Genomic DNA, 114,780 nt, shown 5'->3' on the forward strand with positions numbered 1-114,780 from the left:
TCGGGGGAGAGGCTCGCAGCTAGACTACTGCGTTGATAGGCCGGATGTGGAAGTGGGGACTAAAGACCCATGGAGCTGACCGGTACTAATAAGCCGATAATTTGATAACACTCAGTTTGAAGAAGCTTCTTTAGCGTCCACTATGTGGTTCTCGATGTACGGTCGAGAACAACGCCCTCATCACGAGGGCTCTATATAACTAAATAATATAGAATCGATTCATCGAAAGATGTTTCGGCGGCTATAGCGAGAGGGAAACGCCCGGTCACATTCCGAACCCGGAAGCTAAGACTCTCAGCGCCGATGGTACTGCAGGGGGGACCCTGTGGGAGAGTAGGACACCGCCGGACTTAACTTAGCAACACCAGAAAAGCCATCCCTACGGGATGGCTTTTCTGCGTTAACAACCCAGACAGAGCGGCCCCTTTGCGATCCATCGACGTTTGGTCACCCCGCGAATATACCGACGGCCTGCCCACAACCTGAACACCTGGGGACGGCCCAGCTACGTGCAACAGCGGTAGGAGCAGCCACTTGCACCAGGCGTCTGTGCGCCTACGGGGTCGGCACAGCCCGCCATGTGCATGACCTTGCGAACGCCCTGGCTTGTGGTCTGGGGTTACGGGCGCGATGAACGCTTCCGTACACAGGGCCGTGGCTAGCGGTTCGGAAAACCGTGGGGGAGGCCGTTCAGCACCGGGGCGAGGCGGGACAGACGCTCGCGTTCAAGCAGCAGCGCGGTGTACTCGCGCTCGCGGCGCACGGCGGCGACTCCGACCAGAAAATACTCGGCCGGCGCATCGGGCAGGGGGAAGACGAACGGCGTGACCTCGGCGACCAGGGACTGCGCCAGCCGCTCGCGGGTGAGCGGCGTCAGATGCGAGGACTGGCGCAGATACTGGGCAACGCGACGGGCCAGCCGGTCGGGCAGTCGAGCGATATCGACGGTCTGCGACCACGGCAGGAGCGCTTCGGGCAGGGGACGCGGGATCTCTCTATTGCGCTGCACCCGCTCGTGCTGGCTGTAGGTGCCGGCGAGCAGATCTCCGAGCCGCTTGGAGCGGCCGTTGAGCAGGGCGGTGGTGGCGGCGAGACCGCCGAGGGTCATGATGGTCTCGAGCACGCCGGTGAGGGCCCGAATGAACGCGTGGCGCAGCGAGATGGCTCCACCGTCGTCGCGCACGATACGAGCGCCGATGGCGAGCTTGCCGAGCGACCGGCCGTGGGTGAGCGTCTCGACCAGCACGGGTACGACCAGCAGTGAAAAGACCAGGGCGGCAACCGAGACAGCCTGAGTGAGCGCGGTATCGGTGAATTGCGCGAGGCTCAGAAAGAAGGCCAGCAGAATGAGCAGGTACAGACCCACGTACGCGACTGTGTCGATGATTGCGCCGGCCGCGCGCAGAATAACGCTCGCCGGCCGCACGTCGAGCGCGACGGCTTCCCCGGTTACGAGCTCGTCACCCGGGCTCAGGTCGAAAGCTGCAGTAGGACGCGCGGTCTCCTTCATGTCTACTATTGAACCAGATGGATCTAGACGCATACACGGCAGCGCATCGCGCCGACTGGGACCGCCTGACCGAGCTCGGTGCCCGGCGGCGTCTCAGTGGTACCCAGTCCGACGAACTTATCGAGCGGTATCAGGCCGGCGCTACCCAGCTATCCGCCATTAAGTCCACTGCCGGCTCGACGCTGGAGGGCGACCGGCTGTCGGTCGGCTTGTCCCGGGCACGGCTGCGTTTCACCGGCGTGAGTGCCAATGTGCTCGCCCAGATTCCGCGCTTCTTCGTCGCCCAGCTGCCGGCAGCCCTGTACCGGCTGCGCTGGCTTACGCTCGCCGTGGCCGTCGTCACCTTCGTCGTGGCCGGGCTGTACGCCGTCTGGGCGTTCAACGACCCGGCGGTGCTGGCCAATCTCGGAACGGATGCCCAACTCGCCCAGCTGGCCAACGAAGACTTCGTCGGCTACTACTCCGAGAACCCCGCAGCCTCGTTCACCGGATTAGTCTGGACCAACAACGCTTGGATCGCGGCGCAGTGCATCGCCTTCGGCATCGTCGGCGTGTATGTGCCGTTCATCATTCTGCAGAACGCCATGAGCCTCGGCACCACCGCCGCGATCATGTTCGCCTACGACAAGGGCGACGTGTTCTTTCTCTATATTGCACCGCACGGGCTGCTCGAACTGACCGCCATCTTCGTCGCAGCGGCCGGTGGGCTGCTCATTTTCTGGGCCTGGATTGCCCCAGGGGCCCGCACGCGAGGCCAGGCACTTGCCGAAGACGGCCGCGCGCTGTTCACCGTGGCCATCGGCCTCGTCTTCGTGCTGCTGGTCTCTGGCATCATCGAGGGCTTCGTTACGCCTGCGCCCTGGCCATGGCCGATCAAGATCGGTGTCGGCGCCGTGGCTCTGGGCGCGTTCCTGACCTACATGATCGTTCTTGGCGGCCGTGCGACCCGCGCCGGTGAGACCGGCGACCTGGGTGAGTTCGAGGCTGGGAGCAGGCGGATCTACGCGGCGTGACCGGCATCGGAGCCCGGCTATGATCGTGCCCCTGGCAGTCTCGGCCAACCCGACAAACGGATGTGAGATGGGCGTCACGGGGAGACCCAGTGGCTGTCAGGTCTCCGCTGGAGCGGCGAGAGCACCGGGCTCCAGCGCAGGGTTTCAGAGCCTTCCAGCAGCCTTCAGCGCAATATACCGGTCCGCCAGGGCCGGCGGAAGCTGCGCGGGGGAGGCGGTGACGACATCCGCTCCCAGCTGGCGGATGGCGGCCGATACCCGTGCCACGTCGAGCAAGGCCCGCTCGGCAGCTGCGGCCCGATAGATTTCGTCACGACCGCCCCGGGTCGCCGCAGCGAGCACGGTGGCCGGGTCGAGCACGGAGGCCACGACCACCGTGTGGCGTTTGGTGAGCTGCGGCAGCACCGCGAGCAGCCCGGTCGACGCGCCCGCTGCGTCTATCGAGGTGAGCACTACGACCAGGGCGTGCTGGCTTGTGATCGAACGCACCTGGCCGGGAACAGCCGCCCAGTCCATCTCGATCAGTTCCGGGTCGATCATGGCCATGGAATCGACCATCTGCGCGAGCAGGGCTGCGCCGCTCGCGCCCTGCACCCGGCCCCGTACCCGACGGTCAAAAGCGAGAAAGTCGACGCGGTCGCCGGCGACCGAGGTGAGCGCCGCGAGCAGCAGGGCAGCCTCGAAGGCGGTGTCCAGCCGCGGCTCGTTGTCGACACGGGCGGCCGACGTGCGCCCGGTGTCGAGCAGAATGACCACGCGGCGATCCCGTTCCGGCCGCCAGGTGCGCACCATCACATCGTTGCGTCTGGCTGTTGCCCGCCAATCGATCGAGCGTACGTCGTCACCGCGCACGTATTCGCGCAGGGAGTCGAACTCGGTGCCCTGCCCGCGAACCATCACGCTGGTGCGCCCGTCGAGTTCCTTGAGCCTGGCAATGCGAGAGGGCAGGTGTTTGCGGGCGTGAAAGGGCGGCAAAACCCGGATGCGCCCGGGGGCGTTAAGCGTCGCCTGGCGGTTCCAGAGGCCCAGCGGTCCGCGCGTGCGCACCGTCACCTGTTCCACCCGCCGTTCCCCGCGACGAAAGGGCGTGAGCGTGAGCGAGACGAGCCGTCGTTCGCCGCGCGGAATAGCGACCCGGCTGCGATTTCGGCCGGCGCCGGCCGACGGCTGCCAGGCATCCCGCACCACAGCGACCAGGCGGCGGCGCCCGGTGTTGGTCAGATACAACTCGCTCGTGACGGATTCGCCGAGTCGAACGCGGGCGGGCAGCATCCGTTCAACCGTTACCGCGCGGGGCGACGCCGCTAACGCGAGGTCGACGCCGCCGAGCGTGAGCACGACACCGAGCCAGATGAAGAGCACGCCGGTCGCCGCCACCGTGTCAGGCCCGAACCACACGATGGGCACCACGCCGAGGGCGACGAGAAGAACGAACCGTCCGCTGAGCGTCATCGTTAGATCGGAACCTGAACCTGCTGCAACACGCCGCGCAGAATGGCATCGACCGAGACACCTTCAAGTTCGGCTTCCGGACGCAGCTGCACGCGGTGCCGCCAGACCGGCAGCGCCATCGCCTGCACGTGGTCTGGAGTGATCGAGTCGTAGCCACTCAGCCAGGCCCAGGCCTTGGTGGCGGCGAGCAGCGCGGTCGTTCCGCGGGGGCTGACTCCGAGTTTGACCGAGGGGCTCGTGCGGGTAGCCCTGGCCAGGTCGACGATGTAGGCGAGCACATCGGCGCTCGACCCGACGCGGGCGACGGCCGCCTGGGCTGCGGCGAGTTCGGCCGCGCCGAGCACCGCGCTGACACCGGCTCCGGCCAGGTCACGCGGGTTGAAACCGGCCGCATGGCGACGCAGCACCTCGATCTCATCGACCCGCTGCGGCACCTCGAGCACGAGCTTGAGCAGAAACCGGTCAAGTTGCGCCTCGGGCAGCGTGTAGGTGCCCTCGTATTCGATCGGGTTCATGGTCGCGGCCACGATGAACGGCTCGGGCAACTTCATCGACTCGCCGTCGACGCTGACCTGCCGCTCTTCCATCGCCTCGAGCAGCGCGGACTGCGTCTTCGGCGGTGTGCGGTTGATCTCGTCGGCGAGCATAATATTCGTGAACACCGGGCCCTGCCGAAACTCGAACTCGCCGGCGCGGGCGTCGTAGATGAGTGATCCGGTCACGTCGCCCGGCATCAGGTCGGGCGTGAACTGGATGCGTTTGGTATCGAGGCTCAGCGCGTGGCTGAGCGTGCGCACCAGCAGCGTCTTCGCGACGCCGGGCACGCCCTCGAGCAGCACGTGGCCGCGCGCGAGCAGAGCGATGATCAGCCCGGTCACCGCGCCGTCCTGCCCGACGACGGCCTTGCCGACCTCGGTGCGCACCCGGTTGAGCGCGGCGCGCAGCGTGGCGGCATCCGCTGCATCGGCGGGAACCGGGTTGATCAGATCGGTGGGGGTGGCGGGAATCGTCATGGGTCCATTCTCTCGGCTGGAGGGGGTGAAGAATCACGAGAAGCGGATGCTGCCGCCTCGGCAGCAGGCACCACCGAGGCCATTACGGCCCGGCCGGTAGCCTGTTCGAGGGCCTGCAGTGCGTCGGACAGGGCCATCAGCTGCGCGTCGGAAGACGGAATAGCGTCGACCAGCACCCGCCGCACCTGGTTTGGCTCGCCACCGGTAATCTGGGCGACCGCGCCGACGACCTCCTCCAGATGGGCGAGGCGGCCGAGGCCGACAGCACGGGCGAGGCGTTGCACGGTGCCGACGCGCAGGGCGTCGAGCGCGCGCAGTCGGGCGTTGCTGCGCGCGTACAGCCGGGCCCGACCCTCCATGGTTTCGCTCGCCTTCACCGTGACCGGCAGGTTCTCAGCCACGAGCGGCCCGAACCGCCGGCCACGCCAGAACGCGGCGGCGACAGCGGCGAGCACGAGCAGCACAGCTACGGGGCTGACCCAGCCGGGCGTGAGGGCGGCAAGCGACGGCGGCCCGGTACGGGGCAGGTCGGCCAGCGTCGGCAGGTACCAGACCAGCGAGTCGCTCTCCCCGAGCAGTCCGAGGGCGAGCGCCGCGTTGCCGTAGCCGGTTACGTTCTCATTGTTGAAGACCCGGGCATCGGGCACGAGCGAGACGATGCCGCCGGTCGCTTCGTTCTCCACTTGAATCAGGGAGAAGGTGTCGGTGCTGCTGGCGAAACAGCCGGTGACGAGCGGATGCTCGCCAGCCGGTATCGAGAGGGTATCCCCGCCCGGGAGTAGTTCCCCAGCCCGGTTCGCGGCCGGCAGGACGCAGTCGGCCTGCAGCGATGAGGCGTCTGACACACCGCCGAAACCCACGGTCGCCGCCAGCGCCTGAAGGGTCAGAAAATCGGGTGCGACGACGACGGTGCGCGCCGCCAGCTCGGCCAGCTCGGCCAGCTGGTCGCCGTCGAGGTAACCGTTCTCGTCGAACAGCAGCACGGTCGAATCAGCGCCGACAGCGTCGCGCACCTCGACCAACGAGTCCGCCAGCGTCACGGTGACCCCCTGCTGACGCAGCACCTCCACGAGCGCCATCGACCCGGCCGGCGCCGCGTTGTCGCCGGCCAGGGCGCGGCCGGCAGCGTTGCTGCCGCCGGACAGGAACACCCCGACGATCGCAACGATCACGATGCCTGCAAAGGCGAAGATCCAGAACGAGGAGCGGCGCAGCAACGCGCGCAGGGTCGGTGTCGCCACGGTCGTAGGAACACCACCGGCAGAATGGCCGTGGTTGGCGGCGACATCCGTTGCTGAATCGAGTGTCACGCTCATGATCGGCCTGCCTCAGCCAGCGCGGTCGGCGGCGTGCCAAGCACGGGCGACGCGGCCCGCAGCTCGGCCTCGAGTGCAGCGAGGGCGCGATAGTCGGGCTCGGTTCCGGCCTGCTCAAGGTAGCGCACCCGGTCGAAGGTATCCGCAGCCAGGGCCAGGGCAAGACCGCTCGGCGGGAATGCCAGCCGCGCCCGCGCGGCGAAGTCGTGCGCGGTCGTGCCCGGGGTGACCGAGAGCACCGTTCGTTCGGCGAGGCCCCTGGCCAGGGCGCGAAAGATCTCCTCGCAGGCCAAGCTCCAGTCGCCGCGACCGGCCGCAGCGGCGGCCGCCGTGCGCATCTCGGCGCTGCTGCGCTGGTCGATCGTGCCGAACAGGTCGCTGCCGGCCCGGCGTCGCCTCGCCAGCCGGGGAGCTCCAAACAGCAGCCAGCCGGCCACGAGCGCCGCGAGGATGAGAACGACCGCGACGACCGGCAACCAGTCCGCCAGGCTGCCGTCGCCGCTGACGGCAAGCGAGTTGATCCAGTCCAGAAAACCCTGCGATGCCCGGTCGAACCAGGTCGGCCTGGCCGATTCGTAGGGAGCCTTGGCGAGTTCCTCCCGCAACCACTGGCGGGCTTTTGGCGCGTCGGGGGTCACCGGCACGTCACCCGCCAGGCCGACAACGCGGCGCCCGGCCACCGCTCCGAGCTGTGCCAGGCCGAACGCGATCATGCCGCCGGGTATCCGCCGGAACCGGCCGGTGCCAGATAGGGGTCTGGCACGTCGTCGCCTTGCGCTGCCGACTCGACATAGCGGGCCAGTTCCAGATCGAGGCCCTCCTTGCGCATGCGAAGGTCAAGGTAGATCAACGCGACCGCCGCCGACTGCACGACGGCCGCGACGGCCGCCACCGGAATGGCGATGATGAGGCTGACGACCACGCTGAGAATCGAGGACTGCTCGGCGAACGCACCGGTCGGGTCCACCAGCACGGTGCCCACACCGAACAATAACGAGACCGGGGTGGTGACGATCTGGCTGATCACCTGCACGATCAGGCCGACCAGCAGCAGCACGCCAAGGGTGCGCCAGAAGTAGCCGCGGGTCAGCGACCATGATCGAACAACGGATGCCCGCACGCCCAACTTCTCCAGCACGATCAAGCTCGGAACGGCACTGGTCTTGGTGTACATGAAAGCGCTCGCCGCAGCGAGGAGCAGGCCTCCGAAGACGCCGACGAGCACACCGGCGACGATGCCGGCGACATCGCCCACGCTGACCAACAGCACGACAATGCCGGCGATCACGGCCACGCCGATGAGTAGCGCGAGGGTGAGCAGCAAAGTCCACAGGGTCAGCGGCCAGAGGCGAGTTGCCGCCCGACGCCACAGGGCGCCAAGCCGAAGCTTCTCGCCGAGGGTCGCGCGGGCCACTTCGACCACGATGACGGCCTGCAACAGCGCTGAACCGATGAGCGACAGTGCCACGGGAACGATCAGGGACAGCGCACCGATCAGCACCGAACCGGCCGTGACGGCATCCTTCTGACCGAGCGGAGCGCTGTCGATGCGATCGAGCGCCCAGAAGGTCACGAGCCCGACGATGACGACGGTGACGAGCATGATCGCCGCCTGCACGATGAGGCCGCTGCCGAAAGTGGCCTTCGGATTGCGCCGCAAGACCTGGAACGACGCGCCCAACAGCGTGCCGAACCCGATCGGCCGCAACGGAATCAATCCCGGCTTGGGCGGAGGAGCCCAGCCCCGGCCCGGGTCGCTGCTTTGGTACGGGCTGCCCTGGTACGGTGCGACCGGAACGGGCGCGGCGGGCACCGCGAACTCCCCGTAGCGCGGGGGAACGGGGGCGTCGGGAGCTTGCCAAGAGTTTGTCACCATTCAATGCTGGCACAGGTCGATCAAGAAATGCGCTCGGAGGGGCTCTGTCAGCGCGCTCGGCTACTCTTATGCCAGACTTTGCCCTACTCATCGGGCAATCTGCTGAGCGCACAATCAGAACACACCACGAAATTGTTCTGGGAAGAGACCCATGACCGCACGCATTTTGGTGATCGATGACGACACCGCCCTGTCCGAAATGATCGGCATCGTTTTGCAAGGCGAGGGCTTCAGCCCAGGCTTCTGTGCCGATGGATCGCTCGCTCTGGAAACGTTTCGCACCGAGAAGCCCGCTTTGGTTCTGCTCGACCTCATGCTGCCCGGCCTCGACGGCATCGAAGTGTGCCGGCTGATCCGCGCCGAATCGGGGGTGCCGATCATCATGCTGACCGCCCGGTCCGACACCACCGATGTGGTGAAGGGGCTCGAGTCGGGGGCTGACGATTACATGGTCAAGCCATTCAATCCCAAAGAACTCGTCGCCCGCATTCGCACCCGCCTGCGCCCGCCAGCGGCCGACGGTGCTCTCGCCCTTCACATCGGCGACCTCGTCGTCAACGCGGTCGGCCACGAAGTCACCCGCGGAACGGCCGCGATCAACCTCACCCCGCTCGAATTCGATCTGCTGCTGGCCCTCGCTTCCAAACCCCAGCAGGTATTCACCCGCGAAATGCTGCTGGAACAGGTGTGGGGTTACCACTACAAGGCCGACACCCGGCTGGTGAACGTACACGTGCAGCGGCTGCGAGCCAAGGTTGAGCACGACCCTGACAACCCCAAGATCGTCATGACGGTGCGCGGAGTCGGCTACCGTGCCGGTACGGCCAGCTAACGGGCCGGAACCGCAGATGACCTCCCGGCGAGCCCCACAGAAACGGTTGGCCGCACCGTGCCCCAGCTGACCTATTGGAGCAGGCCGCGCAACTGGCCCCGGCTGGTGCGCGCATCGTGGCGTTCTTCCCTGCAATTTCGCACGGTGACTATCTCCGTAGCGCTCTCCGGCGTAGCGATTTTGGTGGTGGGCGTGTACATGTCAGTCAGTATCGGCAACGACCTGTTCCAATCCCGGCTCAGCCAGGTGCTGCTCGAATCCGACCGCGCGACCAGTGCCGCGCAAAGCCTGTTCGATTCCTCCGATGCCACCGACCGGGTACAGGTGCAAAACCTGCTCAGCGCGGCACGCACCTCGATCTCTGCCGCCTCGTCGAGCCGACTAGTCGCCGTGCTGCGGGTGCCCGGCCAGGACTCGTCGACCGTTGCACCGCTCGACTCGTCGACCTTCGGACAGTCCACTGGCGTGATCGGGGCCGAGCTGCGCACCGAGGTGCAGGCCAACATCGGAGACCAGTTCTGGCAATCGGTCACACTGACCGGCGATGACGCCGCGACCGTCCCCGGCATTGTTGTGGGGTCGCAGATCACGGTTCCGGTGGCTGGCCGCTATGAGCTGTACATCGCGTATAGTCTGCAAGACGCGGAAGAGACGCTGCTCTTCGTGCAGCAGACCCTCGGGGTGGCCGGCGTCGCCCTCGTACTTCTGATCGGCGCCGTTACCTGGATCGTCGTTCGCTTTGTCGTCACGCCGCTGCGGGTAGCCGCAGAGACAAGCCAGAAACTCGCCTCCGGTGACCTCGAGGTGCGTCTGCCAGAGAAGGGCGAAGACGTCATCGCGACGCTCGCCCGATCCTTCAACGGCATGGCAGACAGCCTGCAAAGCCAGATTCGTGCACTAGCCGACCTGTCTGAGGTGCAACAACGGTTCGTGTCGGATGTCTCGCACGAACTGCGCACGCCGCTGACGACCATCCGCTTGGCAGGCGATGTGCTGTACGACCAGCGGGCGAGCTTTCCACCGGCCACCGGCCGTACCGCTGAGCTGCTGCACACCCAGGTCGAGCGCTTCGAGCTGCTGCTGAGCGACCTGCTCGAAATTAGCCGCTACGACGCCGGATCGGTCGAGCTTGAGAGTGAACCGACCAACCTGGTCTACCTCGCCGTAGACGCCATCGACAGCCTCCGATCCCTCGCCGACTCCAAGGGCAGCGACCTACGGCTGCTGGCTCCGGGCGGGTATGTCAACGCCGACGTCGATCCGCGGCGCATCCGCCGGGTGCTGCACAACCTTATCGGCAACGCCATCGAGCACGGTGAGGGCAAACCCGTTGTGGTGTCGGTCGACAGCGATGCGAACGCGGTCGCGCTCGCCGTGCGCGACTATGGCCTCGGAATGAGCCAGGCCGAGGTCGCACACGTCTTCGACCGGTTCTGGCGGGCCGATCCGTCCCGCCAACGCACGATCGGCGGAACCGGCCTCGGGCTGGCCATCGCCCGCGAAGACGCGAGCGTGCACAACGGCTGGCTGCAGGTCTGGTCGAGTCCGGGAGAGGGGTCGTGTTTTCGGCTGACCCTACCCCGACTGGCCGGCGCCGTGCTGGAACGGTCCCCGATTCCATTGCCGCCCGACGACGCGACCGCCTCACTGGGCGAGACCGGGTATCTGCCTGGGCAGGGCGGAGGCCGAAATGATTGATCGCACAGCTCGCCGCCGCATTTTCCCGGCGCTGCTCGTGGCCATAGCACTCACCATCGGCTTGGGCGGCTGCACCGGCATTCCGCGAGATGGCGTGGTGCACGCCGGCAATGATATCGCGCCAGACGACAATCCGGCCCCGGTTTTTCTGCCGGCACTGCCGCAACAGGATGCCTCGACGGAATCCATTCTGCGCGGCTTCATGGATGCCTCCTCGAGTCCCGAGAACAACTACGATATCGCCCGCCAGTTCCTGGCCCCGGCCTTCCAACCCAGCTGGGATGCCACGGCGGGCGTCACCGTCGACAACGGCTCCGGGCGTACCCTGACCGTCATCGACGACGGCACCACCCTGGTGGCCGTAACGCCGGTGGCCGAGGTAGACCAGGCCGGGGAATACCGTGAGGTCGATGCCAGTCCGGTACCGTTGCGCTACGAATTTCAGCAGATCGGCGGCCAGTGGCGCATCAGCTCCGCTCCGAACGGCACTGTCATCGACGAAAACACGTTCAATGACGTGTTCAGCGCCCAACCCGTTTACTTCTACGACCCCGGCTTTCGATTCTTGGTTCCTGACCTGCGCTGGTTTCCGCGCGGCGCATCCGCTCCTACCAAGCTCGTCAATGCCGTCCTGAACGGACCGAGCGCCTGGTTGACCGGAGCGGTCGCCACGGCGTTCCCGGAAGGCTCCAAGCTCACCGCCGACGCCGTGCAGGTCGTCGGGCGCCAGGCCATGGTCGATCTGAACAGCGAAGCACTCAACGCCGACCGGCAGACGCTCCAGCGCATGAAAGCGCAGCTGGCGGCGAGCCTGCCGTCCGGACTGACGGTCGATATCACCATCGACCAGAATTCCCAGGCCATCGATGACGTCCAGACCGGGGCTCCCCTCGTCGATCCGCGCGTCGACGCCCGAGCCCTCGTGCTGCGTGGTGACGACTTTGGTTTTCTCGCCGCAACCGGGCAGAGCCTTACCCCGCTCGACGGGTTGTCTGCCACCATCGCCCAGCTGAAACCCACAGCGGTGACGCTGGCCTCGGGCCAGAGATCAGCCGCCGTGCTCACCAGCGAGGGCGTCTACGTCGTGCGTAACAGCGACGAGCCCGAGTTGCTCGACTCGCGCGCTGGGTTGCTCGCGCCGTCGATGGACAACGACCGCTTCGTCTGGTCGGTGCCGTCGAACGATCCGACCGCCCTGGTCGTCTACAGCCCAACGGGCGACGCGACCGTGCTGCCGACGCCGTGGCCGGAAGCCACCTCGATCACGGCCCTAAAAATTTCGCGGGACGGTGCCCGGCTGATCGCCCTGCTCGGCACGGGCTCGGAGACCCGTTTTGTCGTCGCATCCATCACCCGCACGGAGCAGGCCCCGACCGGCCTCGGCCCGCCCGTGCTGTTGGCATCGGACGGCGGGGTCGGCCTCGACGCGACCTGGATCGACGAGTTGACCGTGGCGTCGCTTAGCACCCTGCCGAGCGGCGAGGCACGCATCGTGGCGCAGCAGATTGGCGGCGCCAGCTCCGTTCTGGAATCCCCAGCGAGCAGCCGGTTCATCGTCGGCAGTAACTCCGTGCGGGACCTGCGCGTGCTCACCGACACCGGCAGCCTGGAGGTGCAGCGCGGAGCGGGCTGGCAAGCCCGCATCGACGACGTGATCCTGCTTGCCACCCAGCAGGGCCTCGGCAGCTAGCCGGCCGTCTCCTCCCCAGACGGTGCCAGCTCCGCTCCTGCACCGTTGGCGACTTGGCGCCCCGCGCACCGGCTGCACGCGGCACACTGGCCTGATGACGCGAGGGCTGCGTAAACAACTGACCATCGCGGGTCTGGATGCCTGGGCCACCCTGCTGCCGACCGAGTGCAGCGGCTGCGGTGCCCTCGACCGTGCGCTGTGTGCGAGCTGCCGGTTGGCCCTGCTCCCCGCAGTGCATCCGGTCACCCGCGACGATGCCCTCGTCTGGGCTGCCCTGACCTATGAGGGGGTGGCCCGGCACGTGATCGCCGCCTACAAAGACGGTGGTCGAACGGATGCCGCCGCCGCGCTCGCCGCGCCGCTGCGAGCGGCCATCGTGGCCGCGCTCGCCGCCGTCCCGAGTGGGAACGGCGGCGGCATCCAGCTCGTGACAATCCCCTCGTCCCGCCTGGCCTGGCGCTTGCGCGGCTATCACCCGGTCGATGCCCTACTGCATCGGGCCGGGCTGCACCCGTTCCCAGCGCTGGCGCAGCGCGGGGAATCCGTCGATCAGGTCGGCCTCGGTCGCGAAGCGCGCGCCGCGAATAAGAGCAATAGCCTCGTCGCGCGGCGACCGCTTGACGGGGCGCGGATGATTCTCGTCGATGACATCGTGACCACCGGAGCGACCCTGCTCGAGGCGCGGCGCGCCGTGTTCGCTGCAGGCGGTACCGTCGTCGGCCTAGCTGCACTGGCGGAAACACGGCGTCTGCTGCCCCAGTATTCGCGCTCGGCGCAAATCGATCAACAAATACTGTGACTTATTTCACCGCCACGGCTACGGTGGAGACAAAGGCGCGCAATGATCGCCCGGTTTTGGGGCGGTCCGCCAAACTGGAGGTCGTCATGGAAACTAACATCGTCGGACGCAACCTTGGGATCACGGATCGCTTCCGAGATTACGCGACGGAGAAGGCTGAGAAAATCGCCCTCCTCGCCGAGAAGGCCCTCGCGCTCGAGATCAAGGTCAGTCGCCACCATGAGAAGAACGGCGCTGCCGCCGGCAACGATCGTGTCGAACTCACCCTGATCGGCAAGGGTCCGCTGGTGCGGGCTGAAGCTGACGGATCCGACAAGTACGCCGCTTTTGATGTGGCTCTTGGCCGTCTGCTCGAACGGGTTCGCCGTGCCAAGGACCGCAAGAAGGTGCACCGCGGTGGAGCCCACCGTCCCACCTCGCTGCACGAGGCGTCCTCGGTCGGTTTCAGCGTCATCGATATCACACCGGCCAATCCTGAAACGCTCGAACGGGTACGCACTGGAGCGATTCCCATCGTGCAAGCGGATGCTCCCGCTGTCGCCGAAGAAGACGAGTACTGCCCCGTCGTCATCCGTCGCAAGGTCTTCGCGGCGGCCCCGATGTCCGTCGACGATGCCCTCTACTTCATGGAGCTCGTCGGCCACGATTTCTACCTGTTCCAAGACTTGGAGACCAAGCGTCCAAGTGTGGTCTACCGTCGCAAGGGCTGGGACTACGGGGTCATCGAACTCGACGGTTCGGGCGAGGAGCTGCAGGAGGCTGTGCCCGTTGCCAGCGGGCGTGCCAACTGACCAACTAGCATTACCTTAGCCGCCGACCAGGTCGGTGCTCTGGCATCTGCCAGACGAGAGGCGCAGGCGTGTGCTGCGGCAGTTGCGATTGGACTGCCGCAGCTCCTGCCTGCACCGTTTGACTAGTGGAGTACATTCGTGGCGTCAATTCTTGAAAAGGTTCTTCGTGTTGGTGAAGGCCGCGTTCTGCGCCGCCTGGAAAACTATGCGAAAGCCATCAATGCGCTGGAAGAAGACTTCCATGAGCTCACCGACGACGAGCTGAAGAACGAGACCGTCACCCTGCGGGAACGGTACTCCAACGGCGAATCACTCGATGATCTACTGCCGGAAGCCTTCGCAGCCGTGCGAGAGGCCAGCGTTCGTACCCTGGGGTTGCGTCACTTCGACGTTCAGCTCATGGGTGGGGCCGCCCTGCACCTGGGCAATATTGCCGAAATGAAGACGGGTGAGGGCAAGACCCTCGTGGCCACCACCGCCGCCTACCTCAACGCGATCAGCAGCCGCGGTGTGCACGTCATTACGGTCAACGACTACCTGGCGAGCTACCAGAGCGAACTGATGGGTCGCGTCTTCCGCGCCCTCGGCATGACGACCGGATGCATCCTCTCCGGTCAGACCCCCGCGCAGCGTCGCGAGATGTACGCGGCCGACATCACCTACGGCACCAACAACGAGTTCGGTTTCGACTACCTGCGCGACAACATGGCGTGGCAGGCCAGCGACATGGTGCAGCGCGGACACTACTTCGCCATCGTCGATGAGGTCGACTCGATCCTCATCGACGAGGCACGCACCCCGCTGATCATCTCCGGGCCGGCATCGGGTGAAGCGAACCGCTGGTTCAACGAATTCGCCAGCCTGGCCAAGCGCCTCGTCACCGACGAAGACTTCGAGGTTGACGAGAAGAAGCGCACCATCGGTGTACTCGAACCCGGCATCGAAAAAGTCGAGGACTACCTCGGTATCGACAACCTCTACGAGTCAGCCAATACACCGCTGATCTCTTTTCTGAACAACGCCATCAAGGCCAACGCCCTGTTCAAGAAAGACAAAGACTATGTCGTCATGAACGGCGAGGTGCTCATCGTCGACGAGCACACCGGCCGTATCCTCATGGGACGTCGGTACAACGAGGGCATCCACCAGGCGATCGAGGCCAAGGAGGGGGTCGCCGTCAAGGCCGAGAACCAGACCCTGGCCACGGTCACCCTGCAGAACTACTTCCGCCTGTACTCGAAGATCTCGGGCATGACCGGAACAGCCGAGACTGAAGCCGCCGAGTTCATGAGCACCTACAAGCTCGGTGTCGTGGCCATTCCCACCAACAAGCCGATGCAGCGTATCGACCAATCCGACCTGATCTACAAGAACGAAGAGTCCAAGTTTCGTCAGGTCGTCGAAGACATCGTCGTGCGCCACGAAGCCGGCCAGCCGGTTCTGGTCGGAACGACGAGCGTCGAGAAAAGCGAATACCTCTCGCGGCTTCTCGCCAAGAAGGGCGTGCGCCACGAGGTGCTCAACGCCAAGAACCACGCCCGTGAGGCGGCGATCGTCGCGCAGGCTGGCCGGCTTGGTTCGGTCACCGTCGCCACCAATATGGCCGGTCGTGGTACCGACGTGATGCTCGGCGGTAACGCCGAATTCCTCGCCGTGGCCGAGATGAACGCCAAGGGCCTCAGCCCGGTCGAAACTCCCGACGAGTACGAGCTGGCCTGGGACGACGTTTTCACCGCGGTCAAGAGCGACGTCACCGAGGAAGCCGATAAGGTCATCGCCGCCGGCGGACTCTACGTGCTCGGCACCGAACGGCACGAGTCCCGCCGCATCGACAACCAGCTGCGCGGACGCAGTGGACGTCAGGGCGACCCGGGCGAGAGCCGGTTCTACCTGTCGCTCACCGACGACCTCATGCGCCTGTTCAACGCCGGCGCAGCCGAGGCCCTGATGGGCCGCCAGGGCGTGCCAGACGACATGGCGATCGAATCGAAGGTGGTCAGTCGCGCCATTCGCAGTGCCCAGTCCCAGGTCGAGGGTCGCAACGCTGAGATTCGCAAGAACGTGCTCAAATATGACGACGTGCTCAACCGTCAGCGCGAGGCCATTTACGGTGACCGTCGCCACATTCTCGAGGGTGACGACCTGCACGAGCGCACCCAGACCTTTCTCACCAATGTCATCGACGAGGTGCTCGACGTGCATGCCGGCGACGGCAACGGAGACGACTGGGACTTCGACGCGATGTGGACCGAACTCAAGACCCTCTACCCGGTGGGATTGACCATCGACGAGGTCGTCTCCGAGGCCGGCGACAAGGGCCGCATTAACCGCGACTTTATGCGCCGGGAGATTCTCTCCGACGCCAAGCTTGCCTACTTACGCCGCGAAGAGTCGCTCGGGGCGCCCGCCATGCGCGAACTGGAACGCCGCGTTGTGCTCTCGGTGATCGACCGTCGCTGGCGCGACCACCTCTACGAGATGGACTACCTGAAAGACGGAATCGGGCTGCGCGCCATGGCCCAGCGTGACCCGTTGGTGGAGTACCAGCGCGAGGGTTTCGCCATGTTCCAACAGATGATGGGCCAGATTCGTGAGGAGACCGTCGGGTTCCTGTTCAACCTCGACGTCGAGGTGACCGCCGGCGCCGGTGCCGTAGCCGGACCGGTCGTCGTAGCCAAGGGACTGGCGCCGGCCGATTCCCCCGAGGAGAAGCTCAGCTACACCGCCCCGAGCGATTCCGGCGGAGTCGAGGTGCGCAACCAGCGCGGCCAGATCCAGCAGGCCGCCACTGACCGGGCCAGACGCACCTCCACTGTCGCGGCGAGCGAGGACGGGTCGGCCGAAGTCGCCAGCCCGCCCCAGCGCGGAGCATTCGGACAGAAGGCTGAGGACACCGCTCCGGTTAACCGGGCTGAGCGCCGTGCCCAGGGCAAGAAAACGACCTAGAACGCACCGGTGATGCGCGCCCAACCGCGGGCGCGTGTCACCGCGCCGGCCATGCGGGTGCTGGCCCTGCTGCCAGCGCTTCACATGACGACGAGTACCGTGGCGCGCCAGTGCTGGGGCAGGCCTTCCACCTGCAACGCGACGACGTGCGGCCGGCGTTTGTCGTGCACCAGAATGACGGCGTCGAAGCCGCCGGTGGCGGTCGGCGACATTGTGACGTGATCGATCCACAGTATCGGGCGTTGAGCGACGATCCCCGTGATGGATCTGGCCCGCGCCGCGATGGAGACGCGAACGCCAAGGTGGGCGTAGACGTCGTCGGTGACCCAGCGAGCAAGCTGCTCGAGGTCCCGGGCCCCGGCGATGATCTCGACAGCACTCAGGGCGAGGGCGCGCAAGACCCGCTCCGCCTCAAGCGGGTGCGCGGCAGCATCCGGTTGCGAGCCAGTGCCGTGCCCGTCGATGCGGTGCTCTCCTGGGTCATCCTGCGAACGCTCATCCTGCGAACGCTGGGCGCCGGAACCGGGTGATGTCATCGTTCCTCCTGCCGTCGAACCTGCAACTTGTCTGGCGCAAAACCTAAGCAGCCCGGTCGAGGCCCTGTCGAGTGCTTAAAGAGCCTGTGCATAAGGTCAGCGAGAATGCTCGAGGTCGGCTATTTTCTACGTGTGCGCTGGGATGATCTGTTTGACGACCTCGAAGGGCAGCTCGAACACGAGCTGGGCTCGGAGGCTGCCGACCTGCGCCGCCATGAGGAACGCCAGCGCCTGGAAACGCTCTCCCTGCGCACACGGCTGAGCAACGTTCTGCGGTCCGCCGGCCTCGGCGGTACGCTTCAGATCCGCGTGGTGCTGGTAACCGGTGAGATCCTCGCGCTGTGCCCGACGACGCTCGGACAGGACTGGCTCGCGGCCAATCTGCTGGGCGCTGCCAACAATCCGGTGGAGTGTGTGATCCCGCTGTCGGCCCTTGCCGGTGTGTTGCTGACCGAACAGCAGAGTCTGGCATCGCTCGCCATCGAGTCAGAGTCCACCGGCAGGCAGACCGAACGCGTCGGATTCCCTTTCGTGCTGCGCAGCCTGTGCCGCAGACGGCGCACCGTGGAGCTCGATACCAAGGGGGGTGTCTTAGGCGGCACCATCGACCGGGTGGCGCGTGACCATCTCGATCTGGCGGTGCATCCGCTCGGAACGTTGCGCCGCACACCCGACGTTTTGCAGTACCGCCTCGTGCCGTTCTGGCAAATTCATGTCGTTCGACTGCGTTAGTGCCCGCTCGTTCCGCCCACCCATTCAGCTCACCGATACCCACAAGCGAGGCAACGGATGAAAACACCCCGTCCCACCCGCACGCGCCGCCGATTCTGGGTCGATCCCCGATTCGTCATCGGTCTGGTTCTCGTCGTCGCCTCGATCGCGGGAGTCGGAATGATCGTCGCCGGCAGTGATCGCACCACGGCGGTCTACACCGCGCGGCACACGCTGACCGTCGGTGACCAGCTGAAGTCAGCCGACGTCGCCCTGACCCGGGTGCAGCTCGGCGGCGCGGTCGACCTGTATCTCGTGCCGGCAGCCGACCTTAAGGGTGGACTGTTGGTCACCCAGACGATCCTGGCCGGCGAGCTTGTGGCCCGGTCGGCGGTGGGGGACTCGTCAGGGAGTGACGTGACCAGCGTCGTCGTCGACATTCCTGGTGGACTGGCCGGGTCCATCTCTGCTGGCTCCGTCGTCGATATCTGGTCGGCGCGGGCGATCGGACCGAGCGAATACGCGCCGCCTACCATCCTCGTGGGGCAGGCCGTCGTAGTGCGCATCGTCGAACCGACCGGCATCATCGCCGCCGACAACGGCCAGTCGGTTGAGATGCTCGTGCCGAAGCCCACCGTGGGCGCGGTGCTCGAAGCCATCATGAACGGCGACGCCCTCGCAATCGTGCCCGTGAACACCCCGGCAGGTCCGTGATGGCCCGGCTCGCGCTCGTGCTGGACCGGTCCACCGAACAACGCATGCTGGCCCACATCATCGACTGTGGTCACAGTGTGGTCACCCGCGTCGACACCGCCCGGGAATTCCTGGACACCCTCTCCCACGGTCAGCCGCACGTCGTCGTGGTCAGCGGCCGACGGGAATCCCTGACCGGTCAGCTGATCGCCGCGTGCGATGAACGCGGAATCCGGGTGGTGGCCCTCACCGCGACGGAACAGGAACGGCGTCACGCCGGCACCCTCGGCCTTTACGAAACGGTAGCGATCCCCTGCGACTGGTCAGAAATCGAAGACCTGCTCGTGTCGGGTGTCGTCGTTCCGTTGCGCGTGGGGGAGCGGCATTTCACCGGCGGCGCGCTCAACACCGGTTCGGTGATCGCGGTCTGGGGGCCGTCCGGCGCTCCCGGACGCACCACCCTCGCCATCAACATCGCCGCGGAAATCGCCGCGGCCGGCCACACGGTGGTGTTGGCAGACCTCGACACCTACAGCGCCTCGATCGCCCCGAGCCTCGGCATGCTCGATGAGGCGCCGGGCTTCGCGGCCGCGTGCCGGCTGGCAGGCAGCGACAGCCTGAACCAGTCGGAACTGGAACGCATCGCGCAACGCTACAACTCGCCCAAGGGCGCTTTCTGGGTACTGACCGGCCTCGGCCTGCCGTCGCGCTGGCCTGAACTATCTACGGAGCGCGTCACCCGCACCATCGACGCGTTGCGCCACTGGGCGGATTACGTGGTGCTCGACACCGGGTTCAACCTCGAGAGCGACGAAGAGCTATCCAGCGATGTTCGGGCGCCCCGCCGGAACGCGGCCACGATCACGGCGCTGCGGGTGGCCGACCATGTCGTCGCCTGCGGGCTCGCCGACCCGGTGGGCATGGCCCGGTTTCTGCGCACCTGGAGCGACCTCGCCGAGGTGATCGGGAGCAGCACCGTCAGCGTTGTGATGAACCAGGTGCGGTCGAGCGCTGTCGGGCTGAATCCACGCGGTCAGGTGGCCGCCATGCTGCTGCGCTACGGCAGTATTGAGGATCCCATCCTGGTACCGCACGACCAGGGCGCCCTCGACGCGGCGGTACTGACCGGCCGCACCCTGCGGGACGCGAGCCCGAAGTCGCCGGTGCGCCTGGGCATCCGTCGTTTCGTACTGGAAGAACTCATCATCGCCCCGACCCCAGCATCCGAGCGGATGCCGCGGCGCGCGTGGTGGCGCGGCCGAAAGACGGCCCCGGCACAATGATCGGGTCAATTTTGTAGTGGGATCACATCGATGTTGCCGCCGATACCCACGACGACGAGCACGCGCGTTGCGGTCACTCCCACGAGGGCCAGGCTGAGGCGCTCGGCCGACGGCGGGACTTCAGCGGGCGAGCCAGCGCGCTGCCAGACGGTTACGGCGGCTCCGGTCAGACCGGCGATGAGGTCGCGCAGCACGGTCGGGTCTCCGGCCGTGACCAGAATCACGCGGTGGATCGCGCGGCCGGGCAGGCCGGCTGCGGCCAGGGCTGACCGGTCGCGTCGCCAGACGGAGAAGTGGTACCCGGCGGCGAGGCCGGTGGCGACGAGCAGCCCGAGCGGCGCTCGCACCCGGTCGAGGAGGCTCTGCCCACTCAGGTCGTCGAGAACGAACTCGAAAACTCGGTAGCCGATCACGAGCAGGGTGACGATCGCCACGATCGCGCTGATCCCGAAGATCACAATGAGGTACACCCGGCGGCCCATCACCTGGGCGGACACCGGATCGACCGAGCGCAGCGGCTTCCAGGCTGCCCACCACACCGGGCCGCCGACAATTGCGGCGCTGAGGCCGCCGAGCAGCAGTGAGCGCGTGTCAGACCCGACCACGACCGGTGCCAGTCCAGCCAACAGGGCGTTGACCACGATGCCCAGCCCGGAAGCCGCCGCCGCCAGACCGAAACCGGAAACGACCAGCGTTGCGGCCAGCCGAGGAGACACCGTGCGCTGCCGCAACAGGCCGTGGTGGTAGGCCCAGATCAGGGCGCCGACGAGAGCCGCCGCGATGGCGGTACCAAGCGGATCGAGAACATCGTCGAGGGCCGTCTCGCGGGCGAAAGCCAGCCGGAGCAGCACGAACAGCAGCGTTCCTGTTCCGACCAACGTCGTGGCGGCTGCGGCGGCGATACCCGCGACGACGAGTACGAGATCGGCCAGCACACCGCGTACCAGCTCTGCGTGCTCTCGCATCCACTGCCACCACCAGATCAGGGCGCCGCCGAGCAACCAGACACCCGCTTGAAGCGTCAGCCGCCACCACTGGTCGCCGAAGGCGATCGAGGAGAGCAGGGCGTCGACGGCAGCGTTCACCACGGACGCCAAGACTGTCACGGCCCCGACTGCCCCGATCAGCAGGCCGAAAATCGAGCCGAGGATCGGCGCGACGCTGGTCAGCTGGGTGGGGCTCCTGGACGGATGCCGGGACATCCACCGGTGCCAGGCCCAGACCAGGGTCCAGACCAGCGCGATCGCGAGGGTGCGCGGCTGCCAGTCGCTGCGGACGAGCGCGGCGAGGGTCGACAGCAGGGCTGAGGTCGCCGTCACGAGCGAGACGGTCTGCATGCCGGCGAGGTACAACCCCCAGGCAATCGAGTCACGCTCCGCGCTGGCCAACCGTCGCCAAAGCACCCACCAGAGCAGCGCAGCAAACGGGCCGGCGATCAGGGTGAAGGCGAGAGAGCGCGCGAGCGCTGACACATCGCTTCCCGCCAGGTTTGTGCCCGTGGGGAGGCTGCTGGTGTCGAGAAGGCGTCCCACAAGTCCGCTGAGGCCGATCGCGGCGATGACCACCAGCGCGAAGAGCAGAACGTACACCACCACTCGGCGCGCCGTCGGGGCCGAGGTGCTGCCGGGTTGGCCGGCGGATCGGCGCACGATCACAATGATGGCCGTGATGCCGGCGCCCAACACGACGACGAGAGCGAGGAGAACGAGAATGGACACTATTTGGTCACCTTCATTTGGTCACCGTCGGGTTCGGGCAGATCGAGAGTTCCCATGGGGCCTGGCCGATCAGCCAGTCACCGTCAACTTTGACCAGATCGAAGTTGCTCTCGAATTCATACTCGGAGGCACCGAACGGACCGTCGTCGTACGAAGTAACCAGGGACACAACGACATCGGCTGAATTGGGGCGAGTTGTCGTGGATACCAGGACGACCCGGAGACTGTCGGTCGGGCCGTGCTCACCCTGGCTGCAGCCCACCGAGGCGCCCGCGGTGAGGAAGGCGGCAGCGGCCGTCTCATCACCGTCGATCACGGCCGCGGAATAGGCCTGCACCACGCCTTCGGGAGTGCCCGGATCGAGCGTTTCCGGTGCCCCCCGCGTGAAGACCACAACGAGGGAGACAAGCACGAGGGCGGCGATGATGCTGAGGATCACGATCAAGGTGCGATCCTTCGTTGTAGTCCTAGTGTGCATGATCACATCATGGACCCAATTTTGTGGCATCACCACAGCGGGCGCTGTGGGAGCGCGCGGGGATCTAGGCTAGTGAGGGTGTCGACTCTCAGTGATCTCGTACTTGCCCAGGGCCGCAGCAGCGCGGAAGATGTGGACTGGCTGCACATGCTCGTCGCGGACGGCCAGTTGCTGGCCGACCTCGCCTTCGCGGACATCGTCGTGTGGGTTCCGACGACGTCCGGCAGCTTCGTAGCGGTCGCGCACGCGCGCCCGTCGAGTGCCGCCACCCTGTTCTATCGGGACTTCGTCGGCCAGCATGTCAAGGCCGAATGGCGCAATCAGGTCACCGAAGCTTTCGAGACCGCCAAGATCGTCGATACCACGGCCCCCGACTGGTACGAGGAAACTCCCACCCGGGTGCGCGCCATTCCGGTGCTGCGTCGGCTGAGCACGACCGGTTCCGAGTTGGCGCCAGCCCCGGTGGCGGTGCTCACCCGCCACACCAACCTGAGTGAGGCACGCACGCCGAGCCGCCAGGAGCTCACCTTCAACGATTGCGCGAACGACCTGTTCGCCATGATCGCCTCCGGCGACTTTCCCGACCTCGGTGCCCCGACCGGGCCGCGCCGCGGCGCCCCGCGCGCATCGGACGGACTGCTGCGGCTCGATGTCGACGGCCTGACCACCTTTGCCAGCCCGAACGCGCTCTCCGCATTCAACCGCATGGGCTTCGCCGACGAGCTCGAGGGCGAGTCGCTCGCCGAAGTCACCACCGGCCTGCTTACCGGCACCGCCGTCGTCGACGAGTCCCTTCCCCTCGTGGTCACCGGGCGCGCGCCGTGGCGCACCGACATCGAAGCGCGCGGGGTGACGGTGTCGCTGCGCGCGATTCCCATTCGCAATCGCGGCGAACGGGTCGGCGCGATCATTCTCTCGCGTGACGTCACCGAGCTGCGGCATCAGGAACGTGAGCTGATCACCAAGGATGCCACGATCCGGGAGATCCACCACCGGGTCAAGAACAACCTGCAGACGGTGGCGTCGCTGCTGCGCATCCAGGCACGGCGCACCCAGTCCGACCGCGCACGCGAGGCGCTGACCCAGGCGATGCGGCGGGTCGCGGCCATCGCCGTCGTGCACGACACCCTCTCGGAGGGGCTCAGCCAGATCGTCGACTTCGACGCTGTCTTTGAACGGGTGCTGCTTTTGACGGTGGAGGTCGCATCCGCTCACAACACGACCGTGCACCCGAAGTCCTTCGGCAGCTTTGGAACGTTGCCGAGCGCGTATGCGACGCCGCTTGCGCTCGTGCTGACCGAACTCGTCACCAACGCGGTCGAACACGGCCTCGCCGGTCGTGAGGGCGAGGTGTCGATCGAGGCGCAGCGCAGCGACGAGACCCTCACAGTGATGGTGCGCGACACCGGCGCCGGTTTGCCAGAGGGCAAGGTGGGCTCCGGGCTCGGCACGCAGATCGTGCGCACGCTCATTCAGGGTGAGCTCGGCGGCACCATCGACTGGCACACCATGATGGGCAGCGGCACCGAGGTCACCATCGAGATTCCGCTGCGCTTCATGCAAGAAGGCTAGTCCGCACGGGGCCCGGGCCCCGTCCGCGGGCCCAGTTTATAGACTGGGCCCGCGTTCACAAGGTGGGCCCGCGAGGGGATGCGCGCGACCACACGGGCTGACACAGACTGCGAGTGGATGCGCGTCACCGCCCGTTTGTGCGCGCACCAGGCACAAAAAAGCGAGCCCGCGGCCTCCGGGAGTACCGGACGGCCGTAGGCTCGCGTTCTGTCTTTGTGCAGGCTTGCTAGGAGGCGCGGCGGGCGCGTGCGGCGCGGCGCTTGAGCGCGCGGCGCTCGTCTTCGCTCAGGCCGCCCCAGACTCCGGAGTCCTGTCCGGTTTCGAGTGCGTACTGGAGGCACACCTCGGTGACGTTGCATCGCGCACACACCGACTTGGCCTTCTCGATCTGGTCCACAGCGGGTCCAGTGTTGCCGACCGGAAAGAAAAGTTCCGGGTCAGCGGTGAGGCAGGCAGCTTTATCGCGCCAGTCCATAGGGATGCTCCTTTTATTACATGGGTGCACGGCCGATTGGCCAGAGTTGCAGGGTGATGACCGGTTGCAGGAAAGTGGGATCTGCGCGATAACCGCGTTGAAACAGCTCACGTCCCTGTGAGCGTCAACCGGGCCTCAAATATCGTCCCATAATAGAGGTATCAAATCAATAGTTTTCTATGGCTTTTCGCTGTGAACAGCGGCTCTGGTGCAGGGCGCCCCGCCTGGATCGACCTCCGGGCGCTTCGTCGCGCCCCCCTCTTGGGGGTCTTTATTGCGCTGCTCGCGCTGGAGGCTCTCGCTCTCTGGGTTTTCAGCGCCTGGTGGGTGCTCGAATTGCTGATCGACACCCCGAACTCGGTGGGAGCTTCGCTCGCCCTGCTGGCCATCACCGTGGTCGCTGCCGTGTGGGTCAGCGCGATCACCGTTGGGTCCCTGCGTCGTCGTCCGTGGATTCGCGGTGCCGCCGTCACCTGGCAGCTCGTGCAGGTGATGATAGCCATTGGCTGTTTTCAGGGGATCTACGCCCGGCCCGACGTCGGTTGGGCGCTGCTGCTGCCCTCGATCATCGTGCTGGTGCTGGTTTTCAACCCCAGGGTCGTCGCCGCGACCAGCCACGAGCCCGAGCCCGAAGCCGACTGACCGGCGTCACGACCGGCGCCGAGCGGCCCTGCGCGGGCCATGACAGCCCGGTCGCTCAACCTCAGGCGTCGATGCCCAGCTTCTTACGCAGACTCGCGACGTGCCCGGTGGCCTTCACGTTGTAGAGCGCGTGCGTGATGATGCCCGCCTCATCGAGCACGAACGTCGACCGCAGCACGCCGGTGACGATCTTTCCGTAGAGGTTCTTCTCGCCCCAGGCGCCATACGCGCGGTGCACGTCGAGGTCGGTGTCGCTCAACAGCGGAAAGTTGACCGCATCGTGCTCCTGAAACTTCTTGAGCTTTGCGGGGGCGTCTTTTGAGATGCCCAACACTTGGTAGCCCGCTGACGTGAGTGATCCGAGGTTGTCGCGAAAGTCGCACGCCTGGGTCGTACAGCCGGGCGTCATCGCAGCGGGATAGAAATATATTACGACCTTGGATCCGGCGACGTTCGCAAGCGAAACGGATGCCCCGTCCTGATCGGTCAGGGTGAACTGGGGGGCTGAATCCCCGACTGCGAGGCGCACTGAATCGGTCATGATTCCATCGTATCGGGGGGTGCACCCAGTCAAAACTGGGATTACCGGAGGAAGGATGCTGCCACCCTCGGTACCGGGACCGCCTCAGCGGGCGGGCGCGAACGTCGCGAGCAGGCGCTGCAGCGAGTCGAGACGCACCCGGCCGGTTTCGCCGAGTTCATCCGCCTCGACCGCCTCCGAGATCGCACAGTCCGGTGAGCCGGGCAGGTGGGTGCAGCCGCGCGGGCAGCGCTCGGCGATGGTGGCAAGGTCGGTGAATGCCTTGAGAATGTTGTCGGTGTTGATATGGCCCAGGCCGAAGGACCGCACGCCGGGGGTGTCGATGACCCAGCCGCGGCCGGCATCCGTTTGCAGGCGCAGCGACACGGTCGACGAGGAGGTGTGGCGTCCGCGACCGGTGACGGTGTTCACAACTCCGATGGCCCGGTTGGTGCCGGGCACGAGCGCGTTCACGAGGGTGGACTTGCCGACGCCGGAATGCCCGACGAAGACCGTGTCGTGGCCGATCAGCGCCGCCGAGATCGCCTCGATCGGCATGCCGCCCTCGCCGCTCTGGAACACGGGCAGGTCGAGGCCGGCGAAATTGGCCAGGAACGAGGCCGGGTCGGCGAGGTCGGTCTTGGTGATGCACAGGATGGGCTTGACGCCGGCGTCGTAGGCCGCGACCAGGTAGCGATCTACCAAGCGGATGCGCGGCTCCGGGTTGGCCGCCGCGACCACGATCAGCATCTGGTCGGCATTGGCCACGATTACGCGCTCGACGGCGTCGGTGTCGTCGGCGCTGCGTCGCAGCAGGGTGTCGCGCGGCACGATCCGCACGATCCGGGCCAGACTGCCCTCAGCGCCGGTGGTGTCGCCGACGATGTCGACCCGGTCGCCGTTGACGACGGCCTTCTTGCGCAGCTCGCTGGCCCTGGCGGTCGTGATGCGCCGCTCGGTTGGCAGGTTCTCGTCGAGCATGACCGTGTAGCGTCCGCGGTCCACGGAGAGGATGCGCCCGGTCAGGGCGTCCTGGTGGCTCGGCCTGGTCTTGGAGCGTGGTTTAGAGCCCTTGCGGCCGGGACGCACGCGCACGCTGGACTCGTCGAACTCGGGTTCGTCGTCGTCGGCGGAGGCCCACCAGGTGTCACCGGGATCGCCGGACAGGTCGCCGGTCTCGGCGTCGCTCTGCCGGCTGGAGACTGGTCCGAGGTCACTGTCGTCCCGGTCTGAGGCGGGCGGCAGCACGGGCATCTACAGCGCCGCTTCGGTGAGCATCGCGTGCCACAACTCGGGAAATTGGGGCAGGGTCTTGGCCGTCGTGCCGATGTTCTCGACGTCGACGCCGGCCACCCGCAGCCCGATCAGCGCGCCGGCCGTGGCCATGCGGTGGTCTTCATAGCTCTGCCACTGGCCGCCGTGCAGCGGGGCCGGCTCGATGTGCAGGCCGTCGGGCAATTCGGTGACGTTGCCGCCGAGCCGGTTGATCTCGGTCGCGAGGGCAGCGAGACGGTCGGTCTCGTGGTTGCGAATGTGCCCGATGCCGATGATCGTGCTGGGAGTCTCGGCCAGGGCGGCCAGGGCCACGAGGGTGCAGGCGAGCTCGCCGCCGGTCGAGAGATCGAGGTCGACACCGAGAATGCGTTCGCCACCGGTGACGGTGAGGCGGTCGCGCACCCGGGTGACGGTAGCACCGAACAGCGGCAGCAGCTGCTCGAGGTCGGCGCCGACCTGCGTGGTGTCAGAAGGCCAGCCGGTGATCGTAACGCTGCCGCCGGCCACGAGCGCGGCGCACAGAAACGGCGCGGCGTTCGAGAGGTCGGGTTCGATGTCGACGGTGCGGCCGGCGAGCTCACCGGGTTTGACTATCCATTCACCGATGGTCGGCGTGGCCACATCGACTCCGCGGGCGCGCAGCACCTCGATGGTCATCTCGATGTGCGGCAGACTCGGCAGCCGTTCGCCCGAGTGGGTCAGGTGCAGGCCCTGCTCGAAGCGTGCGCCGGCCAGCAGCAGCCCGGAGACAAACTGGCTCGACGTGCCGGCGTCGATGGTCACGGCGCCGCCGGCGACCGCTCCGCGGCCGTGCACGGTGAAGGGCAGGGCACGCAAGCCGCCGTCGTTGATGTCACCGCCGAGGTCGCGCAGCGCCCCGATGATGGGCCCCATCGGGCGGCGGCGCGCACCGGCATCGCCGTCGAAGGTCGTCGGGCCGAGGGCGAGGGCAGCCAGCGGCGGCAAAAACCGCATGACGGTGCCGGCCAGGCCGCAGTCAATGGTGGTGGACCCGAGCAGCTCAACCGGCGGGGTCACGCGCAGGTCGGCGCCGAACGCGCCGGCGCCGGGGACGGCCTCAATCGTGGCGCCGAGCTGCCGCAGCGCCTCGACCATGAGGTCGCTGTCGCGGGAGTGCAGCGGCGACCGCAGCAGGGACGATTCACTCGCGAGAGCGGATGCCACGAGCTCCCGGTTGGTCAGCGATTTCGAGCCCGGCAGGGCAAGGACCGCCTGCACGGGCGCGTCCGTGGTGGGCGCAGGCCACCAGACATCCGCTTCGGTCGGTGAATTGTCGCCGTACGGATCGAACTCCGGCTTGGAATATCTCGAGATCAACATCGGTTATCAGAATAGTCGGTGATAACAATCTGAGGGAGATCCGTAACGGTGTCAATGCTGTTGGAACGACCCCTGGCTGTGGGTAACAGCCTAGAATTGCCCGTGATGACTTCAGACACGCCCGTTTCCGCGGAAGACCTTTCGAGCAGCGACCCCGAGCTCACGCCTCGTACTCCGAGCAAGGCTGAACTGCGCGAGCAGTCCCGCGGATTGTTCGAGGAACAGGCGCTGCCTTTTCTCGACCAGCTCTACGCAGCGGCCATGCGCATGACGCGCAATCCCTCCGACGCGCAGGACCTCGTGCAGGAGACCTTTGTGAAGGCCTTCGCCGCGTTCGCACAGTACGAGCAGGGCACCAACCTCAAGGCGTGGCTGTACCGAATCCTCACCAACACGTTCATCAATCAGTATCGCAAGAAGCAGCGTGAGCCCTACCAGGGCACCATTGACGACCTCGAAGACTGGCAGCTCGGCGGCGCCGAATCTACCACGGCCATGTCGGGGCGCTCGGCCGAGGCCGAGGCCATCGATCACCTGCCGGACAGTGCCGTCAAGGACGCCCTGCAGTCCATTCCCGAAGACTTCCGACTCGCCGTGTACTTCGCCGACGTCGAAGGGTTCTCCTATCAGGAGATCGCCGAAATCATGAAAACCCCCATTGGCACCGTCATGAGCCGCCTGCACCGTGGCCGGCGACTCCTGCGCGAGCTCCTCGCCGGCTACGCGGCCGAGCGCGGGCTTGGCACGGGCCAGGGCCAGAAAACATCCAGGAGCGCAGACAAATGACCGATTGTGGTTGCGAGAAGGCCAAGGCCGAACTCGAGGAATACCTGCACAACGAACTTCGCAAAGATGATGCTGCCGACATTCAGGAGCACCTCGCGAGTTGCTCCGACTGCAGCAGCGAGCATCTCGTCGGGCGCACCCTCACCGAAGTGATGCAGCGTGCCTGCAAGGAGACCGCGCCGGAAGACCTGCGCGACCAGGTTCTGCTCACACTGCGCGCCCTGCAGGCATCGCACTAGTCACCTCGGCGACGGTTCGACCTGGCGAAGCAGCAAAGCAACGCAGCTGAGTTTCGTTTCAGGTTGCACCGCGGCGAGCGGATGCACGCTCCACCGGCCGGCAGATACAGCTGTGGGGGCGACCTCGGTCACCCCCACAGCTGCGCCGTCAGCGTTAGAGCGTCAAAGCGTCACGCTGCAGCTTGGCCTGCTCGATCGCGTGGCGCTTGGCTGAACCCGCGGCCGGCGAGGCCGACGCCGGACGGGAGAACAACCGCACCGCGCGTGGGCCGAGCTTGCTGGTCTCCAGGTAGAAGAACGGCCAGGCTCCCTGGTTCTCGGGTTCGTCCTGCACCCAGGCCAGTTCGGCGTTCGGGTATTGGGCTGCCACATTCTTCAGTTCCACGGCGGGCAGCGGATAGTACTGTTCAACGCGCACGAGGGCGATCTCGGGGTTCGGGTTCTTCTCGAGTTCGTTCAGCAGGTCGTAGTAGATCTTGCCGGCCATGAACAGAACACGCTTGACCGCGTTTTTGTCGCTCACGCGGGCATCGTCGATGACCGTCTCGAATTTGCCGGTCGTGAGCTCCGCCACGGCGCTCGTCGCGCCGCGCAGACGCAACATCGACTTGGGCGTGAACACGATCAGCGGACGGCGCGGGCGCATGTACGCCTGGCGGCGCAGCAGGTGGAAGTACGACGCGGGCGTCGACGGGCGTGCCACGGTCATGTTCTCTTCGGCACACAGCTGCAGGAACCGTTCGATGCGGGCCGACGAGTGGTCGGGGCCCTGGCCCTCATAGCCGTGCGGCAGCAGCAGCACAACGGATGACCGCTGCCCCCACTTCTGCTCGGCGGAGGACACGAACTGGTCGATGATGGTCTGCGCGCCGTTGGCGAAGTCACCGAACTGAGCTTCCCAGAGCACGAGGGCGTCGGCGCGTTCCACCGAGTAGCCGTACTCGAAGCCCATGGCGGCGTATTCGCTCAGCAGCGAGTCGTAAATCCAGAACCGTGCCTGGTTGTCTTTCAGGTTGGCCAGCGGCAGCCATTCCTGGCCGTTCACCCGGTCGTGCAGCACCGCGTGACGCTGCACGAACGTGCCGCGGCGGGCATCCTGGCCGGCGAAACGCACCGGGGTGCCCTCGACCAGCAGCGAGCCGAGTGCGAGCAGTTCGCCGAAGCTCCAGTCGATGTTGCCGTTGCGGCTCATGTCGAGACGTTTCTGCAACAGCTGCTGCAGCTTATTGTGCACGGTGAACCCGGCCGGCTTGTTGTTGAACGCGTCTCCGATGAGCTGGATGACACTCTCGGGAACGCCGGTCGTCTCTGGCTCGCCGGCGGCGTCTTCCCTGGCCTGCGCTTCAGACTCAGCCTTGGCGGCAGCGGCCATCTCGGGAGTGATGATCGGAATCGACGAGGTCTGCGCGGCGTGCGTTTCCATGAAGGCGCGCTCGAGGCGGTCCTGGAAGTCGCGGTGCGCGGCTTCGTATTCCTGTTCGGTGATGTCGCCACGGCCGACGAGCGCCTCGGTGTAGAGCTTGCGTACGCTGCGCTTGGCCTCGACCAGGTTGTACATCAGCGGCTGCGTCATCGAGGGGTCGTCGCCCTCGTTGTGGCCACGACGGCGGTAGCAGATGAGGTCGACGACGACATCCTTTTTGAATTCCTGGCGGTAGGCGAACGCGAGTTCACCGGCACGCACGACGGCTTCGGGATCATCCCCGTTGACGTGGAAGATGGGTGCCTGGATGGTCTTGGCGACATCGGTCGCGTAGACGCTGGTGCGGGCGTCCTGCGGAAGGGTCGTGAAACCGAGCTGGTTGTTGACGACGATGTGTACGGTTCCGCCGGTGCGGTAACCCCGCAGCTGAGACATCTGCAGCGTTTCGAGTACGACTCCCTGGCCGGCCATCGCGGCATCGCCGTGGATGAGGATGGGAAGGGTGGAGAAGGTGCCGATCGGCTTGCGGTCCTGCTTGGCTCGCACAATGCCCTCGAGTACGCCGTCGCCGGCCTCGAGGTGGGACGGGTTCGCGGCCAGGGACACCGGAATCTCGGCACCGTCTTCACCGCGGAACATGCCCGTGGTGCCGAGGTGATACTTCACGTCACCGGAACCGTGCACGGTGCGCGGGTCCTGGGTGCCCTCGAATTCGCGAAAGATTTCGCCGTAGGTCTTGCCGGCAATGTTGGTGAGCACGTTCAGGCGGCCGCGGTGGGCCATGCCGATCGCGACCTCGTCGAGGCCCTGCTCGGCAGCGCCCTGCAGAATGGTATCGAGCAGCGGAATGGTGCACTCGCCGCCCTCGAGGCTGAAGCGCTTCTGCCCGACGTACTTGGTCTGCAGGAACGTCTCGAAGGCTTCGGCCTCGTTGAGCTTGGCGAGAATGCGCATCTGCTCGTGGTGCGTGGGCTTGACGTAGGACTTCTCGATCTTCTCCTGCACCCACTTGCGCTGGGCGGGGTCCTGGATGTGCATGTACTCGATACCCGTGGTGCGGCAGTAGGAGTCGCGCAGGACACCGAGGATGTCGCGCAACAACATCTGGCGCTGGGAACCGAATCCGCCGGTCACGAAGGAGCGGTCGAGGTCCCAGAAGGTGAGTCCGTGAGTGGCGATGTCGAGGTCGGGGTGACTGCGCTGCGAGTACTCGAGCGGGTCGATGTCGGCCATCAGGTGGCCGCGCACGCGGAACGAGTTGATCAGTTCCTGCACGCGAGCGGTCTTGTCGACTGCGCTGGCGAGGTCGACGCTGATGTCCGGTGCCCAGTGAATCGGGTCGTAGGGAATGCGCAACGCCGAGAAGATCTCTTCGTAGAAGTTGTGCTGGCCGATCAGCAGTTCGTGCACGATCTTGAGGAACTCGCCCGAACCGGCGCCCTGGATGACGCGGTGGTCATAGGTGCTCGTGAGGGTGATGGTCTTGGAGATGGCCAGGCCGGTGAGGGTCTTGACGCTCGAACCCTGGAACTCGGCCGGGTAGTCGAGAGCGCCGGCGCCGACGATGCAGCCCTGGCCCTTCATCAGGCGGGGCACCGAGTGCACGGTGCCGATGCCGCCCGGGTTGGTCAGTGACAGGGTCGCACCGGCGAAGTCGTCGGCGGTGAGCTTGTTCTGGCGTGCCCGGGTAACGAGGTCTTCGTAGGCGGCGAGGTATTCGCCGAAGGTCATCGTGTCGGCGCGCTTGATCGTCGGTACGAGCAGTGCGCGGGTTCCGTCTGGCTTGGGCATGTCAATGGCCAAGCCCATGCCGACGTGGGCGGGGGCCACGACGGAGGGCTTGCCGTCTACTTCGTCGTAGAACACGTTCTGGCTGGGGAACATCTTGAGTGCGCGAATCAGCGCCCACCCGATCAGGTGGGTGAAGGAGACCTTGCCGCCGCGAGCCCGCTTCATGTGGTTGTTCATGACGATGCGGTTGTCGATGAGCAGCTTGGCCGGAATGGTACGCACACTCGTGGCGGTCGGCACTGTCAGGCTCGTGACCATGTTGGTCGCGAGCGACTTGGCCATACCGCGCAGCGGAGAGACCTTGTCTTGTTTGACTGGCTCGGATGCATCGACAACGACGGCCTGCGGGCTCGTGACGGGAGCGTCGGCGGGAACCGGGGCGGGCTTGGGCGCACTCGAGGTTGTACGGGCTGTTGGCTGATTCTCGGTGACCGTGACCGATGCTGCGGGTGCAGCCGGGGCCGGTACTGCGGGGGTGGGCGCTGCAGCCGCGGGCGCTGCAGCCGCGGGCGCTGCCGCTGCCGGCGCTGCAGCCTGCGGTGCCGTCACGGCAGCCGCCGGGGTGTTCGCGGTCTGGTGGTAGCTCTCGAGTACGGGCCACCACGATTCATCCACCGACTGCTTGTCGATGAGAAATCGTTCATACAATTCGTCAACGAGCCACTCGTTTGCTCCGAATTCGCCTGACGTTGTCTCGTCAGAAGCTCCACCGGTTACCTGGCTTGACACCGTGGGATCGCCCACTCTCTGCTTTGAATTTGGATGCCCTCGGCGCGGTCAGTCGCCGGGCAATCTGCGTTTTCAGTGAGGCTGTCACTGACGATATTGGCCGCCAGGTCAGTCTGCCCATCTAGCCTAATCCCATCCCGCGCGACCATGAACCCTCCCTGAACGGCTAGCGTTCTTGGTATGCAGTTCTATGGAACGACGCCCAGCCATGATTTGACCTATTCCGACGTGTTCTTGGTGCCAGGTCAATCGGCCGTCACCAGCCGGTTGGACGTCTCTTTGGCACCGAATGACGGCACCGGCGCCACGATTCCTATCGTGTCGGCGAACATGAACTCGGTCACCGGCCCGCGCCTGGCAGCCTCACTCGCCCGGCGTGGCGGGCTCGGTGTGCTGCCGCAGGACATGCACCTGCAGGATCTGGATGCGGCGATCCGCTGGGTAAAAGACCAGTCGGTTCGTTTCGACACGCCGTTCGTGTTCGCCCCGGACGACACCGTCGAACGCGCATTGCGGCAGGTTCCGGCTGTTCCCGGGCAGGGACTCGTGATCCATTCCGACGGCGGTGACTACCTCGGCTGCATCGTCGCGAGCCGCCTGGCGACCGCTCTGCCCGACGCTCGCCTCGGCGATCTGCTGCACGGCGAGCTGACCGCGCTCGACGCCGACGACGTCGACGGGCCGCGCCGCGCCTTCGACCTGATGACCGAGGCCGACATCGACTTCGCCCCGGTGCTGCACCACGGCGTCGTCGTCGGCACGCTCAGCCGTAAGAGCGCCCTGCGGTCCACCCTCTATCAGCCCACCCTCGACGCGCACGGCCGGCTGAAGGTCGCCGCGGCGATCGGCATCAATGGCGACGTCGCCGCGAAAGCCCGCGCGCTCGCCGCGGCCGGCGTGGACATTCTCGTGATCGACACCGCGCACGGCCACCAGGACGGCATGTTACGCGCGCTGGGTATCGTCGCCGACCTGAACCTCGGGCTGCCGATCGTGGCCGGCAATGTCGTGACGAAGGATGCCGTGCGCGACCTGGTCGGCGCCGGCGCCACTATCGTCAAGGTCGGAGTCGGTCCTGGCGCCATGTGCACCACCCGCATGATGACCGCCGTCGGTCGGCCCCAGTTCTCGGCGGTGCTTGAAACGGCCACCGCGGCCCGCGAACTCGGCGCCCACGTCTGGGCTGACGGTGGGGTGCGCTACCCGCGAGACGTGGCGCTGGCACTCGCCGCCGGCGCGGCATCCGTCATGATCGGTTCCTGGTTCGCCGGAACGGCCGAAGCGCCAGGCACCCTCAATACGGATGCCAGCGGCTTGCTCTACAAGGAAAGCTGGGGAATGGCCTCGACCAAGGCCGTGCAGGCACGGTTCGAACGCCTCGACGCCTACGACCTCGCCCGTAAGACCCTGTTCGCGGAGGGGATCTCGAGCTCGAAGATCTACCTTGATCCGCTGCGGCCGTCGATCGAGGACCTGCTCGACATGATCACCTCTGGGGTGCGTTCCTCGTTCACCTACGCCGGTGCCACGACCGTCGCCGATTTTCACGAGAAGGCGCTCGTGGGTATTCAGTCGGCCGCCGGCTATGAAGAGGGCAAGGCGCTGCCGGTTTCCTGGTAGGCGTGCAGTGGGTGCTGGCTTTCTCCGGGTGATCGGCAGGGAAGGCCCGGTATACTCGGCACAATAATGGATCACCCTCCTCCTGCTGAACCCACTGCCCATAAACCCTCGCCCGTAGACGCTGGCGGTGACCGAATTGTCTGAGCTGCTTATGCTCGGGTTCGGCCTCATCCTCACTGTCGGAACGGGCCTTTTCGTCGCCAGTGAATTCGCCCTGGTAAATCTCGACCGCGCCGACCTCGAAGCGCGTCGCGACCGCGGGGAGACCCGCCTCGCCCTCACCATCGCCGCGCTGAGAATCACCTCGACGCACTTGTCCAGCGCGCAGCTGGGTATCACGCTCACGACCCTGCTCACCGGGTACACGATTGAACCGGCCCTGTCATCGCTGCTGCGCGGGCCGCTCACCTCGCTGGGGCTGCCCGTCGACCTCGTTCCGGCGGTTGGCACCACGATCGCTATCGTGACGGCCACCCTGGTCTCGATGATCATCGGCGAGCTGGTTCCGAAGAACTTCGCCCTCGCCCTGCCCATTCAAACGGCTCGCGTGGTGATTCCATTTCAGACGGTGTTCACGACCGTGTTCAAACCGGCCGTGCTCGTACTCAACAACAGCGCCAACGGACTGCTGCGCGCCATCGGCATCGAACCGAAAGAGGAACTGTCCGGCGCCCGCACCGCCGAGGAACTCTCCTCGCTCGTGCGCCGATCGGCCAGCGCTGGGCTGCTCGAAAAAGACACCGCAACCCTCCTGCACCGCACGCTGTTGTTCTCCGGGCATGCCGCTTCCGACGTGATGACTCCGCGTCCGCGGGTGGCGAGCATTCATCGCACCGATTCGGCGCAGGCCGTCATTGATCTGACGCGCTCCACCGGCTACTCCCGATTTCCCGTTTTCGACGAGAGCGTTGACGACGTTGTGGGTATCGTGCACGTCAAGCAGGCGGTGGCAGTGCCCCGCGCTCGACGAGCGGATGTTCCGGTGTCGGCGCTGCAGACCGACCCGGTTCGGGTGCCCGAAACGATGAAGCTCGACGACCTGCTCGGCGAGCTGCGCGGCCGCGGCTACCAGATGGCGATCGTCGTCGACGAGTACGGCGGAACGGCGGGTGTCGTCACCCTTGAAGACCTGGTTGAAGAGCTCGTCGGCGAGGTCGCCGATGAGCACGACCGGGCCCGTGCCGGCGTCGTGCGTTCGCCCAATTCGCTGACCTTTCCCGGCATGCTGCGCCCCGACGAACTGCTCGAACGCACCAGCGTCATCGTTCCGGAGCAGGGCCCATACGAGACCGTGGCCGGTTTCGTCATGAGTGAGCTGGGCCGACTTCCGGTGATCGGTGACCGGGTGCCGCTGAGCGGCGGATTCCTCACCGTCGAGCGGCTCGAGGGGCGTCGCATCGACCGGCTGCGCTTCACCCCCGAAGCCGTTCCGGAGCTCGCACTGATGGCAGAAACCAAGACCGATCGAAAGAAGGTGAGCGACAAATGAGTGACTGGGCCGGACTTGCCTGGCTGGTCGTGCTCCTCGCCGCCAACGCCTTCTTCGTCGGAGCGGAATTCGCCGTCATCTCCGCCCGCCGCTCCCAGATCGAACCGCTAGCCGAAGCCGGAAAACGCAGCGCCAAGACTGCGCTGTGGGCGATGGAACACGCGACCCTCATGCTGGCGACCTCCCAGCTGGGCATCACGGTGTGCTCGCTGCTCATTCTGAACGTGTCAGAGCCGGCGATCCACCACCTGCTCGAGGTACCGCTCGGCCTGACCGGACTGCCCGACGCATACATCGGCACCCTTGCGTTCATCGTCGCGCTGCTGTTGGTCTCTTACCTGCACGTCGTGTTCGGTGAAATGGTGCCGAAGAACCTGTCGTTCTCGGTGCCGGACCGCGCTGTGCTGTTGCTCGCACCGCCGCTCGTCTTCGTCGCCCGCGTCTTCAAACCGTTGATCATCACCCTCAACGCCTGCGCCAACGGGGTGCTCCGCCTGTTCGGAGTGCAGCCGAAGAATGAGGCGACGAGCGCCTACACGCTCGACGAGGTCGCCACGATCGTCAGCCAGTCCACCAGGGAGGGTGTGCTCCGCGACGGGACCGGCGCGCTCAGCGCGGCGTTCGAGTTCACCAACCTCAAGGTTCGCGACGTGGCCGTCAGCCTCGGCAAGCTGGTCAGCCTGCCGGAAACAGCCACAGCGGCCGATGTGGAGAAGGCCGTCACACGCCACGGGTTCTCCCGCTACGTGCTCGCCGACGCCGAGGGCTTCCTCACCGGGTATGTGCACTTGAAGGATGTGCTCGACCTGGATATCGCGTCGGCCGGTGCTGCAACGCTGGCCGCGCCAGACAGTTACGCGGGGCAGATCCCGGCCAAGCGCATCCGTGCCTTAATCTCGATCTTCGAAGACACCGACCTCGAGGATGCCCTTGCCACCATGCGCCGCTCTGGCGCGCACCTCGCCCGGTCGTTCACCGCCGAGGGCGAGACCACCGGGGTGCTCTTTCTCGAGGACATCATCGAGGAACTCGTCGGCGAAGTGCAGGACGCCACCCGTCGCGAGTAGCCCCGCCGCTTCGGGGACGGGGCCCAGGCCCCGTCCCCGGGCCCAGTTTATAAACTGGGCCGCTGGACGGGGCCCGGGCCCCGTCCGCCTGCGGGAGCTCGCGTGGGCGACGAGCGGATGCCGCCCACGCCTCGCCAAGGCGGCGACACGGGCGTAAAATGCTCCCTGAAAAATGCACATTCGGTGCAGAAAGGGACTGCTGATGTTAAATCTGTTGGAAACCTACTCCGTGCTTCCCGCGCGTGACCTGGCGCGCGCCCGGCGCTTCTACAAGGACGTGCTCGGCATGGAACCCGTTGAGGAACGACTGGAGGGGCTGCTCTACCGCACCCCAAAGGGCGCCGCTATCCTGGTCTACGAGACCGACAATGCCGGAAGCGCAGCGAACACCGCAATCGGTTTTGACACCGACGACATCGACGCCGAGGTCGCCGTGCTGCGCGGGCGCGGCGTCGAGTTTGAAGAATATGATTTTGCGGAATTGAAGACCGAGAACGGCATCGCGACGACCAAAGAGGATCGTGCGGCGTGGTTCAAAGACACGGAGGGCAACATCATCTGTGTGTCGCAGACCGTCGCCTCCGACCAGGGCGAGGCACGCGAACGTGAGGGTACCGCGAACTCAACGGTCAGCGACTGACCCGGCGGCGACACGTCGAAACGCATAAGCGCCCGATCTGGGTGCGCGCTACGGTAATCCCGCAGCGCGCACCGACAGCTGGCGCGGTCGCCTCTGCTGGCGGCGCACCCGCCCGGGCACGCGCACAAGCCGCGAGTCGATCCGAAACGACCTATCGTGGAGGCATGGTGAAACCGAGTGGCTGGCTCGAATGGGAGGCCGAACAGGCCCGCGACTGGATCTTTCGGCCTCAGGCCGGCGACGACAAATACTCGCGCGGGGTGCTCGGCGTGCGCACCGGCTCCAAGGACTACCCGGGTGCCGCGGTGCTCGGCGTCGACGCGGCCGTTCGCACCGGTCTCGGCATGGTGCGCTACCTCGGCCCGCGCCGCGCCGCCACCCTCGTGCTGCAGCGCCGCCCCGAGATTGTGACCGTGCCCGGCCGGGTTCAGGCCTGGCTGCTCGGCTCCGGCATCAACGCCAGCACGAGAACGGATGCCGTCACCACCGCCCTCGAAGCTGCCCTCGCCGAGGGCCTGCCCACCGTCATCGACGCGGGCGCCCTCGACCTCGTGTCGCGTGCGATCGGTCCGACCGTGATCACCCCGCACGCCGGGGAGCTCGCGACGATGCTCGAGGGTGAGGCGCAGCCGGGCTCCGCCTCGCAAATTGCCGCCAACCCGGGGGAGTGGGCCCTTCGAGCTGCCCACCTGTTCGACGTGACGGTGCTGCTCAAGGGCGCTGTCACCCACGTGGCCTCGCCGTCGGGCGCCCGCCTGACCGTGTCGACCGGGCCGGCCTGGCTGGCCACGGCCGGTTCGGGTGACGTGCTCGGCGGCATCCTCGGCGCGCTCCTGGCCACCCATTCCGACCCGCTCGACACGGATGCCGCCTCCCTCGCCCCGCTCGCCGCTACCGCCGCGCTCGTGCACGCTACGGCCGCGAACCTGGCCTCCAATGGTGGTCCGATCGCGGCCCTCGACATAGCGGATGCTGTGCCACGAGCCGTCGCCGCTCTTCTCGACCACGGGGTAGATCCGGGGCCTCGCCCGACCCGGTAGAACGGAGCGCGACGCGGCCGGTTGTGCAAAGGTAAAAGCGTGAACATTCACGATGAGAGCGGGACGCTCACCCGGTCTGCGCCGCCGGTGCTGCGGCATCCGCTCGCCGCGCTGTGGTTGGCTTTCGCGATCGTGCACCTGCTGCTGATTGTGCTGGCCCTGTTCGGGCCGGGGTATCCGCTCGGCGACGTGGTGGTCGTCTACCGCGGCTGGGCCGCGAACGCGGCCGCCGGAAACCTCGTGGGAATCACCGAGGATTTCGTCTACCCGGTGCTCGCCCTCGTGCCGATCCTGGCTGCTTTCGCCCTCGGGGGCCCGGCCTACCTCGCAACCTGGTGGTTGCTGGTGACGGGGCTGAACGCCGGGGCGTTCTGGGTGCTCGTGCGCTCGCACCGGGCGGCAGCGTGGTGGTGGCTGGCTTTTCTGGGGCTGCTCGGCCCGATCGCGCTGCTGCGCATCGACGCGGTCACGGTGCCTTTGTGCATCGTCGCCCTGCTCTGGCTGCGCCGCCGCCCGCTTTGGGGAACGGTACTGCTCACGATCGCCACCTGGATCAAAATCTGGCCGGTCGCCGCGCTCGCCGCCCTGTTTGTGGCGTCGAAACTACGCTGGCGGATGCTCCTGCTCGCCGCCGCGGTCACCGCGTCGGTGATCGGGGTGGCCGCGTCGCTCAGCCTGAGCCGGGGCAGCGGCCTCCACGTGCTGAGTTTCGTGGCCGAGCAGGCGGGGCGGGGGATCCAGATCGAGTCACCCGTCGCCGTGCCGTGGCTCTGGCAGGTGGCCCTCGGCGTGCCGGGTAGCTTCATCTACTACGACCAGCAGATTCTCACGTTTCAGGTGGCCGGCGCTGGCATCACGGCCGTGAGCGCCGCAATGACTGCCCTGCTGGCGCTCGCCGCCGGCGCGGTGCTGCTGCTCGGCCTGCGGGCCCAACGCCGGGGGGCTTGTATCCTGGCGGTACTGCCGCCACTGACCCTCGCGCTGACAGTGACCCTGATCGCGTTCAACAAGGTCGGTTCGCCGCAATTCATCAGCTGGCTGGCCGCACCGATTATTTTCGGACTCGTTCTGAACGGGCGCGCCTGGCGCGCCCCCGCGCTGCTCGGCCTCGCGCTCGCCGCGCTCACCCAGGTGGTCTACCCGTACCTGTATGACTGGGTGATTGTGGCCCACCCGCTGATGGTGCTCGTACTGAGCCTGCGCAATCTGCTCGAGTTAGTACTGCTCGGCTGGGTGCTCCGGGCCCTGTACCGGCTCCCAGCATCACGCACCCAACCCCGTCCACTGGACGAACCGTCAATTCCACCGAACACCACCCTGAGGGAGCCATCATGCTCGTAGCATTCTCTGTCGCACCGTCCGTCGCCGCCGACTCGAAGGGCTCCGTTCACGACGCGGTCGCCGCCGCCGTGCGTGTTGTTCGGGCCTCCGGCCTGCCCAACCACACCGACTCCATGTTCACCACGATCGAGGGCGACTGGGACGAAGTCTTCGCCGTCATCAAGGAGGCGACCGAGGCGGTGGGCGCTTTTGGGCCGCGCGTCTCTCTCGTGCTGAAGGCCGACATCCGCCCCGGCCACACCGGGGAGCTCACCGGCAAGCTCGAACGCCTGGAGAGCGCCCTCGACGCTTAGACCTCCCGCGCCGGCAGGCCGCAGATTAGGCTTATTGCATGACCCTCATTCCTGACGGGTCGACGCAGCTGTCGTCGACCCGTATTCGTCTTGCCCTCCTCGCCCTCGCCTTGGGCGGCTTCGGCATCGGCGCGACCGAATTCGTCGCCATGGGCCTGCTGCCCAACCTCGCCGCCGACCTGCTGCCCGGCCTGTACGCGAGCGCACCGGGTGCCGCCAACGCGCAGGCCGGCTGGCTCATTTCCGCCTATGCCCTCGGTGTCGTCGTCGGAGCGCCGACCATCGCAGCGGCCGCCGCCCGCTGGCCGCGCAAACAGCTGCTGCTCGCCCTGCTGACGGCGTTCACCCTCGGCACGATCGCCTCCGCCCTGCTGCCCACCTTTGAGACCGTTCTCGCTGCCCGCTTCCTGGCCGGGCTGCCGCACGGTGCCTACTTCGGCATCGCCTCGCTCGTCGCCGCGCATCTGATGGGACCGGGCAAGCGAGCCCGTGGCATCGCCATTGTGCTCTCCGGTCTGACCATCTCCAACGTGATCGGGGTGCCGACGATCACCTGGATCGGCCAAATGAGCGGATGGCGCGTCGCCTACCTCGTCGTCGCCGCCATTTTCGCGCTCACCTTCGTGGCCGTCGCCGTCTTCGTGCCGTTCCAGGCCGGTAACCCGAAGGCCACTATGCGGGCCGAGCTACGGGCGTTTGGCAAACTGCAGGTGTGGATCACCCTCTCGATCGGCGCGATCGGTTTCGGCGGGCTGTTCGCCGTCTACACCTACGTAGCGCCACTCGTGATCGAGATCACCGGGCTGGCCGCGGCCGCGGTACCGCTCATCCTGGTGGTCGTCGGCCTCGGCATGACGGCCGGCAACTTCGCCGGGGGAGCGCTGGCCGACTGGAGCGTGCGCCGCACCATGTACATCGCCTTCGGCGTGCTCATCCTCGCGCTCGTCACACTCGGCCTGTCGGCGCAGTTCCTGGCCGGGCTGCTGGTGGGCATGTTCCTGGTCGGTGCCGCGGCATCGGCTCTGTCACCGACCATCCAGGCCCGGCTGATGGACGTCGCGCACGAGAGCCAGTCGCTCGCCGCAGCGCTCAACCACTCCTCGCTCAACGTCGGCAACGCACTCGGTGCGGCCCTCGGCGGGGTCGCGATCGCCGCGGGCCTCGGTTACCTCGCGCCGGTCTGGATCGGTGTGGGGCTGAGCTTGATCGGCGTGCTGCTGACCCTGCTGACCTTCACCATCGACCGGCGACGCCGTCAGCGCGGACACCACGTTCCGTACGGCACGCAGCTGATTCCGGTCGTGCGCCAGCCCTAAAGCAACTGGTTAACGCAACCGACCGGCCAGCGCAGCGGCGCCGGCCGGTCAGTTATTTCACAAGGTGAATCAGTCCGTCTGCAGCAGGATGCCGTCGTGGATGGCGCGCTTACGCAGCGCAACCTTGGTTCCCACGTCGTACCCGGCGAGGCGGTACTTCTCCCGAATGCGCTTGAGGTAGCTCTTGGCGGTCTCCTCGGAGATGCCGAGCTGGTAGGCGACGGCCTTGACCGGCTCGCCGGCACCGTAGAGCGCCATGACCCGGCGCTCCTGCGCGCTGAGGCGAGGACCTTCGACATTCTCGGTGGAGTTGAGTGCGTAGTCGAGCTCAGCCGAGATATACGACTTGCCGTTGTACGCGGCGCGAATGGCGTCGACGATCATGCTCGCCTCCTCGCTCTTGACGAGGTAGCCCAGCGCGCCGGCCGCGAGGGCTTCGCGCACGAGGGCCGGTTCGGAATAGGTGCTCATGAGCACCGTCCTCACACCGGTCGTCTTGAGCGTGGAAATCTTCAGGGACACCGGGATGTTGTCCTTGAGATCGAGGTCGAGGAGCACGACATCCACCGGAAACTCGGGATGCGTGAGCAGTTCGGGCCAGGTGGTCACCGCCGCCACCATCTCGATATCATCAGCGGCGCTGCGGATCCACTCGGTGAGTGCCCCCAGGAGCATCCTGTGGTCATCAACCAGGGCCAAGCGAATGGGACGGTCTGTTGTCGTCATTTTCTGCCTCCTACTGCCTGCACCTTATCGTCAAAATCCCCAATATTAGGCATCCGCGGGGTTGTCCACGCTGCACTCGATGTCTACCCGCAGGCTTCCGGACCGATTTGAGTCCACGTGCGGGCCGACGGCACGAATCGCCTGCCAAGTTTCCGGATCGACACGCCGCCGGGCGACCCCCGTCGTGGTCAACTCGATCGGAAACCGAAGCGTGCGGTGCGGACCCGCCCCATGTGTGGGGGCAATGGGTCCCAGCCGCAGCGAAACGGATGCCCCTGACCGTGCGGTATCCCCGATGAGCAGCCAAATTGTGAGCAGCAGCCCGTCACGTTGCGGCGGTGACAGTAAGCCGGCGAGGCCGGCCGGATCATTCAGTGCGACGACGGGGCCGAGAAATTCGCTCTCGGTGATGGCATGGTGCAGCCAGGTTTCCGTGCGGCCCTCGATCAGGTGCAACCGCAACTGGGTAGCCAGGGACGCCGCCTTTGTCGCCGTCGACGGTGACAACGGCAACGCGGTGCGGCCCTGCGCTACATCGTCGAGCAGGGTCTCAGCGTCGAGGTCGAGCCGGGCCAGCTGCTCGGAGGCGAGCATGCCCACCGCGAATCGCGGCTGGGACACCGTGCTCTGCACCAGCACCAGGTCGAGTTCGCGCTGCACCATGCGCCGAAACGCCTGCACGATGCTCGCTCCGATCAGTGGCGGTGCCACGGCCAGAGAAATCGACAATATGTCTGGCCCCAGGGTGAGCACGTCACTGCGCGTTTCTAAGGAGATCGCCAACGCCATGGTCAGACCAAGGGCGACGGCGGCTACGGTAATTTCTCCGGTCTCGCGCAGGGTCACGATCGACAGCAGGAAGGCGCCAACGGCGGGGGCCGCGGTGGGAAAATCTGCCGGACCGGTCTCCCCCCAGGATCCGGCGAGATCCAATGCCACCACGACCGCGCAGGCTCCCAGGGCCGCCAGAAACAGCCAAAACGGTAGGCGAGAGGCCAGCTTGTGCACCAAAAGATTCACGGTCACGGCCGTGGCCAGCAAAATAATCCAGGCCAGCACGCTCAACACCGGAGGGTGCGCCGGGTCCCACTGAATGATCAGCCGCGCGAGCAGAAAGAGCGCGATACAGGCCCCGCTGAGGCTCATCCCGATACCCAAATGGCGGGCACCCAGACCGCTCTGGTTCGAGCGAAAGACGGTGATATGGCGGGCACCGCGCAGCATCGTCTGCGGAAACCGCAGTGGCAACAGGTCAGCCCTGGTGCGCCGGTCAGCGGATGCCGGAGGCCAGCTACGCTCCGACGACCCGCCGAGCAGACGCAAACCGACGCCGCGCGACCGCGGGTGGATGGGGATGGGCGCTGTGTCGCTGAACTGGCTCATTTGGGTACCTCCAGAACAACCGTTGTTCCGGCTCCAGGAGAGGAAAATAGGCGGGCGTTTCCGCCGACGTCTCGCAGCCGGGCGATAACTGATTCGGCGACGCCGAGACGTTCAGAACCGACCTGGCCGAGATCGAAGCCGACCCCGGTGTCGGTGACCATAGCGCGAACGGTGCTGTGGTCATCCGTTATGGTCACGTCGGCCCGATCAACGCCGGAATGACGACGCACGTTTTCGAGGCACTCCGAGAGCGCCAGAAGGAAGGAATCGAGAACGGTGCTGTTGAGCTGCACCTGGCCGCTGCCGTGCCAGGTCACCGTAAGGCCCATGCGCTCAAAGCGCTGGCGTACAGCGTCGAGAGTGTCGCCGAGGGTGAGCACTGTCGCCGGTTCGAGGCTGTAGGCGCCGGATCGGCGGGGCGCGGGTAAATCGCCCAGACGCAACTGACGCAGCAATCGGGCGTCATCGCCAGCCTGTTTTTGCAGGGCTGCCGGGCTTACTCCGATCCCGGAGTGGGCGAGGAGGGTCAGGGTGGCCAGGACCGTGTCGTGCAACAATCGGGCGTCTTGACGACGGTGTGCCTCCAGCTCACTCGCGTGTCGTTCGGCGCGATGCGCGCGCCCGATCGCGGCGATGCGGTGCATCACCCGGGGCACGCTCTGGGCGATCCACAACGAGGCGACGGTGAACGCGAGCCAGATGCTGATAGTCAAAACCAGCAACACGGCACGGTCGGGAGCATCGACGGTGACCACCGCAACGGAGACGAATGTGAGCGCGAAGCCCACGACGAGCAGCGCTATCCGCCGCGGGCTGGTGATCAGTACGGCCGCTACCGCGCAGATCGGCGCGGTAGCGACGAGTCCGATGACGCTTTCTTCAATCAGGTTGGGAGCCACGCCGGGATAGCTCGTGAGGCCGACGGTCAGAATGATGGCCAGGCCGCTAGCAACGGTCACTACCGCCCAGCGCAGGGCACCGGTGCTGCCGAGAAGGTACTGACCCGCGGCCATGATCAGGATGAGAGCGATGGCCCAGAGCCGTGCGCTGGCCTCTACGCCGCCGGGAATCAGCACGCACGCCAGGGTCGTGGCAGAACCGGTCAGCCCGGCCGCCTGCACCGCTCTCCGAAGGAGGCGGTCGCGCTCCTTCAAGATGCGTTGCATGTTGGCCTACTCGGTTGGAGATGAACGTGTTCTCTCTGCACCATACCGGGCCGCACGGACACACGGGTTCGCCCTAGTGCAGCACCCGCCGAATCTGGGCGCCGATCGCTTCGTTCTCGATCAGGAAGCCATCGTGACCATACCCGGATTCGAGCACCACCGCGGTGGGGCCGTCGATATTGTTCGGCAGATGGGCGGCGATGGTGCGCTGGCCGTCGGCCGGAAACAGTCGGTCGCTGTCGATTCCGACCACGACCGAGCGGGCGGTGACCCGGCCGAGGGCGGCCGCGACGCCGCCGCGACCGCGACCGACATCGTGGGAGTTCATGGCTTCGACGAGCACGATGTAGCTGTTGGCATCGAAACGTCGGGTGAATTTATTGCCGTGAAAGTCGAGGTACGACTCCACGGCGAAGCGTCCGTTGGCGCCGAGCGGACTGATGCCGCTCTGCCAGCCACGGTTGAAGCGGGCGTTCAGCTCGGCCGGACTTCGGTAGTTCAACAGGGCCATGCGGCGGGCCAGGGCCAGCCCGCGAGTCGGGCCGTCGCCATCCGCTTCGTCGTAGTAGTCGCCGGCACGAAAGGCCGGGTCAGTGCGGATGGCCTCGATCTGCACCGAATTGAGGCCGATCTGGTCGGCGGTCGTGACGGGCGGCGCGGCCAGGATGATGAGGCGGTCGACCCGGTCGGGGGTTTCGATCGCCCATTCGAGGGCGTGCATGCCGCCCATGGAACCGCCGATCACGGCCGCCCAACGGTCGATGCCGAGCCGGTCGCTGAACACGCGCTGCGCGGCGACCTGGTCTCGAATGGTCAGATAGGGAAAGCGGATGCCCCACTCGAGTGCATCGGGCGCGAGTGAGGCCGGCCCGGTACTGCCCTGACAGCCGCCAAGCATGTTCGGTGCCACGACGAACCAGCGATCGGTGTCGATGGCGAGGCCGGGGCCGACGATACCGTCCCACCAGCCGCCGGTCTCCTGACCGGGACCGGGAGGGCCAGCCAGATGGCTGTCACCGGTGAGGGCGTGCAGCACGAGCACCGCGTTGTCGCCGGCCGGGCCCAGGGTGCCCCAGGTTTCATAGGCGAGGCGGGCCGCCGGCAGGCTGCCGCCGGCCTCGAAGGTGAGCGGGCCGAGGTTCACGAACTGTCGGTGGCCAACCGGGTCGCCGTCGCGCCAGGCGCCGGTCGCCGGAGGCTTGCCGAGCACCGAGCGCGCCTGGGCTTCGGTGATGAAGCTCGACGGGACCGTGTCTGCTGATGATTGCCATTCCATACCCATCCATTCTGGCGGTGGAATGAAGGGCCCGGGCGCATGTTACGTTGTGCGCCCGGGCGGCAACCGTCTTTAGGCGTCGGCGCGGTCGCGCTTGACGACGGCGCGAGCAGCGGCCAGACCGGCCTCAAGGTCGGCCTTTAGGTCCGCTACGTTCTCAATACCCACAGAGAGCCGCACCAGGCCCGGTGTGACGCCGGCGGTGAGCTGCTGCTCCGGAGTCAGCTGGGAGTGCGTGGTGGAGGCTGGGTGGATCACGAGGGAGCGCACATCGCCAATGTTGGCGAGGTGGCTGAACAAGGCCAGGTTGTTGACGAGGGCCCGGCCGGCCGCCACTCCGCCCTTGAGCTCGAAGGAGAGTACGGCTCCGACGCCGAGCGGCGCGTACTTGTTGGCCGTGGCGTACCACGGGCTTGACGGCAGGCCGGCGTAGAAGACCTGGGCGATGTCGTCGTGGTTGTCCAGCCACTCCGCGATGTCCTGGGCGTTCTGCACGTGGCGCTCGATGCGCAGGCTGAGGGTTTCAATCCCCTGAATGAGCTGCCAGGCACTCGCCGGGGCGATGGCTGAACCGAGATCGCGGAGTAACTGCACGCGCGCCTTGATGACGTAGGCGAGACCGTCACCGACGGCAGCGGTGTAGCTGACGCCATTGTACGAGGGGTCAGGGTCGGTGAGGCCGGGGAATTTCTCCACGTTCTTCGACCACTCAAACTTGCCACCGTCTACCAGTACGCCACCGAGAACGGCTCCGTGGCCGCCGAGAAATTTTGTGGCCGAGTGCACGACGATGTCGGCACCGTGCTCGAACGGACGAATGAGGTACGGGGTGGCGATCGTGTTGTCAACGATCAGCGGGATACCCGCCGCGTGAGCGACATCCGCTACGAGCGAGATGTCGAGCACGTTGATGCGGGGGTTGCCGATGGTCTCGGCGAAGAACAGCTTGGTGTTCGGGCGCACCGCGCGCTCCCACTCGGCCGCGTCGTCCTGGTCTTCGACGAAGGTGACCTCGATGCCGAGCTTAGCCAGGGTGTACTTGAACAGGTTATAGGTGCCGCCGTAGATCGAGCTCGATGACACGATGTGGTCGCCGGCCTGCGCGATGTTCAACACCGCAAAAGTGGATGCCGACTGGCCGCTCGACAGCAGCAACGCCGCCGTGCCGCCCTCGAGCGCGGCGACGCGCTCTTCGACGACCGCCTGGGTGGGGTTCTGGATGCGGGTGTAGATATTGCCGAATTCGGCCAGTGCGAACAGGTTCTCGGCGTGCTCGGAGCTGTTGAACACGTAGGACGTGGTCTGGTAGATCGGGGTGGCTCGTGCGTTGGTGACCGGGTCGGGACGAGCGCCGGAGTGAACCTGCTTGGTTTCAAACTTCCATGATGAAGAATTGTCGGTCACGATAGCCTCCGGCTTATACAGCGCGGACTCTCCAACGCTCTGGCCCCGAGCCTAAAGAGGCCCGAATGGCCATGCAACAGTGAGCGAAACACAACGTCATCTTTTTTGCGGGAGGCTACTTGTGATCGCGGTGCGGCAGCACGACCGTACCGGTCGGTGTGGCAGCACCCGCCCGGAACAGCCACCGCATCCGCGGCTCGACGAGCGGCCGCAACACCCGTCGAATGACGGGCAGCGACAGCACGATCGAGATGGCCACGCTCAGCAGGATCATGCCGGGCAGCACCCACGCCGGCTGGGGTCCGTCGAGCACCCCCGTCTCCCGCAGCGGATACAGCACGAAGGTGTGCAGCAGGTAGATGTACATCGTTGCCGCTCCCAGGCTGGTGAACCAGGTCGTGCGTCGCGGAATCAGCATCAGGAACGCCACGATGAGCGCGAACGCGAGCACCATGACCGCCAAGCGGATGCTGCCGGCCCAGAATTGGGAATAGTCGAAGACACCGTACGCCTCGTCGTAAAGCAGGAAGCGGCGCACCTGCAGGTCGCGCAGGGTGTGGATGTTCAGCGAGATGATCAGGTAGAGCGCGGCGAACAGCGAGATCGCCCCGGCCCGCCAGCGCCAGACCAGGCCGGCGCGCAGCCCCAACCAGGTGTCGGTCAGCAGCCACTGGCGCAGTTTCCAGCCGAACACGAAAAATGGCAGCAGCCCGAGGGTGCGGGAGAGGGTGAAGGTTCCGTCGATGTTCGGCAGGTACCCGGCGCCGATGGAGATCACGATGCTGATCAGCAAGGGGTAACGCAGCAGCACGAGATAGGGCAGCGCGATGCGCCAAAACAGGAGTGCGAGTAAAAACCACAGGGTCCAGCTCGCGGTGGAGTAATCGAGCACAAATTTGCCACCGAGAACCCAGCGCAGCGTCGTCCAGATCGTCTCGAAGATCAGGTATGGCAGCACGATGTCGGTCAGGAGCCGGTGCATCTGCCGCGCGTCGGGCGATCCCGACTTGGCAAAATAGCCGCTCACGGCCACGAAAACCGGAACGTGAAACGCGTAGATGAATAAGTACAGCGCGTAGCCGGCATCCGCTTCGCCGATGAGCTTGAGAATGGCGTGGCCGATCACCACAAGGGTCACGGCGATCCAGCGCGCATTGTCCCAGAGGGGTACGCGACGCTTGGGGGGGAGAGTGGTGGTGGTAGTGCCTTCTGCGCTCATTGAACCCATTCTCCCGGCACAATGGAGAAATGAGTACTCGACGAGTGGTAGTTACCGGGGCAAGTTCAGGAATCGGGGCGGCTACGGTGCGCCTGTTCCGCGAACACGGCTGGGAGGTGGTGGGAGTAGCTCGCCGCGCTGACCGGCTGGCAACGCTGAAAGCGGAGACGGGAGCGCACGTCTTCGTTGCCGACCTCACGGTGCAAGCGGATGTCGACGCGCTTCGCGACTACCTGGCCACGACCGGCCCGGTGCACGCCCTCATCAACAACGCCGGCGGTGCCAAGGGACTCGACACCGTCGAGGCCGGCAGCATCGACGACTGGGCTTGGATGTTCGAGATCAACGTGCTCGCCGTCAAACGGGTCACCACGGCCATTCTGCCGCTGCTGCGCGCCGGTATCCGCTCGGGGGCCGGGTCGGCCGACATCGTGACCGTCACGTCCATCGCCGGCCACGTCGCCTACCTCGGCGGCGGCGGGTACAACGCGGCGAAGTTCGCCGCACACGCGATGACCGAGGTGCTGCGGCTCGAGCTCTCGGGGGAACCCATCCGGGTGATCGAGATCGCGCCCGGCATGGTCAAAACGGATGAGTTCGGCCTGGTTCGCTTCAACGGTGACGCCGACAAGGCGTTCGCGGCCTACGAGAACGTGCCCGATCCGCTGTCGGCCGAGGATATCGCCGAGACCATCGTGTCGAGCGTTGAACGACCGGCGCACGTGAACCTCGACCTGATCGTGATCAAACCGGTCGCCCAGGCCGCTCCGACCCGCATCGCCCGTGGCCCCCTGAAGGTGCGCGAGTAGTCAGAGGATCCAAAAACGGGCCGGCCAGGATGTGATCCTGGCCGGCCCGTTCGTTGTACTCTGCGGTCTTAGTGCTCCACAGCCTTTTCGGCGCCGTGGCCGGTGAGCGAACGCACCGACATTTCGGCGGCGAGTTTCGGGCTCTCCTTGACGGTGCTGGTGACCGATCCGAGCCAGCCCAGGAAGAATCCGAGCGGGATCGAGACGATTCCGGGGTTGCTCAGCGGGAAGACGGCGAAGTCGACGCCGGCGCCGAACATGGAGGTGTCCGTGCCCGAGAACACGGGCGAGAAGACGATCAGCAGAACAGCCGAGGCGAGGCCGCCGTACATGCTCCAGACCGCGCCGCGGGTGGTGAAACCACGCCAGAACAGGGAGTAGAGAATGGTCGGCAGGTTGGCGCTCGCCGCGACGGCGAAGGCCAGGGCCACCAGGAAGGCGATGTTCTGACCCTGCACACCGATACCACCGGCGATGGCCAGAAGGCCGATCACGATGACGGTGCGGCGCGCGACCTTGACCTCGTCGTCGGGGTTTCCCTTGCCCTTTTTGATGACGGAGCCGTAGATGTCGTGCGCGAAGCTCGTTGCCGCCGTGATCGTGATTCCGGCCACGACGGCCAGGATCGTCGCGAAGGCGATGGCCGAGATGAAGCCGAGCAGCAGCGGACCACCGAGGGCGAGTGCGAGCAGCGGAGCCGCCGAGTTCACTCCGCCGGGAGCGGCCTCAATGGTGTCAGCACCGACGAGCGACGCGGCACCGAAGCCGAGCACCAGGGTGAAGATGTAGAACGCGCCGATCAGCCAGATGGCCCAGACGACCGAGCGACGAGCTTCTTTGGCGGTCGGAACCGTGTAGAAGCGCATGAGCACGTGCGGCAGGCCGGCGGTGCCGAGCACCAGGGCGAGGGCGAGGGAGATGAAGTCGAGCGGGTTAGCGCCGTACTTCAGACCGGGAGCCAGGATGTCGGCGCCGGAGGCGGAGATGGCGACGGCGCTGTCGAGCAGGTTCGACAGGCTGAAGCCGTTGATCGCGAGTACCCAGATGGTCATCGCGAACGCACCGATGATCAGCAGGAACGCCTTGACGATCTGCACCCAGGTGGTGCCCTTCATACCTCCGACGAGTACGTACACGATCATCAGGGCGCCGACGACGGTGACCACGATGGACTGGCCGAGCTTGTCGTTGATGCCGAGGAGCAGCGAGACGAGTCCGCCGGCTCCGGCCATCTGGGCGAGCAGATAAAAGAAGCAGACGGCCAGGGTGGTCGTCGCTGCTGCCACGCGCACCGGACCCTGCTTCAAACGGAAGGAGAGGACGTCGGCCATGGTGAACTTGCCGGTGTTGCGCATGAGCTCCGCAACGAGCAGCAGGGCCACGAGCCAGGCCACGAGGAATCCGATCGAGTACATGAACCCGTCGTAGCCGCTGACTGCGATCGCGCCGACGATGCCGAGGAAGGACGCCGCCGACAGGTAGTCGCCGGCGATGGCGAACCCGTTCTGCGGGCCGGTGAATGAGCGGCCACCGGTGTAATAGTCGGCAGCGGACTTGTTGTTGCGGCCCGAACGAATGACGATGATCAGGGTCACCGCCACGAAGGCGAGAAAGATCGAGATGTTCAGGACCGGGTTGTTCTCAACCGGTTTGACCAGGGTAGCCAGGGAGTGCAGTGCGTTCATCGCTGTTCCATCCGCTCGAGTTCAAGACGAAGTTCTTCGGTGCGGGGGTCGATCTTGCGGTTGGCGAAGGTCACGTACGTCATCGTGATGGCGAAGGTCGTGACGAACTGGGCGAGGCCGAGGAGCAAGCCGAGGTTGATGCTGCCGAAAACGGGCGTCGCCATGAAGTCGTGCAGGTACGCGGCGGCGAGAACGTAGGCGATGTACCAGACCAGGAAGAAGATGGCCATCGGTACGACGAATTTGTTACGGGTGCGCTTCAACTCGAGAAAACGGGGAGTCTTTTCAAACGCCTCGTAGTCGATCGTGGACTTCGGTGGGGCGTCTTTCACTGCTTCACTCATGGGGCCTCCTTGCCTCAGGGACGAAAAATGCGGGTGTCAAAAAATTTGTGGGTGCGCGGTGGGTAGCGGTCTCAATGGCCTAGGAAACGGATGCTGTCAACGCACGTTTCAGATCGTCGAGAACGCTGGGGTCTTCGATGGTGGGAGGGATGGAATATTCTTCACCGTCGACGATTTGCCGAATGGTTTTTCGAAGAATCTTGCCCGACCGCGTTTTGGGCAGTCGGTCGAGTATGGTGACGTCCCGGAACGCTGCGACCGGGCCGATGTGTTCCCGGACCAGGGCGACGAGTTCTGCGGCGAGAACGTCGTGGTCGACGGTGCTGCCGGCTTTGAGGGTGACGAAACCAGCGGCACGCTGACCCTTGAGCTGGTCGTGCACGCCGAGTACCGCGCACTCGGCGACGGCCGGATGCAGCGTGAGAACCTCTTCGAGCGAACCGGTTGACAACCGGTGCCCGGCCACGTTGATGACGTCGTCGGTGCGGCCCATCACGAACAGATAACCGTCGGCATCGAAATGCCCGGAGTCTCCGGTGGCGTAGTAGCCGGGAAACGCGGTGAGGTAGGAACTCGCGAAACGTTCCTCACTGCCCCAGACGCCGAGCAGGGTTCCGGGCGGCAGCGGCAATCGGATGGCGATGTTGCCGTCCTTGCCGACCTTCTCGATCGGCTTGCCTTTGGAATCGAGAATGGCGATGTCATAGCCTGGTACCGGAACCGTGGCCGAGCCCGGCTTGGTCGGCAATTCTTCGATGCCGAGCAGGTTGGCGCAGATCGCCCAGCCGGTCTCGGTCTGCCACCAGTGGTCGACCACCGGGCAGTGCAGCCCGTTGTTGGCCCAGTGGAAGGTTTCGGAGTCGAGGCGTTCGCCCGCCAGGAACAGGCTGGTCAGGCTCGACACGTCGTGGTTCTTCAGTTCGAGCAGTTCGGGGTCGACGCGGCGGATCGCGCGAATAGCGGTCGGTGCGGTGAACAACACCTTGACCTTGTAGTCATCCACGACGCGCCAGAACGCGCCGGCATCCGGGGTTCCGATGGGTTTGCCCTCGTAAATGATTGTGGTTGCCCCCGCCAGCAGCGGTGCGTAGACGATATAGGAATGCCCGACCACCCAGCCGACATCGGAGGCGGCCCAGTAGACATCGCCCGGTCCCACGTTGTAAACGTTGCGCATCGACCAGTTCAGGGCTACGGCGTGACCGCCGTTGTCCCGGATGATGCCCTTGGGCTTACCGGTCGTGCCGGAGGTGTAGAGAATGTACAACGGATCCTCGGAGCGCAGAGCAACCGGGTCGGCCGGTGCGGCCTTCGCTTCTTCGTCGGCCCAGTCCAGCCAGTGCACAGCCGTTTCGGAACGATTCTGGTAGTCGGCGGCCGAACCCGGAATGCTCTCTCGGTTCCGCACGATGACGGTGTGCACCGAACCCTGGCTGAGTGCCAGTGCCTTCTCGACCAGCGGCAGATATTCCACCGCGCGACCCGGTTCCAACCCACCGGATGCCGTGACGATGACGCTCGGGCGGGCATCATCGATGCGCACGGCCAGTTCCGTTGCCGCAAAACCGCCGAAGACCACCGAATGCACCGCCCCAATGCGTGCACAGGCCAGCATCGCGACGACCGCTTCGGGAATCATCGGCAGGTAGATGATGACGCGGTCGCCGGTGCCGACGCCGTTGGCGCGCAGGGCGCCGGCGAATTTGGCGACGCGGCCGAGTAGATCGAGGTAGCTCAGGCGAATGCGGGTACCGGTCATGGCCGAGTCGTAGATCAGTGCCGTGTGGGCGCCGCGACCGGCGAGGACGTGACGGTCGAGAGCGTTGTAGCTCGTGTTGAGCGTCCCCCCGGGAAACCAGCTTCCGGTCTCCGGCCCTTCGGTGGCGAGGGCCGTCGGTGGCGGGCTAATCCAGTCAATGCCCGCGGCGGCTTCCATCCAGAAATCTTCCGGCGACGAAATGCTGCGTCGCCAAGCCTCCCGGTAGCCCCCACCTGATGCGCCGTTCATAATTACCTTCTCCATCGAAGAGTCTCTGTATACAAAGAGTGGTTGAAGTATTGCATATAACCCGGCAATGTGGAATAGGATCACTCTTGTGTATACAGAAACCGCAATGATGGGGTTGGACGTACCGCTGCGCGCCAGTGAGCGGGCGTACCGTCAACTTCGCGGGGAGATTCTCAACGGACTCCTCGCCCCGGGCGCCGCCCTGCTCGAAGTGGAACAAGCGGAGCGCATCGGGGTCTCTCGCACCCCGCTGCGAGAAGCCGTAGCCCGACTGATCGCCGACGGTCTCGTCGTCGGCCGTCGTGGGCGCGGCTTCGAAGTGACCGACATCTCCGTCGACAGCATCTCCGAGCTGTATGAGTTGCGTCAGGCGCTTGAGGTGCAGGCCATTCGCCTGGCCGCGACTCGGCGTGATCCAGAGCGGTTCCTGGCGCTGCGCGGCGCTTTCCTCACCGCGCCGGAGCTTCTGGAGCAGGGCGACATTGGCGTGCACCGTTACTACGGGCTGATCGACGAACTCGAAGACGCCGTCGATGCTGCCGTCCAAAACCCCTTTCTCGTCGGTGCCCTGCGCGCCGTTCGCACTCACCTGGCCCGCATCCGTCGGCTTGCCCGGAGGAACCCGTTGCGACTGCGTGCCGCAGCGGCGGAGCATCTGCTGATTATCGACGCCATCATTGCCGGCGACCCCTCGCTGGCAGCCCATGCCACCCATATTCATCTTCACCAAAGCCTCTTGAGCGTCCTCGCGGCGATCGATGAGGACTCGGCCAGCAGTCGATCGACGACTGCGGCCAACTAACGAAGGGATCCACAGTGCAGCTTCACCACGTTCGAGTTCACAAGAGCGACGAGAATCTGGCCCGCGAGGACCAGCTGGCCTGGAAGATCGCCGAGGTCGCCGCCGATCCGGCCCTGGTCTCCGAGGAAGTGACCGAGATGGTCATCAACCGGGTGATCGACAATGCCTCCGTGGCCGCGGCCAGCCTCACCCGTCGCCCGGTGATCGCTGCGCGCTCCCAGGCGCTGGCACACCCGCGTTCCAACGGTGGCGACGGCGCGACCGTGTTCGGCCTCGCGCCGGCCCGCCGGGTGTCCCCGGAGTGGGCGGCTTGGGCCAACGGTGTTGCCGTGCGTGAGTTGGACTATCACGACACCTTCCTGGCCGCCGAATACTCGCACCCCGGCGACAACATTCCGCCGATCACCGCCGTCGCCCAGCACCTCGCGGCGTCGCGCGGGCTGACCGGTAGCGCCCTGATCCGCGGCATCGCCACCGGCTATGAGATTCAAATCGACCTGGTGAAATCGATCAGTCTGCACGCGCACAAGATCGACCACGTCGCTCACCTCGGCCCGTCCGTCGCCGCCGGGATCGGAACCCTGCTCGGCCTCGACAAGGAGACCATCTTTCAGGCCGTCGGCCAGGCCCTGCACACCACGACGGCGACTCGCCAGTCGCGCAAGGGGGAAATCTCCAGTTGGAAGGCCCACGCCCCCGCCTTCGCCGGCAAGATGGCCGTGGAAGCCGTCGACCGCGCGCTGCGCGGCGAGACCAGCCCGACCCCGATCTATGAGGGAGAAGACGGCGTCATCGCCTGGCTGCTCGACGGCCCGGATGGCTCCTATGACGTGTCACTGCCCGCCGCCGGCAGTATCAAGCGTGCCATCCTCGACAGTTACACCAAGGAGCACTCGGCCGAGTACCAGGCCCAAGCCTGGATCGACCTGGCCCGCAAGCTGCACAACGAACACCCCGAACTGCTCGTGGCCGGTGCCATCAGCAGCATCGTCATCCACACCAGCCACCACACGCACTACGTGATCGGTTCCGGCGCGAACGACCCGCAGAAGTACGACCCCACCGCGAGCCGCGAAACCCTCGACCACTCCATTCCCTACATCTTCACGGTCGCACTGCAGGACGGCACCTGGAACCACGTCGACTCCTACAGCCCAGAGCGTGCTGGCCGCCCCGACACGATCGCCCTCTGGAACACCGTCACCACGACCGAAGACAAGGAATGGACGCGTCGTTATCATTCCCTCGACCCGGCCGAGAAGGCCTTCGGTGGTCGCGTGGAAATCGAGCTGGCCAACGGAACCCGCCTGGTCGACGAGATCGCCGTGGCCGATGCGCATCCGCTCGGCGCGCGACCGTTCGCCCGCGCGGAGTACATCAACAAGTTCCGCACCCTGGCCGCGCCGGTGATGGAGGAATCCGAGATCGAACGCTTCCTCGCCCTCGCGCAACGCCTGCCAGAGCTCGGTGCAGCCGACCTCGGCGGCCTGACCATCGTGGCGAAGCCGGGATTGCTCGAGTCGATCGCCGCCCCGAACGGCATCTTCTAATGCTGTACGCCAAGACCACGGCCGCCGACAAGCGCGTTGCCCTGCGGGCCGGCCTCGCGGGCGGCAGGATTCTGCGCTTTCCAGGCGCGTTCAACCCGCTGTCGGCCAAGCTGATCCAGCAGAAGGGATTCGAGGGGGTCTACATCTCTGGTGCCGTACTCTCGGCCGACCTCGGCCTGCCAGACATCGGCCTGACCACCCTGACCGAAGTGGCCGGCCGGTCGCAGCAGATTGCCCGCATGACCGACCTGCCGGCGATCGTCGACGCCGACACCGGTTTCGGCGAGCCGATGAACGTGGCGCGCACGATTCAGACCCTCGAGGATGCCGGACTCGCCGGCATGCACATCGAGGACCAGATCAACCCGAAACGCTGCGGTCACCTCGACGGCAAGCAGGTCGTGGATGCTGACACGGCGATCAAGCGTATCCGTGCGGCTGTCGACGCGCGTCGGGACCCGAACTTTCTCGTGATGGCGCGCACGGACATCCGTGCCGTTGACGGGTTGGATGCGGCCGTGACGCGAGCCAAGCAACTGCAGGATGCCGGCGCCGACGCGATCTTCCCGGAGGCGATGGGCAGCCTGGCCGAGTTCGAGACGATTCGGGCGGCCGTGTCGGTGCCGATCCTGGCGAACATGACCGAATTCGGCAAGGGCGAGCTGTTCACCGTGCAGCAGCTCGAAAACGTGGGCATGAACCTCGTGATCTTTCCGGTGTCGCTGCTGCGCCTCGCGATGGGTTCCGCCGCACGCGGACTCGACGCGATCGAGCAAACCGGCTCGCTCACCACGATGCTGCCCGAGATGCAGCATCGCGCCGACCTCTACCAACTGCTCGACTATGCCTCGTACAGCCAGTTCGATTCGGGTATCTTCGACTTCACGTTGAACCCGCACATTTCGACGCCCAGTTCAACGACGGTCTAAAGGAGCACGATGTCTGACACAGAAACACTCGCCCCGCACATCTATAAGGGGCTCACCGGGGTCGTTGTGGACTCGACCGCGGTGTCGAAGGTCAACCCCGAAACCAACTCGCTGCTCTACCGCGGCTATCCCGTACAGGAACTGGCGGCAAAGAAGAGCTTCGAAGAGGTCGCCTACCTGCTCTGGCACGGCGAACTGCCCACCGAGCAGCAGCTCGCCGATTTCGAGGCGCTGGAGCGTTCGCTCCGTCACCTGAATCCCGTCGTCAAGCGCATTATCGACGAGCTGCCGCTCACCGCCCACCCGATGGACGTCGTGCGCACCGCGGTGAGTGTCATCGGCGCGAGCGACCCGGATGCGGAGAACCCGTCGCCGGAATCCGACCTCGCGAAGTCGATTCGCCTGTTCGCCCAGCTGCCCGCAATCGTCTGCTACGACCAGCGTCGCCGCCACGGCCTCGATCTGGTCGAACCGCGCGACGACCTCGGCTACTCGGCAAACTTTCTGCACATGGCCTTCGGCGAGGTGCCGGAGCTCGTCGTCGTCAACGCCTTCGACGTGTCAATGATCCTCTACGCTGAGCACTCCTTCAACGCGTCGACCTTCACCGCCCGCGTCATCACCTCGACCCTGTCCGACCTGTACTCGGCCGTGACCGGCGCGGTCGGGGCGCTCAAGGGAGCACTGCACGGCGGCGCCAACGAGGCCGTCATGCACACCTTCACCGAGATCGGCCTCGAAGCCGGTTCGGCTGCGCGCGCCGAACCGTGGCTCGAACAGGCGCTCGCCGAGAAGCGCAAGATCATGGGCTTCGGCCACCGCGTCTACAAGAGCGGCGACTCGCGGGTTCCGACGATGCGTGCCTCGCTGGTCACCCTGGCCCTGCACTACCAGCGGCCGGAACTGCTCGAACTGTACGAAGCCCTCGAGGCGGCGATGACCGCGCGCAAGGCGATTCTGCCGAACCTCGACTACCCGTCGGGCCCGGCGTACCACCTGATGGGGTTTGACACCCTCACCTTCACGCCGATCTTCGTCGCGGCCCGCATCACCGGGTGGACCGCGCACATCCTGGAGCAGAAGAAGAGCAACGCGCTCATTCGTCCGCTGTCCGCCTACAACGGCGTCGACCAGCGCCAGGTTCCGTAGCGTTCTTGTGCAAGCGGATGCCGCGCTGCCAGCTGGCCGCGCGGCATCCGTTTTGTGGGCTGTGGATGGTCGCTAGCATTGATGGATGACACCTGATGCCGAGGCTGTGCCCACACCATCCGTGATCGACCGCGAAGTTTTGCAGTGGACCGACTTCGCCGCGGCGTCGCGCGAGCTGGCGGTGCGCGTGCGGGCTAGCGATTATCACCCGGATGTCGTGATCGCCATCGCCCGTGGCGGCCTGCTGCTGGCCGGCGCCATGTCGTACGCGCTCGGCACCAAGAACTGCGGCAGCATCAACGTGGAGTTCTACACCGGCATCGACGAACGCCTGCCGGAGCCCGTGCTGTCGGCCCCGATGCTCGACGCTCCGGCTCTCGCCGGTAAACGGGTTCTGCTGGTCGACGACGTCTCCGACTCCGGCCATACCCTCTCGCTCGTGATGCGCCTACTCGGCGAGACCGCGATGGAGGTGCGCACCGCGACGCTCTATACCAAGCCGCGCACCGTGCACGTGCCCGACTTCACCTGGCGCGAAACCGATAAGTGGATCGTGTTTCCGTGGTCGGCGCTGCCGCCGGTGCCGGGTGCACCCGACGATATTGCGCCCGAAGCGCTCGCCGACATTTCGGATCTCGACGTGACGGCCGAGGTCGTCGCGTGAGCGTGCACCTGGTCGGCGGTGGGGGAGACCCGGCGCATGATGCCGAGGTGTTCACAACGTTCCGGTCGGAGGTGACCGCCCAGGCTTCTCGTGCCGGCCGCGACGAACCTATCGTGGCGATCATCACCGTCGGTCCCGGCAGCGCCCACGCCGAGGAATTGGCCGAGTCACTCGGCGTCAGCGTGCAGACCCGTCGCACCGTGCTCGCCCCCGGCGACACGGCCGCCCTCACCGCCGTTTCCGCGGTCGACGGAATCATTGTCGGTGGCGGCGTGACGCCCGATTACCTCGCGGCCGTGCTGCCGATTGCGGGCGAGATTCGCCGCCAGGTCTCGGCGGGCGTGCCGTACTTCGGCTTCTCGGCCGGCGCCATGATTGCGGCCGAACGCGCCCTGATCGGAGGCTGGCGCATCGGCGGCGTCGAGGTCACTCCCGAAGACGTCTCTGAGGGGCTCGACGAGATCACCCTGGCCCAGGGCATCGGCCTGCTCGACGTCACGGTCGACGTGCACGCTGCCCAGTCTGGCAGCCTGTCCCGACTGATATCCGCGACCGAGGCCGGCCTCGTGGACGGCGGCCTGGCGATCGACGAGAATACCGTGCTCGTCGTCGGTGAGGGTGCACTCCGCGTGCTCGGAGCCGGCAGTGTCTGGCGGGTCAGCCAGGCCGACGGCGGCGTGCTCGTGAGCACCATCGGAGCCTGAGCCGCTCGTGGACCTCGATGCCCTCGTGGCCAGGGGCGAGATCGACGCGGGCTGGGCGCAGGCGCTCGCCCCCGTGGCCGATGACCTGGCCAGGGTCGGCGTGTTCCTGGCGACCGAACGGGCAGCGGGGCACGAGGTGTTGCCCGCGCCGGAACACCTGCTGCGGGCCTTTCGCCAGCCGTTCGACGCGGTGCGGGTACTCATCGTCGGGCAGGATCCCTACCCCACCGCGGGGCATCCGATCGGCTTGGCCTTCGCCGTCAACGCCGACGTGCGGCCGCTGCCGCGCAGCCTCGGTAACATCTACACCGAGCTTGAGGCCGACCTCGGCCTGCCCCGACCCGAACACGGCGACCTCTCGGCCTGGTCCGAGCAGGGCGTGCTGCTGCTCAACCGGGTTCTCAGTGTGCGCGCCGGGGTGGCCGGATCGCATCGCCGGCACGGCTGGGAGGCAGTGACCGACCAGGCCATTCGTGCGCTGGTCGGACGGCAGCATCCGCTCGTGGCGATTCTGTGGGGTAAGGACGCCGGCGCACTGAAGCCCCTGCTCGCCGACACGCCCGTGCTGGAGTCGGCGCACCCGAGCCCGTTGTCGGCCCGGCGCGGATTCTTCGGCTCCGCGCCGTTTCGCGCGGCCAACCGACTGCTGACCCTGCAGGGGGCTGCGCCGGTGCGGTGGGAGCTTCCGGTAATCTTGAGTCAACCAGAAAGGGGAGTGCCCGGTGCTTGAGGAAGAATACGCGCCTCGTCGTCGGCTGCCCCGCCACCTGCGGCCGGAGATTGCGGCCGAAGCGCCGTTCGAATACGAGATGCGTGAGGTTCGGGCGACCGACCTGCCGCACATTCGCGAGATTTACAACTACTACGTCGCCAACAGCACCGTCACCTTCGACGAAGATGCCATGACGCTCGCCGAGTGGCGTGACAAGTTCTACTACCTGAACAAGCAGGGGATGCCGTTCATCGCCGCCGTCTCGCCGGCCGGACAGATCCTCGGGTATGCCCTGGTCAGCCCGTGGAAGCAGAAGCGGGCCTACCGGTTCACGGTGGAGAACTCGATCTACCTCGGCGCCGCGTCGACCGGCAAGGGACTCGGGCGTGAACTGCTCAGTGAGCTGATCAACCGGTGCAAAGCGGCCGGCCTGAAGGAGATCATCGCGGTCATCGCCGACCAGGGAGCGGATGCCTCGATCAAGCTGCACCGCGACTTCGGCTTCGAGGAAATCGGACGCATGGGCAAGGTGGGCTTCAAATTCGAGCGCTGGCTCGGCACCATTTTGCTACAGAAAAGCCTGAAGTAGCCCGACCGGCCCCGCTGATGTTGCGGCGGGTCAGCGGGCGTCGCGCGGGGTGTTCAGCCGGCCGACGGCGTTGAGCACGGCTCGACGGGGGTAGATGCTCGCGACCCTGGCCAGCAGCGCGTTGCGGGCACCGACCAACACAACGGATGGCGTCACCGACCGGTCGAGCGCGGCAAAAGACGCCCGCATGACCTCGTCGACCGTGAGTGGTGTGCCCTTCTTGCCGCCGCTGGTCTGGGCAACCTCGAAGAATTCGGTGTCGGCCGGCCCCGGGCAGATCGCCGTCACCTTGAGCCCGCTCGCCCGCGTTTCGTAGCTGACCGCTTCGGTGTAGCTGAGCACGTAGGCCTTGGTCGCGCCGTAGACCGCCATGCGCGGTACCGGCTGGAACGCCGCCGTGCTGGCGAGATTCACGAGCGCCGCGGTGTGCGGGTGCAGCGACGCGGTCTCGACCAGCTCGGGCAGAAAAGCGTGGGTCAGCGCGGTCAGCGCGTGCACGTTGAGGGCCACCTGCTCCCGTTCCCGTTCCTCGTCGGAGTCGAGCACGGTGCCGAAGGTCGCAAAGCCCGCGTTGTTCACCAGAGTGCCGATGGTGATCGCGCGCTCACGCAGGTCGCGCACCAGCTCGGAAACGGCATCCGCTGTGCTGAGGTCGAGGGGGATGACGGTCGACACCGTGCCGTATTTCTCGGCGAGGTCCACCGCGAGGGCTTCGAGGCGGGCCTGCCGGCGGGCGACGAGCACGAGGTCAGCGCCGCGCTGGGCGAGTTCGTGGGCGTACCCGACGCCGAGGCCGCTCGACGCTCCTGTGATGAGCGCGGTGGTGCCGATGGGATTGTACAAAGCGCTAGCCATGGCTTGAGGCTAGCCGCCCTGGGCGTGCATGACCAGAGGTGGCTGGTCGCCGCGCCGGGGCGAACTAGGCTCGGGACATGGCTGATCCACACGAACTGACCGCCCTGGAACAATGGCAGGCCCTGCAGAACCGCGACCTCAGCCCGAGCGAGCTCGCGGAGCATTACCTCGCCCGCATCGAAAAGTTCAACCCGGCGCTTGGCGCGTTCGTCACCGTGACCGCTGACGCCGCCCGCGCTCGGGCCCGCTACGTGGAAGAGCGGATGCCGCGCACCGCACCGCTCTGGGGCCTCCCGTTCGCCGACAAAGACCTGCACCTGCGCGCCGGGGTGCACGCCGGGTTCGGTTCACGCCTGTTCGCCGACTATGTGCCCGACGAGTCGGACGACCTGGTGCAGGCGCTCGACGACGCCGGTGGAGTCAGCCTCGGCAAGACCAACACCCCCGAATTCGGGCTCGCCTCGTACACCGAAAGCCTCGCCGCCCCGCCAGCGCGCACCCCGTGGAACCTTGCGCTCGGTGCCGGCGGCTCCAGCGGCGGCGCGGCCGTCGCGGTCGCCGCCCGCCTGCTTCCGTTCGCGCCGGGCTCCGACGGCGGCGGGTCGATTCGCATTCCCGCCGCCGCCTGCGGGCTGGTCGGGCTCAAGCCCAGCCGCGGGCGGGTGCCGTCCGCCTCCGGCATCGACAAGCTCGGCGGGCTGCCGGTCGGCGGCCCACTCGCCCGCACGGTAGCGGATGCCGCGCTGCTGCTCGACGCCATGATCGCGCCGCGAGACGGTCACCCCGACCACCACTACGCCCTGCGCGCCCCCGGCGATGAGACGCCGCTGCTCGCGGCGGCGGTGCGTGGCGAGGGCCGCTTTCAGCTCGGTGTGATGACCACCTCGGCTTGGGACGACGACTACGACATCGCGATCGACCCCGAAGCCCGCGCCGCCCTCGACCTGGCCGTGGCCGGGTTCGCCGCGCTGAACCATGGGCTCGAGGAGACGGCTTTAAAGCCCGACCCAAGCTACGTGCCCGCGTTCCGGACGATCTGGCAGGCCGGGGCGGCGACCATCCCCGCCGATACCGACGCACAAATCGCCCTGCTCGAACCGCTGACCCAGTGGCTACTCGCCCGCGGCCGCGCCCTCAGCGCCCGGGATCTTGCCGAGGCTCTCACCGCGCTGACCGCGTTCGAGCGGTCGTTCATTCACCAGCTGTCGAAATTCGATGCCGTGCTGACCCCGGCTATGGCCCTCACCCCGCGCCCGGTCGGCTGGTACGACCCGCACGACGCCGAGGCCAACTTCGCTCAGCAGGTGCAGTACACGCCGTTCACCTCGATGGTCAACGTGAGCGGGCTGCCGGCCATCGTGCTTCCGGTGCACCAGACCGAGAACGGCCTGCCGATGGGGGTGCAGCTGATCGGCCGGCCGGGCGGCGAAGCCACCCTGCTCGCGCTCGGAGCGCAGCTCGAGCGGCGCATCCGTTGGCAGGACCGGGTGCCGCCCGAACCGGCCTAGGTTACCGACGTGTCGCGACCGGCCGGGACGGCCACCAGAATCGGTCGTCGACCAGAAAGACCAGGGCCGGCACGAGCACGGTGCGTACGACGAGGGTGTCCAGCAGTACGCCGATGCAGACGATCACACCGATCTGGGTGAGGGCAACGACGGGCAGTACCCCGAGCACGGCGAAAACGGCCGCGATCAGGATTCCGGCGCTCGTGATCACCGCGCCGGTCGACGACAGCGCCCGCACCATGCCTTCCCTGGTGCCGTAACGCTTGGCCTCCTCGCGCGCCCTGGTGGTCAAAAAGATGTTGTAGTCCACACCGAGCGCCACCAGGAACAGAAAGGAGAACAGCACGACGTTGGTGTCGAACGCCTTGAAGCCGAGCAGATTCTGAAAGATCAGGTTCGACGCGCCGAGGCTCGCGAAGAAGGTGCCGAGCACGGTGACGATGAGCAGTATCGGTGCCACGAGCGAGCGCAGCAGCAACGCCAGAATCAGGAACACGATGCCCAGAATCAGCGGCAGAATGAGGTCCTGGTCGCGTTCAGCGCTCGTCTTCGTGTCGAGGGCAGTGGCATCGCTGCCGCCGACCAGCGACTGCGAAACCGCAGCCGGGGCATCCGCCAAGTCGGTGCGCAGTAGGGCGATCGTCGCAAAGGTCTTGTCGCTGCCCGGTTCGCTGTCGAGGGTGACGTCGATGCGGGTGAGCCCGCGGGCGTTCTCACCGGCCACAGCAGCGGTCACCCCGGGGGTCGCGAGGGCCACGGCCACGGCGTCAGCGGATGCGCCATCCGGCGCGAGGACGACCGTCTGGCTGGTCAGCCCCGCCGAGAACGACGCGTCCACGATTTCCTGCGCCACGACCGACTCCGGGTTGCCGAGCAACTGGTCGGCCTGGGACAGCCCGACCGCTGCGCCGTTCAACCCGAACGCGAGACTGCCGATCGCCAGAACGGACACGATCGTGATGATCACCGGGCGCCGCGACACGCCGCGACCGAGCCGGGTCCAGAATCCGGTGCGCACCGACGCGGCCTCGGCCACCACCCGGGGAATGAACGGCCAGAACAGGCCGCGCCCACACACCACGAGGGCGGCGGGCAGCACGAGCAGGGCGAACAGAATGGCGATGATCACGCCGATCGCGCAGGCGATGCCGAGCGCACGGTTGCCGGCGAGTTCGGCGAAGACCAGGGTAGCGAGGCTCAGGGCGACGGTGCCGCCGCTGGCCGCGATGGCCGGGCCGGCGCTCGTCACGGCGGTGCGCATGGCGACATTACGATTCTCGGTGTGCAGCAGCTCTTCCCGGTAGCGGGCCACGAGCAGCAGGGCATAGTTGGTGCCGGCGCCGAACACGAGCACCGAGAGGATTCCCGAGATTGAGGCGTCGAGGGTGAAACCGAGTGGTTCGGCCAGCGCGCCGGCCACCTTGCCGGCGAGACCGTCGGCAAGCCCGACCACGACGAGCGGCACGATCCAGAGCACGGGGCTGCGGTAGGTCACGATGAGCAGCACCGCAACCACGATGACGGTCACCAGCAGCAGGCGAAAGTCGGCGCCGGCGAAGGCGTTGGTGATATCGGCCTGAAATCCGACCGGTCCGGTGACATAGGCGGTCAGCCCGCTCGGCAGCCCGGCCGACGCCGCCCGACGGATGTCCGTGGCCGTCTTTTCGATATCGGCTGTCGCCCCGAGGGCCTCCAACGGCATCACGCTCAACGCGGCCTCGCCGTCGTTGCTGAACTGCGGTATCGCAGCCCGCGGGGCAATCGACGCGGCGCCGAGGTTTTCGGCGGCGGTGGTAATCGCGCTGCGATCTGCCGCGGTCAGTGCGGCGCCGTCCCGACTCCAGACCACGATCGCGGCGGTCTGGTCGGCCGAGGGAAACTCGGTGAGCAGCTCGGTGACCTGGGCGGCCTGGCTATTCTCCGGCAGGCCAGCCGACGGAAAATCCTCGGATTCGTTGGCCGGCAGCAGGGTGAACAGCAGGCCGACGGCAATGACGGTGCCGAGCAGTACCGCCCACGCGGTGCGTTTGCCGGTGATGAAGCGGGTGATCGCGAGCACAGTTCCTCCAGAACCTTGATGTTCGCTATCCTAGCTAGCTAAAGCCCCGAACATTGTTTTGAATAAATCAAAACAACTGTTAGGGTCGAAACGTGACGGTAACCGGCGAAAGCAACCACCAGGCAGGCCTTCGCCTGACCGCGGTCGACGCCGAGTTGTTGGCCGACAGCATCCGCTCGGCCGGTCTCAAGGTGACCGCGCCGCGGCTTGCCGTGCTGCGCGCCCTCACCGAGCGGCCGCACTCCAACGCCGACGCGCTGTTCGGCGCGGTGCGCACCGAGCTACCCGGTACCTCGCTGCAGGCCGTCTACGGGGTGCTCACTTCGTTCGGCACCGCCGGGCTCGTGCGCAAGATCGAACCGGCCGGCTCTCCCGCACTGTTCGAACGCCGGGTCGGCGACAACCACCACCACATCGTGTGCACCCGCTGCGACGTGGTGCACGACGTGGACTGCGCCGTCGGCCACGCCCCCTGCCTCACCCCGGCGGATGCCCTCGGTTTCGACGTACGCGCCGCCGAGGTTATCTACTGGGGCCTGTGTTCCAGTTGCCAGGCCGCAGAGCACCTCAACACCACCAACCCTTAAACTTCCTCCGTCAACCTCGCGTTGCTGATCCACACTCAAGGAGCACCATGACTACCAAGCCCACGACCACCCAGACGGGAACGCCCGTCGCCAGCGACGAGCACTCGCTCACCGTCGGCGACAACGGCGTCACCGCGCTGCACGACCGTTACCTGGTCGAGAAGCTCGCCCAGTTCAATCGCGAACGCATTCCGGAGCGCATCGTGCACGCCAAGGGCGGTGGAGCGCACGGGGAGTTCGTCGTTACCGGCGACGTCTCCCAGTACACCCGCGCGGCCGTGTTCCAGCCGGGAACGAAGACCGAGACGCTGCAGCGCTTCTCCAGCGTCGCCGGCGAGCAGGGCAGCCCAGACACCTGGCGCGACGTGCGCGGTTTCTCGGTGAAGTTCTACACCACCGAGGGCAACTACGACATCGTCGGCAACAACACTCCGGTGTTCTTCATCCGCGACGGCATTAAATTTCCGGACTTCATCCACTCGCAGAAGCGTCTGCCGGGCACGGGCCTGCGCGATGCGACCATGCAGTGGGACTTCTGGACCCTGTCCCCGGAGTCGGCCCACCAGGTCACCTATCTCATGGGTGACCGCGGCCTGCCGCGTTCCTGGCGTGAAATGCCCGGCTACGGCTCGCACACCTACCAGTGGATCAACGCCGCGGGCGAGCGCTTCTGGGTCAAGTACCACTTCACCTCCAACCAGGGCAACGTTGAGATGGAAGGCACCGAGGCCGAGCTCATCGCCGGAGCGGATGCTGACCACTACCGTCGCGACCTGTCCGACGCCATCGCCGCCGGCAACTTCCCGTCGTGGAACGTCTCCGTGCAGGTCATGCCGTACGAGCAGGGCAACACCTACCGGTTCAACCCCTTCGACGTGACCAAGGTCTGGCCCCACTCCGACTTCCCGCTGATCCCGGTCGGTACCCACACGCTCAACCGCAATCCCGACAACTTCTTCGCCGAGATCGAGCAGGCGGCGTTCTCGCCCGCCAACCTTGTGCCCGGCATCGCGGCCAGCCCCGACAAGATGCTCATGGCACGCATCTTCTCCTACCCCGACGCGCAGCGTTACCGCGTCGGTACCAACTTCGCAGAGCTGCCGGTCAACGCGCCGAAGGCCCCGGTGAACAGCTACTCGATCGATGGCGCCCAGCGTCACTTCTACAACGAGCCGAGCGCGCCGAACTACGCGCCGAACTCCCTCGGCGGCCCGGTCGCCGACGCGGCTGCCGCCGGCGAGGGCGCGTGGGAGGGTGACGGAACGCTGCTGCGTGCCGCTGCGACCCTGCGCAGCGAAGACAGCGACTTTGGCCAGGCCGGAGCCCTCTACCGCGAGGTCTACGACGACGCCGCCAAGGCACGTTTTCTCGACACCATCACCGGTGCCATCAGCGGAGTGACCCGCCCCGAGGTCACCGAGCGGGCCATTTGGTATTGGACCAGCGTTGACGCCGACCTCGGCGCCAAGCTGCGCGCAAACCTGGCGGTCTTCGCCGAGGCTGCTGCCGTCGACGCCGAGTACGTCGCCGCGCAGTAGTACCTTCCGCTTGATCCAACCGCCCGGCCTGTGTTCAGGCCGGGCGGTTCTGTGTAGCCGCAGTTGTGTGTAGCGGTGGCCGTGTACCGAACTGCGGAGAATCTCGATCAATTGCTAGATTCCGGTCTGGATAGGCGGTTGTTCCCCGAAAATCTCCGCAGTTTTGCACGGGGCGTTGCGCACTAGCGGAGGTAACCGCCGTTTTTCAGACCCGCTTCGATTTCGTAGCGGTTCTTTAGGGGGTTGCGCCCGGCGAGAGCGTAGAGCAGGGGGAACACCATGCCGAAGCGCTGCCACTGGCGTTTGTGCACGGCTTCGTGCTCGAGCACGTTGGCCGTGACGTTCTGGTTGGTCAGATAGCAGCCGCCCACGCAGGAGCCGCCGCGCCCGAAGGTCCACGGCGGCATACCGCGAAAGACGAACAGGCCGGCCCGTTTTTCGACTCGCCCGGTGCTCCAGATTGAACCCCAGACCAGGCCGAACGCGGTCGCGTACAGGTAGCCGGCCCGGCTGACCAATGAATCGAAGAGGATGCGACGCATCCGTTCAGCCTGATTCTTCAGCGGTGTCGGTGAAGCCGGGACGCCCATAGGCCTCGAGCAGGCGCAGCCACACCTCGCTGAGCGTCGGGTAGCTCGGCACCGCGTGCCAGAGCCGGTTGATCGGCACCTCGCCGACGATGGCCACCGTGGCCGAGTGCAACAGTTCGGCGACGTCCTGCCCGACGAAGGTGACGCCGATCAGCACTTCCCGGTCGAGGTCGACGATCGCCCGGGCCTTGCCGACGTAGCCGACGGCGAGCACCGCGGCACCACCCAGGTTGGCGAGGTTGTAATCCAGAATGCGGATGCGAAACCCCGCTTTCACGGCGGATGCCGCGGTGAGCCCCACCGAGGCGACCTCGGGGTCGGTGAAGGTCACCTGCGGAACGGCGGCGTGATCGGCGGTCGCGACGTGGGCGCCCCATGGAGCATCATCGACCGGGCCGCCGGCGGCCCGGGTGACGATCGCATCGCCGGCGGCCCGCGCCTGGTATTTTCCCTGGTGGGTGAGGAGGGCCCGGTGGTTGACGTCGCCGGTGGCGTAGAGCCAGTCGCCGGTCAGAGCGGGGGAGTCGCCCTGCACGAGCAGGGTGTCGTCCACGTCGAGCCAGTCGCCGGCGTCGAGTCCGACGGTGTCGAGGCCGAGGTCGTGGGTGCGCGGGGTGCGACCGATGGCCACCAGCACCTGGTCGGCTGCAACGGTGCTGCCGTCATCGAGAGTGAGAGTGACCGTGCCGTCTTCTTCGCGGTGCGCTTTCGTGGTCGAGCGGCCGACGAGCACGGTCACCCCGTTCTCTTCGAGCGCGGTGGTGACGAGTTCGCCGGCGAAGGGTTCCTGCCCGCCGAGCAGGGGGCTGCGAGCGATAACCGTCACCGCCGAGCCGAGCGAGGCGTAGGCGGCGGCCATTTCAGCGGCGACGACGCCGCCGCCGATCACCGCGAGGCGGGACGGAATCTGCTGGGCGCTCGTGGCATCGCGGCTGGTCCACGGGTGCACCGCTGTGAGGCCGTCGACGTCGGGCAGCAGCGCCGCCGATCCGGTGCTGAGGACGACGGCGTGGGTGGCCTTAAGGACGGTCACCGCACCATCCGCCGCGGTCACGGTGACTTCTTTGACGCCGGTGAGGCGGGCGTGGCCACGCACGAGGGCGATGCCGGCCGAGTCGAGCCATTTGGCCTGGCCGTCGTCTTTCCAATGGCTGGCGATGGAGTCGCGCTGTTTGAGGGCGGCGCGCGCGTCGACGGGACCCGTGACAGCCTCGGCGGCTCCCGGCACCCGGCGGGCCGCGGCGAGGGCGGCGCCGCTGCGCAGTAAGGCCTTCGACGGCATGCAGGCCCAGTACGAACATTCGCCGCCGACAAGGTCGCTCTCGACGATGACCGTGCGAAGTCCCCCCTGAATGGTGCGGTCGGCGACGTTCTCCCCGACAGCGCCCCCGCCGATCACGATGACCTCGTAATTCTGACTCGACATTGAATCTCCTTGACTGGGATGGTGGCGGCGCGTTTGGAGCAGCCTACCCGAGGTCGTTGCTGTGTAGAGGGTCGCTGGCCGGTCGCGACGGGAACGGGGCATCCGCTGGTCGCTCAGACATAGCTGACCACCCCGCACGCGCTGCACGCGTGGCCGAAGGTGATCCGAATTCAGCTACTGTATTTCCATGCTCGCCCGGCCGATATTGCCCGAACATTTACCGGAGGTCACCATGAATGATGTACCGTCCACGTCTGAGCGCCGTCATGCTGTCGTTATCTACAATCCGATCAAGGTCGATGTGGATGCGATGAAAGCCGTCGTCGCCCACGAGGAGGCGGCCAACGGCTGGGATTTGACCGTGTGGCTTTCCACCAGCGCGGAGGATCCGGGGCAGGGGTGCGCGGCGAAGGCGCTCGAGTCCGCCGCCTCCGTGGTCATCGTTGCCGGCGGAGACGGTACCGTTCGCGCCGTCGCGGAGGGGCTGAAAGACGGAGCCACCCCGATGGCCCTGATCCCGTCCGGAACCGGAAACCTCCTGGCACGAAACCTCGAGCTCAGCCTGGACGATGTGCCGCTCTGCGTGCACACCGCTTTCACCGGTGTTGACCGCAAGATCGACCTGGGTCTGATCGAGATCACTCGCGCCGGCGGGGCCGAGTCGAGTCACGTGTTTTTGGTCATGGCGGGGCTGGGACTGGATGCGAAAATGCTCGCCAACACCGATGACGACCTGAAGAAGAAGGCGGGGTGGCTGGCCTATGTTTCGGCTCTTGCCACGACGCTGCGTGACAAGAACGAGTTGCGGTTTCGGTACAGCCTCAATCGTGGCCCGACCCGACCAACCCGGGCGCACACCATCATCGTCGCCAATTGCGGGTCGCTGCCATCGAACATTGTGCTGCTGCCCGACGCTGCCGTCGACGACGGTCAGTTCGATATCGCACTGCTGCGCCCGGAAGGATTCGTGGGCTGGGTGCACATTTTCGTCAAGATCATCTGGGAGAACGGAGTTCTTCGACGAACGCGCGCCGGTCGCGCCCTGATGACCAAGGAGGTCAGTGCGCTGCGGTACGTTCGGGCTGAAGAACTCAGTGTTCGGCTGGAACGCCCGGAGCAGATCGAACTCGACGGTGATGAATTTGGGGAAGCAGCGGGATTTGACGTGCGGGTTGATCCGGGCGGCCTGACCATCAAGCTTCCCCGGGCCCCGTCCCAATAAAGGGAGGTGTCAGCGGCCCATGAATTCGGCGGGGGTTCGGGTTAGGAAGGACTGCAGGCCGATGCGAGAGTCTTCGGTCGCCGTCAGGCGGGCCAGCGCGGGCTGCAGCGCTGCTTCAGCGGACGCCGCCCCCTCGCGCTGCGCCGAGCGCGCGTTGGCGAGCGTGGCCTGCACGGCGAGGGGCGCCTGGGCTGCGATTCTCCCGGCGAGTTCGAGCGCGCGGTCGAACTGGGCGCCGTCGGGCACGACCTCCTGCACGAGGCCGAGGCGGTGCGCCTCGGCGGTGTCGAACAGGTCGCCGGTGAGCAGCCAGCGCATGGCGTTACCCCAGCCGGCCGCGCGCGGAAAACGGATCGTGGCGCCGCCAAAGGGCAGAATACCCCGGGAGACCTCGATCTGCCCGAACCGGGTCGACTCGGCGGCGACCACGATGTCGCTCGCGAGCATGAGCTCGATGCCGAGGGTGAGGCAGGTGCCCTGCACGGCGATGACGACCGGTTTACTGAGGGACACGCCATCCACCTGCCACGGGTTGATGCCGCCCTCCGGCACCATCTCCAGCCCGTTCGGGCCGAGCCGGGGCCCGATGTCGGCGAGGTCGAGTCCGGCGGTGAAGTGCTCCCCGACCGCGTAGACCAGGCCCACCCGCAGTTCGGGGTCGCGGTCGAGCTCACCGTAGGCCAGCGCCAGCTGTTGCAACAGCGAGAAATCGGCCGCGTTGCGCTTCTCGGGCCGATTGAGCCCGATCAGCAGAATGTGGCCGCGACGTTCGGTGAGGATGCGGGGCTGGTCGGTCATGGGGCCTCCATTGATCGGGGTGGCAAGATCGGGCTTAGCGCGTCAGCGCCCCGATAATGCGCAGAATGCTCGGCAGATCGTCGGTCGCCGCCTCGGGCGAAGCAGGCGCGAACCCGGTGATGGTCGCGCCGGCCACGGTGAACTCGGCGCGCAGCGCGGTGATCGCGCCGCCGAGATCGGCCACGCTCAGCCCGAACGGAATCAGGTCGCTGAGGCCCTCGAGCGCCGACGGGTCGAGCACATCCAGGTCGATGTGCACGAAAACATGCTTCGCGCCGGTGGCAGCGATCGCCGCGACGAGGGCGGCCGGATTGGCCAGCTCTGAGCACGATACGCTCACCAGACCACGGTCGTTCAGCAGCACCTCTTCAGCGTCGTCGACGTCGCGAATCCCGGCGAGCACGACGTTCTCCAGCGGCACTGTACTCGTTGTGGCCAGGTCGAGTTCGGCTGGCCCTTCGCCGCTGATCGCACGCAACACCATGCCGCAGAATCCGCCTGATGGCGACGATTCTGGGGTGTGTAGGTCGGGGTGGGCATCGAACCAGACCACGGCCAGGTCGCCCGGATGCGTGCGCGCCGCGTGTTCTACGGCGGCCAGCGCAATGCCACAGTCGCCGCCGATGGAGAGTGCCCAGTCGGTGGTGTCGTTCAGTACCTTGGTGTGGCGCTCGCGCACCACCTGAATCGCCGAGAACCGGTGCACCCCGGTATCGAGCGCATCACCGGCCTCGACGGGCACGTCGACCAGGCGGGTGGCAGAGAAGGGCAGGTCGCCCTGAATGGCCGCCGCCCCGTCGACCAGGCGCATCGCGCGCGGAGAAATCGAACCCTGCCACTGCGGCACTACAACGAAGGTGGGAGCCATACCTCAGTATGGCGCAGCGACCGGGCAGGTCAGCATCCGCTTCGCCAGCAGCGAATTTCTTGCAAAGCGGATGCTGGAACCCTCACTCCACGAAGGGGTCGGGTGTCGACTCGGCGACTAGCCTTCGATGGCGGCGGTGTTGCCGGCCTTGAGGGCGGCGAGGCGAGCATCCACCTCGGTGAGCTCGCCGAGGTCGTCGAGGCTTTCGAACTGGGCGTCGAGGCTCGATGCGGCTAGTTCCTGGGCGCCGCGCACACGCGCTTCTTCACGACGGATCTTGTCTTCGAAACGGTTGACCTCGCTCGTGGGATCCATCATGTCGATGCTCTTGACGGCGTCCATCACCTGCGCCTGCGCCTTGGCTGTCTTGGAGCGCGCGATCAGTTCGGCGCGCTTATTGGTGAGCTGCACCAGCTTCTCTTTCATGGCATTCAGGCCGGTCTTGAGCTGGTTGACGACCGCGGTCTGCGCCTGAATCTGCGGTTCGGCGGTCTTCGCCTCGTTCTCGGAGGTGAGCTGGCGACCGAGCGCGACCTTGGCGAGGTTGTCGAACTTGTCGGCGTCAGCGGCATTGCCGACCAGGCGCAGCTGGTCGGCCTTGCGGCTCGCGGCGAGGGCCTTGTCACCCCACTCCACGGCGGCCTCCTGGTCTTCGCGGTGGTCGTCTTCGAGCAGGCGCAGGTTGCCGATGGTCTCGGCGATGGCGCTCTCGGCGTCGGAGATGCTGCTCGAGAAGTCGCGCACCATCTGGTCGAGCATTTTTGCCGGGTCTTCCGCCGAGTCGAGGATGGCGTTGATGTTCGCCTTCGCGAGCTGGGAAATACGGCCGAAGATGGACTGCTTGGTCATTCGGAGGTCCCTTCTGTAGGAGTGGTCCTGGCCCAAGAATTTCGCCAGGAAAGTGCGGGTATGTCCAAAGTTTAGGGTGACCGAGCCGCGCGAGTCTGGGAACCCGAAGAAATACCGATGATCAGCATGTTGCCCAGTGTTACAGTGCCACTCGCATGCTCCATCCGCGCCACGCACAATTGATTCAGCACAGCAATTCGATACCGACGGGAGCTACGGCATGAACGAAGAATTCACGAACCGGATGCTCGTCGTCGTCGAGGTCACCACGGCGCGTCCCGACCGCCCCGCCTATCACGCCAAGGTTCAGGTGCTCAATTCGCGTGTCGCGGCGGATGCCGAAACGGCCGGCTGGGCCGTCACCCGCATCGCCGCCGCCGACGTCTCACAGTCCGAACTGCTGCGCCGCACAGCGGATGCCGACGCCCTCGTCATCGTCGGCGGCGAAGATATCACCCCCCGCTTCTACGGCGGCAGCACCGGGTACGAGGGTGAGACGGCGCACTTCGCCACCGCCGACGAGGGCCAGCTCCTTCTCGTGCAGCGTGCCCTCGCTCTTGGAACTCCGCTGCTGGGTATCTGCCGCGGCCTGCAGATCATCAACGTCGCGCTTGGCGGCACCCTCGTGCAGCACATAGACGACGGCATCCACAAGAACATCGACGTGCCGATCGACCAGATCCTCTCCACCCACGACGTCAGGCTCGCCGCCGACAGCACTCTGGCGTCGAGCCTCGGCCGGATCGATATCTCGGTGCAAAGCGCGCACCACCAGATCGTCGACCGCCTCGGCGCCGGACTCGTTGCCGCAGCTCACGCCCCCGACGGTCTGATCGAAGCCCTCGAACACGAGAGCGCGCCGATCACCGGAGTGCAGTGGCACCCCGAAGCGCCGGAGTCCCCGGCCGATCAGCTCGCCCTGCTGCTGGCCGGCCTGGCCGCCCAGCACGACGCCCGCGTGCTCACCGAGTCCCTCGCCGCCTGACCGCCCGCGCCTCGCTCGCCCCTCGCGTTCCGCTCGCCCTCGCGTTCCGCTCGCCCCTCGCGTTCCGCTCGCCCTCGCGTTCCGCTCGCCTGGACGGGGCCCGGGCCCCGTCCACGGGCCCAGGATACAAACTGGGCCCCGGGTCATAGGGTGGGCCGGTCGCTCCGGAATACCAGCAGCGGATGCCCCGTTCCCGACGCGACCCGTTCTGCGGCTTCCCTGTGCCGAGCCGAACCGAGACCGAAAAAGCCCCGGCACTTCTCGCCTGGGGGGAGGTGAGAAATATGCCGGGGCCAATCGTTGGAGTGGGGGAACTCCGTATGTAACGGTACGGGGGATGGCCTGAGAAGAGGCTGATAAAAACCGAACATGGAGTCTACCCCGGTGCGGGATGCGGTTCTCCCGGCTGGTTGGTTTGTTATGCATCCGTTGCAATGGCCATCCCCTCGGCCTGCGGCGCGGTCAGCGCGATGGGGGCAATCGCCGGCTGCCTCGCCCTGGAGTGGACCAGGACGGCATCATGGCAGCGCCTGCCGAGAACGAGTCGTCGACTCTGGGGCCCGCTACCTGCCGGGCCTGGACCCCACGCCGTACGCTGAGACCACCTGCCTGTTCACCAATACGCCGACGGAGGACTTCATCATCGACCGCGTTGACAATCTCACCCTGTTCTCGCCGCGCTCCGGCTGCGGTACCACGTTCGCGCCGATGATCGGCCAGCTCGCCGCCGACCTGGCAACCGGCGTCGGATCGGTGTGGCCACCGTTCCGGCGGCGTCCGTGATGGTTTCCGTGCCCGCACACCCGTCGGCGGGCACTGCGGTACCCGCCGACACGGTCGCGGGGCTGCTGGCCGAGATCAGCCAGGTCGGCGCCGATCAGCACCGTGGTGGCTATTGGCGTGCGGTCTTCTCCACCGCCGAGTTCGACCTGCGCACCTGGTTTCTCGCCCACGCCGCCAAACGCGGGCTCGATGTCGAGACGGACCGTAACGGGGTCATCTGGGCCTGGTGGCACACGGCAGCCGGCGACACCGCCGACGCCGTCGTCACCGGCAGCCATCTCGACTCCGTCCCCGGCGGCGGAGCCTTCGACGGCCCGCTCGGGGTCGCCTCCGCGCTCGTCGCCCTGGATCTTCTGCAGGCCGAGGGAATTCGCCCCGCTCGCCCGCTCGCCATCGCGGTGTTTCCCGAGGAGGAAGGGTCACGATTTGGCGTGGCCTGCCTCGGCACCCGCGTGCTGACGGGTGCGATGGACGTGGACCTCGCCCGCGCCCTGCGCGACCAGAACGGTGATACCTTCGCCGAGGTGGCCGCGAAAAGTGGCTTCGACCCGGCCCTTCTCGGACCCGACCCTGAGGCGCTCGCCCGGATCGGCACCTTCATTGAACTGCACGTCGAGCAGGGCCGTGAACTGATCGACCGCCACCAGCCGGTCGGCATCGGCTCGTCGATTCTCGGCCACGGTCGCTGGCGGCTGAGTGTCTCCGGCCAGGGCAACCATGCTGGCACGACGCTCATGACCGACCGGCACGACCCGATGATCGCGGCGGCCGGAATCGTCATGGCCATCCGCGACACCGCCCGCGCGCACCCGGGGGCCAGGGCCACCGTCGGACGGCTCGAACCGGTGCCGGGAGGCACCAACGTGATCGCCTCCCGGGTCGACCTGTGGCTCGACGCGCGGCACCCCGACGATGCGGTGACGGCATCCATTGTGGCCACCATTCTGGCCGAGGCCCGCCTGATTGCGGCCGCCGAGGGCTGCACGGTGCAGCTCACCGAAGAGTCGGTCAGCCGCACGGTCAGCTTCGACTCGGCCCTGCGCGATCACCTGAGCCTGCTGCTGCCGGATGCGCCGGTGCAAGACACCGGCGCCGGTCACGACGCGGGAATCCTCACGCAGTTCGTGCCGACCGCGATGTTGTTCGTGCGCAATCCCACCGGGGTGTCGCACTCTCCCGAGGAATATGTCGAGGACGACGACGCCGAGGCCGGTGCTCGCGCCCTCGCCCGAGTACTGGCCGACCTGCTGGTGCCCGCCCCCGACACCCCGTGATCGCACGCGAAAGCGGGCAAACGGTGACTTCAGTAGGGCTGAAGGATCCGTTTACCCGCTTTCAACGAGCAGACAGCTGGCATCAGTCGTTCGGGTCGACTGATGTCGTCAGTTGGTCAGGCGGCCTGGTGTTTGCCAGCGCCCACCACACTGCTGGAGTGGGTCCAGGCGAGCAGCTCGGCCTGGGCACGCCGACGGCTTGCGGCAGTCTGTTTGGGGGGTACCGGAACGGTCATTCGGGAGCCGGGGCAATCCTCGGTGGAGTTGGCCAGGGAGTGATAGGTCGCGAACCGGGTATCGGACGTGATCCACACCATTTGCTGGCATTCTGGGCACTCTGTCTGCAACATTTTCACGATTGTCCGTTCCATCGCCGACTCGGGTAATCGGTTCGATAGCTCCAATGTAGTGGGGATAGACAGGTCGATGTCCTCCCCCTTCGTGGGGACAGCAGAAATCCCGAAACGGTGGTATTTTGCAGGCCGGATCAACGACCAGCGGCGTACCCCTGAGCCCCGCGGGGATTGGCCGCCGCCTGCAGCAGCCCGGTTCGCGGGTCGCGGGTGACCGCCGACAGACGGCCGAGCGCCCAGTCACCGGCCCGGGTGATTCGGTGGCCGCGCTGCTCCAGTTCGGCGATGACCGCCTCGCCCAAGCGGTCCTCCACGACGGCGCCGCCAGGCTCCCAGGTGCGCGGCCAGAACGAGCCCGGAAATGAGGTGCTGTGAAAGGCGGGCGCATCGATCGCCTGCTGCGGGGTGTAGCCGCCGATGATCGTGCGCAGCAGGTAGAGCAACTGCCACTGGTCCTGCTGGTCGCCGCCGGGGGAGCCGAGCGCCGTCACCGCCCGCCCGTCCTTCAGTACGAGCGTGGGGGTGAGGGTCGTGCGCGGGCGCTTACCGCCCGTCAAAGCTGACGGCGCACCGGGCTCCAGCCAGGTCATCTGCAGGCGGGAGCCGAGACAGAACCCCAGCTCGGGAATGGTCGGTGACGACTGCAGCCAGCCGCCCGACGGCGTCGCCGAGATCATATTGCCCCAGCGATCGACGACGTCGATGTGGCAGGTGTCGCCACGAAGCTCGCCGGTCGAGAGCGTTTCGGGCTCGGTCTGGGTGTGTGCGGCGCGAGTCGGCGCGGCGACCGTCGGTTCACCGACCCCAGCGGATGCCCCCGCCCCCTGCCTCGCCAGCGCCTCGGTCGTGTACTCGGTGCGCAGCACCGGCAGGTAGGGGGAGCGCCCTGGCACGATGCCGGGGCGCAACTCGGGTGAGGACTGCTCGGTGATGAGGGCCCGCCGGGTGGCCGCGTACTCGGCTGACAACAGGTAATTCAGCGGCACGTCGGCGTCGCCGTAGTAGGCCTCCCGGTCGGCGAAAGCGAGTTTCTGAGCCTCGAGGATGGTGTGTGCGCCGAGCGCGGTCGACGGGTCCAGCTCAGCGTCGCTGAATCCCTCGAGAATCATCAGGGTTTGCAGCAGCGCCGGCCCCTGGCCCCAGGCGCCGGTCTTGGCGATCGTGTGGCCGCGAAAAACCACGGTCGTGGCTTCCTCGATGCTCGCTTCGAACCCGGCGAGATCGGTCAGGGCTATCACGCCGGCATGGTCGGTGCCCGAGGAATGCCGGTGCGGTGCGCGTGCGAAATTAACGATGGCGCGGGCCACGAACCCCACCCGCCATTCCCTCCGGGCGGCGTCGATGCGCCCCTCGCGGGTGGCGGCGCCCGAGTCAGCGCTCGCCGCCAGCAGGCGGTCGAGGGTTTTCGCCCAAGCCGCATTGGTCACCAGGTCGCCCGCTCGCGGAAGGTGACCATTGGGCATCCACTGTGCGGCCGAGGTCGGCCAGTGCTCGGTGAACAGCGTCGCGACCGAGCCGATCGTCGCGACGACCCGGCCCAAAATCGGATGCCCATCGCGTGCGTACCCGAGGGCGAAAGACACCACATCTGGCAGCTCCCAGGTGCCGTGATCGCGCAGCAGCACCAGCCAGGCGTCGACGGCGCCGGGGACGGCCGCCGCGAGTGCGCCCGATCCGGGAACCAGGTCGAGGCCTTCTGAACGGTAGTGGTCGATGGTGGCCGCCTGCGGGGCCGGGCCCTGCCCCATCATGACGCGCGGGGCATCCGGTTCACTCGCCGTGACGAAGACGCCGGTCATATCGCCGCCCGGTCCATTCAGATGCGGTTCAACCACGTGCAAAACGAAAGCGCCAGCGACGGCCGCGTCGAAGGCATTGCCGCCACGCTCGAGCACGGCCTGAGCGCAGGCCGTTGCGAGCCAGTGCGTCGAGGCGGTCATGCCGAAGGTTCCCTGCAGGGTCGGACGGGTCGTGAAGGCGTTCGGAGCGGAATAGGTCACCCGTCTAGCCTCGCACGACGGAGGGCGGGGCGCCGCTGGCACCGCGCCCTCCGGGGCGTTACTACGGCGCCACCCGATACCGGGTGAGCATCCCGGCCGTGATGTGGTCGTTGACGTGGCAGTGGAACAGCCAGGTTCCCTCGTCGTCGGGCACCATGTCGGCGATCATCATGCTGGCCGGCAGCAGGCTGACCACGTCGGTGCGCATACCGAGGGCAACGACAGTGTTGCCGTGCCAGTGCGGCGTGTGCAGGTCGACTTCGGTGCCCATACCCATGAGATACCAGCGCACCCGCTTTCCCTTCTTCACCGTCATCGAGGCCAGCGGCTGGTTGCCGTAGACATATCCGTTGACGGTATGCATAAGGTTGCTCTCCTCGAACTCCTCGCTGGCCGGATCGACGCTCGCCGGATCGGTCGCAAACCGTTCAATGTTGCGGGCCAGATAGGGGCTGGCGTTCTCGTCGCTGACCTTGAACTGCACAAACAGTTCGCGGTCGACGTCGATCGGGGTACCGTCGGCTCGGGCGGATCCGGCGCGGGTGATCACCATCGGACCGACCAGTCCGGCGTAGTCGTCGGCCACCTCATCGGTGTGGGCGTGGTACATCCACATCACCGAGCTGCCGTCCATCGGACCAGGGCCAGCTCGCTCGGGCACCTGGTAGGTGTAGGTGTAGACGCCGCCGGGCGGCACCGCGTCATCCGCTTTGGCCGCACCGGTCGTGCCGTCGGCATAGGGCGCACCCTCACTGCTCTTGGTGTAGAAAACACCGTGTACGTGCACGCTCGACGGACGGTCGAGGTTGTTCTTGAACACCACCTTGATGGTGTCGCCGACGACGCCGCGAATGATCGGGCCGAGCATGCCGAGGTGCGCGTCGGATCTCGGGCGCGGCTTGAGCCAGCTGAAGCTCGCATCGGTGTAGGCCCGATACAGCGACTTGATGTAGGTGCTGCCGATGCGGTCGGGTCCCTGCTTGGTGAACACGTCGGCGGTCTCGTCGAACGCCGCGCCGGTGATCTCGTTGCGGCCAGAGGGGGCGTAATTCCAGTCCACCTCGTCGGCGCCGATGAAATATGTGCGCGTCTGGGCGACGTAACCGGTGCCGGATTGCAGGGTCGCGATGGCCGGGGCGCCGAGCACCCCAGACAACACCAGAACGATGGTGCCGCTCAGCGCGGCGGCCACGACCACGCCGAACGGCCACCGGCGCCGGGGATGGCTGTTGGCTCGGTGGCGCGGCCGGAGGGGTACTGCGATCTCGACCATGTTGACTCCTCGTTCGAGCTGGGCGCACCGGCTGGCCACGCCCCAACACCGGCACGGTATCGCCTGCACCTTGCAGAAAAGTTGCGGTTCACCGGGGTAAATCGTGCAATGATCAGGCCAACAGACAGGAGCTACCGGTGAGCAACTCTTCGACTGGCCGATCGGATCGGCTGCGCCAGATTGTGGTGATCAGCAGCGCGACCTTTGCAGTGATCGGTTCGTTCGTGGGGTCAGGCGCCGCGGGGGGAACGCCGATCACCGAGGCGTCGGGCGGCGCGCTCGCCGCCGACGCCACCCTGATCGCACCGGGTGGGCCGGCCTTCGCCATCTGGACCCCGATCTACCTCGGACTGGTCGGCTACGCCGTGTGGCAGGCGTTGCCAGCCCAGAAAGCGGATGCCCGCCAGCGGCGGCTCGGCTACCCGATCGCGCTGTCGCTGGTGCTGAACGCCTTCTGGATTCTCAGCGTGCAGTTCGACCTTCTCGCGCTGAGCGTTCCCGTCATCGTCGCCCTGCTCGTGGTACTGGTGGGGTTCTTTCGGTTGGTGTTGCGCTCACCGCCCAGAAATCTCGTCGAAACGATTCTCGTCGACGGTACGATGGGACTGTACCTCGGCTGGGTCAGCGTTGCGACGGCGGCGAATATCGCGGCCGTGCTGGTGACGGCCGGTTTCACCGGGTTCGGTCTGGATCGGGATATCTGGGGTGCGCTCGTGATCGCGCTGGCCGGCCTGGTCGGTATCGGTCTCGCCGCCTACGGTCGGGGGCGATGGGCGCCCACGGCGGCGCTCGCTTGGGGGCTCGCCTGGGTGGCGGTGGCCCGACTCACCGGCCCCGCCCTGTCAACGCCCACCGCGGTCGCGGCGATTGTCGCGGTGATCGTGGTGGTCGCCGTCACCATCCGCGCCCGTGTACGACGTGACTCCCACCGTTCCAACCCGCCAGATGACACCCGAAAACTGGAGACGCCCCATGAACTTTGATTGGGAATTCAATGGCCTGCCGCTGCACGTTCTGATCGTGCACGGCGTCGTGATCGTCGTGCCGCTGGCCGCGCTGTGCGCGGTGCTCACGGCTTTCTGGCCGGCCGCCCGGCGGCGGCTGGGCGTTGTGACGCCCCTCGTCGCCTTTGCGGCGCTCGTGCTGGTGCCGGTGGCGGTGCAGGCGGGCGAGTGGCTGCAGTCGCGCATCGTCAATGTCACCCCACTGTTGGGCACGCACACGTCGCTCGGCAAGACGATGCTCCCGTGGGTGATCGCCCTGTTCCTCGCGGCCGCACTGCAATGGTTCTGGTACCGCTATATCGCCGCTGAGGGCGCCCGTTTCGCATCCGCTTTGCCGACCCGCACGGGGCGTCGCGCGGCGACCGTCGTGCTCGACCTGGTCATTCTGGCGAGCGCGACCGGTGCGGTGGTGACCGTCGCGCTCATCGGGGAGTCGGGTTCACGAGCCGTTTGGACCGGCCTCTTCACCTCGTGAAGAAGGGTGCCGCACCGAAGTGCGGCACCCTCCTTCGGCGGCGTGGTGGCTCAGGCGCGCTTCCGAGGCGGCTGCGGCTTTTGCACGGCCAGTTCGCCGCCGACGCGACCGCCGAACGGGCGGCCGTGGTCGGCGAACTCCTCGCGAAAGTAGCCCATGCGCCACGGGCCCATTTCGAGCCGCGAGCCGGTGCGCAGAATCTGCCCATCGCCGATGCTGCGGCCGTCTTCGGCCGGCCGGGAACTTCCGGCCACCTCGCCGATGGCGAACAAGCGGTACTCATCGTTGTCATCGTGGCGGATCTCGGCGTGCAGGGGCTTTAATCCGGGTAGTTGCAGGTCCGCTTCCGGTGACGACCCAATCGTGGTCGTGCCCCGCAACAGGTTGAATTCCCGGGGCATCTGCCCGTTCCAGTTCTCCGACCCCACGACGAAGATGAGGCGTGGTCGCCCGCTTCCCGGCGTGTAATGCGTCGTAGTGACCTTCCGTCGGCTGCGCCGGTCGAAGGTCGGTGCGAGGGGGAACACGGTCGACGGCGGAAGCGGAATGGCCACCGGCATCCGTGCCTGACCGCGCAGGCGCGCCTGCACGAGCGGTCCCAGGGCATTTCGCGACCCGAGCACAATGTGCGGCGACCTCGTCACGAGCCGTTGCGTGACGGATGCCTGAACGTCGCCCAGGCGGGCGATCAGCCCGACCGGCCCGGTGATGGATACGGTCAGTTTTCGGGCAGCCAGCTCCGCAGCGAGCGCCCGCAACGGTTCCAGGTTGAGTGCACGGCCCTGCACGAACATTTCCGGGTTGCTCGTGTAGATGGTCACGTCGGTTCCGTCAGCCGTGATTGTTCCCTGCATCGTGTCGGTGGGCCCAAAAGAATCCCCGGTGGAACCGTCAGAGGATCCTACAGACGCGACCGATGGTTCCTCCAGGGAGAACGCCAGGTCGATGTGCAGGCCAACGGACGGGCCCGTGGGCGCGCTCGCGGAGGAGCCCACGATTAGCCGCGGAACGGATCGGAGCCGAGAGATTTCTCGTCACTCGTGGTGACCCGCAGGGTGCCGTTGAGCTTCCACACGGCGCGGGGCGCATCGGGGCCGATATCGCGTGGAACCTCGACGACCATGTCAATGAAGCTGTAGTTGATGGCTGCACCCTTACCGGTGAGATACGACCACATTTCCTGGCCGAGATCGGCCCAGTCCTTGATGGTGTGTTCCTCATCGCTGGCGCCAGTTTCGACGTTTCCCAGGTAAGTCTGTCGTTCGGTCACGGTGGAGTCCTTCTTCGTCGCACGCAGGGGTGTTGGCGGGGTATTCAGGAGGATTCCCCCGATCGGTTCCGCACCTGGATGGATGCCTACCGATTTGCCTAGCTTAGTTATCTAGTTGCGACGGGTAAAGGTTTATGCCGAACTCTGCTGCTCCTATTCGGCGTCGAGATCGGTCTCGAGAATTTTGACGAGCGAGTCGAGGGCCTCGTCGGCACCCTCGCCGTCGGCGCGCAGCACGACGGTATCGCCGTTCGAAGCGCCCAGGCTCATGATCGAGAGGATGCTCGACGCATCCATGGCGTCCTCGGCGGGTTCACCGGCCATGGCGATGGTGACCTCGAGGGGCAACTCGCCGACGGCGGCGACAAAAATACCGGCGGGGCGGGCGTGCAGGCCAACGCGGCTGGCAATGACGGCGGTTCGTTCAGACATGGGATCCTCCAGGGTAGGCAGTGGGTACAAAGTGGCAGGTTACAAACCCAGCGTATTAAGTATGGGGAGTTTTTCGCGAACGATGCGGCGGGCATCCGTTGCGGAATTTGCCGTCAGGGCCAGCGCGGCCAGTTGCTGCGCCTCGGGGAGGGTCACGCTGGCAAGGACGGCGGCGACAGCCGATAGGGCCCTGGCGGTCATCGACAGGGAGGAAACGCCGAGACCGACCAGCACAACGGCGAGGGCAGGGTCGGCCGCGGCCTCGCCGCAGACACCGACCGGCTTGTCGTGGCCCTGGTCGTGCGACCCGGCAACGGTCAGCCGAATCAGCTGCAACACGGCGGGCTGCCACGGGGTGTTGAGGGCCGCAAGCGGGCCGAGCTGGCGGTCGGCCGCCATGGCGTACTGGGTGAGGTCGTTGGTGCCGAGGCTGACGAAGTCCACGTGTTCGAGAATGCTGGACGCGGTCAGTGCAGCCGAGGGAACCTCGACCATGACGCCGGGCGTCGTGAGGCCGGCGGCCGCACAGAGTCCGGCGAAGTGCTCGGCCTCCTCGGCGGTCGAGATCATCGGGGCCATCACCCAGACCTGGGCTTCGGTGTCATCGGCGGCCTGCGCGATGGCTTCGAGCTGACGTTCAAGCACACCGGGGGAGGTGAAATCGGTGCGGTAGCCGCGCACGCCGAGAGCCGGGTTCGGCTCGGAGGCATCCGTCAGAAAGGGCAGGGGCTTGTCGGCGCCGGCGTCGAGGGTGCGCACGACAACTTTCTTGCCGGGAAAAGCGTCGAATACGCCGCGGTAGGCCTCGACCTGTTCGGTAATGGTGGGCTCGGTGTCGCGTCCGAGGAAACAGAACTCGGTGCGCAGCAGCCCGACCCCCTGGGCGCCGGCCGCCGCGGCCTTCACCGCGTCCTTCGCGCCGCCAACGTTGGAGAGCAGGGGAACGAGGTGTCCGTCCTGGAGGCGCCCGGTGCCGTCGAACACCGCGAGGGCTGCAGTCGTCGTTTCCCAGGCTTTAGCGAGAGCGACTTCGTCGGTGCCGGGGTCGACTCGAATGGTGCCGGCGGCCCCGTCAACGAAGATAACGGTGCCGTCGCTGAGGCCGTCAACCCCGGCGGCGGCGACTACGGCCGGCAGCCCGAGGGCGCGGGCAATGATGGCCGTGTGGGATTGCGGTCCGCCGCTCGAGGTGACCAACGCGAGCACCTTGGCCGGGTCGAGGGTGGCGGTGTCAGCCGGCGCGAGGTCCTCACCGACCAGAATAAACGGGGTATCGGAATACGGGATGCCGGGGGCGGGAACGCCACGCAGCTCGGCGACGATGCGGCTGCGCACGTCGAGCACGTCGGTCGCGCGCTCGGCCATGTAACCGCCGAGGTTGTGCAGCATCTCAGCCACCGACGCCGCCGCGTCCCAGATGGCCCGCTCCGCCGAGGCGCCGTTGGTAATGAGCTTCACGGCGGCCTTGACCAGCATTGGGTCGTTCGCCATCAGTGCCGTGGCCTCGAGCACCTCCCGGCCGGCGCCCGAGGCGCCGACCGAGCGGGCGGTGAGATTGGTCTGCACGGCTTTAGCGGCGGCGCGCAGGGCAATGGATGCGTCCTCCGGCGCGGTTCCTTCGGCCAGGCGCTCGCCCACCGCGGGCTCCTGGACGGCTTGGGGCATCACCAGGATGGAACCGATGATACGACCGGGGCTAACGCCGACTCCGGAGAAGGTGCGGCCGGTTTCGGCCTGGTCGGAACTGGCCTTGCCTGAAAGCGTTTGCACGATCGTCCTCGATTCCTTATTGCCCACCATTCGGCTGGCGTTACTGTACTGCGGTAGTGCGCAACTGCGTATCGGTGTGGGCGGCTAACCCGCGCGGCTGGACCGGTTGGGCTACGCGTTGACCAGCTCCGCTGCGGGGGACTCAACCGGGCGCTTCCGCACGGCGTAACGCTTGAGGCCGACGACCGCAAACGCCGATACCACTGTACCGATCACGATGGCGAGCAGGAACAACCAGAAGTTGTCGATCGCGAAGAACACGAACACTCCGCCGTGCGGCGCCTTACTCGTGATGTTCCAGGCCATCGACAGCCCGCCGGTGACCGCGGCGCCGAGCATGGCGGCCGGAATCACTCGGAAGACGTCGGCCGCTGCGAACGGTATGGCACCCTCGGAGATGAACGAGGCACCGAGCAGCCAGGCCGCTTTGCCGTTCTCCCGCTCGGCCAAACTGAACAGCTTCTTGTCGATCACGGTGGCCAGGGCCATCGCGAGCGGCGGCACCATACCGGCAGCCATGACCGCGGCCATGATCTGCCACGGTGCCTGGTTTGCGAGGGTTGCTGTGCCGAGGCCGGCGACAGCAAAGGCGTAAGCGACCTTGTTGACCGGGCCGCCGAGGTCGAAGGCCATCATGAGGCCCAGGATGACACCGAGAATGACCGCGGATGCTCCGGTCATGCCGTTCAGCCAATCGCCCAGACCCACAGTCAGCAGGGCGATGGGCCCGCCGAGCACGATGAACATCAGGCCGGAAGCGACGATGGAGGCGACCAGGGGAATGATCACGACGGGCATCAGGCTGCGCAGCCAGCGCGGAACGTTGAGCCTGGCGAAGCTAGCCGCCACGACGCCGGCGAGCAGGCCACCGACGATACCGCCGAGGAACCCGGCACCCATGAACCCAGCGACGGCGCCGGCGACGAAGCCCGGTGCGATGCCAGGCCGGTCGGCGATGGCGAAAGAGATGTAGCCGGCCAGCGCGGGAACCAGGAAGCCCATCGACAGGGCACCGATCTTGAAGAAGACCGCCCCGAGGTAGATCAGCATGCCGCCCTCAGGCAGGTTAAACAGGCTGTTCTGAAGCACGACGACATCGGCGACCTTGGTGATCTCGTAGCCGCCGAGCAGAAAGCCGAGGGCGATGAGCAGACCTCCACCGGCGACAAACGGAATCATGTAGCTGACACCGGTGAGCAGCGCACGCTTGAGCTTCTGGCCCAGATGCTCGCTCTTCTCGTCCGACGCACCATTGAGGTCGACAGTGCCGCTGACTCGACGGGCGTTCGGGTTGATCGCGGCGGCGAGGGCTTCCTCGATCAACCGTGCGGGTTCATCAATGCCGCGCTTGACCGGGGCAGTGATGACAGGCTTGCCAGCGAAGCGTTCCCGGCCGCGCACGTCGACGTCGACGGCGAAAATAACGGCGTCGGCCGCAGCGATCACGGCGGGGTCGAGCGGGGTGAGGCCGGCTGAGCCCTGGGTTTCGACCTGCAGGTCCACCCCGACGGCCTTGGCCGCTGCCACGAGGGAGTCGGCGGCCATGTAGGTGTGGGCGATGCCGGTCGGGCAGGCGGTGACGGCGACAATGCGCTTCATACCGGTTCTTGCCGGGCCGGTACTGGCATTGGCGGTAGCCGCTGCGCCAGCCTGTGCGCCGGCGGGAACCGCTGCCGGGGCGACGACGTTGTTGACGAGTTCCACAATCTGCTGGGTGCTCGACGCATCGCGCAGGGCTTGGGTGAAATCCTTCTTCATGAGCGACCGGGCCAGCTTGGCCAGAATCTTCAGGTGCTCCTGGTCGGCGCCGTCAGGTGCCGCGATGAGAAAGACGAGGTCTGCCGGGCCATCCGTGGCGCCGAAGTCCACCGGGCTCGACAGCCGGGCCAGAGCGAGGGTGGGCTCCCGCACGGCCGTTGAACGGCAGTGCGGAATAGCGAGGCCACCCGGGATTCCGGTGGCGGTCTTCGCTTCGCGGGCGAGAGCATCCGCGTACAGGGCGTCGATCTCGGTGGCTCGACCCGACGCGACGACGAGCTCGGCCAGGCGCCGGATAACGTCTTTCGGCTCGGTCCCGAGATAGGTGTCCAGAGCAACAAGCTCCGGGGTAATCAGTGCACTCACTGGGCATCCTCCTTTGGATGTGTGGCCAGTACCGGCCGTGGGGCCGGTTCTGGGGCAAGGACCGTCACGGTGACGGCGCCGGGGTTGGTTTGGTGCAGGGCAGGAACAGTGGAACCGGGTAGGGAAGCTGCGGCGGCGCCGTGGGCGGCCGCCTGCCGCAGACAGTCGGGCGCGCTCGCTCCGGCATTGCTCTGCAGCAGATAGCCGGCCAGCGCCGAGTCGCCGGCGCCGACAGTGCTGACGGCGATCATCGGGGCAGTGGTGGCGAGCCAGCTGCCGCCAGCGGTGACGAGCACGGCGCCCTTCGCGCCGAGAGTGGCAAGCACGGCGCCGACGCCGCCCTCAATGAGAACGCGAGCCGCGTCGACGACGAGATCGGGGTTCGCCTCGAGCGTGTCACCGTCGAAGAGCCCGCTCAGCTCGGCGAGTTCCTCACCGTTGGGCTTGAGCAGATCGGGGTGGGCCAGCGCGGCGGCGGCGAGCGGGCCGCCGGAGGAGTCCACGGCGACTCTCGGTGCGCGGCTTCCGAGTCTGGCGCGCAGCTCGCGAATGATCCGGGCATAGAAGTCGTCTGGCACGCCGGGCGGCACCGATCCGGCCAGAACGAGCCAGCTTGCGCCGACGGACTGTTCCAATACCAGGGCGACGAGGGCGTCCTGCTGGTCGAGGCTGAGCGCCGGGCCGGGCTCGTTGAGCTTCGTCGTGGTGCCGTCGGGTTCGGTGATCGCGACGTTGCTGCGAAGCGGCGCTCCGATCGGTAGGGCGAGATGGGGAATGTGATGGCTGCTCAGGGCGAGCAACACCGGGTCGTCGGCGTCTCCGGGCAGGATAGCGAGGCTGCTGATTCCGCTCGCTTCGAGAGCGCGGCAGATGTTGACGCCCTTTCCGCCTGGCTCGCCGTGGGCGGCGACCGCACGCTGCACCTCGCCGCGCTCGAGCGGGCCGGCCAACTCAATGGTGCGGTCGAGGCTCGGGTTGGGGGTCAGGGTAACGATCATGCGATCACCACGTCGACGTCGGCCGCGGCGAGGGCGGCGGCGAGATCAGCGGAGGGCGCGGCATCCGTTATCAGGGTATCGATCGCGGCGAGGGCGGCAAAGCAGACCAGCGTTTCCTTCTCGAGCTTGCTGGAATCGGCGAGCACGACGACGCGGCGGGCCGACCTGACGATCGCGGATTTGACGGCTGCTTCAACCGAGTCTGGGGTGCTGAGCCCAAAGCTCGAGCTGATGCCGTTGGTACCGATGAAGGCGATGTCGGGGCGGAGCGCCGCAAGCTGCGCGACGGTGCCGGCGCCGACGATGGCGCTGGTCAGTCCACGCACGCGGCCGCCGAGGATGTGCAGCTCGATCGCCTCATTGCGGGAGAGTTTGCCGGCGATCGGCACCGCATTGGTGATCACGAGCAGCTGGTCGCCAGGGACGGCTGGCGTCCAGCCGGCGAGACGGTCGGCGAGACGCTCGGTGGTGCTTCCGGCATCGAGCACGATCGAACCGGTGCGGCTCGCGGGAATCATGCGCATTGCGGCGTCGGCAATGCGCGACTTCTCGTCGAGACGCTGTGTCTGGCGTTCGTCGAGGCTCGGCTCCGACAGGCTCAGGCGGTCGATGGCGACGGCGCCGCCGTGCACACGGCGCAGCTGGCGGGCGGCTTCGAGGGTGTCGAGATCGCGGCGTACGGTCTCCGCGGTAATGGAAAATTGCGCGGCGAGGTCGGTCACTGTGACTCGACCCTGGGTTGCCACGAGCGCGGCGATCAAGAGTTGACGTTCTTCGGCGAACACAAATGCCTCCGGGGTGGTGAGTGACGCAGTCACGGGAAGTTGGTTTGATTGACTTTAGCTGTGTTTGTTTTTGTTTGTCAAGAAAAAGAAGATAAACGAAGAAATACGGTGTTTGACACGCGCGGGGCCTGCGCGTGGCATGCGTCGGGCAGCGTCGAGCGGATGCCGCCGGTCGGCACTGTCGGTGCACCCCGGTAGCGTGATTAGCATGAAGATTTTGCACACCTCGGACTGGCACATCGGGCGCACCTTCCACACCCACTCCACGCTCGAGCACCTGGGCATCGTGCTCGACGCGCTGGTGGAGATCGTGCGTGAACGCGGAGTCGACGTGGTGGCCGTGGCGGGCGACGTGTTCGACTCAGCAACGCCCTCGAAAGAGGGCTACGCGCTGCTGACCGGCACGCTGCGGCGGCTCAAAGAGGCCGGGGCCTCCGTTGTCATGACGAGCGGTAATCATGACTCGGCGACCCGGCTCGGCTTTCAGTCGGAGTGGGCAGCCCTGGCCGGCATCCACGTTGTCACCGGGCCGGAGCAGTACCTCGAACCGATCACCTTCAGCGACGAGCACGGCCCGGTGCATTTTTATGGCATTCCCTACCTGGAGCCCGTGCTCATTCGTCACCTGCACCCCGACGTGCCGCTCAAGACTCACGAGCAGGTGCTGAACTTTGCCATGACGCGTATTCGTGCCGATCTGGCCGACCGTGGGGGCCGCAGCGTCGTGCTCTCGCACTGCTTCGCGGCCGGAGTCGCACCGGCTACCGAGGCGAGCGATGTCGAGCGCGATATCACTGCCGGGGGGCTCGACGTTGTGCCGCTGGGTGTCTTCGACGGCTGCGATTACGTCGCGCTCGGCCACATTCACGGACGGGCCACGCTGACGGAGCGGGTGCGCTACTCCGGTGCGCCCCTGCACTACTCCTTCTCCGAGGTCGGTAAGCCGCGTGGAGCCTGGCTGGTCGAACTCGGCGCCGCGGGCCTCGGCAACTCTGAACACCGTGCCGTCGAACACCCTGCCGTCGAGTGGGTCGACCTACCCGTGCCGCGTCGGCTTACGGTGCTCACCGGCGAACTCGCCACGCTGCTCACGGATGAGAGCTTCGCCGGAAACGAGCGAGACTGGGTTAAGGCCATTCTCACCGATCAGGTGCGCCCGCTCGATGCCATGCGCTTGCTGCAGACCAGATTCGCGCACTGCGTTGCGCTCGAGCACCGGCCAACGATCACGCTCGAAGCGGATGGCTCCACCTACGCTGAGCGCATTCGCGCCGCAAAGAGTGATGCAGAGATCGTGGCGGGCTTCCTGTCGTTCGTACGAAACGGGGTCGGGCCCTCCGAGTTTGAGAGCGCGTTGATCGCTGAGCTGCAAACCGAGCAGAGCACGAAAGAGGCGAACGCATGAAGATCAAGCGACTGCGTCTGGCCGGTTTTGGACCATTCAAGAACGAGCAGATCGTCAACTTCGAGCGGTTCGACTCCGACGGAATCTTTCTCATCACGGGCAAGACCGGCGCTGGCAAGTCCAGTATCCTCGACGCGATCTGTTTCGCGCTCTATGACCAGGTGCCGCGTTTCACCGACACAGAGCAGCGGATGCGCAGCGACTATTGCGAGCCCGATGATCCTACGTTCGTCGAACTCGACTTCAGCCTGCGCGGGCGCGACTACCGTTTGCTGCGCAGCCCGGCCTATGAGCGCGCGAAGAAGAACGGTACCGGAACCACCAGTGCAGCACCGACGGCTGTGCTGCAGGTTCTGTACGGCACGCAGTGGCGGGGGATTGCGGCCAAGCCCCGGGCAGTCGGCCTCGAACTGAGCTCAATACTGCCCTTGAAGGCAGACCAATTCCTCCAGGTGATTCTTCTGGCTCAAAACCGATTCCAGTACTTCTTGCTGGCCAAAACCGAGGAACGGCGTGCCGTGCTGCGCACCCTGTTCGGAACCACTCGCTTCGAACAGCTGGAGTCCGCGCTGATCGCGCGCCGTAAATCTCTCGACGAGAGTCTCGCTGCCGTGCAGCGCGATGTGGCTGAACTTGCCACCGCTGCCATGCACCAGCTGCGACGTTCCGTGCTGCCGATCGAGCCCGACCTGGTCTGGTTCCGGGGCGCTCTCGCCGGCCTGAATCGCGAGGTTGACCTCGCCGTGCACGACGCGCTGGCCGCGGCGGCGACGCTGGCCGCGGCGACGGCACAACACCGCGCGGCCACCGAAACACAGCGGCGACAGGCCCGGCGTGCCCTCGCCCAGGCCACTCTCGCCACCCTCGAGGCCCGATCTGGCGAGGTCGACGAACAGCGCGGTACGCTGCGCCAGGCCACCCGGGCGGCACGGGTCTGGCCGCACATCCGCAGCAGCCGGGCGGCAACTCTTGCCTGGCAGGCGGCCCTGACCGACGAAACCTCGGCCCGGGCCGCCTGGCTGCCATTCGACGTGCCGTTCGGTGCGACCGGCACCGATACGAGCGGCGCCCCTGCGACCAGCACCGATACGAGCGGCGCCGAGTTGGAGCTGGGTCCGATCATGGATGCCCTCGTGGGACGGCTCGGAGCGCTTGCCGAGGTGCTCGCGGAGGAGAAGCAGCTTCCGGCCCTCGACCACGAAATCACCGCGTTGTTCGACCTGCTCGCCGTACACACCGATGACCTGACTCGTGCCCAGCAGCGACTCGACGAGCTGCCCCAGCAGATAGATTTCGTCGGTGGGCAGCTCGCGGCAGCGACCCTCACCGCCGCGGGTGAGACCGACGCTGACGAGGCCGTTCACCGTGCCGCCGCGGGGCTCGCGGCCGCCGAAGACGTACTGTCGTTGCTGACCGAGTTGGTCGGGGCGAACGATATCTTGCTGGGCCGCAGTCGCGACAATGCGGCGGCCGCCGTCGACTATGAGGCGCTCGTGGCCCGGCGGATTACCGGGCAGGCGTCGGAGCTTGCCGGTTACCTCGTCGATGGTGACGCCTGTGTGGTCTGTGGGTCCATCGAACACCCAGCCCCCGCGGCAGCGCAGGCTGGGCTGGTGTCCGCGGCCGACCTCACCACCGCCCGTGACCAGCTGCAGGGTTGCCAGCAGCAACTGGCCGACGCCCAAGAGACCACGGCCGCCCTGACGAATCGGCTCGCGCAGGCGCAGGCGCTGGCCGGGCAACGCAGTGTGGATGAGCTCCGGGCCGACCGTACCGCCGCCGCCGCCCGGTTGGCGACCGCACGCACGGCGGCCGATCTGGTCGGGGGGCTTCGGCAGGAACAGGCCGATCTTCGGCACGGCCTGACCCTGGCCCGGGCCGCAGTGCTGGCCGCCCGCGCATCGCGTGATACGGCGTCCGATACTCACAGCGTGCGGTCAGGGCAGCGCGACCTGCTCGCTGCCCGCGTGGGAGCACAGCGCGGGGAATGCGAGAGCGTGACCGCGCAGGTTCGCGCCCTGCAGCAGGAGCTGGAGTGTGCGCGCACACTGGACGGCGCGCAGGACCTCAGTCGAGAACGCGCTGCCGCCGCCGATGCCGCGACCCGCCAGCTCACCGGCCAGTTAGGGGAAGAGGGCTTCGACGACGAGGAGACGGCCGTTGCGGCGCAGCGGGGCGAGGGGGAGATCACGCGGTTGGAGACCGTCGAGCGGGCCTACGACGCCGAGCGCGCCGCAGCGCGGGCGGCAGTGGCTGACCCTGAACTGGCCGACCTTTCGCCAGAACCGGTCGATCTCGAGCCGTCCCAGCGAGCGTTCGACGCTGCCAGCAGTGAGCGCGATGCCGCGGTGAGCGCGCAGGGCTCGCTCGCCGAGCGTGCCGGCCAGCTCGCTGAGCTCGTGCGGCAAGTCACGACGAGATTCGCAGCATCCGCTGACTTGCTTAACGTGCACTCCCAGGTGCGCCAGCTGGCCGACGTCATTCAGGGCGACGAACCGAACACCAAGCGGATGCGGTTGGAAACCTACGTGCTGGCCGCCCAGTTGGAAGAGATCGTCGTAGCGGCCAACCTGCGGCTGCGCACGATGACGAGCGGACGGTACGCACTCGAACACGATGACTCTCGGGTGAAGGGTGGTGCGCGCTCGGGTTTGGGCCTGATGATCCGAGATGGGTTCACCGGCCGCGCGCGGGCGACGCATTCGCTGTCGGGAGGCGAGACGTTCCTTGCTTCCCTCGCCCTCGCCCTCGGCCTGGCCGAAGTGGTGTCCGGGCAGGCGGGCGGCATCACGCTCGACACCCTGTTCGTCGATGAGGGCTTCGGCTCGCTCGACGGTGAAACCCTCGAGACCGCCATGGGCACCCTCGACACACTGCGCGCCGGCGGCCGCACGATCGGCCTGATCAGCCATGTCGACTCCATGAAAGAGCAGATTCCGGCCACGCTACGCATTTCAGTGACTGACCAGGGCTACAGCCGAATCGAGGCCGATCCGGCCGCCTGATGACCCGGGGCGGCGGCGGACGGCCCTGACGGGGTTGACCGCAGGCAGTGCCGATCCGGGATGAGCCTGTCAGCATTCGGAGCGTTGCCGTGACGAAGCGAGCCGGGCCAGGAGACCGAACGAAAAACTCCCTCCAAACGGCTGATCCTCTCGCACCAGAAACACTTCAACCGGGGCGACTTTTTTTGTCGACGACGGGTCCGCCGTCGGTGCCGACCGGGGCGCCACAGTGGGGTGGCGTTGACGGCGAGATAACGAACTCAGAGGTCGGTATCCTGACTTCGCGATTCTGGCAAGAAAATGAGTGAATTTGGCCCTTGATCACGTGCACGGCATTCGGTATATTTCATGTTGCTTAGACCAGTTCGATCGCCCTGCCGAACGGACTGGTCTTTCCGTTTCCGCGTGCACGACATCGGCAGTTGTTCTCCGCGCGCGGAATACCATACATCGTCCAAATTATTTGTCTAGGGGTTTACCCACATGTAAATCTGGGGTAATCTCACTTTCAGACAGGCTCGGATCGGTCCCGGAAAACACCCGGACGGGTGCGGGCCACCAGATGATTGGGTGAAGACGATGGTGGAACTGAAGAAGATGACGGAACTGAAATCGGACTTCGTTCCGATGGGCGAAGTCAGCGCCGATGAGCGCTCCCGCATGGCGTTCGGCAAAGCCGGAGTGCGCCGCGATGATCGTTATGCTGTCGCCGTGAACGCTGAGGGCGAAATCCTTCTGACTCCGCTCGTGTCCATCCCTCGCCGCGAGCTCCTGGTCTGGGACGACGAAGGCATCCGTGCTGCCCTGGTACGTGGCCTCGAGCACAGTAGCAAGGAAGAGACAAGCGAGGGTGGCGACTTCACCCGATACGCCGATGAAGAGCATGCCGTCGACGACTCCGCTGCACCGGCCGAGTCCCAGTCATGAGTTTCACGCTCCTTCTCACGAGGGAAGCGGCATCGGGACTGTCCATTCTTGAAACGAAACCACAGCTGGTCGGCCGCCTCAAACGAGTGCGCACCGCACTCGGACGGCTGCAACTGAACCCCGACGACCCGGCGTTGCGCTCACACAAATACGTGTCGCTCGCCGGCAAGAAGGGTGAGGCCGTCTGGGACTCTTACATCGAGCACCGCACGCCGACGGCCGGCCGCATCTACTGGCACTACGGCCCGGGGCTCGACCGCATCACCGTGGTGATCATCACACCGCACCCGTAGCGCTGCCCGCGCCGATCTGGGTGCGCTACGCTAACCGCTATTTATCAACCGGCGTAGCGGCTACCCAGATCGGGTGCGGTCATCCCGACAGCGGATACCCCTCCAGCGGATGCGTAGTAAGGGGGCTGTGTCCTAGAACGGGTGGAGCAGCCGGTGCAGAAACTGGCGCGTGCGTTCTTGCTGCGGGTGCCGCAGCAGCTGTTTCGGGTCTCCACGCTCGACGATGGTGCCGCCGTCCACGAAAGCGATTTCGTGCGCGACCTCGCGGGCGAATTCAAGTTCGTGGGTGACGATGACCATGCTCCAGCCCTCGTCGGCCAGCTCCTTGATCAGCCGCAGAACGTCACCGACAAGTTCCGGATCGAGAGCCGAGGTCGGTTCGTCGAACAGAAGGAGCTGCGGGCGCAGTGCGAGGGCCCGCACGATTCCGACCCGCTGCTGCTGGCCGCCGGAGAGTTCGAAGGGGTAGCTGTTCTGCTTGTCGGTCAGTCCGACCCGGTCGAGCAGCACGAGCGCCTCGGCCGTGACCGCGGCGACTGGGCGGCGCTGCACGACGATCGGTCCCTCGATCACATTCTGCAGCACTGTTTTATGCGGAAACAGGTTGTAGTGCTGAAAGACCATGGCCGACCGATCGCGGAGGCCTGCGAGCTGCTTCGACGTGGTCTTCGCCGTGAAATCGACGCCCACCGGCCCGGACGTCGTGGCAGCGCGACCCGGAGCCTGCCCGGCGGCTGCGGCGACCTCGATGGTGCCGCCGTCGGGTAACTCCAGCCCATTCAGGCAGCGCAAGATCGTGGTCTTGCCGGAGCCGGACGGGCCGATCAGGGCGAGCACGCGGCCGCGGTCCACGGTGAGGTCCACCGATTCCAGCACCCGGTTGCTGCCGAAACTCTTCTGCAGTCCCCGAACTCGCAGCAGCCAGGCGGATGCCGCGGCATCCGCCTGGCTGCTCGACGCGGGAATATCAGCGGGCGACATAGCGGTCCAATCGCTTTTCGAGAAAACCCTGCCCGGTGGAGAGAACGAGACAGATGACCCAGTAGATGAGGGCTGCTTCGAGATAGAGCAGCATGAACTTGTTGCTGAACGCAGCCACTTGCTGCGCCTCGCGAAAAAGCTCGGTGACCAGGATGAGCGAGGCCAGCGAGCTGTCTTTCACCAGACTGATGAACGTATTCGACAACGGCGGCACCGACACCCGGGCGGCCTGCGGCAGGATGATTCGGGTGAGCGCTCGACCGTGGGACATGCCGATCATGTAGGCCGCTTCCCACTGGCCCTTGGGCACTGAGAGAATCGCGGCGCGGATGACCTCGGCCGCATAGCCGCCGACGTTGATCGAGAACGCCAACACGGCGCTCGGCCACGGCTCGATCGTCACGCCGATTGATGGGAGTCCGTAGAAGATCACGAACAGCTGCACGAGCAGCGGGGTACCGCGCACTAGAGAGATGTAGCCGCGCGCGATGCCAGACAGCCAGCGCTTCGCCGACAGCCGCATCAGCGCGAGAACGAGCGCGAGCACGAGACCGATCGCGAACGACGTCAGGGCTAGCGGGATCGTGCCCCGCACCGCGCCGTCGAGCATCGGCCAGAGCGAGTTGACGAACAACTCCCAATCAGGCTGGATCATCGAATGAGTGTCACTGGCTGACGTCGGCGCCGAAGTACTTATCGGAGAGCTCGGCGAGCGTTCCGTCGACGCTGAGGGTCGCGAGCGCTTCGCTCACGGCCTCGGCCAGTGCGGTGCCGTCCTTTGCGAAGGCGAAGGCGCTCTCCGAGCGGTCCTCGGTTTCGGCGGCGATCTTCAGGTTTTTGGCGCCGGTGGACTTCTGGTAGTCGAGGAAGGTCAGTTTGTCATTGATGGTGGCATCCACCCGGCCCTGTTCGACCAGGGCGACGGATTGGGCCCAGCCCTCGACGCCTTCGACGGTCGCGCCGCTTTCGGTGGCGAGGGCGTTCCAATTGCTGGTCAGCGACTGCGCCGTGGTCAGGCCGTCGAGGCTCGCGAATGAGGTGATCGATGTGTTGTCGGCGGGAACGACGATGACACCGGTCGAGTAGGTGTACGGCGTGGAGAATTCGTAGGCCTTGAGGCGTTCCGGAGTGATCGACACCTGGTTGGCGATGGTATCCCAGCGCCCGGCGGTGAGGCCGGCGAAGATACCGTCCCATTGGGTTTCTTCAAACTTCGCGTCGACGCCTAACTCTGCAGCAACGGCCCGTGCCACCTCAACGTCGTAGCCGGTGAGCTCACCTGAACCGTCTTGGTGGAACGAGAACGGCCGGTAGGTGCCCTCGGTACCGATAACGAGGGTGCCGGCGTCCTGCACGCTGCTAAGCGAATCGTCGGTGCCGGTCGCGGCGTCAGTGTTGTTTGCTGCGGAGCAGCCCGTCAGAGTGAGGGCAACGATCGATAGGACAGCGGCCGGAATGAATCTGAGCTTCATGAAAACAAACGCCTAACAAAATAGAGGGAGCGAACGCGGGATGTGCGCAACGGCCCGGAAAGGTGAGGAGGCCACGGGTAGCGGCGTCTCACAGTAACAAGGCGCCACCCGCCGTGAATATTCCGGTTACGTTCCATGAAGCCGCGATACCGGCCGCCTCATTACGAACGCAGGGCGAGGGCGAACGGTAGCACCGCTCCGGCACCGTGCTGGCGCAATAGTCGGCTCGCCACCGTCACGGTCCACCGACTATCGGCTAAATCGTCAATGAGCAGAATCGGGCGGCCAGCGAAGGGGGCGAGGGCCGCGGCCAACTCGGGACCGACCGCAAAGCGCTCCCACACGCTCGATAACCGGTAGGCGCTGTTGCCGCCCGGCTCACCGGTGGGGCCACCGTTTGACCAGTCCAAGGTACCGAGAAGCGGCAGTCGCCCCACCGACGACAGCGACTGCGTCACCGAGTCGATCAAGAGCGGATGCCGCCGCGACGGCATCGAGATAATGGCTGCCGGTCGTTCAGTCCAGCCCCACTCGGCCAGTACGCGAACGCAGGCGGCCAGCATGGCCGGCGGCGCGGCGGTATCCGCTGCCCCGATCGCGAACATCTCACGGAGGGGACCGCCCCAGCCGAGGTCGGTGAGACGGGCGAGCGCACGGCCGGGTTCGGCGCGTTCGGTCAGGGGAATCTTGCCGGAGGCTGCGACGCCAAGGCTGCTCATGCCGGTGGGCCACTGGGCGCGCACGCCGATAGCAACGCCGACCCGGTCGAGCGATTGCGCGGCGGTCGTGGCCGCGTCCTCGGCAACATCGACCGGATACCAGAAGCCCTGACAGTTATCGCAGCGGCCACAGGCCTCGGCGGTGTCGTCGTCGAGGGCGCGCTGCAGAAATTCCATGCGGCAATCGGTCGTGCTTTGAAACTCCAACATCGCCCGCTGCTCGCCGAGCCGGGCCTCTTTGATGCGATCATAGCGCTCAGCGTCGTACACCCAGGGCTGCCCGGTGGACTGCCAGCCGCCTTTGACCCGGTGAACCGCGCCGTCAACATCGAGCACCTTGAGCAGGAGTTCCAGGGGAGTGCGTTTGAGATCGACCCGAGCCTCCAGAGCGGGAGTTGACAGGGGTCCGCCCGCCGCTTCGAGTGCGCCGATCACGGCGAGAGCCTTGGTCTGACTTGGCATCGACGCAGTTGAAAAGTAGTGCCAGATTGCCTCGTCTTCGGCGCCGGGTAAGAGAAGAACGTCAGCCGACGCGGTGGCGCGGCCGGCACGACCGACCTGCTGGTAGTACGCCACAGGGGAGGAGGGCGCACCCAGATGCAGCACGAAGCCGAGGTCGGGTTTGTCGAACCCCATGCCGAGGGCGCTCGTGGCGATCAACGCCTTGACCTGGTTGCTTTTGAGCAATCCCTCGGATTCTTCCCGTTCGGCCGTATCGGTTTGCCCGGTGTAAGCGCGCACAGCATGGCCAGCTTCCTGCAATAACCGGGCGGTGTCTTCGGCGGTGGCCACGGTGAGGGTATAGATGATTCCACTGCCCGGTAACTCAGCCAGGTGGCTGAGTAGCCAGGCCAGGCGGGCACGCGAATCGGGCAGACGCAGCACGCCCATCCGAAGCGAGGAGCGGGCGAGCGGTCCGCGAATGGTGACGACCTGAGCACCGCCTGCATCAGCTTCGTCGGCACCCGCGCCGTAATGACCAGTCGCGCCGTGAAGACCCGTCGCGACCATGCCGACCTGCTCCGCGACATCCTGCACGACCCGGCTGTTGGCGGTCGCCGTCGTGGCGAGTACGGGCACGCCCGCCGGCATCTGCGCGATCAGATCGCGCAGGCGGCGGTAGTCCGGGCGAAAATCGTGGCCCCAGTCGGAGATGCAGTGCGCTTCATCGACCACGAGCAGGCCCACCCGAGCGATCAGGGCGGGCAGCTGCTCATCGCGAAAAGACGGGTTGTTGAGGCGTTCCGGTGACACGAGCAGCACATCGACCTCATCCGCGTCGAGTTGACGAAGTACGTCGGCCCACTCGTGCGCGTTGGCGGAGTTAATCGACACAGCGCGAACGCCGGCCCTGGCCGCTGCGGCTACCTGGTCCCGCATTAGGGCCAGGAGCGGCGATACCAGAATGGTCGGGCCGGCACCCTGGCGTCGCAGCAGCAGGGTGGCCACAAAATACACGGCCGATTTGCCCCATCCGGTGCGCTGCACGACGAGCGCGCGCCGACGGTAATCGACGAGAGTTTCGATGGCCTCGTACTGTCCGGTGTGAAAGTCGGCATCGTCTCGCCCCACCAGGGTGCGCAGAATGGCCAAAGCGGATGCGCGGGTGTCGGTCATCCTTCAAGGGTGCCAGATGCCGCCGACATTCCTGCGCCCCGAAAATCCATTCCGCTCGGCCGACTTTGCGCGTACTGTTGCGCGCATCGCGATACCGTGACCGGCTCGCCGTACCTGCCAGCGCGAGGGCGACCAGAGGAGTGCGCCATGCGGGCAACCAGCGACCGAGACAGTGCTGCCGCGCCGGCGACGCCCTCAGGGACCGCCGATCGGGCAACACTGCGAGCCGGGGGAGTGGCGGTCATCATTGCCGGGCTCGGAGGCATCTTGTCGGTGACGCTCGAACTCCTGCCACCGGCTCTGGGCTTTGACGACACCGATAACCCCGTAGTGAGCCTCGATTATCTGCGCCAATATCCGCAGATTTACCCCGTGGTCGGGGTCACGGTATTCGTCATGGCTATCGCTGACATCGTGGCGAGTTTCGCCGTCTCAGACGCGCTGGCACCACGCACGAGCAGCATTACTCGCCGAAGCCTGAGCGCGCTCGGACTCTTGACGGCTGCATTCCTGTTCATGCACGGGGTCCTGCGCGAGTCGGTGGGGCCGTTGCTCTACGTCGACGCAATGAACAGTGGATGGGGCGAGTCCGCCTACCTGACCATTTTAATGTTGGGAACCCATGGGTTCGCTCAGGCGAGCCTCCTTGCGCTGGGTTTCTGGGCGGTGGGGATCAGCGTCGCCGGGGCACGCTCCCACGCCCTTCCGATCTGGTTGTGCGTCTTGGGGGTCATCTCCGGGCTCCGGCTGGTGATTCTCATCGCTGGTCCCTTCCTGACGGCAGCCAATGTCGACCTGCCCGGGTTCTTCTGGTTTGGCTCGGTGGCGCTGATCCCACTAGGAATGCTGTGGTGGCTTGCGCTCGGAGTCGTGCTGCTGGTCAAATCCCGCTCCCGCCGCGCGTAATTCTCACCCACATGGAGCAGGCGGCTCAACCAACGCCACTCGGCCGCCTCGAAACGGTTGCGCCGTGCGTGTCGCGGGGCATGCGTCGCCGGCGAGGGAGATCGCTCAGTAGGCTCGGTGGGTGAATGTGATTCAGGAGATCGAAACGCGACTGCCGGAACAGGCCGTCGTCGGTTTTCGCCGACTCATCGGGCAGGCCCGAGTGAACGATTCGATCTTGCTGCAGGAGCGCGCAATGGCGCGCATGGTTGCTCCGGCACAGTGGATACTGACCAGGGTCGGGGCCGACGGCATCCGCTTGACCAAGGCCGGGCACCTGCCGCCGGCGGTCGTTCTTGAAGCCTCCGCCGAGCTCGACTGGGGCTGGCCGATCAGCGTCAACCGCGAAGTACACCTGCGGCCGTTGCAGGAACTGCGCGGGCACCTGCGCGACGTGGGATTGCTGCGGGTCAGCAAGGGGATGCTCGTGCTCACCAAAAAGGGCGCCGCCCTGTGCGGGTCGCCCCGCGAGCTCTGGTGGCATCTTGCCCGCACCATTCACCACAGTCGTACGCCCGCCGTGAGCGATGCCACCCGCCTGTTGCTGTTGTTCGTCGCGACCCGTGGCCTGGCCCGCCGCGAAGACTATCTCACGACCCTGTCGCGCGCGCTGGGGTCGCTCGGCTGGGTGCAGTCAGACGGCCAGGAAACCACAACGGAGTCGGTCTGGCACCTCGTCGATACCAAGTGGCGCTTGATCGACCGGCTCGGTGCGTTCGAACAGACCGAGGCCTTACACGGCGACCGCGGCACGGTGACCGTCGGTGGTGCCGCCTTCGCGCGCGCCGCGTTGCAGTCCGACGCACCAGCCGACCCGCCAGCCGATTCGTAGCACGCGGCCCGCGGCATCCGCTGCCCCGTGCGGGTGGTTGGATGGATGAATGGATGCCTACACCGCTGATTTCTCCGCCTTTCTGCAAGCGTCACCGTCGTCATACCACGCCGCCGCCGAGGTGGCCCGGCGCCTGGATGTGGCCGGTTTTACCCGGCTCGACGAGTCGGAGAGCTGGACGACCGACGAGGCCAGCAACCACTACGTCGTGCGCGACGGCGCCGTCATCGCCTGGTCGCAGACGGTCGGCGCCGGTCCCGTTACCCCGTTTCGCATCCTCGGCGCCCACACCGACTCTCCGGGTTTCAAACTCAAGCCCAAGCCCACGATCGGCGCACACGGCTGGCTGCAGGCCGGCGTCGAGGTGTACGGCGGTCCGCTGCTGAACTCCTGGCTGGACCGCGAGCTCGAACTTGCCGGCCGCCTGGTCACCCGAGACGGCACCGAGCATCTCGTGCGCACCGGAGCGTTCCTGCGCATGCCCCAGCTCGCCGTTCACCTCGATCGCGAGGTGAACAACGGCCTGACCCTCGACAGGCAACGTCACCTCACTCCCGTTTTCGGCGTCGGCGACGCATCAGAGGCCGACCTCGTGGCCCACCTCGCCGACCTGGCCGGATTGCGGGCAGCGGAGATCGCCGGTTATGACATCCTCACCGCGGACACCCAGTTGCCCGCCACCTTCGGTCTCGGGCAGCAGTTGTTCGCAGCCGGCCGCCTCGACAATCTCTCCTCGGTTTATGCGGGTTTGCAGGCTCTCATCGCGACCAGCAACCAGGCAACCGACGGCCCGATCAGCGTGCTCGCCGCGTTCGACCACGAAGAACTCGGCTCGCAGTCCCGCTCGGGCGCGAGTGGCCCGCTACTCGACGATATTCTCACCCGCATTGGCCACGGCCTCGGCGCGACCGGGTCAGAGCGGCTGCAGGCTTACGCCGAATCCTGGTGTCTGTCCGCCGACGCCGGTCATGCCGTGCACCCGAACTATCCCGAACGGCACGATCCGACGAACCGGCCCATTCTCGGTGGCGGCCCGTTGCTCAAGATCAACGCCAACCAGCGCTACGCGACGGATGCCCATGGCGCCGCCCTCTGGGCTCGCACCTGCGCCCAGGCGAACGTCGACTACCAGGAATTCGTTTCGAACAACACGGTTCCCTGCGGTTCGACCATCGGACCGCTGACCGCGACTCGGCTCGGCATTCGCGTCGTCGACGTGGGTGTGCCCCTGCTGTCGATGCATTCGGCCCGCGAACTCTGCCACGTCAACGATCCGCAGGCGCTCAGCGCGGCCGCAAGCGCCTTCTTCGCACCGGAGCTGTGACGGTGCGCCTGAGCCACGGCCCGATCTGACCGAGAAACTAGGTCTCCGAAGTCAATTCTTCGGTGCGGGCGAGACGCGTGAGCCGCGCGCGGGCGGCATCCTCTGACGTCGACGACGGGCCGAGCAAGACGCGCACAAGACCGAGAACGAGCCGGGTACCCCAGATAGCGGGCAGACGGGATCGTTTAAGGCCGAGCATGTCGCGGTATTCGCGAGGAATTGATGCCACGGCGCCAGCGAACATGATGCGATAAAACGGCAGCATGCCCCGGCTGAGCGGCGGATTTCGGATGAAGCTCACCGCTTCGGCCACACGGGAATCACTTTTCAGCGTTCCGGCGCGTCGAAAAGCCTCGAGTTGAGCGGCGAGCTCAGCGGCGGAATGCGGGGCATCCTGCACGCCGATGAGTTCTCCGGCTGTCGCCCATTCGCTGACGTAGCGGTCGGCGCCGCCGGGAATGGCGTCGCCCCACAGCAGGTGGGATTGCAGGAACGCGTCGGTGAAGACGACGTGCACCCAGGACAACAGCTCGGGATCCCCCGCGGCGTAGGCGCGGTCTTCGCCGCGCGAATCGAGGTAGGTTCCGGCGACGCGTTCGTGAAAGTGGGCGACGCGGCCCGATTCGCGCTCGGCCACGACCGTGTCGGCGAAGGTCACCGTGATCAGCCACTGAATCGTTCCCGACAGACGGCCGAGCGGGTCTTGGTGATAGCGGGACCAATCGTGCACACCGGCCATAGCGCCCGGGTGCAGGGTCTGCATGAGCAGGGCGCGAATGCCTGCGACCATGGTCGCCATACCGCCGTGCACCGCCCAGGCCGCACTTCCGGGACCGAAGAATCCGGCATTGTCGCCGGTCTCGATCTGGTCGACCCAGCCGGGCCGCCCATCGCTGTTCCCCGAGAGCGTCACCAGAAGGTGCGAGCGCCAGCTATCCGTGAATCTGGTCATTCAAGATGGTAGCTCCGCCTCGCTGGACGCCCGCCGCGAACGAAGGCAACGTGAGCGGTTGAGGTTCGAAGTTCTGGCCGGGCGCAGGTAAGGATCTACACAGGATCTGGCTTTACCCACAAGCCCCCGAACGGGTGATCGCGACGAGACGAGTTTGCAGATAACTTCGCAGAACAAGATTGTGGAGTGTGACCATGCCCGAACGTGGATACGCCGTTATTAGTTTGAAAACCACCGGACTGTTTCCGTATCAGCGGGATCGGGTCGTCGAGGTAGCCGTGGTGCACCTCGACGAGGGTGGTCACATTTCTGCGCGCTGGCAGACCGTCATCAACCCCGGCAGCAACGCCGGTGACGTGGCGAACCATGACATCAGCACGGCGGAGCTGCTGCGAGCGCCGACCTTCGAGCAGATCGCACCACGACTGGTCCAGCTGCTGCGCGGCCGAGTGTTGGTGACCCACAACGCCCAGTTCGTCACCGGATTTCTGATGCGGGAATTCGAGCTGATTGGCTATGCCCCCGGGCGCGGGCTCGAGGCGGTCTGCACCATGCATTTAGCCCGCAACTACCTGCCGGGAGCCGGCCGGCTGCTCATCGATTGCTGTGCCGCCTACGACATCGAGATCGACCCAGGTCCCGGCGCGCTGGTGCAGGCCGTGGCGTGTTCCAGCCTGTTGGCGGCCTACTTGCACGGCGCACCCAGCGCGACACCGTGGATCAACGCCCTGGATAGAGCCGAGCAGTGCGACTGGCCGACGATCGCGGGTTCCAGTGCCGCGCAGTGGGTGCAGCGCGACCCGTCGATGACGATCGATGACGTGCCGACGCCGAGTTTTCTGGCCAGGGCGGCCGTGAAGCTCCCCGACTACACCGGCCCGGAGCAAAACCTCGACTATCTCGCCCTGCTCGATCTGTGCCTGCTCCATCGCGTGCTCTCGCCTCGCCAAACGCGTGAACTTTACGTTCTGGCCGAACTGAGTGGGATCACAGCGGCTGATCGTGCCGCCCTGCATCTTCGGTACTTTAACGACCTCGTGCGTGTGGCCTGGTGCGACGGCGCCCTCAGCGTCGAAGATTCAGCAGACCTGATCGCGGTCGCCCGCATGCTCGACGTCGCTCCCGAGGCCACCGCCGCCGCGCTGGCCGCACCCACATCGCGCGCTCGCCCGCCGATGGCCTCGATCGGCACGGTGCTGCTGGAACAGGGCGACATCGTGGTGCTGACCGGTGAAATGGCCCGCGCCCGCTCCGACTGGGGCCGGGAACTCGTCGCGCGCGGCCTCTCCCTCGGCACAGCGGTCACCCTGCGCACCCGGCTGCTCGTTGCCGCCGACCCGGAGTCGATGACCGGCAAAACCGGCAAAGCCCGCGACTACGGCATTCCCATCGTCTCCGAATTCGGCCTGCGGTCTCTCATCGGAGTGCGCTGACCTAGATCAGGCCACGCAGATACTCCTCGACGGTCACTCCGCTGACCGCGGCCCGCTGAACCACACGCCGGTGCTCCGCGGTGCTCAGCGACAGGGTCACCCGGTGCAGCTCCCCGTTGCTGCGCATCGCGTCGGGGCCGTGCGGGTCGGTCAGGTCGCGGTAGTCCTCGCCGACCTCCTGGTTGAGGTCGTCGAGGTCGTCAAAGGAGAATAGCTCGTCGTGCGCGTAGGCACCGGCCCGTTCGGTGACCCGCTCCGTCGTCAAGGTCGGAGCACTGCTGCCAGCGGATGCTGCTGCCCGCGGCGGAACCTTCGGTTCAGTTCCCGCCTGGACGCCGCGAAAACCCGGTCCGGCCGGCGCGGACCGCCCACGCTGAAAAGCTTCGGCCGCACCGCGCGCACGCACATCGGCGGCCTCGTTGAGCGGATGCCCCACGTGACCCTTCACCCATTCGAATCGGTACCGGCGCCCGGCGATGGCCTCGTCGATTTCCTGGAGCAAGTCCAAATTCATGACGGGCTTGCCGTCGCCCTTCCGCCAGCCCTTGGCCTTCCAGCCCTTCATCCACTTGGTCACAGAATTGATCACGTACTGGCTGTCGCACAGCACGAGCAGGTCGTCGTCCAGGTGCGCGGTGGCCCGAAACAGTTCGAGAACGGCCTTCAACTCACCCTGGTTGTTGGTCGCGTGCTTCCAGCCGCCGGCCGCCCAACAGGAGTCGTCGACGTACCAGGCCCAGCCGGCCGGTCCGGGGTTTCCGAGGGCAGAACCGTCGGCGGCGGCGGTGATCGTCATGTGCAGGCCTTTCCAACAGCGTCCCGTTCGGGCGCAGGTTGTTCCAGTCTGCCACTTCGGGCGTCCGCTGCAGGTATCACCGGGCAAAGGCTTGTCGTGCCGATCGTGTCACGATCGGAGCCGTGGGCACCTTCGGCCGAACCCGCCGCGCAGGCATCGTTTTACGCATTCCTCGCAAAAATGTTACAGCCCGAGAAAATGCTGAGGTTTACCCGGTTTTGTTCGGGGTGTGGCGGTTACACTGCTGCACGACCGTCTTGATTCGAGGGAGATTACGCATGCTTCAAAACCTGACCGGCTGGCACTTCCTGATCATTCTTGTCGTGATCCTGCTGTTGTTCGGCGCTCCGAAACTGCCAGGGTTGGCCCGCAGCCTCGGCCAGTCGATGAAAATCTTCAAGAGCGAGATTACGCCGGACCGCACCGAGGACGCCACGCCGGACCGGACCGAGGACGCCACGTCAGACCGGAAATGGACGGGAAAGACCCCCGCCGACCCGTCTGACCGCTCCAGCGCCGACGCCAGCACCGACTCGAGCGGCCCCCCGAACCCGAAGGCCTAGACCAGATGGTTGTGCAGGGTGTGCGCAGCGCCGCGTATAAAGGTGAAAACAAAGGCAAGATGTCGCTCGGGCAGCACCTGCTGGAGCTGCGCAAACGACTATTCCTGGCGGCGCTGGGTATTCTGCTCGGGGCGATTGCCGGCTGGCTGCTGTCGAGTTTCGTCTGGGACGGCCTGCGCGAACCGATCTACGCCATCGTTCGTGCCCAGAACCGCAACGCGCAGATCAACTATCCCGATATCACGAGTGCGTTCGACCTTAAACTGCGCATCTCGTTTTACGTGGGGCTAATCGTCTCGAGCCCGGTGTGGCTGTACCAGATCTTCGCTTTTCTCACCCCTGGGCTCACCCGCCGGGAGAAGCAGTACACGTTCGGTTTCTTCTTCACGGCCGTACCGCTGTTTTTGACCGGGTGCGCGGCCGGCTGGTACGTGCTTCCGCACGTGGTCGAGCTCATGACGAGCTTCGCTCCCCGGCAAGATGCCGCGTTCATCAACGCGCAAAACTACTTCGATTTCGTGCTCAAACTCATGATTGCCATTGGGATTGCGTTCGTGCTGCCGGTATTCATCGTGCTGTTGAACTTCGCCGGGGTAATCAGTGCCCGGTCTATCATCAAGTCCTGGCGGTTAGCGATACTCGTGATCATTCTGTTCACGGCGATCGCGACCCCGGCGGCCGATCTGGTTTCCATGTTCCTGCTCGCCATTCCCATGGTGGTGCTCTATTTCGCCGCTTACGGCATCGCCGTGCTGCACGATCGTCGCGTCGCTCGGCGCGTTCCCCCGGTCGGTATCGACGGGCTGTTGCTCTGACCCGTCGTCGACGGCCGGCATCCGCTTGAATGGTGCTCCCTCGCGCCCTAATTAGGTGCGGACCCCGCAATCACTACAAAGTGAGCATAGTTCTTATCGTTTGATTACGTGCCCTGTCCAGCCTTTCAGAAGATTGCTTTTCGCGGGTAGGTTGCCGGTGTTGCTTCAGACTCACCTGGCATTTTCGCCCATCGATAGGAGAACAAGGATGTTCGATCAGAGTTTTATTACCAACGCCATCAACCGCAGCGCCGAGAATTCCTCGGACCGCCGAAACTTTCTGCGCGCTGCCGGTGTAGCCGGTTTCGGAGTGGGAGCGGCGATGCTCGCCACCGGTGGCCCTGCGCTGGCCGCCGAAGCGGCCGCGGTTCCGGCGGCCGCTCCGAGCGATGCATCTATTCTGAACTTCGCTCTCAACCTGGAATACCTCGAGGCCGAGTTCTATCTGCGGGCGACGACCGGCAGAGGGCTGCCCGACAACCTGACCACGGGAACCGGCACTCGCGGTGGCGTGACCGGCGGCCGCATGGTGCACTTCAAGACGGGGATCATCAAGAAGTACGCCGATGAGATCGCCGCCGACGAGAAGGCCCACGTGGCGTTCCTGCGGTCGGCGCTCGGCAGCGTCGCTGTGTCGCGCCCGGCGATCAACCTCGATGCGAGCTTCACCGCTGCCGCGCAAGCGGCCGGGCTGATCAAGCCAGGACAGAAATTTGACGTCTACGCCAATGAGGCGAACTTTCTGTTCGGGGCGTTCATCTTCGAAGACGTCGGAGTTACCGCTTATAAGGGTGCAGCGCCCCTGATCACGAACAAGACCTTCCTCGAAGCGGCCGCCGGTTTGCTCGCGGTTGAGGCGTACCACGCCGGTGTTATTCGAAGCACGCTCTACGCACTCGGGATCGCGCTTCCCTCGGTCTACTCGACCGCGCAGGCCATCTCCGATGTGCGCGACGCCGTCGACGGCCCGACCGATCTCGACCAGGGCATCGGCAACGCGTCGAAGGCCAACCTCGTGCCGACCGACGCCAACGGGCTGGCCTACAGCCGTAGTGCGGCCCAGGTGCTCAACATCACCTACCTCAATGCTGCGCCGGTGCGCTCGGGTGGGTTCTTCCCGGCTGGAGTGAACGGTGTCATCAACATGAGTGGCGCTAACGGCTAAACACCGACGTCGAAGGGCGCGGGAGTTGCGCGGGAGGCGGACGGAACTCCCGCGCACTGGCGCAGGTCGAGGGTAGCGTGTGGCGCTAGCGCCGCGCCCACCGATCGCCTGCTGCTGGCCGGCGGAATGTGCACCCACAGGGTGTCGGTGACCAACCTGGACGAGGTCGATGACGAGCTCCTTGGCTGGCTGCGCGCCGCGTACGAAGGCAACTGACGGGGGCATCACGGCGCGACTGAGGCGCACGCTTATGCGCATGCCGGTGCTGCTGTACCGACGCAGCAACGGGCGCATCGGCGGCCGGATTCGCGGAGTATCGGTGCTGCTGCTCACCGTGCCCGGTCGCAAGACCGGCACCCAGCGGGTCAGCCCGAGACGGACACCGAGATTTCGTGCAGTCCGGTGGCTCCGTTGGGGGCGACGTCGGCGGTGGCCGACGTTTGAACGAGGCCCGCGGCATCCGTTGCCCGCACCTTCAGACGGTGGTCTCCGGCGCTCGCGTCGTTCCAGGTGTATGCCCACTGCCGCCAGGTATCGACCGAGATCGCGTCGGCGAGGGTGGCGTCTCGCCACGGACCGTCGTCGATCTGCACGGCGACGGCGCTGACGCCGACGTGTTGGGACCAGGCGACGCCCGCGATGACGACCGAGCCGGCGGGAACCGAGGTGCCCTGGCGGGGCACGTCGATGCGCGAGGAGAGCTTGACCGGTCCCAGTTCGGACCAGCCGCGCGGAGTCCAGTAGCCCTGTTCCTGGTCGAACCGGGTGAGCTTAAGCTCTACCACCCACTTCGTCGCCGAGACGTAGCCGTACAGGCCGGGCACGACCATTCGCACCGGGTAGCCGTGTTCCAGGGGAAGCGGTTCACCGTTCATTCCGACGGCGAGAATGGCGTTGCGGCCGTCGGTGAGCGCCTCGATCGGGGTGCCGGCGGTGAAGCCGTCCTGGCTGGTGGAGAGCACCATGTCGGCACCGCTCGTTGGCCCGGCGCGGGCCAACAGCTTGCGGATCGGGTAGCCGAGCCAGGTGGCGTTGCCGATCAGGTCGCCGCCGACGTAGTTGGACACGCAGGCCAGGGTGGTCGTGCTCTCCTCGAGCGGCAGTGCGAGCAGTTCGGCGAAGTCGATCTCGATCTCGTTCTCGACCATCCCGGTGATTTTAAGCCGCCAGGTGGTGGGGTCGATGCGCGGCACGCTCAGGGCAGTGTCGATGCGGTAGAAGTCGGCGTTTGGAGTGATCAGCGGGGTGATTCCCGCTACGTCCAGGCTCGCGCCGGCCGGTATCGCGGCCTGGCGAACGGATGCCGCGGGCAGCGTGAACAGTGCGCGCGCGGCATCCGCTGCCCGGGTGGCTGCGGCGCTGAGCTGGCCGCCAGCCAGGGCGAGCAGGCCGATACCCGCGGTGATGCCGGTGTAGACCAGAAAGCGGCGGCGGTCGGGACCGGGTGCAGCCTCGGCTGGTGGCTGGGGACGCGGCAGTCGGGTGGTCAGAAAGGTCAGCGCGATGGCCGCTGCGCCCATGGCCACGACGGCCGGCACAGCGTCAAGGGTGGAGGCGCTGGAACGGGACAGCGCCGCGAACAGGGCGATCGCGCCGATGAGTACCACCAGCAGGCGGCCGAATGGCGGGCGGCGACTCTCGAGGATGCCGGCGAGAGCGGCGAGCAGAAGGAGCACGAGCACGATGGTCACGATCAGCACGATTTTGTCGGCCGTGCCGAACAGACCGATCACGAGTTCTTTGACGGCGGCCGGAACAATGTCGATGACGAGGGCGCCGACGGTGAGCACCGGGCTCGCGCCGGGGGCGATCCACGCGGCGGTCAACTCGGCCAGGCCAAGGCCGCCGAGGGCGGCGGCGAGACCGGCGGCCGCCGGGCGCCAGACCCGCCGCGCCACGGGGGCGCGCTGCCGGGTCGGGGTGCTCAACGGAACGGGGGAGGCCATGCCGCCAGCCTAGAACGGACGGCTGGGATTAGCATCCGGTGAGGGTCCTCGGCCCATTTCGTCAGACATCCGTCACATCTTGAGGCTGTGCTGGTGGTGGCGGATTCAAGTAATTGCCCTGAATCTGAAGGATTTGGGTCGGAAAAGGCGCTTTCGCAGTTGGATTTTCTGAACTAGCCACCGTGGGGCGCGGGTGGGGGGAGGCGTTCGGCGGGCGGGCACCGCCGAAGTAGTGCAGTCTTGAGGGACTATGTCTGTGCTTGAACGCCTCGAAAACGAATCCGACCCCGACGTTCTCTTCGAGGCGTTCGAAAGCTGGGCGACGGAGCAGGGTTTGACGCTCTATCCCGCCCAGGAGGAAGCGGTCATCGAGATCGTTTCGGGAGCCAACCTCATCTTGAGCACCCCGACCGGAACGGGAAAGTCGCTCGTGGCCGTCGGCGCGCACTTCGCGGCGCTCTCGGCCGGCAAGCGCAGCTTCTACACCGCCCCGATCAAGGCCCTGGTGAGTGAGAAGTTTTTCGCGCTGGTCGAAACCTTCGGTGCCGCGAACGTCGGCATGATGACCGGCGACTCGAGCGTCAACGCCGACGCCCCGATCATTTGCTGTACCGCCGAAATCCTGGCCAATCTCGCGCTGCGAAACGGCGAAGACACCGAGGTTGACCTCGTTGTCATGGACGAGTTTCACTTTTACGGCGACCCCGACCGCGGCTGGGCCTGGCAGGTGCCGCTGCTGCTGTTACCGCGGGTGCAGTTCATTCTCATGTCGGCCACCCTCGGCGATGTGAAATTCATCAGCGATGACCTCACCCGGCGCACCGGGCGGCCCACGGCCGTGGTCACCGGGGTGGAGCGTCCTGTTCCGCTCAGCTACTACTACGAGCAGACGCCGGTGCACGAAACCGTCGAGGAGCTGCTGCACACCGACAAAGCGCCGGTGTACATTGTGCACTTCTCCCAAGCGGCCGCCCTCGAACGAGCCCAGGCGCTCGCCAGTGCCAAGGTCGCCACCCGGGAACAGCGCTCTGTCATCGCCGAACTGATCGGTGAGTTTCGGTTCACTACGAGCTTCGGCAAGACCCTGTCGCGGCTCATCCGCATGGGTATCGGCGTGCACCACGCCGGTATGCTGCCGAAATACCGGCGGCTGGTGGAGCAGCTCGCCCAGCGCGGTTACCTGCGCGTGATCTGCGGCACAGACACCCTCGGCGTCGGTATCAACGTGCCCATTCGCACCGTGTTGTTCACCGCCCTGACCAAATATGACGGCGTGAAAATGCGTCAGGTGAATGTGCGCGAGTTCCACCAGATCGCCGGGCGGGCCGGACGGGCCGGCTACGACACCGCCGGGACCGTGGTCATCCAGGCGCCGGAGCATGAGAGCGACAACCTCAAAGCCATCGAGAAGGCCGGCGACGACCCGAAGAAAAAGCGCAAAATCGTGCGCAAGAAGGCGCCGGACGGTTTCGTGTCCTGGGGTGAACCGAGCTTTCGCCGCCTGGTCGATGCCGAGCCTGAAACTCTGTCATCGAGCATGCAGATGACCGCGGCGATGCTCATCAATGTGATCGGGCGCGGCGGCGATGCCTTCGCCCACGTGCACTCGCTCGTGTTCGACAACCACGAACCGTGGCGGCGCCAGTTGGTGTTGGCCCGGCGTGCGCTGGGCATTTACAAGACCCTGCGCGAAGCCGGCATCGTGGAGCAGAGCGCGAGCGGCAGCATCCGCTTGACCGTTGACCTGCAGGCCAACTTCGCCTTGAACCAGCCGCTCTCGCCGTTCGCCCTGGCCGCTTTCGAGCTGCTTGACCCGGAGTCGCCCACCTACTCCCTCGACATGATCTCGATTCTGGAGTCGACCCTCGACGACCCCCGGCCCGTGCTCATGGGGCAACAATTCGCCGCCAGGGGTGAGGCCGTGAACGCGATGAAGCGTGACGGCATCGAATACGACGAGCGGATGGCGCTGCTCGAGGAGATCACGCACCCCAAGCCACTCGAAGAGCTGTTGAACTACACCTTCGAGACCTACAAAGCCTCCCAGCCGTGGATCGCCGACTTTGAGCTTCGGCCGAAAGCCGTCGTGCGGGACATGTACGAGCGGGCCATGTCGTTCGGTGAATTCATCGCGTTCTACAAACTCGCCCGCAGCGAGGGCGTCGTTCTGCGCTACCTGTCCGACGCCTATCGCGCGGCGCGGCAGACTATCCCGGATGAAGCCAAGAACGAAGACCTGCTCGACCTCATCGAGTGGCTCGGTGAACTCGTGAGACAGGTGGACTCGAGCCTGCTCGACGAGTGGGAGGAACTGCTGCATCCCGACCTCGCCGCACACGAGGCCGAAGCGCACGCCATCCTGCCGCCCCCGCCGCGCCGGCTCACCACCAATGTTCGGGCCTTTCGCATTCTGGTGCGCAACGAGTTGTTCCGCCGGGTGCAGCTGGCCGCGCTCGAGCATTACGACGAGCTCGGTGAGCTCGATCGTGAGCACGGCTACTCGGCCGATGGCTGGGCCGACGCCATGGATGGCTACTTCGCCGAGCACGATCAGGTGCTCACGGGCGGCAACGCGCGCAGCTCCGACCTGCTGATGATCGAGGAGGGCGCCGAAGAGTGGACGGTACGCCAGATTCTCGACGACCCGGCCGGCGACCATGACTGGGGCATCAGCGCGAGCGTGAACCTCGCCGACTCCGATGACCTCGGCGCGGCGGTCATTCGTGTCACCGGGGTGAATCGGCTCTAACGCTCCGGCGGGCGCGCTCATCCGCTGTCGTTGAGCGCTACCGGCCGGGCGTGCTCAGCGGTGCCGAAGCGTCGGCGGTCCACTCGTTGAGCGAGCCGTCGTAGATCGATACGTGCTCGTTGCCGGCGCGGATGAGCGCGAGAGCGCTTGCAGCGGCGGCGATACCGCCGCCACAGTAAGTGACGAGGTGACCGGATGACCCGACCGCCGCGACAGCCGGGGCGATCGTCGCACTGAGCTGGTCCCCGCGCAGGAACGCATTCGTGGCGGGATCAACGAGCGCCGCGGCGGGCAGACTGATGCTGCCGGGGATGTGCCCGGCGCGCGGGCGTGCGCCGGCCGTTCCGGCGAATTCCGCCGACGGCAGCGAGCAGACGAGGGCGGCATCCGCTTCACCGTCAACGATCGACTCGACGAAATTCTTGTCGACCCACAGCTCAGGGCGCTCTGTGGCCGTGAATCGGCCGACGGCCCGCGGGCGAGTTCCGCCGGTGGAGAAAGGACGCGTTTCGGCATGCCACTTAGCGAGACCGCCGTCGAGTACGGCGACATCGTCATAGCCGAACGACCGGAACAGCCACCAGATGCGCGCCGCCCACTGGCCGAGAACGGCGTCGTAGACGATGACGGTTGTGCCATTGTCAATACCGACGGATGCCGCGGCCGCCTCAAACAGCAAAGCGTTCGGCCGGGAGAACTCAAATTTACCGGCCGGGTCGGAGAAGACGTCGAACAGGTCGGCGAAGACTGCGCCGGGAATGTGCCCCTTGGTGAGGTAGTCGTCACGCCCGCTGAGGTAGCGTGGCCCAGATTCTGAGGGTGCCAGTGCGAACACCGTGGCGTCGAGAATCACCAAATGATCAGAACCGAGGTGATCGGCCAGCCATTGGGTCGAGACAACGGGCCTGGAAACACCCGGGCTGGAAGCACCCGGGCTGGAAACACCGCGGCTCGCGATACCGTGGTTCGAAACACGGGGGCTCGAGGCTGCGGGCGAAGACGGAACGGGTGAACTCATGGTTCAAGGCTAACGGGGGCCACCGACACGGGGCGGAATCGGCGTCGGTGCGAGTCATTCGGCGACACACGCACCCGCTGCACTTCCACGGCTGGCTACCGGGTCGCGGTCCAGTCCAGGTTGATGATCTGGTTGATGTAGATGTTCTCGCCGAGCCCGGGCACCGAGGGGTTCATGGTCAGCATCAGCTGCACCGGAACGTTGAATCGTTGCGCGATGTCGAAGAATGCATCGCCCTCCACGACCGTGTAGGTGAGCAGGGCTCCCGCACCGTCAGAGGTCGTGGTGCCACGGGCCCCCGGGGTGCTGCCGAGGTCCGCGGCCGGTCCCTGCGGCAGCGGTACCGGTTCCGCGTTGGGAACGAGATCGGGCACTTGGGGGTTGGGAATGAGCGCCGCTTCCTCGGTCGGTGACGGGGACGGCGTGGGGGTCGGAGTCGGGCTCGGTGTCGGCGTAGGAGTGACGCTCGGCGTGATGGTCACTGTGACCGCTGGCGCCGGTTCGCCGGCGCAACCGGCTACCGTCACGAGAAGGAGAGCGGCAACGATTATGCCCCACGGGCGTCGTGCGAGTGAGCTGCGAATGGTTCAACCCTTTCTCAAAGGCGCACGGCAACCTCGTCGATGCATGCGTTCAGCTAGTTTAGGCCGACAAGGTGGCGCAACATCCATGCGGACTACCCACGTTCAGGGGTGCTGAGTTAGCACTCGATGACGTTCACCGCGAGCCCGCCCTCGCTGGTTTCCTTGTACTTTGTCATCATGTCGAGCCCGGTCTGCCGCATCGTTTCGATGACGGTGTCGAGCGAGACCAGGTGTGTTCCGTCGCCGTGCAGCGCCAGGCGGGCCGCCGATACGGCGGTCGATGCGGCGATCGCATTGCGCTCGATGCAGGGCACCTGCACGAGGCCGCCGACCGGGTCGC

The 114,780-nt window shown here is 66.3% G+C and carries 103 protein-coding genes, 1 rRNA gene and 1 pseudogene (1 of these 105 only partly in view); 55 read left to right on the forward strand and 50 right to left on the reverse strand.

What is annotated here, in order from left to right:
- The first annotated feature begins 233 nt into the window (after positions 1-233).
- A 5S ribosomal RNA gene (gene rrf, locus QMK31_RS12680) occupies positions 234-350 on the forward strand.
- Positions 351-658: 308 nt separating this feature from the next.
- On the opposite strand, the gene QMK31_RS12685 is transcribed toward rrf, so the two are convergent.
- Entirely contained in the window at positions 659-1,510 is an 852-nt protein-coding gene (locus QMK31_RS12685; protein WP_283501318.1) for an RDD family protein, read from the reverse strand.
- A 17-nt stretch (positions 1,511-1,527) separates the two neighbouring features.
- Between QMK31_RS12685 and QMK31_RS12690 the strand changes: the two genes are divergently transcribed.
- Positions 1,528-2,523, forward strand: a complete 996-nt coding sequence (locus QMK31_RS12690) for a stage II sporulation protein M (protein ID WP_283501319.1) — start codon at positions 1,528-1,530, stop codon at positions 2,521-2,523.
- A 144-nt stretch (positions 2,524-2,667) separates the two neighbouring features.
- On the opposite strand, the gene QMK31_RS12695 is transcribed toward QMK31_RS12690, so the two are convergent.
- From QMK31_RS12695 to QMK31_RS12715, 5 genes are read right to left on the reverse strand one after another with little or no spacing between them, the layout of a single operon-like run.
- Positions 2,668-3,975, reverse strand: a complete 1,308-nt coding sequence (locus tag QMK31_RS12695) for a DUF58 domain-containing protein (protein ID WP_283501320.1) — start codon at positions 3,973-3,975, stop codon at positions 2,668-2,670.
- A gap of 2 nt (positions 3,976-3,977) precedes the next feature.
- Complete coding sequence (locus QMK31_RS12700) at positions 3,978-4,988, reverse strand: AAA family ATPase (protein ID WP_283501321.1); 1,011 nt, start codon at positions 4,986-4,988, stop codon at positions 3,978-3,980.
- A complete protein-coding gene (locus QMK31_RS12705) occupies positions 4,985-6,304 on the reverse strand; it encodes a DUF4350 domain-containing protein (RefSeq protein WP_283501322.1) in 1,320 nt (439 codons plus the stop codon). The genes QMK31_RS12700 and QMK31_RS12705 overlap by 4 nt, the downstream gene beginning before the upstream one ends.
- Complete coding sequence (locus tag QMK31_RS12710; RefSeq protein WP_283501323.1) at positions 6,301-7,017, reverse strand: DUF4129 domain-containing protein; 717 nt, start codon at positions 7,015-7,017, stop codon at positions 6,301-6,303. Before QMK31_RS12710 ends, QMK31_RS12705 begins: the two co-directional genes overlap by 4 nt.
- Positions 7,014-8,177 (reverse strand): DUF7847 domain-containing protein, encoded by a 1,164-nt coding sequence (locus tag QMK31_RS12715; protein ID WP_283501324.1) that lies wholly within the window; start codon positions 8,175-8,177, stop codon positions 7,014-7,016. Before QMK31_RS12715 ends, QMK31_RS12710 begins: the two co-directional genes overlap by 4 nt.
- 154 nt (positions 8,178-8,331) lie before the next feature.
- Here QMK31_RS12715 and mtrA point away from each other — a divergent pair, with 154 nt between their 5' ends.
- From mtrA to secA, 6 genes are all read left to right on the forward strand, one after another.
- Entirely contained in the window at positions 8,332-9,012 is a 681-nt protein-coding gene (mtrA, locus tag QMK31_RS12720) for an MtrAB system response regulator MtrA (protein WP_283501325.1), read from the forward strand.
- A gap of 57 nt (positions 9,013-9,069) precedes the next feature.
- The gene (mtrB, locus tag QMK31_RS12725) at positions 9,070-10,710 is read left to right on the forward strand and encodes an MtrAB system histidine kinase MtrB (protein WP_283501326.1); all 1,641 of its coding nucleotides are present in this window, start codon (positions 9,070-9,072) and stop codon (positions 10,708-10,710) included.
- Entirely contained in the window at positions 10,703-12,400 is a 1,698-nt protein-coding gene (locus QMK31_RS12730; protein ID WP_283501327.1) for an LpqB family beta-propeller domain-containing protein, read from the forward strand. The genes mtrB and QMK31_RS12730 overlap by 8 nt, the downstream gene beginning before the upstream one ends.
- Positions 12,401-12,494: 94 nt before the next feature.
- Positions 12,495-13,199 carry a ComF family protein gene (locus QMK31_RS12735; protein ID WP_283501328.1) on the forward strand — a complete coding sequence of 235 codons (705 nt, stop codon included), beginning with the start codon at positions 12,495-12,497 and terminating at the stop codon, positions 13,197-13,199.
- A gap of 86 nt (positions 13,200-13,285) precedes the next feature.
- On the forward strand, positions 13,286-13,990 hold the full coding sequence (hpf, locus tag QMK31_RS12740) for a ribosome hibernation-promoting factor, HPF/YfiA family (protein WP_283501329.1): 705 nt from the start codon (positions 13,286-13,288) through the stop codon (positions 13,988-13,990).
- A 138-nt stretch (positions 13,991-14,128) separates the two neighbouring features.
- Complete coding sequence (gene secA / locus QMK31_RS12745) at positions 14,129-16,936, forward strand: preprotein translocase subunit SecA (RefSeq protein ID WP_283501330.1); 2,808 nt, start codon at positions 14,129-14,131, stop codon at positions 16,934-16,936.
- Between the two features lie 80 nt (positions 16,937-17,016).
- Here the strand turns inward: secA and QMK31_RS12750 are convergent, their stop codons facing one another.
- The gene (locus QMK31_RS12750) at positions 17,017-17,472 is read right to left on the reverse strand and encodes an Rv3235 family protein (protein ID WP_283501331.1); all 456 of its coding nucleotides are present in this window, start codon (positions 17,470-17,472) and stop codon (positions 17,017-17,019) included.
- Between the two features lie 105 nt (positions 17,473-17,577).
- On the opposite strand from QMK31_RS12750, the gene QMK31_RS12755 reads away from it, so the two are divergent.
- Genes QMK31_RS12755 through QMK31_RS12765 form a run of 3 tightly spaced genes read left to right on the forward strand, consistent with a single transcriptional unit; the run spans position 17,578 to position 20,159 of the window.
- Positions 17,578-18,204, forward strand: coding sequence for a hypothetical protein (locus QMK31_RS12755; protein ID WP_283501332.1), 627 nt, complete (start codon positions 17,578-17,580; stop codon positions 18,202-18,204).
- A gap of 57 nt (positions 18,205-18,261) precedes the next feature.
- Positions 18,262-18,897, forward strand: coding sequence for a hypothetical protein (locus tag QMK31_RS12760; RefSeq protein ID WP_283501333.1), 636 nt, complete (start codon positions 18,262-18,264; stop codon positions 18,895-18,897).
- Positions 18,897-20,159 carry a CpaE/TadZ family protein gene (locus tag QMK31_RS12765; protein ID WP_283501334.1) on the forward strand — a complete coding sequence of 421 codons (1,263 nt, stop codon included), beginning with the start codon at positions 18,897-18,899 and terminating at the stop codon, positions 20,157-20,159. Before QMK31_RS12760 ends, QMK31_RS12765 begins: the two co-directional genes overlap by 1 nt.
- Before the next feature lie 5 nt (positions 20,160-20,164).
- On the opposite strand, the gene QMK31_RS12770 is transcribed toward QMK31_RS12765, so the two are convergent.
- Positions 20,165-21,877 (reverse strand): DUF5671 domain-containing protein, encoded by a 1,713-nt coding sequence (locus QMK31_RS12770; RefSeq protein WP_283501335.1) that lies wholly within the window; start codon positions 21,875-21,877, stop codon positions 20,165-20,167.
- 13 nt (positions 21,878-21,890) lie between these two features.
- The gene (locus QMK31_RS12775; RefSeq protein ID WP_349361570.1) at positions 21,891-22,316 is read right to left on the reverse strand and encodes an LpqB family beta-propeller domain-containing protein; all 426 of its coding nucleotides are present in this window, start codon (positions 22,314-22,316) and stop codon (positions 21,891-21,893) included.
- Between the two features lie 117 nt (positions 22,317-22,433).
- On the opposite strand from QMK31_RS12775, the gene QMK31_RS12780 reads away from it, so the two are divergent.
- Entirely contained in the window at positions 22,434-23,927 is a 1,494-nt protein-coding gene (locus QMK31_RS12780; RefSeq protein ID WP_283501337.1) for a sensor histidine kinase, read from the forward strand.
- 226 nt (positions 23,928-24,153) lie between these two features.
- Here QMK31_RS12780 and QMK31_RS12785 read toward each other — a convergent pair whose 3' ends face one another.
- Entirely contained in the window at positions 24,154-24,402 is a 249-nt protein-coding gene (locus tag QMK31_RS12785) for a WhiB family transcriptional regulator (protein WP_035837005.1), read from the reverse strand.
- 192 nt (positions 24,403-24,594) lie between these two features.
- Here QMK31_RS12785 and QMK31_RS12790 point away from each other — a divergent pair, with 192 nt between their 5' ends.
- Positions 24,595-25,044, forward strand: a complete 450-nt coding sequence (locus tag QMK31_RS12790; protein ID WP_283501338.1) for a hypothetical protein — start codon at positions 24,595-24,597, stop codon at positions 25,042-25,044.
- Positions 25,045-25,105: 61 nt separating this feature from the next.
- Here QMK31_RS12790 and bcp read toward each other — a convergent pair whose 3' ends face one another.
- The 3 genes from bcp to aroA all read right to left on the reverse strand — a co-directional run bounded on the left by bcp (position 25,106) and on the right by aroA (position 28,180).
- Positions 25,106-25,585, reverse strand: a complete 480-nt coding sequence (bcp, locus tag QMK31_RS12795; protein ID WP_283501339.1) for a thioredoxin-dependent thiol peroxidase — start codon at positions 25,583-25,585, stop codon at positions 25,106-25,108.
- An 84-nt stretch (positions 25,586-25,669) separates the two neighbouring features.
- Positions 25,670-26,818 carry a ribosome small subunit-dependent GTPase A gene (rsgA, locus tag QMK31_RS12800; protein WP_283501340.1) on the reverse strand — a complete coding sequence of 383 codons (1,149 nt, stop codon included), beginning with the start codon at positions 26,816-26,818 and terminating at the stop codon, positions 25,670-25,672.
- The gene (aroA, locus tag QMK31_RS12805) at positions 26,819-28,180 is read right to left on the reverse strand and encodes a 3-phosphoshikimate 1-carboxyvinyltransferase (RefSeq protein WP_283501341.1); all 1,362 of its coding nucleotides are present in this window, start codon (positions 28,178-28,180) and stop codon (positions 26,819-26,821) included.
- Positions 28,181-28,285: 105 nt separating this feature from the next.
- Between aroA and QMK31_RS12810 the strand changes: the two genes are divergently transcribed.
- Together QMK31_RS12810 and QMK31_RS12815 are read left to right on the forward strand one after the other, a co-directional pair.
- Positions 28,286-28,966 carry a sigma-70 family RNA polymerase sigma factor gene (locus QMK31_RS12810; protein ID WP_283501342.1) on the forward strand — a complete coding sequence of 227 codons (681 nt, stop codon included), beginning with the start codon at positions 28,286-28,288 and terminating at the stop codon, positions 28,964-28,966.
- Entirely contained in the window at positions 28,963-29,205 is a 243-nt protein-coding gene (locus tag QMK31_RS12815) for a zf-HC2 domain-containing protein (RefSeq protein ID WP_283501343.1), read from the forward strand. The genes QMK31_RS12810 and QMK31_RS12815 overlap by 4 nt, the downstream gene beginning before the upstream one ends.
- A gap of 154 nt (positions 29,206-29,359) precedes the next feature.
- Here QMK31_RS12815 and QMK31_RS12820 read toward each other — a convergent pair whose 3' ends face one another.
- Positions 29,360-33,148, reverse strand: coding sequence for a multifunctional oxoglutarate decarboxylase/oxoglutarate dehydrogenase thiamine pyrophosphate-binding subunit/dihydrolipoyllysine-residue succinyltransferase subunit (locus QMK31_RS12820; protein ID WP_283501547.1), 3,789 nt, complete (start codon positions 33,146-33,148; stop codon positions 29,360-29,362).
- Between the two features lie 180 nt (positions 33,149-33,328).
- Here QMK31_RS12820 and guaB1 point away from each other — a divergent pair, with 180 nt between their 5' ends.
- The 8 genes from guaB1 to QMK31_RS12860 all read left to right on the forward strand — a co-directional run bounded on the left by guaB1 (position 33,329) and on the right by QMK31_RS12860 (position 41,954).
- Positions 33,329-34,768, forward strand: coding sequence for a GMP reductase (guaB1, locus tag QMK31_RS12825; protein WP_283501344.1), 1,440 nt, complete (start codon positions 33,329-33,331; stop codon positions 34,766-34,768).
- A gap of 151 nt (positions 34,769-34,919) precedes the next feature.
- Positions 34,920-36,257 (forward strand): hemolysin family protein, encoded by a 1,338-nt coding sequence (locus QMK31_RS12830; protein WP_283501548.1) that lies wholly within the window; start codon positions 34,920-34,922, stop codon positions 36,255-36,257.
- Positions 36,254-37,324 carry a hemolysin family protein gene (locus QMK31_RS12835; RefSeq protein WP_283501345.1) on the forward strand — a complete coding sequence of 357 codons (1,071 nt, stop codon included), beginning with the start codon at positions 36,254-36,256 and terminating at the stop codon, positions 37,322-37,324. The genes QMK31_RS12830 and QMK31_RS12835 overlap by 4 nt, the downstream gene beginning before the upstream one ends.
- 202 nt (positions 37,325-37,526) lie before the next feature.
- Complete coding sequence (locus QMK31_RS12840; protein WP_283501346.1) at positions 37,527-37,964, forward strand: VOC family protein; 438 nt, start codon at positions 37,527-37,529, stop codon at positions 37,962-37,964.
- Positions 37,965-38,128: 164 nt separating this feature from the next.
- A complete protein-coding gene (locus QMK31_RS12845; protein WP_283501347.1) occupies positions 38,129-39,004 on the forward strand; it encodes an ADP-dependent NAD(P)H-hydrate dehydratase in 876 nt (291 codons plus the stop codon).
- Between the two features lie 39 nt (positions 39,005-39,043).
- Complete coding sequence (locus tag QMK31_RS12850) at positions 39,044-40,345, forward strand: glycosyltransferase 87 family protein (protein WP_283501348.1); 1,302 nt, start codon at positions 39,044-39,046, stop codon at positions 40,343-40,345.
- Positions 40,336-40,638 carry a thiamine-binding protein gene (locus QMK31_RS12855; RefSeq protein WP_283501349.1) on the forward strand — a complete coding sequence of 101 codons (303 nt, stop codon included), beginning with the start codon at positions 40,336-40,338 and terminating at the stop codon, positions 40,636-40,638. The genes QMK31_RS12850 and QMK31_RS12855 overlap by 10 nt, the downstream gene beginning before the upstream one ends.
- Positions 40,639-40,676: 38 nt before the next feature.
- Positions 40,677-41,954 carry an MFS transporter gene (locus QMK31_RS12860; protein WP_283501350.1) on the forward strand — a complete coding sequence of 426 codons (1,278 nt, stop codon included), beginning with the start codon at positions 40,677-40,679 and terminating at the stop codon, positions 41,952-41,954.
- 69 nt (positions 41,955-42,023) lie between these two features.
- Here the strand turns inward: QMK31_RS12860 and QMK31_RS12865 are convergent, their stop codons facing one another.
- The 6 genes from QMK31_RS12865 to QMK31_RS12890 form a co-directional block, all read right to left on the reverse strand.
- Positions 42,024-42,680: a response regulator transcription factor gene (locus QMK31_RS12865; protein WP_283501351.1), complete on the reverse strand. Its 657-nt coding sequence runs from the start codon at positions 42,678-42,680 to the stop codon at positions 42,024-42,026.
- 45 nt (positions 42,681-42,725) lie between these two features.
- On the reverse strand, positions 42,726-44,063 hold the full coding sequence (locus QMK31_RS12870) for a hypothetical protein (RefSeq protein WP_283501352.1): 1,338 nt from the start codon (positions 44,061-44,063) through the stop codon (positions 42,726-42,728).
- On the reverse strand, positions 44,060-45,229 hold the full coding sequence (locus QMK31_RS12875; protein ID WP_283501353.1) for a sensor histidine kinase: 1,170 nt from the start codon (positions 45,227-45,229) through the stop codon (positions 44,060-44,062). Before QMK31_RS12875 ends, QMK31_RS12870 begins: the two co-directional genes overlap by 4 nt.
- 73 nt (positions 45,230-45,302) lie before the next feature.
- Complete coding sequence (metX, locus tag QMK31_RS12880; protein WP_283501354.1) at positions 45,303-46,505, reverse strand: homoserine O-acetyltransferase MetX; 1,203 nt, start codon at positions 46,503-46,505, stop codon at positions 45,303-45,305.
- A 72-nt stretch (positions 46,506-46,577) separates the two neighbouring features.
- Positions 46,578-47,909 (reverse strand): bifunctional o-acetylhomoserine/o-acetylserine sulfhydrylase, encoded by a 1,332-nt coding sequence (locus QMK31_RS12885; RefSeq protein ID WP_283501355.1) that lies wholly within the window; start codon positions 47,907-47,909, stop codon positions 46,578-46,580.
- A gap of 115 nt (positions 47,910-48,024) precedes the next feature.
- A complete protein-coding gene (locus QMK31_RS12890) occupies positions 48,025-49,128 on the reverse strand; it encodes an acyltransferase family protein (protein ID WP_283501356.1) in 1,104 nt (367 codons plus the stop codon).
- Positions 49,129-49,157: 29 nt separating this feature from the next.
- On the opposite strand from QMK31_RS12890, the gene QMK31_RS12895 reads away from it, so the two are divergent.
- Positions 49,158-49,937: an SDR family NAD(P)-dependent oxidoreductase gene (locus QMK31_RS12895; RefSeq protein WP_283501357.1), complete on the forward strand. Its 780-nt coding sequence runs from the start codon at positions 49,158-49,160 to the stop codon at positions 49,935-49,937.
- Positions 49,938-50,005: 68 nt separating this feature from the next.
- Here the strand turns inward: QMK31_RS12895 and QMK31_RS12900 are convergent, their stop codons facing one another.
- From QMK31_RS12900 to QMK31_RS12910, 3 genes are all read right to left on the reverse strand, one after another.
- Positions 50,006-51,622: a monocarboxylic acid transporter gene (locus QMK31_RS12900; RefSeq protein ID WP_283501358.1), complete on the reverse strand. Its 1,617-nt coding sequence runs from the start codon at positions 51,620-51,622 to the stop codon at positions 50,006-50,008.
- Complete coding sequence (locus tag QMK31_RS12905) at positions 51,619-51,966, reverse strand: DUF485 domain-containing protein (RefSeq protein ID WP_283501359.1); 348 nt, start codon at positions 51,964-51,966, stop codon at positions 51,619-51,621. The genes QMK31_RS12900 and QMK31_RS12905 overlap by 4 nt, the downstream gene beginning before the upstream one ends.
- Positions 51,967-52,045: 79 nt before the next feature.
- Positions 52,046-53,974 carry an AMP-binding protein gene (locus QMK31_RS12910; RefSeq protein ID WP_283501360.1) on the reverse strand — a complete coding sequence of 643 codons (1,929 nt, stop codon included), beginning with the start codon at positions 53,972-53,974 and terminating at the stop codon, positions 52,046-52,048.
- Between the two features lie 88 nt (positions 53,975-54,062).
- Here QMK31_RS12910 and QMK31_RS12915 point away from each other — a divergent pair, with 88 nt between their 5' ends.
- The 8 genes from QMK31_RS12915 to QMK31_RS12950 all read left to right on the forward strand — a co-directional run bounded on the left by QMK31_RS12915 (position 54,063) and on the right by QMK31_RS12950 (position 61,073).
- Positions 54,063-54,776 (forward strand): GntR family transcriptional regulator, encoded by a 714-nt coding sequence (locus QMK31_RS12915; protein WP_502853146.1) that lies wholly within the window; start codon positions 54,063-54,065, stop codon positions 54,774-54,776.
- A 14-nt stretch (positions 54,777-54,790) separates the two neighbouring features.
- Complete coding sequence (locus tag QMK31_RS12920; RefSeq protein ID WP_283501361.1) at positions 54,791-56,326, forward strand: MmgE/PrpD family protein; 1,536 nt, start codon at positions 54,791-54,793, stop codon at positions 56,324-56,326.
- Positions 56,326-57,255 carry a methylisocitrate lyase gene (gene prpB / locus QMK31_RS12925; protein ID WP_283501362.1) on the forward strand — a complete coding sequence of 310 codons (930 nt, stop codon included), beginning with the start codon at positions 56,326-56,328 and terminating at the stop codon, positions 57,253-57,255. The genes QMK31_RS12920 and prpB overlap by 1 nt, the downstream gene beginning before the upstream one ends.
- A gap of 9 nt (positions 57,256-57,264) precedes the next feature.
- Positions 57,265-58,404, forward strand: coding sequence for a bifunctional 2-methylcitrate synthase/citrate synthase (locus tag QMK31_RS12930; RefSeq protein WP_283501363.1), 1,140 nt, complete (start codon positions 57,265-57,267; stop codon positions 58,402-58,404).
- An 85-nt stretch (positions 58,405-58,489) separates the two neighbouring features.
- Positions 58,490-59,068 carry a phosphoribosyltransferase gene (locus QMK31_RS12935; RefSeq protein WP_283501364.1) on the forward strand — a complete coding sequence of 193 codons (579 nt, stop codon included), beginning with the start codon at positions 58,490-58,492 and terminating at the stop codon, positions 59,066-59,068.
- Positions 59,065-59,772 carry a Type 1 glutamine amidotransferase-like domain-containing protein gene (locus tag QMK31_RS12940; RefSeq protein WP_283501365.1) on the forward strand — a complete coding sequence of 236 codons (708 nt, stop codon included), beginning with the start codon at positions 59,065-59,067 and terminating at the stop codon, positions 59,770-59,772. Before QMK31_RS12935 ends, QMK31_RS12940 begins: the two co-directional genes overlap by 4 nt.
- 7 nt (positions 59,773-59,779) lie before the next feature.
- A complete protein-coding gene (locus QMK31_RS12945; RefSeq protein WP_283501366.1) occupies positions 59,780-60,502 on the forward strand; it encodes a uracil-DNA glycosylase in 723 nt (240 codons plus the stop codon).
- Positions 60,495-61,073: a GNAT family N-acetyltransferase gene (locus tag QMK31_RS12950; RefSeq protein ID WP_283501367.1), complete on the forward strand. Its 579-nt coding sequence runs from the start codon at positions 60,495-60,497 to the stop codon at positions 61,071-61,073. Before QMK31_RS12945 ends, QMK31_RS12950 begins: the two co-directional genes overlap by 8 nt.
- A gap of 30 nt (positions 61,074-61,103) precedes the next feature.
- Here the strand turns inward: QMK31_RS12950 and QMK31_RS12955 are convergent, their stop codons facing one another.
- On the reverse strand, positions 61,104-61,928 hold the full coding sequence (locus QMK31_RS12955) for an SDR family NAD(P)-dependent oxidoreductase (RefSeq protein ID WP_283501368.1): 825 nt from the start codon (positions 61,926-61,928) through the stop codon (positions 61,104-61,106).
- A gap of 77 nt (positions 61,929-62,005) precedes the next feature.
- Between QMK31_RS12955 and QMK31_RS12960 the strand changes: the two genes are divergently transcribed.
- A complete protein-coding gene (locus tag QMK31_RS12960) occupies positions 62,006-63,436 on the forward strand; it encodes an amidase (RefSeq protein WP_283501369.1) in 1,431 nt (476 codons plus the stop codon).
- Position 63,437: 1 nt separating this feature from the next.
- On the opposite strand, the gene QMK31_RS12965 is transcribed toward QMK31_RS12960, so the two are convergent.
- Positions 63,438-65,495, reverse strand: a complete 2,058-nt coding sequence (locus QMK31_RS12965) for an MMPL family transporter (RefSeq protein WP_283501370.1) — start codon at positions 65,493-65,495, stop codon at positions 63,438-63,440.
- 92 nt (positions 65,496-65,587) lie between these two features.
- On the opposite strand from QMK31_RS12965, the gene QMK31_RS12970 reads away from it, so the two are divergent.
- Together QMK31_RS12970 and QMK31_RS12975 are read left to right on the forward strand one after the other, a co-directional pair.
- A complete protein-coding gene (locus tag QMK31_RS12970; RefSeq protein WP_502853152.1) occupies positions 65,588-66,082 on the forward strand; it encodes a Fur family transcriptional regulator in 495 nt (164 codons plus the stop codon).
- A 47-nt stretch (positions 66,083-66,129) separates the two neighbouring features.
- On the forward strand, positions 66,130-67,620 hold the full coding sequence (locus tag QMK31_RS12975) for a catalase (protein WP_283501371.1): 1,491 nt from the start codon (positions 66,130-66,132) through the stop codon (positions 67,618-67,620).
- A 182-nt stretch (positions 67,621-67,802) separates the two neighbouring features.
- Here QMK31_RS12975 and QMK31_RS12980 read toward each other — a convergent pair whose 3' ends face one another.
- Together QMK31_RS12980 and QMK31_RS12985 are read right to left on the reverse strand one after the other, a co-directional pair.
- Positions 67,803-68,162: a Fe-S oxidoreductase gene (locus tag QMK31_RS12980; RefSeq protein WP_283501372.1), complete on the reverse strand. Its 360-nt coding sequence runs from the start codon at positions 68,160-68,162 to the stop codon at positions 67,803-67,805.
- 4 nt (positions 68,163-68,166) lie between these two features.
- Positions 68,167-69,636, reverse strand: coding sequence for a dihydrolipoyl dehydrogenase family protein (locus QMK31_RS12985; RefSeq protein WP_283501373.1), 1,470 nt, complete (start codon positions 69,634-69,636; stop codon positions 68,167-68,169).
- A gap of 232 nt (positions 69,637-69,868) precedes the next feature.
- On the opposite strand from QMK31_RS12985, the gene QMK31_RS12990 reads away from it, so the two are divergent.
- Positions 69,869-70,858, forward strand: coding sequence for a diacylglycerol/lipid kinase family protein (locus tag QMK31_RS12990; protein ID WP_283501374.1), 990 nt, complete (start codon positions 69,869-69,871; stop codon positions 70,856-70,858).
- 9 nt (positions 70,859-70,867) lie between these two features.
- On the opposite strand, the gene QMK31_RS12995 is transcribed toward QMK31_RS12990, so the two are convergent.
- From QMK31_RS12995 to QMK31_RS13005, 3 genes are all read right to left on the reverse strand, one after another.
- The gene (locus QMK31_RS12995) at positions 70,868-71,656 is read right to left on the reverse strand and encodes a crotonase/enoyl-CoA hydratase family protein (protein ID WP_283501375.1); all 789 of its coding nucleotides are present in this window, start codon (positions 71,654-71,656) and stop codon (positions 70,868-70,870) included.
- A 34-nt stretch (positions 71,657-71,690) separates the two neighbouring features.
- Positions 71,691-72,524: an arginase family protein gene (locus QMK31_RS13000; RefSeq protein WP_283501376.1), complete on the reverse strand. Its 834-nt coding sequence runs from the start codon at positions 72,522-72,524 to the stop codon at positions 71,691-71,693.
- Positions 72,525-72,641: 117 nt separating this feature from the next.
- Positions 72,642-73,373, reverse strand: a complete 732-nt coding sequence (locus tag QMK31_RS13005) for a PspA/IM30 family protein (RefSeq protein ID WP_283501377.1) — start codon at positions 73,371-73,373, stop codon at positions 72,642-72,644.
- 220 nt (positions 73,374-73,593) lie between these two features.
- Between QMK31_RS13005 and QMK31_RS13010 the strand changes: the two genes are divergently transcribed.
- From QMK31_RS13010 to QMK31_RS13020, 3 genes are all read left to right on the forward strand, one after another.
- Positions 73,594-74,358, forward strand: coding sequence for a gamma-glutamyl-gamma-aminobutyrate hydrolase family protein (locus QMK31_RS13010; protein ID WP_283501378.1), 765 nt, complete (start codon positions 73,594-73,596; stop codon positions 74,356-74,358).
- Positions 74,359-74,727: 369 nt separating this feature from the next.
- A complete protein-coding gene (locus QMK31_RS17405; protein ID WP_502853157.1) occupies positions 74,728-75,141 on the forward strand; it encodes a hypothetical protein in 414 nt (137 codons plus the stop codon).
- The gene (locus QMK31_RS13020) at positions 75,141-76,415 is read left to right on the forward strand and encodes an allantoate amidohydrolase (RefSeq protein WP_283501551.1); all 1,275 of its coding nucleotides are present in this window, start codon (positions 75,141-75,143) and stop codon (positions 76,413-76,415) included. Before QMK31_RS17405 ends, QMK31_RS13020 begins: the two co-directional genes overlap by 1 nt.
- A 116-nt stretch (positions 76,416-76,531) precedes the next feature.
- On the opposite strand, the gene QMK31_RS13025 is transcribed toward QMK31_RS13020, so the two are convergent.
- The 3 genes from QMK31_RS13025 to QMK31_RS13035 all read right to left on the reverse strand — a co-directional run bounded on the left by QMK31_RS13025 (position 76,532) and on the right by QMK31_RS13035 (position 80,041).
- Complete coding sequence (locus tag QMK31_RS13025; protein ID WP_283501379.1) at positions 76,532-76,732, reverse strand: hypothetical protein; 201 nt, start codon at positions 76,730-76,732, stop codon at positions 76,532-76,534.
- Positions 76,733-76,902: 170 nt separating this feature from the next.
- Positions 76,903-78,768 (reverse strand): gamma-glutamyltransferase family protein, encoded by a 1,866-nt coding sequence (locus tag QMK31_RS13030; protein WP_283501380.1) that lies wholly within the window; start codon positions 78,766-78,768, stop codon positions 76,903-76,905.
- Positions 78,769-78,829: 61 nt separating this feature from the next.
- Positions 78,830-80,041, reverse strand: coding sequence for a multicopper oxidase domain-containing protein (locus QMK31_RS13035; RefSeq protein ID WP_283501381.1), 1,212 nt, complete (start codon positions 80,039-80,041; stop codon positions 78,830-78,832).
- A 137-nt stretch (positions 80,042-80,178) separates the two neighbouring features.
- Here QMK31_RS13035 and QMK31_RS13040 point away from each other — a divergent pair, with 137 nt between their 5' ends.
- Both QMK31_RS13040 and QMK31_RS13045 read left to right on the forward strand, forming a co-directional pair.
- The gene (locus QMK31_RS13040) at positions 80,179-81,024 is read left to right on the forward strand and encodes a TspO-related membrane protein (protein ID WP_283501382.1); all 846 of its coding nucleotides are present in this window, start codon (positions 80,179-80,181) and stop codon (positions 81,022-81,024) included.
- Positions 81,014-81,520, forward strand: coding sequence for a DUF2231 domain-containing protein (locus QMK31_RS13045; protein WP_283501383.1), 507 nt, complete (start codon positions 81,014-81,016; stop codon positions 81,518-81,520). Before QMK31_RS13040 ends, QMK31_RS13045 begins: the two co-directional genes overlap by 11 nt.
- 50 nt (positions 81,521-81,570) lie before the next feature.
- On the opposite strand, the gene QMK31_RS13050 is transcribed toward QMK31_RS13045, so the two are convergent.
- The 7 genes from QMK31_RS13050 to QMK31_RS13080 form a co-directional block, all read right to left on the reverse strand.
- Complete coding sequence (locus tag QMK31_RS13050) at positions 81,571-82,515, reverse strand: FHA domain-containing protein (RefSeq protein WP_283501384.1); 945 nt, start codon at positions 82,513-82,515, stop codon at positions 81,571-81,573.
- A 2-nt stretch (positions 82,516-82,517) separates the two neighbouring features.
- Positions 82,518-82,790: a hypothetical protein gene (locus tag QMK31_RS13055; RefSeq protein WP_502853161.1), complete on the reverse strand. Its 273-nt coding sequence runs from the start codon at positions 82,788-82,790 to the stop codon at positions 82,518-82,520.
- 153 nt (positions 82,791-82,943) lie between these two features.
- Positions 82,944-83,222: an HPr family phosphocarrier protein gene (locus QMK31_RS13060; protein ID WP_092451256.1), complete on the reverse strand. Its 279-nt coding sequence runs from the start codon at positions 83,220-83,222 to the stop codon at positions 82,944-82,946.
- Between the two features lie 39 nt (positions 83,223-83,261).
- A complete protein-coding gene (gene ptsP / locus QMK31_RS13065) occupies positions 83,262-84,992 on the reverse strand; it encodes a phosphoenolpyruvate--protein phosphotransferase (RefSeq protein WP_283501385.1) in 1,731 nt (576 codons plus the stop codon).
- Positions 84,993-85,103: 111 nt separating this feature from the next.
- A complete protein-coding gene (locus tag QMK31_RS13070; protein WP_283501386.1) occupies positions 85,104-87,116 on the reverse strand; it encodes a PTS fructose transporter subunit IIABC in 2,013 nt (670 codons plus the stop codon).
- Entirely contained in the window at positions 87,113-88,114 is a 1,002-nt protein-coding gene (locus tag QMK31_RS13075) for a 1-phosphofructokinase family hexose kinase (RefSeq protein WP_283501387.1), read from the reverse strand. The genes QMK31_RS13070 and QMK31_RS13075 overlap by 4 nt, the downstream gene beginning before the upstream one ends.
- The gene (locus tag QMK31_RS13080) at positions 88,111-88,899 is read right to left on the reverse strand and encodes a DeoR/GlpR family DNA-binding transcription regulator (RefSeq protein WP_283501553.1); all 789 of its coding nucleotides are present in this window, start codon (positions 88,897-88,899) and stop codon (positions 88,111-88,113) included. Before QMK31_RS13080 ends, QMK31_RS13075 begins: the two co-directional genes overlap by 4 nt.
- 208 nt (positions 88,900-89,107) lie before the next feature.
- Here QMK31_RS13080 and QMK31_RS13085 point away from each other — a divergent pair, with 208 nt between their 5' ends.
- From QMK31_RS13085 to QMK31_RS13100, 4 genes are all read left to right on the forward strand, one after another.
- Positions 89,108-90,304, forward strand: coding sequence for an exonuclease SbcCD subunit D (locus QMK31_RS13085; RefSeq protein ID WP_283501388.1), 1,197 nt, complete (start codon positions 89,108-89,110; stop codon positions 90,302-90,304).
- Positions 90,301-93,309: an AAA family ATPase gene (locus tag QMK31_RS13090; RefSeq protein ID WP_283501389.1), complete on the forward strand. Its 3,009-nt coding sequence runs from the start codon at positions 90,301-90,303 to the stop codon at positions 93,307-93,309. Before QMK31_RS13085 ends, QMK31_RS13090 begins: the two co-directional genes overlap by 4 nt.
- Positions 93,310-93,888: 579 nt before the next feature.
- Entirely contained in the window at positions 93,889-94,236 is a 348-nt protein-coding gene (locus QMK31_RS13095; RefSeq protein ID WP_283501390.1) for a hypothetical protein, read from the forward strand.
- Positions 94,233-94,529, forward strand: a complete 297-nt coding sequence (locus tag QMK31_RS13100; RefSeq protein WP_092111002.1) for a hypothetical protein — start codon at positions 94,233-94,235, stop codon at positions 94,527-94,529. The genes QMK31_RS13095 and QMK31_RS13100 overlap by 4 nt, the downstream gene beginning before the upstream one ends.
- Before the next feature lie 132 nt (positions 94,530-94,661).
- On the opposite strand, the gene QMK31_RS13105 is transcribed toward QMK31_RS13100, so the two are convergent.
- The 4 genes from QMK31_RS13105 to QMK31_RS13120 form a co-directional block, all read right to left on the reverse strand.
- On the reverse strand, positions 94,662-95,510 hold the full coding sequence (locus tag QMK31_RS13105; RefSeq protein ID WP_283501391.1) for an amino acid ABC transporter ATP-binding protein: 849 nt from the start codon (positions 95,508-95,510) through the stop codon (positions 94,662-94,664).
- Positions 95,497-96,165 carry an amino acid ABC transporter permease gene (locus QMK31_RS13110; RefSeq protein ID WP_283501392.1) on the reverse strand — a complete coding sequence of 223 codons (669 nt, stop codon included), beginning with the start codon at positions 96,163-96,165 and terminating at the stop codon, positions 95,497-95,499. Before QMK31_RS13110 ends, QMK31_RS13105 begins: the two co-directional genes overlap by 14 nt.
- Before the next feature lie 10 nt (positions 96,166-96,175).
- Positions 96,176-96,982, reverse strand: coding sequence for an amino acid ABC transporter substrate-binding protein (locus QMK31_RS13115; protein WP_283501393.1), 807 nt, complete (start codon positions 96,980-96,982; stop codon positions 96,176-96,178).
- Between the two features lie 161 nt (positions 96,983-97,143).
- Entirely contained in the window at positions 97,144-99,318 is a 2,175-nt protein-coding gene (locus QMK31_RS13120; protein WP_283501394.1) for a RecQ family ATP-dependent DNA helicase, read from the reverse strand.
- A gap of 147 nt (positions 99,319-99,465) precedes the next feature.
- On the opposite strand from QMK31_RS13120, the gene QMK31_RS13125 reads away from it, so the two are divergent.
- From QMK31_RS13125 to QMK31_RS13135, 3 genes are all read left to right on the forward strand, one after another.
- Positions 99,466-100,224: a hypothetical protein gene (locus tag QMK31_RS13125; RefSeq protein WP_283501395.1), complete on the forward strand. Its 759-nt coding sequence runs from the start codon at positions 99,466-99,468 to the stop codon at positions 100,222-100,224.
- A 121-nt stretch (positions 100,225-100,345) separates the two neighbouring features.
- Positions 100,346-101,095, forward strand: coding sequence for a hypothetical protein (locus tag QMK31_RS13130; protein ID WP_283501396.1), 750 nt, complete (start codon positions 100,346-100,348; stop codon positions 101,093-101,095).
- A 49-nt stretch (positions 101,096-101,144) separates the two neighbouring features.
- Positions 101,145-102,419, forward strand: coding sequence for a M18 family aminopeptidase (locus QMK31_RS13135; RefSeq protein WP_283501397.1), 1,275 nt, complete (start codon positions 101,145-101,147; stop codon positions 102,417-102,419).
- A gap of 37 nt (positions 102,420-102,456) precedes the next feature.
- Here the strand turns inward: QMK31_RS13135 and QMK31_RS13140 are convergent, their stop codons facing one another.
- Entirely contained in the window at positions 102,457-103,371 is a 915-nt protein-coding gene (locus QMK31_RS13140; RefSeq protein ID WP_283501398.1) for an oxygenase MpaB family protein, read from the reverse strand.
- A 194-nt stretch (positions 103,372-103,565) separates the two neighbouring features.
- On the opposite strand from QMK31_RS13140, the gene QMK31_RS13145 reads away from it, so the two are divergent.
- Positions 103,566-104,804: an exonuclease domain-containing protein gene (locus tag QMK31_RS13145; protein ID WP_283501399.1), complete on the forward strand. Its 1,239-nt coding sequence runs from the start codon at positions 103,566-103,568 to the stop codon at positions 104,802-104,804.
- A 1-nt stretch (position 104,805) separates the two neighbouring features.
- On the opposite strand, the gene QMK31_RS13150 is transcribed toward QMK31_RS13145, so the two are convergent.
- Entirely contained in the window at positions 104,806-105,600 is a 795-nt protein-coding gene (locus QMK31_RS13150; protein ID WP_283501400.1) for an RNase H family protein, read from the reverse strand.
- Between the two features lie 278 nt (positions 105,601-105,878).
- Here QMK31_RS13150 and tatA point away from each other — a divergent pair, with 278 nt between their 5' ends.
- The 5 genes and pseudogenes from tatA to QMK31_RS17415 form a co-directional block, all read left to right on the forward strand.
- On the forward strand, positions 105,879-106,163 hold the full coding sequence (tatA, locus tag QMK31_RS13155; protein ID WP_283501401.1) for a Sec-independent protein translocase subunit TatA: 285 nt from the start codon (positions 105,879-105,881) through the stop codon (positions 106,161-106,163).
- A gap of 59 nt (positions 106,164-106,222) precedes the next feature.
- Positions 106,223-106,978 (forward strand): twin-arginine translocase subunit TatC, encoded by a 756-nt coding sequence (gene tatC / locus QMK31_RS13160; protein ID WP_283501554.1) that lies wholly within the window; start codon positions 106,223-106,225, stop codon positions 106,976-106,978.
- A 208-nt stretch (positions 106,979-107,186) separates the two neighbouring features.
- On the forward strand, positions 107,187-108,143 hold the full coding sequence (locus tag QMK31_RS13165; RefSeq protein WP_283501402.1) for a ferritin-like domain-containing protein: 957 nt from the start codon (positions 107,187-107,189) through the stop codon (positions 108,141-108,143).
- A gap of 126 nt (positions 108,144-108,269) precedes the next feature.
- On the forward strand, positions 108,270-108,359 hold the full coding sequence (locus QMK31_RS17410; RefSeq protein ID WP_502853168.1) for a DUF5655 domain-containing protein: 90 nt from the start codon (positions 108,270-108,272) through the stop codon (positions 108,357-108,359).
- 40 nt (positions 108,360-108,399) lie between these two features.
- Positions 108,400-108,459, forward strand: a pseudogene (locus QMK31_RS17415) (hypothetical protein); the annotation flags it as partial.
- Between the two features lie 49 nt (positions 108,460-108,508).
- Here the strand turns inward: QMK31_RS17415 and QMK31_RS13170 are convergent.
- Positions 108,509-110,089 (reverse strand): molybdopterin-dependent oxidoreductase, encoded by a 1,581-nt coding sequence (locus QMK31_RS13170; RefSeq protein ID WP_283501403.1) that lies wholly within the window; start codon positions 110,087-110,089, stop codon positions 108,509-108,511.
- A gap of 250 nt (positions 110,090-110,339) precedes the next feature.
- On the opposite strand from QMK31_RS13170, the gene QMK31_RS13175 reads away from it, so the two are divergent.
- On the forward strand, positions 110,340-112,838 hold the full coding sequence (locus tag QMK31_RS13175; RefSeq protein WP_283501404.1) for a DEAD/DEAH box helicase: 2,499 nt from the start codon (positions 110,340-110,342) through the stop codon (positions 112,836-112,838).
- Between the two features lie 37 nt (positions 112,839-112,875).
- On the opposite strand, the gene QMK31_RS13180 is transcribed toward QMK31_RS13175, so the two are convergent.
- The 3 genes from QMK31_RS13180 to QMK31_RS13190 all read right to left on the reverse strand — a co-directional run.
- Positions 112,876-113,856 carry a sulfurtransferase gene (locus tag QMK31_RS13180; protein WP_283501405.1) on the reverse strand — a complete coding sequence of 327 codons (981 nt, stop codon included), beginning with the start codon at positions 113,854-113,856 and terminating at the stop codon, positions 112,876-112,878.
- Positions 113,857-113,951: 95 nt separating this feature from the next.
- A complete protein-coding gene (locus QMK31_RS13185) occupies positions 113,952-114,338 on the reverse strand; it encodes a LysM peptidoglycan-binding domain-containing protein (RefSeq protein ID WP_283501406.1) in 387 nt (128 codons plus the stop codon).
- Between the two features lie 218 nt (positions 114,339-114,556).
- Positions 114,557-114,780, reverse strand: the end of a protein-coding gene (locus tag QMK31_RS13190; protein ID WP_283501407.1) for an L-serine ammonia-lyase. It continues 1,162 nt past the right edge of the window; the window shows 224 of its 1,386 coding nt (coding positions 1,163-1,386); its start codon lies beyond the right edge, outside the window; the stop codon is at positions 114,557-114,559.

The organism is Cryobacterium sp. PH31-O1 (genome assembly GCF_030063455.1).
Classification (GTDB): Bacteria; Actinomycetota; Actinomycetes; order Actinomycetales; family Microbacteriaceae; genus Cryobacterium.

Excerpts from the sequence above, each read along its gene's own strand:
- QMK31_RS12700 (WP_283501321.1), bottom strand. The coding sequence starts at position 4,988 with ATGACGATTCCCGCCACCCCCACCGATCTGATCAACCCGGTTCCCGCC.
- QMK31_RS12975 (WP_283501371.1), top strand. The coding sequence starts at position 66,130 with ATGACTACCAAGCCCACGACCACCCAGACGGGAACGCCCGTCGCCAGC.
- QMK31_RS13145 (WP_283501399.1), top strand. The coding sequence starts at position 103,566 with ATGCCCGAACGTGGATACGCCGTTATTAGTTTGAAAACCACCGGACTG.
- QMK31_RS17405 (WP_502853157.1), top strand. The coding sequence starts at position 74,728 with ATGGAGTCTACCCCGGTGCGGGATGCGGTTCTCCCGGCTGGTTGGTTT.
- QMK31_RS13180 (WP_283501405.1), bottom strand. The coding sequence starts at position 113,856 with ATGAGTTCACCCGTTCCGTCTTCGCCCGCAGCCTCGAGCCCCCGTGTT.
- aroA (WP_283501341.1), bottom strand. The coding sequence starts at position 28,180 with ATGTTGATCTCGAGATATTCCAAGCCGGAGTTCGATCCGTACGGCGAC.
- QMK31_RS13005 (WP_283501377.1), bottom strand. The coding sequence starts at position 73,373 with ATGACCAAGCAGTCCATCTTCGGCCGTATTTCCCAGCTCGCGAAGGCG.
- QMK31_RS13010 (WP_283501378.1), top strand. The coding sequence starts at position 73,594 with ATGAACGAAGAATTCACGAACCGGATGCTCGTCGTCGTCGAGGTCACC.
- QMK31_RS12830 (WP_283501548.1), top strand. The coding sequence starts at position 34,920 with ATGCTCGGGTTCGGCCTCATCCTCACTGTCGGAACGGGCCTTTTCGTC.
- tatA (WP_283501401.1), top strand. The coding sequence starts at position 105,879 with ATGCTTCAAAACCTGACCGGCTGGCACTTCCTGATCATTCTTGTCGTG.
- QMK31_RS12690 (WP_283501319.1), top strand. The coding sequence starts at position 1,528 with ATGGATCTAGACGCATACACGGCAGCGCATCGCGCCGACTGGGACCGC.
- QMK31_RS13140 (WP_283501398.1), bottom strand. The coding sequence starts at position 103,371 with ATGACCAGATTCACGGATAGCTGGCGCTCGCACCTTCTGGTGACGCTC.
- QMK31_RS13095 (WP_283501390.1), top strand. The coding sequence starts at position 93,889 with ATGGTGGAACTGAAGAAGATGACGGAACTGAAATCGGACTTCGTTCCG.
- QMK31_RS12815 (WP_283501343.1), top strand. The coding sequence starts at position 28,963 with ATGACCGATTGTGGTTGCGAGAAGGCCAAGGCCGAACTCGAGGAATAC.
- QMK31_RS12875 (WP_283501353.1), bottom strand. The coding sequence starts at position 45,229 with ATGCAACGCATCTTGAAGGAGCGCGACCGCCTCCTTCGGAGAGCGGTG.
- QMK31_RS12960 (WP_283501369.1), top strand. The coding sequence starts at position 62,006 with ATGGCTGATCCACACGAACTGACCGCCCTGGAACAATGGCAGGCCCTG.
- QMK31_RS12810 (WP_283501342.1), top strand. The coding sequence starts at position 28,286 with ATGACTTCAGACACGCCCGTTTCCGCGGAAGACCTTTCGAGCAGCGAC.
- QMK31_RS13150 (WP_283501400.1), bottom strand. The coding sequence starts at position 105,600 with ATGACGATCACCGCCGCCGCCGACGGTTCTGCCCTCGGAAACCCCGGA.
- QMK31_RS12900 (WP_283501358.1), bottom strand. The coding sequence starts at position 51,622 with ATGAACGCACTGCACTCCCTGGCTACCCTGGTCAAACCGGTTGAGAAC.
- QMK31_RS12735 (WP_283501328.1), top strand. The coding sequence starts at position 12,495 with ATGACGCGAGGGCTGCGTAAACAACTGACCATCGCGGGTCTGGATGCC.
- QMK31_RS12890 (WP_283501356.1), bottom strand. The coding sequence starts at position 49,128 with ATGAGCGCAGAAGGCACTACCACCACCACTCTCCCCCCCAAGCGTCGC.
- QMK31_RS12685 (WP_283501318.1), bottom strand. The coding sequence starts at position 1,510 with ATGAAGGAGACCGCGCGTCCTACTGCAGCTTTCGACCTGAGCCCGGGT.
- QMK31_RS12870 (WP_283501352.1), bottom strand. The coding sequence starts at position 44,063 with ATGAGCCAGTTCAGCGACACAGCGCCCATCCCCATCCACCCGCGGTCG.
- QMK31_RS12845 (WP_283501347.1), top strand. The coding sequence starts at position 38,129 with ATGGTGAAACCGAGTGGCTGGCTCGAATGGGAGGCCGAACAGGCCCGC.
- QMK31_RS13000 (WP_283501376.1), bottom strand. The coding sequence starts at position 72,524 with ATGGCTCCCACCTTCGTTGTAGTGCCGCAGTGGCAGGGTTCGATTTCT.
- QMK31_RS13025 (WP_283501379.1), bottom strand. The coding sequence starts at position 76,732 with ATGGTGTGGATCACGTCCGATACCCGGTTCGCGACCTATCACTCCCTG.
- QMK31_RS13125 (WP_283501395.1), top strand. The coding sequence starts at position 99,466 with ATGCGGGCAACCAGCGACCGAGACAGTGCTGCCGCGCCGGCGACGCCC.
- QMK31_RS12985 (WP_283501373.1), bottom strand. The coding sequence starts at position 69,636 with ATGTCGAGTCAGAATTACGAGGTCATCGTGATCGGCGGGGGCGCTGTC.
- QMK31_RS12750 (WP_283501331.1), bottom strand. The coding sequence starts at position 17,472 with ATGACATCACCCGGTTCCGGCGCCCAGCGTTCGCAGGATGAGCGTTCG.
- mtrA (WP_283501325.1), top strand. The coding sequence starts at position 8,332 with ATGACCGCACGCATTTTGGTGATCGATGACGACACCGCCCTGTCCGAA.
- QMK31_RS13060 (WP_092451256.1), bottom strand. The coding sequence starts at position 83,222 with ATGTCTGAACGAACCGCCGTCATTGCCAGCCGCGTTGGCCTGCACGCC.
- QMK31_RS13165 (WP_283501402.1), top strand. The coding sequence starts at position 107,187 with ATGTTCGATCAGAGTTTTATTACCAACGCCATCAACCGCAGCGCCGAG.
- prpB (WP_283501362.1), top strand. The coding sequence starts at position 56,326 with ATGCTGTACGCCAAGACCACGGCCGCCGACAAGCGCGTTGCCCTGCGG.
- QMK31_RS12755 (WP_283501332.1), top strand. The coding sequence starts at position 17,578 with ATGCTCGAGGTCGGCTATTTTCTACGTGTGCGCTGGGATGATCTGTTT.
- QMK31_RS13135 (WP_283501397.1), top strand. The coding sequence starts at position 101,145 with ATGGATGCCTACACCGCTGATTTCTCCGCCTTTCTGCAAGCGTCACCG.
- metX (WP_283501354.1), bottom strand. The coding sequence starts at position 46,505 with ATGGAATGGCAATCATCAGCAGACACGGTCCCGTCGAGCTTCATCACC.
- QMK31_RS12995 (WP_283501375.1), bottom strand. The coding sequence starts at position 71,656 with ATGACCGACCAGCCCCGCATCCTCACCGAACGTCGCGGCCACATTCTG.
- QMK31_RS12895 (WP_283501357.1), top strand. The coding sequence starts at position 49,158 with ATGAGTACTCGACGAGTGGTAGTTACCGGGGCAAGTTCAGGAATCGGG.
- QMK31_RS13085 (WP_283501388.1), top strand. The coding sequence starts at position 89,108 with ATGAAGATTTTGCACACCTCGGACTGGCACATCGGGCGCACCTTCCAC.
- QMK31_RS17410 (WP_502853168.1), top strand. The coding sequence starts at position 108,270 with ATGTGCACCCACAGGGTGTCGGTGACCAACCTGGACGAGGTCGATGAC.
- QMK31_RS12785 (WP_035837005.1), bottom strand. The coding sequence starts at position 24,402 with ATGGACTGGCGCGATAAAGCTGCCTGCCTCACCGCTGACCCGGAACTT.
- QMK31_RS12760 (WP_283501333.1), top strand. The coding sequence starts at position 18,262 with ATGAAAACACCCCGTCCCACCCGCACGCGCCGCCGATTCTGGGTCGAT.
- QMK31_RS12860 (WP_283501350.1), top strand. The coding sequence starts at position 40,677 with ATGACCCTCATTCCTGACGGGTCGACGCAGCTGTCGTCGACCCGTATT.
- QMK31_RS12935 (WP_283501364.1), top strand. The coding sequence starts at position 58,490 with ATGACACCTGATGCCGAGGCTGTGCCCACACCATCCGTGATCGACCGC.
- QMK31_RS12855 (WP_283501349.1), top strand. The coding sequence starts at position 40,336 with ATGCTCGTAGCATTCTCTGTCGCACCGTCCGTCGCCGCCGACTCGAAG.
- QMK31_RS12990 (WP_283501374.1), top strand. The coding sequence starts at position 69,869 with ATGAATGATGTACCGTCCACGTCTGAGCGCCGTCATGCTGTCGTTATC.
- QMK31_RS13170 (WP_283501403.1), bottom strand. The coding sequence starts at position 110,089 with ATGGCCTCCCCCGTTCCGTTGAGCACCCCGACCCGGCAGCGCGCCCCC.
- QMK31_RS12765 (WP_283501334.1), top strand. The coding sequence starts at position 18,897 with ATGGCCCGGCTCGCGCTCGTGCTGGACCGGTCCACCGAACAACGCATG.
- QMK31_RS13175 (WP_283501404.1), top strand. The coding sequence starts at position 110,340 with ATGTCTGTGCTTGAACGCCTCGAAAACGAATCCGACCCCGACGTTCTC.
- QMK31_RS13105 (WP_283501391.1), bottom strand. The coding sequence starts at position 95,510 with ATGTCGCCCGCTGATATTCCCGCGTCGAGCAGCCAGGCGGATGCCGCG.
- QMK31_RS13020 (WP_283501551.1), top strand. The coding sequence starts at position 75,141 with ATGGTTTCCGTGCCCGCACACCCGTCGGCGGGCACTGCGGTACCCGCC.
- QMK31_RS12710 (WP_283501323.1), bottom strand. The coding sequence starts at position 7,017 with ATGATCGCGTTCGGCCTGGCACAGCTCGGAGCGGTGGCCGGGCGCCGC.
- QMK31_RS13090 (WP_283501389.1), top strand. The coding sequence starts at position 90,301 with ATGAAGATCAAGCGACTGCGTCTGGCCGGTTTTGGACCATTCAAGAAC.
- QMK31_RS13100 (WP_092111002.1), top strand. The coding sequence starts at position 94,233 with ATGAGTTTCACGCTCCTTCTCACGAGGGAAGCGGCATCGGGACTGTCC.
- hpf (WP_283501329.1), top strand. The coding sequence starts at position 13,286 with ATGGAAACTAACATCGTCGGACGCAACCTTGGGATCACGGATCGCTTC.
- QMK31_RS13110 (WP_283501392.1), bottom strand. The coding sequence starts at position 96,165 with ATGATCCAGCCTGATTGGGAGTTGTTCGTCAACTCGCTCTGGCCGATG.
- QMK31_RS12840 (WP_283501346.1), top strand. The coding sequence starts at position 37,527 with ATGTTAAATCTGTTGGAAACCTACTCCGTGCTTCCCGCGCGTGACCTG.
- QMK31_RS13120 (WP_283501394.1), bottom strand. The coding sequence starts at position 99,318 with ATGACCGACACCCGCGCATCCGCTTTGGCCATTCTGCGCACCCTGGTG.
- rsgA (WP_283501340.1), bottom strand. The coding sequence starts at position 26,818 with ATGCCCGTGCTGCCGCCCGCCTCAGACCGGGACGACAGTGACCTCGGA.
- QMK31_RS12705 (WP_283501322.1), bottom strand. The coding sequence starts at position 6,304 with ATGAGCGTGACACTCGATTCAGCAACGGATGTCGCCGCCAACCACGGC.
- guaB1 (WP_283501344.1), top strand. The coding sequence starts at position 33,329 with ATGCAGTTCTATGGAACGACGCCCAGCCATGATTTGACCTATTCCGAC.
- tatC (WP_283501554.1), top strand. The coding sequence starts at position 106,223 with ATGTCGCTCGGGCAGCACCTGCTGGAGCTGCGCAAACGACTATTCCTG.
- QMK31_RS12980 (WP_283501372.1), bottom strand. The coding sequence starts at position 68,162 with ATGCGTCGCATCCTCTTCGATTCATTGGTCAGCCGGGCCGGCTACCTG.
- bcp (WP_283501339.1), bottom strand. The coding sequence starts at position 25,585 with ATGACCGATTCAGTGCGCCTCGCAGTCGGGGATTCAGCCCCCCAGTTC.
- QMK31_RS12865 (WP_283501351.1), bottom strand. The coding sequence starts at position 42,680 with ATGACGACAACAGACCGTCCCATTCGCTTGGCCCTGGTTGATGACCAC.
- QMK31_RS13045 (WP_283501383.1), top strand. The coding sequence starts at position 81,014 with ATGAACTTTGATTGGGAATTCAATGGCCTGCCGCTGCACGTTCTGATC.
- QMK31_RS12730 (WP_283501327.1), top strand. The coding sequence starts at position 10,703 with ATGATTGATCGCACAGCTCGCCGCCGCATTTTCCCGGCGCTGCTCGTG.
- QMK31_RS13035 (WP_283501381.1), bottom strand. The coding sequence starts at position 80,041 with ATGGTCGAGATCGCAGTACCCCTCCGGCCGCGCCACCGAGCCAACAGC.
- QMK31_RS12955 (WP_283501368.1), bottom strand. The coding sequence starts at position 61,928 with ATGGCTAGCGCTTTGTACAATCCCATCGGCACCACCGCGCTCATCACA.
- QMK31_RS12905 (WP_283501359.1), bottom strand. The coding sequence starts at position 51,966 with ATGAGTGAAGCAGTGAAAGACGCCCCACCGAAGTCCACGATCGACTAC.
- QMK31_RS12910 (WP_283501360.1), bottom strand. The coding sequence starts at position 53,974 with ATGAACGGCGCATCAGGTGGGGGCTACCGGGAGGCTTGGCGACGCAGC.
- QMK31_RS13115 (WP_283501393.1), bottom strand. The coding sequence starts at position 96,982 with ATGAAGCTCAGATTCATTCCGGCCGCTGTCCTATCGATCGTTGCCCTC.
- QMK31_RS13075 (WP_283501387.1), bottom strand. The coding sequence starts at position 88,114 with ATGATCGTTACCCTGACCCCCAACCCGAGCCTCGACCGCACCATTGAG.
- QMK31_RS12695 (WP_283501320.1), bottom strand. The coding sequence starts at position 3,975 with ATGACGCTCAGCGGACGGTTCGTTCTTCTCGTCGCCCTCGGCGTGGTG.
- QMK31_RS12835 (WP_283501345.1), top strand. The coding sequence starts at position 36,254 with ATGAGTGACTGGGCCGGACTTGCCTGGCTGGTCGTGCTCCTCGCCGCC.
- QMK31_RS12930 (WP_283501363.1), top strand. The coding sequence starts at position 57,265 with ATGTCTGACACAGAAACACTCGCCCCGCACATCTATAAGGGGCTCACC.